The organism is Paracoccus sp. SCSIO 75233, from assembly GCF_027912675.1.
GTDB lineage: Bacteria > Pseudomonadota > Alphaproteobacteria > Rhodobacterales > Rhodobacteraceae > Paracoccus.
In genome coordinates this window covers 2412084-2523274 of record NZ_CP115757.1, presented here as the reverse complement: position 1 = coordinate 2523274, position 111191 = coordinate 2412084, and the positions used below count along the sequence as shown (strand labels likewise).

General features: G+C 62.6%; 113 protein-coding genes and 1 other RNA gene (2 of these 114 cut by a window edge). 62 read left to right on the top strand and 52 right to left on the bottom strand.

Translation table 11 applies throughout. The features are described from left to right. From ugpE to PAF12_RS12310, 4 genes are all read right to left on the bottom strand, one after another. Positions 1-426: the 5' portion of a sn-glycerol-3-phosphate ABC transporter permease UgpE gene (ugpE, locus tag PAF12_RS12325; protein ID WP_271107247.1), read on the bottom strand. The gene continues 423 nt to the left of window position 1, outside the view; 426 of the gene's 849 nt are visible here — the first part of the coding sequence; the start codon lies at positions 424-426; the stop codon falls past the left edge of the window. Next, on the bottom strand, positions 426-1304 hold the full coding sequence (ugpA, locus tag PAF12_RS12320; RefSeq protein WP_271107245.1) for a sn-glycerol-3-phosphate ABC transporter permease UgpA: 879 nt from the start codon (positions 1302-1304) through the stop codon (positions 426-428). Before ugpA ends, ugpE begins: the two co-directional genes overlap by 1 nt. 79 nt (positions 1305-1383) lie before the next feature. Next, positions 1384-2703, bottom strand: coding sequence for a sn-glycerol-3-phosphate ABC transporter substrate-binding protein UgpB (gene ugpB, locus PAF12_RS12315; RefSeq protein ID WP_271107244.1), 1320 nt, complete (start codon positions 2701-2703; stop codon positions 1384-1386). A gap of 168 nt (positions 2704-2871) precedes the next feature. Further along, the gene (locus PAF12_RS12310) at positions 2872-3897 is read right to left on the bottom strand and encodes a DUF808 domain-containing protein (RefSeq protein ID WP_271107243.1); all 1026 of its coding nucleotides are present in this window, start codon (positions 3895-3897) and stop codon (positions 2872-2874) included. A 144-nt stretch (positions 3898-4041) separates the two neighbouring features. Between PAF12_RS12310 and cobS the strand changes: the two genes are divergently transcribed. From cobS to PAF12_RS12295, 3 genes are all read left to right on the top strand, one after another. Further along, positions 4042-5019, top strand: coding sequence for a cobaltochelatase subunit CobS (gene cobS / locus PAF12_RS12305; RefSeq protein WP_271107242.1), 978 nt, complete (start codon positions 4042-4044; stop codon positions 5017-5019). A 91-nt stretch (positions 5020-5110) separates the two neighbouring features. Beyond that, positions 5111-6979 (top strand): cobaltochelatase subunit CobT, encoded by a 1869-nt coding sequence (gene cobT, locus PAF12_RS12300; RefSeq protein WP_271107241.1) that lies wholly within the window; start codon positions 5111-5113, stop codon positions 6977-6979. A 2-nt stretch (positions 6980-6981) separates the two neighbouring features. Continuing rightward, positions 6982-8772 (top strand): aminopeptidase P family protein, encoded by a 1791-nt coding sequence (locus PAF12_RS12295; protein ID WP_271107240.1) that lies wholly within the window; start codon positions 6982-6984, stop codon positions 8770-8772. Positions 8773-8824: 52 nt separating this feature from the next. Here PAF12_RS12295 and PAF12_RS12290 read toward each other — a convergent pair whose 3' ends face one another. Continuing rightward, positions 8825-10138 (bottom strand): short-chain fatty acid transporter, encoded by a 1314-nt coding sequence (locus PAF12_RS12290; protein WP_271107239.1) that lies wholly within the window; start codon positions 10136-10138, stop codon positions 8825-8827. Positions 10139-10266: 128 nt separating this feature from the next. After that, entirely contained in the window at positions 10267-11865 is a 1599-nt protein-coding gene (locus tag PAF12_RS12285; protein ID WP_271107238.1) for a phosphoenolpyruvate carboxykinase, read from the bottom strand. A 174-nt stretch (positions 11866-12039) separates the two neighbouring features. Between PAF12_RS12285 and PAF12_RS12280 the strand changes: the two genes are divergently transcribed. The 6 genes from PAF12_RS12280 to PAF12_RS12255 all read left to right on the top strand — a co-directional run bounded on the left by PAF12_RS12280 (position 12040) and on the right by PAF12_RS12255 (position 15320). Then, positions 12040-12486: an HPr kinase/phosphorylase gene (locus PAF12_RS12280; protein WP_271107237.1), complete on the top strand. Its 447-nt coding sequence runs from the start codon at positions 12040-12042 to the stop codon at positions 12484-12486. Further along, on the top strand, positions 12486-13451 hold the full coding sequence (gene rapZ / locus PAF12_RS12275; protein ID WP_271107235.1) for an RNase adapter RapZ: 966 nt from the start codon (positions 12486-12488) through the stop codon (positions 13449-13451). The genes PAF12_RS12280 and rapZ overlap by 1 nt, the downstream gene beginning before the upstream one ends. After that, complete coding sequence (locus PAF12_RS12270) at positions 13448-13864, top strand: PTS sugar transporter subunit IIA (protein ID WP_271107234.1); 417 nt, start codon at positions 13448-13450, stop codon at positions 13862-13864. Before rapZ ends, PAF12_RS12270 begins: the two co-directional genes overlap by 4 nt. Further along, the gene (locus PAF12_RS12265) at positions 13861-14142 is read left to right on the top strand and encodes an HPr family phosphocarrier protein (RefSeq protein WP_271107232.1); all 282 of its coding nucleotides are present in this window, start codon (positions 13861-13863) and stop codon (positions 14140-14142) included. The genes PAF12_RS12270 and PAF12_RS12265 overlap by 4 nt, the downstream gene beginning before the upstream one ends. Positions 14143-14145: 3 nt before the next feature. Further along, positions 14146-14781 (top strand): TetR/AcrR family transcriptional regulator, encoded by a 636-nt coding sequence (locus PAF12_RS12260; protein WP_368045144.1) that lies wholly within the window; start codon positions 14146-14148, stop codon positions 14779-14781. 104 nt (positions 14782-14885) lie between these two features. Further along, positions 14886-15320, top strand: a complete 435-nt coding sequence (locus PAF12_RS12255) for a DUF2852 domain-containing protein (protein ID WP_271107231.1) — start codon at positions 14886-14888, stop codon at positions 15318-15320. A gap of 87 nt (positions 15321-15407) precedes the next feature. On the opposite strand, the gene PAF12_RS12250 is transcribed toward PAF12_RS12255, so the two are convergent. The 6 genes from PAF12_RS12250 to PAF12_RS12225 form a co-directional block, all read right to left on the bottom strand. Then, the gene (locus PAF12_RS12250) at positions 15408-16283 is read right to left on the bottom strand and encodes a 3-hydroxybutyryl-CoA dehydrogenase (RefSeq protein WP_271107230.1); all 876 of its coding nucleotides are present in this window, start codon (positions 16281-16283) and stop codon (positions 15408-15410) included. Between the two features lie 261 nt (positions 16284-16544). Continuing rightward, positions 16545-17471 carry an electron transfer flavoprotein subunit alpha/FixB family protein gene (locus tag PAF12_RS12245; protein WP_271107229.1) on the bottom strand — a complete coding sequence of 309 codons (927 nt, stop codon included), beginning with the start codon at positions 17469-17471 and terminating at the stop codon, positions 16545-16547. Continuing rightward, positions 17471-18229, bottom strand: a complete 759-nt coding sequence (locus PAF12_RS12240; RefSeq protein ID WP_271107228.1) for an electron transfer flavoprotein subunit beta/FixA family protein — start codon at positions 18227-18229, stop codon at positions 17471-17473. The genes PAF12_RS12245 and PAF12_RS12240 overlap by 1 nt, the downstream gene beginning before the upstream one ends. 106 nt (positions 18230-18335) lie before the next feature. After that, positions 18336-18920 carry a cob(I)yrinic acid a,c-diamide adenosyltransferase gene (locus tag PAF12_RS12235; RefSeq protein WP_271107226.1) on the bottom strand — a complete coding sequence of 195 codons (585 nt, stop codon included), beginning with the start codon at positions 18918-18920 and terminating at the stop codon, positions 18336-18338. After that, on the bottom strand, positions 18920-19123 hold the full coding sequence (locus PAF12_RS12230; RefSeq protein ID WP_271107224.1) for a twin transmembrane helix small protein: 204 nt from the start codon (positions 19121-19123) through the stop codon (positions 18920-18922). The genes PAF12_RS12235 and PAF12_RS12230 overlap by 1 nt, the downstream gene beginning before the upstream one ends. Before the next feature lie 70 nt (positions 19124-19193). Continuing rightward, a complete protein-coding gene (locus PAF12_RS12225) occupies positions 19194-19907 on the bottom strand; it encodes a class I SAM-dependent methyltransferase (protein ID WP_271107222.1) in 714 nt (237 codons plus the stop codon). Between the two features lie 183 nt (positions 19908-20090). Here PAF12_RS12225 and ftsW point away from each other — a divergent pair, with 183 nt between their 5' ends. The 4 genes from ftsW to murB all read left to right on the top strand — a co-directional run bounded on the left by ftsW (position 20091) and on the right by murB (position 25115). After that, positions 20091-21254 (top strand): putative lipid II flippase FtsW, encoded by a 1164-nt coding sequence (gene ftsW, locus PAF12_RS12220; protein ID WP_271107221.1) that lies wholly within the window; start codon positions 20091-20093, stop codon positions 21252-21254. Then, complete coding sequence (gene murG, locus PAF12_RS12215) at positions 21254-22336, top strand: undecaprenyldiphospho-muramoylpentapeptide beta-N-acetylglucosaminyltransferase (RefSeq protein ID WP_271107220.1); 1083 nt, start codon at positions 21254-21256, stop codon at positions 22334-22336. The genes ftsW and murG overlap by 1 nt, the downstream gene beginning before the upstream one ends. Then, positions 22333-23760 (top strand): UDP-N-acetylmuramate--L-alanine ligase, encoded by a 1428-nt coding sequence (murC, locus tag PAF12_RS12210; RefSeq protein ID WP_271107219.1) that lies wholly within the window; start codon positions 22333-22335, stop codon positions 23758-23760. Before murG ends, murC begins: the two co-directional genes overlap by 4 nt. A 431-nt stretch (positions 23761-24191) precedes the next feature. Then, entirely contained in the window at positions 24192-25115 is a 924-nt protein-coding gene (murB, locus tag PAF12_RS12205; RefSeq protein WP_271107218.1) for a UDP-N-acetylmuramate dehydrogenase, read from the top strand. Here murB and PAF12_RS12200 read toward each other — a convergent pair whose 3' ends face one another. After that, positions 25116-25775 carry a MarC family protein gene (locus PAF12_RS12200; protein ID WP_271107217.1) on the bottom strand — a complete coding sequence of 220 codons (660 nt, stop codon included), beginning with the start codon at positions 25773-25775 and terminating at the stop codon, positions 25116-25118. Between the two features lie 87 nt (positions 25776-25862). Between PAF12_RS12200 and PAF12_RS12195 the strand changes: the two genes are divergently transcribed. The 9 genes from PAF12_RS12195 (at position 25863) to recN (ending at position 36556) form a co-directional block, all read left to right on the top strand. Beyond that, a complete protein-coding gene (locus PAF12_RS12195; protein ID WP_271107216.1) occupies positions 25863-26696 on the top strand; it encodes a glycosyltransferase in 834 nt (277 codons plus the stop codon). Continuing rightward, on the top strand, positions 26693-27565 hold the full coding sequence (locus PAF12_RS12190) for an NAD(P)-dependent oxidoreductase (RefSeq protein WP_271107215.1): 873 nt from the start codon (positions 26693-26695) through the stop codon (positions 27563-27565). Before PAF12_RS12195 ends, PAF12_RS12190 begins: the two co-directional genes overlap by 4 nt. Before the next feature lie 109 nt (positions 27566-27674). Then, complete coding sequence (locus PAF12_RS12185) at positions 27675-28598, top strand: D-alanine--D-alanine ligase (RefSeq protein ID WP_271107214.1); 924 nt, start codon at positions 27675-27677, stop codon at positions 28596-28598. After that, positions 28595-29572 (top strand): cell division protein FtsQ/DivIB, encoded by a 978-nt coding sequence (locus PAF12_RS12180; RefSeq protein WP_271107213.1) that lies wholly within the window; start codon positions 28595-28597, stop codon positions 29570-29572. The genes PAF12_RS12185 and PAF12_RS12180 overlap by 4 nt, the downstream gene beginning before the upstream one ends. Positions 29573-29587: 15 nt before the next feature. After that, complete coding sequence (gene ftsA, locus PAF12_RS12175; RefSeq protein ID WP_271107212.1) at positions 29588-30922, top strand: cell division protein FtsA; 1335 nt, start codon at positions 29588-29590, stop codon at positions 30920-30922. 220 nt (positions 30923-31142) lie between these two features. Continuing rightward, positions 31143-32726, top strand: a complete 1584-nt coding sequence (gene ftsZ, locus PAF12_RS12170) for a cell division protein FtsZ (protein ID WP_271107211.1) — start codon at positions 31143-31145, stop codon at positions 32724-32726. 232 nt (positions 32727-32958) lie between these two features. Further along, the gene (gene lpxC, locus PAF12_RS12165; RefSeq protein WP_271107210.1) at positions 32959-33897 is read left to right on the top strand and encodes a UDP-3-O-acyl-N-acetylglucosamine deacetylase; all 939 of its coding nucleotides are present in this window, start codon (positions 32959-32961) and stop codon (positions 33895-33897) included. A gap of 138 nt (positions 33898-34035) precedes the next feature. Then, complete coding sequence (locus PAF12_RS12160; protein WP_271107209.1) at positions 34036-34881, top strand: outer membrane protein assembly factor BamD; 846 nt, start codon at positions 34036-34038, stop codon at positions 34879-34881. 34 nt (positions 34882-34915) lie between these two features. After that, positions 34916-36556 carry a DNA repair protein RecN gene (gene recN, locus PAF12_RS12155; protein ID WP_271107208.1) on the top strand — a complete coding sequence of 547 codons (1641 nt, stop codon included), beginning with the start codon at positions 34916-34918 and terminating at the stop codon, positions 36554-36556. A 26-nt stretch (positions 36557-36582) separates the two neighbouring features. Here the strand turns inward: recN and PAF12_RS12150 are convergent, their stop codons facing one another. The 5 genes from PAF12_RS12150 to PAF12_RS12130 all read right to left on the bottom strand — a co-directional run bounded on the left by PAF12_RS12150 (position 36583) and on the right by PAF12_RS12130 (position 41686). Further along, complete coding sequence (locus PAF12_RS12150; protein ID WP_271107207.1) at positions 36583-36876, bottom strand: hypothetical protein; 294 nt, start codon at positions 36874-36876, stop codon at positions 36583-36585. 91 nt (positions 36877-36967) lie between these two features. Next, the gene (mmsB, locus tag PAF12_RS12145) at positions 36968-37840 is read right to left on the bottom strand and encodes a 3-hydroxyisobutyrate dehydrogenase (RefSeq protein WP_271107206.1); all 873 of its coding nucleotides are present in this window, start codon (positions 37838-37840) and stop codon (positions 36968-36970) included. 22 nt (positions 37841-37862) lie between these two features. Next, positions 37863-38861 (bottom strand): enoyl-CoA hydratase/isomerase family protein, encoded by a 999-nt coding sequence (locus tag PAF12_RS12140; RefSeq protein ID WP_271107205.1) that lies wholly within the window; start codon positions 38859-38861, stop codon positions 37863-37865. Next, a complete protein-coding gene (locus PAF12_RS12135; protein ID WP_271107204.1) occupies positions 38861-40006 on the bottom strand; it encodes an acyl-CoA dehydrogenase family protein in 1146 nt (381 codons plus the stop codon). Before PAF12_RS12135 ends, PAF12_RS12140 begins: the two co-directional genes overlap by 1 nt. A 180-nt stretch (positions 40007-40186) precedes the next feature. After that, positions 40187-41686: a CoA-acylating methylmalonate-semialdehyde dehydrogenase gene (locus PAF12_RS12130; protein ID WP_271107203.1), complete on the bottom strand. Its 1500-nt coding sequence runs from the start codon at positions 41684-41686 to the stop codon at positions 40187-40189. A gap of 104 nt (positions 41687-41790) precedes the next feature. Here PAF12_RS12130 and PAF12_RS12125 point away from each other — a divergent pair, with 104 nt between their 5' ends. From PAF12_RS12125 to PAF12_RS12110, 4 genes are all read left to right on the top strand, one after another. Continuing rightward, the gene (locus PAF12_RS12125; protein WP_271107202.1) at positions 41791-42708 is read left to right on the top strand and encodes a LysR family transcriptional regulator; all 918 of its coding nucleotides are present in this window, start codon (positions 41791-41793) and stop codon (positions 42706-42708) included. A 50-nt stretch (positions 42709-42758) separates the two neighbouring features. Continuing rightward, positions 42759-43199 (top strand): CBS domain-containing protein, encoded by a 441-nt coding sequence (locus tag PAF12_RS12120; RefSeq protein ID WP_271107201.1) that lies wholly within the window; start codon positions 42759-42761, stop codon positions 43197-43199. Positions 43200-43280: 81 nt separating this feature from the next. Further along, positions 43281-43784, top strand: a complete 504-nt coding sequence (gene coaD / locus PAF12_RS12115; RefSeq protein WP_271107200.1) for a pantetheine-phosphate adenylyltransferase — start codon at positions 43281-43283, stop codon at positions 43782-43784. A gap of 33 nt (positions 43785-43817) precedes the next feature. Continuing rightward, complete coding sequence (locus tag PAF12_RS12110) at positions 43818-44630, top strand: DUF2189 domain-containing protein (RefSeq protein ID WP_271107199.1); 813 nt, start codon at positions 43818-43820, stop codon at positions 44628-44630. Between the two features lie 78 nt (positions 44631-44708). Here PAF12_RS12110 and PAF12_RS12105 read toward each other — a convergent pair whose 3' ends face one another. Continuing rightward, the gene (locus PAF12_RS12105) at positions 44709-45218 is read right to left on the bottom strand and encodes a polymer-forming cytoskeletal protein (protein WP_271107198.1); all 510 of its coding nucleotides are present in this window, start codon (positions 45216-45218) and stop codon (positions 44709-44711) included. Next, entirely contained in the window at positions 45208-46512 is a 1305-nt protein-coding gene (locus PAF12_RS12100) for a DUF5930 domain-containing protein (RefSeq protein ID WP_271107197.1), read from the bottom strand. The genes PAF12_RS12105 and PAF12_RS12100 overlap by 11 nt, the downstream gene beginning before the upstream one ends. 232 nt (positions 46513-46744) lie before the next feature. Between PAF12_RS12100 and PAF12_RS12095 the strand changes: the two genes are divergently transcribed. Further along, the gene (locus PAF12_RS12095) at positions 46745-46888 is read left to right on the top strand and encodes a hypothetical protein (RefSeq protein ID WP_271107196.1); all 144 of its coding nucleotides are present in this window, start codon (positions 46745-46747) and stop codon (positions 46886-46888) included. Between the two features lie 73 nt (positions 46889-46961). Next, a complete protein-coding gene (gap, locus tag PAF12_RS12090) occupies positions 46962-47963 on the top strand; it encodes a type I glyceraldehyde-3-phosphate dehydrogenase (RefSeq protein WP_271107195.1) in 1002 nt (333 codons plus the stop codon). Between the two features lie 99 nt (positions 47964-48062). On the opposite strand, the gene PAF12_RS12085 is transcribed toward gap, so the two are convergent. Then, positions 48063-48302: an antibiotic ABC transporter gene (locus PAF12_RS12085; protein ID WP_271107194.1), complete on the bottom strand. Its 240-nt coding sequence runs from the start codon at positions 48300-48302 to the stop codon at positions 48063-48065. Positions 48303-48502: 200 nt separating this feature from the next. Between PAF12_RS12085 and pyrC the strand changes: the two genes are divergently transcribed. From pyrC to PAF12_RS12070, 3 genes are all read left to right on the top strand, one after another. After that, positions 48503-49555 carry a dihydroorotase gene (gene pyrC / locus PAF12_RS12080; RefSeq protein ID WP_271107193.1) on the top strand — a complete coding sequence of 351 codons (1053 nt, stop codon included), beginning with the start codon at positions 48503-48505 and terminating at the stop codon, positions 49553-49555. Further along, entirely contained in the window at positions 49552-50223 is a 672-nt protein-coding gene (locus PAF12_RS12075) for an orotate phosphoribosyltransferase (protein ID WP_271107192.1), read from the top strand. Before pyrC ends, PAF12_RS12075 begins: the two co-directional genes overlap by 4 nt. Before the next feature lie 159 nt (positions 50224-50382). Further along, positions 50383-51870, top strand: a complete 1488-nt coding sequence (locus PAF12_RS12070; RefSeq protein WP_271107191.1) for a replicative DNA helicase — start codon at positions 50383-50385, stop codon at positions 51868-51870. Between the two features lie 30 nt (positions 51871-51900). Here PAF12_RS12070 and PAF12_RS12065 read toward each other — a convergent pair whose 3' ends face one another. From PAF12_RS12065 to PAF12_RS12000, 14 genes are all read right to left on the bottom strand, one after another. Beyond that, on the bottom strand, positions 51901-52950 hold the full coding sequence (locus tag PAF12_RS12065) for a flagellar motor switch protein FliG (RefSeq protein WP_271107190.1): 1050 nt from the start codon (positions 52948-52950) through the stop codon (positions 51901-51903). A 56-nt stretch (positions 52951-53006) separates the two neighbouring features. Further along, positions 53007-54317, bottom strand: a complete 1311-nt coding sequence (gene purB / locus PAF12_RS12060; protein WP_271107189.1) for an adenylosuccinate lyase — start codon at positions 54315-54317, stop codon at positions 53007-53009. Positions 54318-54345: 28 nt separating this feature from the next. Next, positions 54346-54564 (bottom strand): ribbon-helix-helix domain-containing protein, encoded by a 219-nt coding sequence (locus PAF12_RS12055; protein ID WP_271109700.1) that lies wholly within the window; start codon positions 54562-54564, stop codon positions 54346-54348. Between the two features lie 10 nt (positions 54565-54574). Further along, a complete protein-coding gene (locus tag PAF12_RS12050) occupies positions 54575-54751 on the bottom strand; it encodes a DUF4169 family protein (RefSeq protein ID WP_271107188.1) in 177 nt (58 codons plus the stop codon). 74 nt (positions 54752-54825) lie between these two features. Continuing rightward, positions 54826-55452 (bottom strand): LysE family translocator, encoded by a 627-nt coding sequence (locus PAF12_RS12045; protein WP_271107187.1) that lies wholly within the window; start codon positions 55450-55452, stop codon positions 54826-54828. A gap of 361 nt (positions 55453-55813) precedes the next feature. Then, complete coding sequence (gene fumC, locus PAF12_RS12040; protein ID WP_271107186.1) at positions 55814-57208, bottom strand: class II fumarate hydratase; 1395 nt, start codon at positions 57206-57208, stop codon at positions 55814-55816. Positions 57209-57344: 136 nt separating this feature from the next. Next, positions 57345-57809, bottom strand: a complete 465-nt coding sequence (locus tag PAF12_RS12035; protein ID WP_271107185.1) for an SspB family protein — start codon at positions 57807-57809, stop codon at positions 57345-57347. Between the two features lie 79 nt (positions 57810-57888). Continuing rightward, entirely contained in the window at positions 57889-59121 is a 1233-nt protein-coding gene (gene chrA, locus PAF12_RS12030; RefSeq protein WP_271107184.1) for a chromate efflux transporter, read from the bottom strand. A gap of 61 nt (positions 59122-59182) precedes the next feature. Next, positions 59183-59537: a transfer-messenger RNA gene (gene ssrA, locus PAF12_RS12025) on the bottom strand. Positions 59538-59667: 130 nt separating this feature from the next. After that, complete coding sequence (locus tag PAF12_RS12020) at positions 59668-60708, bottom strand: extracellular solute-binding protein (protein ID WP_271107183.1); 1041 nt, start codon at positions 60706-60708, stop codon at positions 59668-59670. Between the two features lie 89 nt (positions 60709-60797). After that, positions 60798-61691, bottom strand: coding sequence for a polyphosphate kinase 2 (ppk2, locus tag PAF12_RS12015; RefSeq protein ID WP_271107182.1), 894 nt, complete (start codon positions 61689-61691; stop codon positions 60798-60800). A 236-nt stretch (positions 61692-61927) separates the two neighbouring features. Beyond that, positions 61928-62860 carry a homoserine O-succinyltransferase gene (gene metA / locus PAF12_RS12010; RefSeq protein WP_271107181.1) on the bottom strand — a complete coding sequence of 311 codons (933 nt, stop codon included), beginning with the start codon at positions 62858-62860 and terminating at the stop codon, positions 61928-61930. A gap of 2 nt (positions 62861-62862) precedes the next feature. Further along, entirely contained in the window at positions 62863-63747 is an 885-nt protein-coding gene (locus PAF12_RS12005) for an ATPase (RefSeq protein ID WP_271107180.1), read from the bottom strand. A gap of 102 nt (positions 63748-63849) precedes the next feature. Then, a complete protein-coding gene (locus PAF12_RS12000; RefSeq protein ID WP_271107179.1) occupies positions 63850-64992 on the bottom strand; it encodes an OmpP1/FadL family transporter in 1143 nt (380 codons plus the stop codon). Positions 64993-65269: 277 nt separating this feature from the next. Between PAF12_RS12000 and guaB the strand changes: the two genes are divergently transcribed. Further along, positions 65270-66718 carry an IMP dehydrogenase gene (gene guaB / locus PAF12_RS11995; protein ID WP_271107178.1) on the top strand — a complete coding sequence of 483 codons (1449 nt, stop codon included), beginning with the start codon at positions 65270-65272 and terminating at the stop codon, positions 66716-66718. 80 nt (positions 66719-66798) lie between these two features. On the opposite strand, the gene PAF12_RS11990 is transcribed toward guaB, so the two are convergent. Further along, positions 66799-67554: a Bax inhibitor-1/YccA family protein gene (locus PAF12_RS11990; RefSeq protein WP_271107177.1), complete on the bottom strand. Its 756-nt coding sequence runs from the start codon at positions 67552-67554 to the stop codon at positions 66799-66801. 568 nt (positions 67555-68122) lie between these two features. On the opposite strand from PAF12_RS11990, the gene PAF12_RS11985 reads away from it, so the two are divergent. The 3 genes from PAF12_RS11985 (at position 68123) to mgtE (ending at position 70871) form a co-directional block, all read left to right on the top strand. Further along, on the top strand, positions 68123-68482 hold the full coding sequence (locus PAF12_RS11985) for a helix-turn-helix domain-containing protein (protein ID WP_271107176.1): 360 nt from the start codon (positions 68123-68125) through the stop codon (positions 68480-68482). Positions 68483-68528: 46 nt separating this feature from the next. Continuing rightward, positions 68529-69371, top strand: a complete 843-nt coding sequence (gene hisN / locus PAF12_RS11980; RefSeq protein ID WP_271107175.1) for a histidinol-phosphatase — start codon at positions 68529-68531, stop codon at positions 69369-69371. Between the two features lie 66 nt (positions 69372-69437). Further along, positions 69438-70871: a magnesium transporter gene (gene mgtE / locus PAF12_RS11975; protein WP_271107174.1), complete on the top strand. Its 1434-nt coding sequence runs from the start codon at positions 69438-69440 to the stop codon at positions 70869-70871. A 238-nt stretch (positions 70872-71109) separates the two neighbouring features. Here the strand turns inward: mgtE and PAF12_RS11970 are convergent, their stop codons facing one another. Further along, positions 71110-72987: a propionyl-CoA synthetase gene (locus tag PAF12_RS11970; RefSeq protein WP_271107173.1), complete on the bottom strand. Its 1878-nt coding sequence runs from the start codon at positions 72985-72987 to the stop codon at positions 71110-71112. Between the two features lie 99 nt (positions 72988-73086). Beyond that, positions 73087-75366 carry an NADP-dependent malic enzyme gene (locus PAF12_RS11965; protein ID WP_271107172.1) on the bottom strand — a complete coding sequence of 760 codons (2280 nt, stop codon included), beginning with the start codon at positions 75364-75366 and terminating at the stop codon, positions 73087-73089. 241 nt (positions 75367-75607) lie between these two features. Here PAF12_RS11965 and PAF12_RS11960 point away from each other — a divergent pair, with 241 nt between their 5' ends. The 6 genes from PAF12_RS11960 to PAF12_RS11935 all read left to right on the top strand — a co-directional run bounded on the left by PAF12_RS11960 (position 75608) and on the right by PAF12_RS11935 (position 81358). Beyond that, entirely contained in the window at positions 75608-76006 is a 399-nt protein-coding gene (locus PAF12_RS11960; protein ID WP_368045143.1) for a cytidine deaminase, read from the top strand. Then, positions 76003-77361 carry a thymidine phosphorylase gene (locus tag PAF12_RS11955; protein ID WP_271107170.1) on the top strand — a complete coding sequence of 453 codons (1359 nt, stop codon included), beginning with the start codon at positions 76003-76005 and terminating at the stop codon, positions 77359-77361. Before PAF12_RS11960 ends, PAF12_RS11955 begins: the two co-directional genes overlap by 4 nt. Further along, positions 77358-78536, top strand: a complete 1179-nt coding sequence (locus tag PAF12_RS11950; protein WP_271107169.1) for a phosphopentomutase — start codon at positions 77358-77360, stop codon at positions 78534-78536. Before PAF12_RS11955 ends, PAF12_RS11950 begins: the two co-directional genes overlap by 4 nt. A gap of 17 nt (positions 78537-78553) precedes the next feature. Beyond that, on the top strand, positions 78554-79540 hold the full coding sequence (locus tag PAF12_RS11945) for an adenosine deaminase (RefSeq protein ID WP_271109699.1): 987 nt from the start codon (positions 78554-78556) through the stop codon (positions 79538-79540). 64 nt (positions 79541-79604) lie between these two features. Beyond that, entirely contained in the window at positions 79605-80240 is a 636-nt protein-coding gene (gene upp / locus PAF12_RS11940; protein WP_271107168.1) for a uracil phosphoribosyltransferase, read from the top strand. 194 nt (positions 80241-80434) lie between these two features. Then, positions 80435-81358 carry an SPOR domain-containing protein gene (locus PAF12_RS11935; RefSeq protein WP_271107167.1) on the top strand — a complete coding sequence of 308 codons (924 nt, stop codon included), beginning with the start codon at positions 80435-80437 and terminating at the stop codon, positions 81356-81358. Between the two features lie 15 nt (positions 81359-81373). On the opposite strand, the gene PAF12_RS11930 is transcribed toward PAF12_RS11935, so the two are convergent. The 3 genes from PAF12_RS11930 to PAF12_RS11920 are packed head-to-tail and all read right to left on the bottom strand — an operon-like array spanning position 81374 to position 84437. Further along, the gene (locus PAF12_RS11930) at positions 81374-82417 is read right to left on the bottom strand and encodes a hypothetical protein (protein ID WP_271107166.1); all 1044 of its coding nucleotides are present in this window, start codon (positions 82415-82417) and stop codon (positions 81374-81376) included. A gap of 51 nt (positions 82418-82468) precedes the next feature. Further along, positions 82469-83374: an RNA polymerase sigma factor RpoH gene (gene rpoH, locus PAF12_RS11925; RefSeq protein WP_271107165.1), complete on the bottom strand. Its 906-nt coding sequence runs from the start codon at positions 83372-83374 to the stop codon at positions 82469-82471. A gap of 19 nt (positions 83375-83393) precedes the next feature. Next, positions 83394-84437 carry an RluA family pseudouridine synthase gene (locus PAF12_RS11920; protein WP_271107164.1) on the bottom strand — a complete coding sequence of 348 codons (1044 nt, stop codon included), beginning with the start codon at positions 84435-84437 and terminating at the stop codon, positions 83394-83396. Here PAF12_RS11920 and PAF12_RS11915 point away from each other — a divergent pair. After that, a complete protein-coding gene (locus PAF12_RS11915) occupies positions 84436-84777 on the top strand; it encodes a DUF6476 family protein (RefSeq protein ID WP_271107163.1) in 342 nt (113 codons plus the stop codon). The genes PAF12_RS11920 and PAF12_RS11915 overlap by 2 nt on opposite strands. On the opposite strand, the gene PAF12_RS11910 is transcribed toward PAF12_RS11915, so the two are convergent. Then, a complete protein-coding gene (locus PAF12_RS11910; protein WP_271107162.1) occupies positions 84768-85025 on the bottom strand; it encodes an accessory factor UbiK family protein in 258 nt (85 codons plus the stop codon). The two genes, PAF12_RS11915 and PAF12_RS11910, sit on opposite strands and share 10 nt — an antisense overlap. 121 nt (positions 85026-85146) lie before the next feature. On the opposite strand from PAF12_RS11910, the gene lgt reads away from it, so the two are divergent. The 3 genes from lgt to pgeF are packed head-to-tail and all read left to right on the top strand — an operon-like array spanning position 85147 to position 87825. Continuing rightward, positions 85147-86010 carry a prolipoprotein diacylglyceryl transferase gene (lgt, locus tag PAF12_RS11905; RefSeq protein WP_271107161.1) on the top strand — a complete coding sequence of 288 codons (864 nt, stop codon included), beginning with the start codon at positions 85147-85149 and terminating at the stop codon, positions 86008-86010. Beyond that, on the top strand, positions 86007-87077 hold the full coding sequence (locus tag PAF12_RS11900) for a class I SAM-dependent methyltransferase (protein WP_271107160.1): 1071 nt from the start codon (positions 86007-86009) through the stop codon (positions 87075-87077). The genes lgt and PAF12_RS11900 overlap by 4 nt, the downstream gene beginning before the upstream one ends. Further along, positions 87061-87825 carry a peptidoglycan editing factor PgeF gene (gene pgeF / locus PAF12_RS11895; protein WP_271107158.1) on the top strand — a complete coding sequence of 255 codons (765 nt, stop codon included), beginning with the start codon at positions 87061-87063 and terminating at the stop codon, positions 87823-87825. Before PAF12_RS11900 ends, pgeF begins: the two co-directional genes overlap by 17 nt. Positions 87826-87958: 133 nt before the next feature. Here pgeF and PAF12_RS11890 read toward each other — a convergent pair whose 3' ends face one another. After that, positions 87959-88456, bottom strand: a complete 498-nt coding sequence (locus PAF12_RS11890) for an Lrp/AsnC family transcriptional regulator (protein WP_271107157.1) — start codon at positions 88454-88456, stop codon at positions 87959-87961. A 174-nt stretch (positions 88457-88630) separates the two neighbouring features. On the opposite strand from PAF12_RS11890, the gene trxB reads away from it, so the two are divergent. From trxB to PAF12_RS11865, 5 genes are all read left to right on the top strand, one after another. Continuing rightward, positions 88631-89620: a thioredoxin-disulfide reductase gene (gene trxB, locus PAF12_RS11885; protein ID WP_271107156.1), complete on the top strand. Its 990-nt coding sequence runs from the start codon at positions 88631-88633 to the stop codon at positions 89618-89620. 34 nt (positions 89621-89654) lie between these two features. Further along, the gene (locus PAF12_RS11880) at positions 89655-90128 is read left to right on the top strand and encodes a hypothetical protein (RefSeq protein WP_271107155.1); all 474 of its coding nucleotides are present in this window, start codon (positions 89655-89657) and stop codon (positions 90126-90128) included. Positions 90129-90297: 169 nt separating this feature from the next. Then, the gene (locus PAF12_RS11875) at positions 90298-92007 is read left to right on the top strand and encodes a bifunctional sulfate adenylyltransferase/adenylylsulfate kinase (RefSeq protein WP_271107154.1); all 1710 of its coding nucleotides are present in this window, start codon (positions 90298-90300) and stop codon (positions 92005-92007) included. A gap of 67 nt (positions 92008-92074) precedes the next feature. Next, a complete protein-coding gene (locus PAF12_RS11870; RefSeq protein WP_271107153.1) occupies positions 92075-92854 on the top strand; it encodes a hypothetical protein in 780 nt (259 codons plus the stop codon). Continuing rightward, positions 92800-93660, top strand: a complete 861-nt coding sequence (locus PAF12_RS11865; RefSeq protein ID WP_271107152.1) for a glycosyltransferase — start codon at positions 92800-92802, stop codon at positions 93658-93660. The genes PAF12_RS11870 and PAF12_RS11865 overlap by 55 nt, the downstream gene beginning before the upstream one ends. Positions 93661-93709: 49 nt before the next feature. On the opposite strand, the gene PAF12_RS11860 is transcribed toward PAF12_RS11865, so the two are convergent. Together PAF12_RS11860 and PAF12_RS11855 are read right to left on the bottom strand one after the other, a co-directional pair. Next, positions 93710-93937, bottom strand: a complete 228-nt coding sequence (locus PAF12_RS11860) for a DUF1150 family protein (protein ID WP_271107151.1) — start codon at positions 93935-93937, stop codon at positions 93710-93712. 13 nt (positions 93938-93950) lie between these two features. Further along, positions 93951-94361: an Hsp20 family protein gene (locus PAF12_RS11855; protein WP_271107150.1), complete on the bottom strand. Its 411-nt coding sequence runs from the start codon at positions 94359-94361 to the stop codon at positions 93951-93953. Between the two features lie 192 nt (positions 94362-94553). Between PAF12_RS11855 and PAF12_RS11850 the strand changes: the two genes are divergently transcribed. The 4 genes from PAF12_RS11850 (at position 94554) to PAF12_RS11835 (ending at position 96840) form a co-directional block, all read left to right on the top strand. Further along, positions 94554-94772 carry a YdcH family protein gene (locus PAF12_RS11850; RefSeq protein WP_271107149.1) on the top strand — a complete coding sequence of 73 codons (219 nt, stop codon included), beginning with the start codon at positions 94554-94556 and terminating at the stop codon, positions 94770-94772. Between the two features lie 79 nt (positions 94773-94851). After that, positions 94852-95352 carry a 5-(carboxyamino)imidazole ribonucleotide mutase gene (gene purE / locus PAF12_RS11845; RefSeq protein WP_271107148.1) on the top strand — a complete coding sequence of 167 codons (501 nt, stop codon included), beginning with the start codon at positions 94852-94854 and terminating at the stop codon, positions 95350-95352. Next, positions 95345-96394 carry a 5-(carboxyamino)imidazole ribonucleotide synthase gene (locus PAF12_RS11840; RefSeq protein ID WP_271107147.1) on the top strand — a complete coding sequence of 350 codons (1050 nt, stop codon included), beginning with the start codon at positions 95345-95347 and terminating at the stop codon, positions 96392-96394. The genes purE and PAF12_RS11840 overlap by 8 nt, the downstream gene beginning before the upstream one ends. Before the next feature lie 2 nt (positions 96395-96396). Then, positions 96397-96840 carry an NUDIX domain-containing protein gene (locus tag PAF12_RS11835; protein ID WP_271107146.1) on the top strand — a complete coding sequence of 148 codons (444 nt, stop codon included), beginning with the start codon at positions 96397-96399 and terminating at the stop codon, positions 96838-96840. Between the two features lie 5 nt (positions 96841-96845). Here PAF12_RS11835 and PAF12_RS11830 read toward each other — a convergent pair whose 3' ends face one another. The 5 genes from PAF12_RS11830 to PAF12_RS11810 all read right to left on the bottom strand — a co-directional run bounded on the left by PAF12_RS11830 (position 96846) and on the right by PAF12_RS11810 (position 101965). Continuing rightward, positions 96846-98024, bottom strand: coding sequence for a dipeptidase (locus tag PAF12_RS11830; protein ID WP_271107145.1), 1179 nt, complete (start codon positions 98022-98024; stop codon positions 96846-96848). Then, complete coding sequence (locus PAF12_RS11825) at positions 97988-98509, bottom strand: GNAT family N-acetyltransferase (RefSeq protein WP_271107144.1); 522 nt, start codon at positions 98507-98509, stop codon at positions 97988-97990. The genes PAF12_RS11830 and PAF12_RS11825 overlap by 37 nt, the downstream gene beginning before the upstream one ends. A gap of 121 nt (positions 98510-98630) precedes the next feature. Next, a complete protein-coding gene (locus tag PAF12_RS11820; RefSeq protein WP_271107143.1) occupies positions 98631-100454 on the bottom strand; it encodes a M3 family oligoendopeptidase in 1824 nt (607 codons plus the stop codon). 196 nt (positions 100455-100650) lie between these two features. Beyond that, positions 100651-101670, bottom strand: a complete 1020-nt coding sequence (locus PAF12_RS11815) for an alpha/beta fold hydrolase (protein WP_271107141.1) — start codon at positions 101668-101670, stop codon at positions 100651-100653. Positions 101671-101677: 7 nt separating this feature from the next. Continuing rightward, positions 101678-101965, bottom strand: coding sequence for an SCP2 sterol-binding domain-containing protein (locus PAF12_RS11810; RefSeq protein ID WP_271107140.1), 288 nt, complete (start codon positions 101963-101965; stop codon positions 101678-101680). A gap of 58 nt (positions 101966-102023) precedes the next feature. On the opposite strand from PAF12_RS11810, the gene PAF12_RS11805 reads away from it, so the two are divergent. From PAF12_RS11805 to aroA, 6 genes are all read left to right on the top strand, one after another. Beyond that, positions 102024-102578, top strand: a complete 555-nt coding sequence (locus PAF12_RS11805; RefSeq protein ID WP_271107139.1) for a tetratricopeptide repeat protein — start codon at positions 102024-102026, stop codon at positions 102576-102578. A gap of 24 nt (positions 102579-102602) precedes the next feature. Next, positions 102603-105452, top strand: a complete 2850-nt coding sequence (locus tag PAF12_RS11800) for a helicase-related protein (protein ID WP_271107138.1) — start codon at positions 102603-102605, stop codon at positions 105450-105452. 3 nt (positions 105453-105455) lie between these two features. Continuing rightward, positions 105456-106058: a pyridoxamine 5'-phosphate oxidase family protein gene (locus tag PAF12_RS11795; protein WP_271107137.1), complete on the top strand. Its 603-nt coding sequence runs from the start codon at positions 105456-105458 to the stop codon at positions 106056-106058. A 104-nt stretch (positions 106059-106162) separates the two neighbouring features. Continuing rightward, a complete protein-coding gene (dusA, locus tag PAF12_RS11790; RefSeq protein WP_271107135.1) occupies positions 106163-107173 on the top strand; it encodes a tRNA dihydrouridine(20/20a) synthase DusA in 1011 nt (336 codons plus the stop codon). Further along, positions 107170-107976, top strand: coding sequence for a sulfite exporter TauE/SafE family protein (locus PAF12_RS11785; protein ID WP_271107134.1), 807 nt, complete (start codon positions 107170-107172; stop codon positions 107974-107976). Before dusA ends, PAF12_RS11785 begins: the two co-directional genes overlap by 4 nt. Before the next feature lie 8 nt (positions 107977-107984). Then, a complete protein-coding gene (gene aroA, locus PAF12_RS11780; RefSeq protein WP_271107133.1) occupies positions 107985-109316 on the top strand; it encodes a 3-phosphoshikimate 1-carboxyvinyltransferase in 1332 nt (443 codons plus the stop codon). Here the strand turns inward: aroA and PAF12_RS11775 are convergent. Continuing rightward, on the bottom strand, positions 109313-109729 hold the full coding sequence (locus tag PAF12_RS11775; RefSeq protein WP_271107132.1) for a VOC family protein: 417 nt from the start codon (positions 109727-109729) through the stop codon (positions 109313-109315). The genes aroA and PAF12_RS11775 overlap by 4 nt on opposite strands. Positions 109730-109837: 108 nt before the next feature. Here PAF12_RS11775 and PAF12_RS11770 point away from each other — a divergent pair, with 108 nt between their 5' ends. Both PAF12_RS11770 and PAF12_RS11765 read left to right on the top strand, forming a co-directional pair. After that, entirely contained in the window at positions 109838-110215 is a 378-nt protein-coding gene (locus tag PAF12_RS11770) for an NADH:ubiquinone oxidoreductase subunit NDUFA12 (protein ID WP_271107131.1), read from the top strand. A 142-nt stretch (positions 110216-110357) separates the two neighbouring features. After that, complete coding sequence (locus PAF12_RS11765) at positions 110358-110702, top strand: DUF2155 domain-containing protein (protein WP_271107130.1); 345 nt, start codon at positions 110358-110360, stop codon at positions 110700-110702. Here the strand turns inward: PAF12_RS11765 and aat are convergent. After that, positions 110666-111191: the 3' portion of a leucyl/phenylalanyl-tRNA--protein transferase gene (gene aat / locus PAF12_RS11760; RefSeq protein ID WP_271109698.1), read on the bottom strand. Its footprint extends 86 nt past the window's final position; only the last 526 of its 612 coding nucleotides appear in the window; the start codon falls outside the window, past its right edge; the stop codon is at positions 110666-110668. The two genes, PAF12_RS11765 and aat, sit on opposite strands and share 37 nt — an antisense overlap.

The window sequence follows — 111191 nt, the reverse complement described above, 5'->3', positions numbered from 1 at the left end:
CAGGCCCAGATCAGCAACGACCTCGAATGTCGGGACAATGCGGACCTCAACCGGCAGCATCAGCGTCACGAAGATGCACCAAAAGGCGAGATTGCACAGCGGAAAGCGGAAATAGACGATGGCGAAGGCGGACAGGATCGAGATGATGATCTTGCCGATGGCAATCGCCAGCGCCATGATCAGCGAGTTCATCATCATCAGCCCGATCGGGGGCGTCCCGCTGGTGGAGACGCCGCTGTCGAACATCAGGCTGTAATTCTCGATCAGCTTCGGGCCGGGCCACATCGGGATGGTGCCTGAGGAAAACGCGGTCGCCTCATGCGTTGACGCGACGAAGGCGATCCAGACCGGCAGCGCGACGACGATGACGCCAAGGATCAGCACCAGATGGGTGAGGAAATTGAGAAAAGGCCGGTGCTCGATCATCAGTAGGCCACCTTCTTTTCAACCCAGCGGAACTGGACGACCGTCAGCGCGATCACGATGCACATCAGCACGACCGATTGCGCGGCGGAACTGCCCATGTTCTGGCCGATGAAGCCGTCGAAATAGACCTTGTAGACCATGATATTCGTGGCCTGCGCCGGTCCGCCCTCGGTCGTGGCGTCGATGACGCCGAAGGTTTCGAACATGGCGTAGACGATATTGACGACCATCAGGAAGAAGGTTGTGGGCGACAGGAGCGGCAGGGTGATGGTGAAGAAGCGCTTTACCGGCCCGGCCCCGTCAATCGCCGCCGCCTCCCGCAGGCTGGTCGGCACCGATTGCAATCCGGCGACGAAGAACAGGAAGTTATAGCTGATCTGTTTCCACGCACTCGCGATCACCACCAGCGTCATCGCCTGACCGGGGTTGGAGAAATGATCCCAGTCATAGCCGACCTGCTCCAGCACGAAGGGCAGGATGCCCACGGTTGGGTTGAAGATGAAAAACCACAGGATACCGGCGACGGCCGGGGCGACCGCATAGGGCCAGACCAGCAAGGTGGTGTAGAAGCGCGACGATCTGAGCGTCCGGTCCACGGCGACGGCCAGCAGCAGCGACAGGCACATCGACAGCAGCGTGACGCTGACCGAGAACACCAGCGTGACCTTCATGGAGTTCAGATATTCGGGGCTGTTCCAAAGACGGGCGTAGTTGTTCAGCCCGACAAAGGTGGACTTGATCCCGAAGGCATCTTCCCGCAGGAAGCTTTGCCAAACAGCCTGCGCGGCAGGCCAGATGAAGAAAATGAAGGTAATGGCAAGCTGCGGCGCCAGTAACAGCCACGGCAAAAACTGGTTGCTGAAGATGGTGCGCTTCATCCTGCCGCCGTCGTTCAGAAAAGGAGAGGTTCGAAAATAGGCGAGGGGGCCGCGCCTGCGCGCAGCCCCGACATTGATCTTACTGGTTCTGGGCTTTGAAGTCTTCGAGCAGGGCGTTGCCGCGCTCAACCAGAGCGTCGAGTGCGCCTTGCGCGTCCTTCGAACCGTTCAGCAGCGCCTCGAACTCTTCGTCGATGATGCCGCGGATCTGCACATAGTTGCCGAAGCGCAGGCCCTTGGAGTTCTCGGTCGGCTCGTTCAGCGTGATCTGCTTCAGGCCGGTTTCCGCGCCGGGGTTCTCGGTATAGTAACCCTGCTCCGTCGTCAGGTCATAGGCGGCCTGCGTGATCGGCAGATAGCCGGAGAACTGGTGCCAGTCGGCCTGAACCTCGGGGCTCGACAGGTAGCTGAAGAATGCGGCGATGGCCGGATATTCTTCATCCGGACGGCCCTGCATGGCCCACAGCGTCGCACCACCGATGATGGAGTTCTGCGGCGCGCCCTCGACATCGTCGTAATAGGGCAGCATGCCGAAGCCGACCTCGAAATCGGTCGCATTGGCCAGAACGCCGGCACGCGAGGCCGAGCTGTTCATGATCATCGCGCATTCCTGGCTGTAGAACATCGGCGGGGCGTTGTCGCCGCCGACCGGGCCGCCATATTTGAACACGCCTTCATCGGCCAGACGCTTCAGGTTTTCCCAATGCTTGACCTGAACCGGGCCGTTCAGGGTCAGCCGCGCGGACATGCCGCCGAAGCCGTTCTGCTCGGTCCCGATCGGCTGGTTGTGCCAGGCGCTGAAGTTCTCGGTCTGGATCCAGCTGATCCAGCCGGTGGTGAAGCCGCATTCGGCCGCGCCGGATTCCATGATCTTCTTGCCGAATTCTTCCATCTCGCCCCAGGTTTTGGGCGGCTGTTCGGGGTCGAGACCGGCAGCTTCGAACACGTTCTTGTTGTAGTAGAGGATCGGGGTCGAGCTGTTGAACGGCATCGACAACATATTGCCATCGGTGTCGGTGTAGTAGCCGACAACGGCGGGCAGGAAGGCGCTCGGGTCGAAGTCCTGACCCTGTTCTTCCATCAGCTGGTAGACCGGCTTGATCGCGCCTTCGGCGGCCATCATGGTGCCGGTGCCGACCTCGTAAACCTGCACGATGGCAGGCTGCTCACCGGCGCGGAATGCGGCGATGGCGGCGGTCATGGTCTCGGCGTAGCCGCCTTTGTAGGAGGGCACGACGGTGAATTCGTCCTGGCTGTCGTTGAAGCCCCGAACGATTTCTTCAAGCTTGGTGCCGAGCTCGCCACCCATGGCGTGCCACCACTGGATTTCGGTCTGGGCATTGGCAGCGCCCAGCGACGCGATCAGCGCAATGGCCGATGCAGAGAAAATACGTGTCATGTCAGTCGTCCTTCCTGTTGAGGGCGACGCCTGCGTAGTTAGCTTTCGTAACCGGCAAGTGTCTTTTTTGTGACTGAAATGTGACACAGTTATGCGATTGGTCAAGAAGGCATGCGCAGGTTGACGCTGAATTAAGCGCTGATTTGCCTGTCTAAATTAAGCAAAACATCAACCCGCACTGCGTCCGAACAGTGATTTGACGCCCGAGATCAGCGGCACGAGTGTCACGTTTGCCAGTGGCACCAGGATATATTCGGACAGCGGGATCAGGATCAGGCCCCAGATCAGGCCAATGACCCCGTCGAAAAATGCCGTCACAGCCCAGGCGACCAGCCCGGCGAGTTGCGGCAATGCAGTCGCGGCGCCCTCGGCCTGATGCTTGATCCATTCGTAAGGCGCGTGCCATCCCATTTCCGACAGGCCGTGGACGATGATATTGCCGCCGACCCAGATCATCGCGGCGGTGCCGATGATCGTCAGTGCTTTCAGAAACACCGGCATGAATTTGACAAGGCCCCGACCGAATGCGGCGAGTGGGCCGGTCCTGCGCGACGCCATCGCGACGCCAACGTCATCGGCTTTGACGATCAGCGCGACCGAGCCATATACGACGGCCGTGATTGCCAGTGCCACCACGAACAGGACGCCGGCCTCCATCGCGAATTTTGCGCCGCCGCTCAGCGTGCTGTCGGCCATCAGGGCCGTGACCTCGTTGAGCGCGATGGTCATGATCTCGGCTGACAGGATGAAATCGGTCTTGATCGCGCCCGCGACCTTGGTTTCTTCGAGCGTGGCCGGATCGCCCTTGCCGCCTTCGTATTTGTCATGCGGATCGTCGGGCGGGGCAATCGCGTGATACACCTTCTCCGCGCCCTCGAAACACAGATAAGACCCGCCGAGCATCAGCAGCGGAGAAATCAGCCACGGCGCGAAGGCCGACAAAGCAAGGGCAATGGGCAGCAGGATCACGATCTTGTTGAAGATCGACCCCCGCGCGATTTTCCAGATGATTGGCAATTCGCGGCTTGCGTCAAAGCCCGTGACATATTTCGGCGTCACCGCAGCATCGTCAATCACGGCCCCTGCCGCCTTGGCGCCGGCCTTCGCGGCCATGCTGGTGATATCGTCGACCGAACTGGCCGCCACCTTGGCGATCCCCGCCACGTCGTCGAGCAGGGCGATCAAACCGGACATCTGTGATCCTCTCTTTGCTGCGATAGCATAATAGCGTCGCGCCGCGAAGGTTCCATAGCACGACGCGGCGGCAAGGCCTCATTCGCTTGCACAGGGCGCAGGAATCCTTCATCACACTGGCAAGAAAAGTGAAAGGGCAAGACAATGGCCGATCTGGACGCGAAAGCAAAACCGACCGAAGAAATCGACCTGCGCGAGGTCTTTGGGCTGGACAGCGACATGAAGGTCAAGGGTTTTGCCGAAAAGTCCGAGCGTGTGCCGGATATCGACAGCACCTATAAATTCGATCCCGATACGACTTTGGCCATCCTCGCCGGGTTTGCCTATAACCGCCGGGTGATGATTCAGGGCTATCACGGCACCGGGAAATCGACCCATATCGAACAGATCGCCGCGCGGCTGAACTGGCCCTGTGTGCGGGTGAACCTGGACAGCCATGTCAGCCGGATCGACCTGATCGGCAAGGACGCGATCAAGCTGGTGGACGGCAAGCAGGTCACTGTGTTCCACGAAGGCATCCTGCCCTGGGCGCTGCGCAACCCGACGGCGATTGTGTTTGACGAATATGACGCGGGCCGCGCCGATGTGATGTTCGTCATCCAGCGTGTGCTGGAGGCTGACGGCAAGCTGACCCTGCTGGACCAGAACGAGGTCATCACGCCCAACCCCTATTTCCGCCTGTTCGCCACGGCAAACACGGTCGGGCTGGGCGACACGACCGGCCTTTATCACGGCACCCAGCAGATCAACCAAGGCCAGATGGACCGCTGGTCGCTGGTGTCCACGCTGAATTATCTCAGCCACGATGCCGAGGCGGCCATCGTTCTTGCCAAGAACCCGAACTACAATAATGAGAAGGGCCGCGACGTGATCTCGAAAATGGTCACGCTGGCGGATCTGACCCGGACGGCGTTCATGCAGGGCGATCTGTCCACGGTGATGTCGCCGCGCACGGTGATCAGCTGGGCACAGAACGCGCGCATCTTCGACAATGTCGGCTATGCGTTCCGCCTGACTTTCCTGAACAAATGCGACGAGCTTGAGCGTCAGACCGTTGCGGAGTTCTATCAGCGCCTGTTCGACGAGGAATTGCCGGAAAGCGCTGCGGCGGCGGCAAGCTGAACGAGGCTGACGCCGGTCCGGTTCGGAAACGCTGCGGCCCGGTTTTGAAATGACCTTGTTCGCGCTATGATGCCCATCGGGAGAATTCCGGATGAAATCCAACGACAACCCTGCCGACCCGTTCAAGAAGGCGCTGACCGAGGCGACGCGTGCGCTGGCCGATGATGCCGAACTGAACGTCACCTACAGTGCCGATCCGTCCGGGCTGGCGGGTGACACGATGCGCCTGCCGCAGATCAGCCGCCGGATGAGCCGGGATGAGATCGTGCAGGCGCGCGGCACGGCTGATGCGCTGGCCATGCGGATCCGGCACCACGATGCCACGACCCACGCACATTATGCCCCCGCAGGCCCGCTCGCCCGGGAAATCTTCGAGGCCGTGGAAACCGCGCGGGTCGAGGCGGTCGGGGCGCGGGAGATGCCCGGTGCGCTGTCCAATATCGACGCAAAGATGGGGGCGGAGGCGCAGCGGCGCGGTTATGCGCAGGCCACGCAGCCCGCAGATGTACCGTTGCCGGTTGCCGCCGGATATTTGCTGCGCGAGGCGATGACGGGGCGCGAACTACCGCCGGGTTCGAAGGAGGCTGCCGATCTGTGGCGGCCTTTCGTGACGCAGCAGGCGGCTGAGGTTCTTGACGCCGCGCGTGAGACCGCACCGGATCAGGCAGCCTTCGCGCGGCTTTCGCGGCAATTGATCGACGATCTGGGCTATGGCGATCAGCTTGGCGATGACCCCGACAGTGAGCCGGAAGACGACGCCAGCGACGAGGCCGAACCCGATCCCGAGGCCGGTGACAATCAGGCGCGGGAAGAAGACGAAGGCGAGGACGCTGAAGCCTCGCCCGAGCGCAGTCAGGAGCGCACGCAGGACGAACGTCAGGCGCAGGTCAGCCTCGACGATACCGCAGACGAGGAATTCGCCGAAGATGCGGAAATGCCCGATGGCGAGATGCCGGAGGAACTGCCGCCCCCGGTCAGCGACGCATCCGCCGATTACAAGGTCTACACGCAGGAATTCGACGAGGAGATCAAGGCCGAGGATCTGGCCGAACCGGCGGAGCTGGAGCGGCTGAGGGCCTATCTGGACAAGCAGCTCGACCCGCTGCGCGGCGCGGTCAGCCGGTTGGCGAACAAGTTGCAACGGCGGCTTCTGGCGCAGCAGAACCGGAGCTGGGAATTCGATAAGGAAGAAGGCGTCCTTGATGCAGGTCGGCTGGCGCGCGTGGTGGCGAACCCGACGACGCCGCTGTCCTTCAAGGTCGAACATGATACGGAATTCCGCGACACTGTCGTCACGCTGCTTCTGGACAATTCCGGCTCGATGCGCGGCAGGCCGATTTCGATCGCCGCAATCTGTGCCGATGTTCTGGCGCGGACGCTGGAGCGGTGCAATGTGAAGGTCGAAATCCTCGGCTTCACGACGCGTGCCTGGAAAGGTGGGCAAAGTCGCGAGGCGTGGTTGAAAGACAACCGCCCGGCGACGCCCGGCCGCCTGAATGATCTGCGCCATATCATCTACAAATCCGCCGATGCGCCTTGGCGGCGGGTGCGGCCCAATCTTGGCCTGATGATGAAAGAGGGGCTGCTGAAGGAAAATATCGACGGCGAAGCGCTGGAATGGTCTTACAAGCGGCTGGTTCGCCGTAGCGAGGCGCGGAAAATCCTGATGGTGATTTCCGACGGCGCGCCGGTCGACGACTCCACGCTGTCGGTGAACCCGGCCAATTATCTGGAAAAACATCTCCGCGACGTGATCGAGATGATCGAGAAGCGCCGTCAGGTCGAACTGCTGGCCATCGGCATCGGCCACGACGTCACTCGCTATTACGAGCGGGCCGTGACGATCACCGATGCGGAGCAATTGGCAGGGGCCATGACGGAACAACTCGCGGCGCTGTTCGACGCCGATCCGCGGAAGCGGGCGCGGGTGATGGGCATACGAAATCTGCAACGGGCTTGATTATGTTTCAGGGATTTGAAGCAGCCGGTGACGGCTCTCACGGGCCTGCGCGGCTGAAGGCGCTGCGCGAGGTGATGGCGGCGGACGGGATTGACGCTTTCATGGTGCCGCGCGCCGATGCGCATCAGGGCGAATATGTGGCCGATTGCGATGCGCGGCTGCGCTGGCTGACCGGGTTTTCGGGCAGTGCAGGGCAGGCGATCATCACGCAGGACCGCGCCGGGGTATTTGTCGATGGCCGCTACCGGGTTCAGGTTAAGGAAGAGGTCGATCTGAACCACTTCACCCCCGTTCCCTTCCCCGAAACGCGCCCTGCGGATTGGTTGCGCGAAGCCTTGCCGGAGGGCGGGCGTGTCGGTTTCGACCCGTGGCTGCACACGCATCAGGACATCGCTGATCTGCGTAAGAAGCTTGAGGCCGATAATATCGCGCTCGTTCCGGTCGGGAATCTCGTCGACCGGATCTGGACAGACCGGCCTGCGCCGCCGGTTGGCGCTGTCCGGCTGCATGACAGCGCCGTTGCGGGCGCGACGGCTGCGGAGAAGCGGCAGCGGATCGCAGACGCGCTGCGCGAGGCCGGGCAGGCGACGGCTGTGATCACGCTGGCCGACTCGCTGGCCTGGCTGTTGAATATTCGCGGGGCGGATATTCCGCGCAACCCGGTGGTGCTTGGCTTTGCCGTGATCGACGATGACGGGCGGGTGCAGGTCTTCGCGGACCCCGATAAGTTTGACAACGAAGTCCGGACGGCGCTCGGCAATGAGGTAGCGATCATGCACCCCTCTGGATTCGAGGCGGCGCTTGCCAGCGTTGATGGCCCGGTGCGCGTCGATCCGAAAACCGCGCCGGAGGCCGTGTTCGGCATTCTGGAGGGTCGGGGGACGGAAATCGCCAAGGCCGACGATCCGGTCGTCCTGCCCAAAGCCGTCAAGAACGCCGCCGAGATCGAAGGGATGCGCGATGCGCATCTGACCGACGGGGCGGTCATGGCGCGGTTTCTGGCTTGGCTGGACGCCACGGCACCGGGGGGGCTGACGGAGATCGACGTGGTCACGAAGCTGGAGGAGCTGCGCCGCGACGCGGGCATCCTCGACATCAGCTTTGATACGATCTGCGGCGTCGGCCCTCATGCCGCGCTGCCACATTATCGCGTGTCGACGGGCAGCAATCTGCCGCTGGCCGACGGGCAGGTCTTGCTGGTCGACTCCGGCGGGCAATACGCGACAGGCACAACCGACATCACCCGCACGATGGCCGTCGGTGACATGCCGCAGGCGGTGCGCGAGGCATTTACGCAGGTCCTGCAAGGCATGATCGCCGTATCGCGGCTGCGGTTCCCCAAGGGCCATTCCGGTCGGGATATCGACCCGGTGGCGCGCGCGCCGCTGTGGAGTGTTGGCCGCGACTTCGATCATGGCACGGGGCACGGCGTCGGTGCCGCGCTCTGCGTGCATGAGGGGCCGATGCGGATCAGCCGGATTTCGGAAATCCCGTTCGAGCCGGGGATGATCCTGTCGAATGAGCCGGGATATTACCGCGAGGGCGAATTCGGTATCCGGATTGAAAACCTGCTTGTCGTGGCCGAAGCCGACAGCCCGGACGGGCGCGACATGCTTGGGTTCGAGACGCTGAACTTCACCCCGATTGACCGGCGGATGATCGTGGCCGGAATGCTCTCGCCGGCAGAACGTGAGTGGCTGGACAGCTATCACGCGCAGGTGCTGGAAAAGATCGGTCCCTTGGTCGATGCCGCGACGCTGGCGTGGCTGGAAGGGGCAACAGCGCCGATCTGAATGAAAAACGCCGCGCCCGAAAGCGCGGCGTTGTCGTTTCAGCGTGTTCCGGTCAGATCAACCAGAGAATGCCGCCGATAATCACCCCGGTGATCAGCAGCAGGACGACGCAGAACCCCATGATGTCCCGCGCCTTCAGCCCGGCAATGCCGAGCATCGGCAGCGCCCAGAACGGTTGCAGCAGGTTGGTCCAGGCATCGCCCCAGGCCACGCCCATGATGACCTTGTTGATGTCCGCGCCCAGCGACTCTGCCGCGGGCAGCATGATCGGTGCCTGAACGGCCCATTGTCCGCCGCCGGAGGGGACGAAGATGTTGACGATCCCGGCGGAAATGAAGCTCCAGAACGGCAGGGAGCGTTCGGTTGCCAGCGCCACGAACCATTCGGATATCGTCGCGGCCAGCCCGGTCTGGGTCATGATCGCCATGATCCCGGCATAGAACGGGAACTGGATCACGATCCCGGCCCCACCCTTTACCGCGTCGTCCAGTGCGGCAAGCAGGCTGCGCGCCGTGCCGTGCAGGGTCAGGCCGATGAACAGGAAGGCGAAGTTCACCACGTTCAGGTTCAGTCCGCCGCCGCCAAAGAAATACAGCAGCAGCCAGACGATGCCGGGAATGCCGACCAGATACATGAGAATGCGCGAGTTCTCCATCCGCTGCGACGGCGTCGCATCGGCGGGCAGGGGAGGCAGCCCCTCGTCATTGCCCAGAACGCGGTGATCGACGAGGACGGTTTCCGCCTCGCTCGGCATCATCATGCGGTTCGCGATAGGCAAGGCGATGAAGATCAGCACCACGATCAGCAGGTTCCACCACGCGAAAATCGTCTCAGACGTCGGGATGACGCCGATCTGCTCGGCAGTGAAATGGCCTTCGGTCGCGACGGTCAGCGGGATCGAACCCGAAATCCCGCCATGCCAGATCACGAAGCCGGAATAGGCGGAGGCAACCAGCAGCCGGTAATCGACTTTCACCTGACGTGCCAGTTCACGCGCGAAGATTGCGCCGACCACCAGACCGAAGCCCCAGTTGATCCAGCTCGCGGCAAGTGAAACCACCGTAACCATGATGATCGCAGCGCCACCGGATTGCGCTTTCGTCGCAAGCGCCGCCAGCAGCTTTTTCACCGGCGGAGAGGAGGCGAGGATATAGCCCGTCACCAGCACGAGCAGCATCTGCATGGAGAAGGACAGGAGCGACCAGAACCCGTCGCCCCAGTAGCGGACCAGTTCAACCGGATTGGTGCCCTGAATACCTATCGCGGCGATCATGGCCACAAGTGTCAGCACCAGAACAAAGATGAACGCGTCCGGCAGCCAGCGCTCCATCATCCGAGTCGCCGGTCTCGATAGAAATCTCAGCATAAATCGTTACCTCCCTTACTGAGCTTGTTGGCGCAGACTGCGCCAGCAATCCGGTCAGGGCAACTGCAACAATTGCAAACGCCGGCCTGTGTGGGGCCGGCGTCGCAAAAAATCGTTTCGATTGGGGATTAGCCGATGGCGGCGGATTTCACCTTGGCGTCGACCTTGTCGATATATTGCTCGAAATTATCGGAGAACATCTGCACCAGCTTGCGCGCCTGTGCATCATATGCCTCTGCATCCGCCCATGTCCGGCGCGGGTCGAGCAGCACCTCCGACACGCCCGGCACTGAAACCGGGACCTCGAAGCCGAAATTCGGATCCTTGCGGAACTCCGCCTCGTTCAGCGAGCCGTCAAGTGCTGCCGTCAGCAGCGACCGCGTCGCCTTGATCGGCATCCGTGCGCCTTCCCCGAACGCGCCGCCGGTCCAGCCGGTATTCACCAGCCAGCAATTCGCGCCGGTTTCCGCGATCTTCTGTTGCAGCAACGCGCCGTAGACTTCCGGGCGGCGCGGCATGAAGGGGGCGCCGAAACAGGTGGAGAAGGTCGGCAGCGGCTCGGTCACGCCGACCTCGGTCCCCGGCGTTTTGGAGGTGAAGCCGGACAGGAAGTGATACATGGCCTGCGCCGGGGTCAGCCGCGCAATCGGGGGCAGCACGCCATAAGCGTCGCAGGTCAGCATGATGACGTTTTTCGGCACCCCGCCCGTCCCGGTTTCGGATGCGTTCGAGATATAGTCGAGCGGATAGGCGCAGCGCATGTTTTCGGTCAGCGAGCTGTCCTCGAAATCCAGCTCGAACGTGTCGGGGTCGTAGACCATGTTCTCGATCACGGTACCAAATTTCTGCGTCGTGGCGTAGATTTCCGGCTCTGCCTTCTCGGACAGGTTGATCGTCTTGGCGTAGCAGCCGCCTTCGAAGTTGAAGACGCCCTTTTCCGACCAGCCATGTTCGTCATCCCCGATCAGAATGCGGGACGGGTCGGCGGACAGGGTGGTCTTGCCGGTGCCGGACAGGCCGAAGAACACGGCGACGTCATCTTCATCCTCCGGCGCGTGGTTTGCACTGCAATGCATCGGCATGACACCGCGACCGGGCAGGATGTAATTCAGCAGCGTGAACACGCCCTTCTTGTTCTCGCCTGCATATTCCGTGTTCCCGATCAGGATCAGCTTTTTCGAGAAATTGAGTGCAATCACGGTCTCCGTGCGGCAACCGTGCCGCTCGGGATCGGCCTTGAAACTCGGGCAGTTGATGATGGTGAACTCGGCCTCGAACCCGGCAAGCTCCTCTGCCGCCGGGCGGCGCAGCAGGTGGCGGATGAACAGGTTGTGCCACGCCAGCTCCGATACCACACGCACATCAAGCCGCTGCTCAGGATCGGCCCCCGCATAGAGATCCTGAACGAAATATTCCTTGCCCTGCATATGGGCGAGCATATCTTCATGCAGCCGGTCGAACGCGTCCACAGCCATCGGCGCGTTGTTTTCCCACCAGATCGTGTCTTCGACTTCCGGCGTGCGGACGACGAATTTATCCTTTGGCGAGCGGCCGGTATGTCTGCCGGTAGATACCAGAAATGTGCCGCCAAGCCCCAGCTTACCCTCGCCCCGCGCGACGGCGCGTTCGATCAGAGCGGGCTCTAGCAGGTTATAGTGAACGGCACTTGCCCCCTTGATTCCCTGGTTTTCCAATTTGAAATTCGGGTTCACACGGGGCTGCGACATCTTAAATTATCTCCGGTATGTCTGATCTGGGGGCCTCTTCGCCCCTATAACATGGCATTTTTGTGAAAACAGATGCGAATGATTGATGTTAGCGAAATCAGGGAAAGTTAGCGCCATCAGCGATAATTCGGGGGAAATATGGATGCAAATATGCCGCGCTGCAGAAGGCCGGAAATGACGGAAACGCGTCTTATTCATGCCAGCGCCGCCGCATTTGATGGCCAAGGCGTGCTCATTACCGGAGCTTCCGGATGCGGGAAGTCCGCATTAACCCTGCAATTGATCGCTATTGGTGCGGTGCTGATCGCTGACGATCAGATATTGCTGACAAAATCCGGGGACACCATTCAGGCCGAATCGCCGCCGTCCATCGCCGGTCTGATCGAGGCGCGCGGGATCGGGCTGATTCGCACGGAATACCAATCCGCGCCAATTCGGCTTGTCGTCGATCTGGGACGTGTTGAGACAAAACGTCTGCCGCCAATTCGCCACACTATATTGTTTGATTTGCGGCGGCCTCTTGTCCTCGGTCCGCTAACACCTCATCTTCCAGGTACGGTCCGCCTGCTGCTGAAAGGCGGGCGTCTTGATCCGGAGAATTCCCGAGCCGCTTCTTCCTGATGTACGAAACAATGATTGCCAACGAGCCCGCCGCGCCGAAAGCGGCAGATGCCGCCCAGAAAAGGCTGGTACTTGTGACCGGCCCTTCCGGTGCGGGGCGCTCGACGGCGATCAACGTGCTGGAAGACCTCGGTTACGAGGCAATCGACAATCTGCCGCTGTCGCTGGTGCCCCGCCTGCTGGATGGCCCGGCCCGGCCGGCCCCGCTGGCGCTTGGTCTGGATGTGCGCAACCGTGATTTCTCGGCTTCTGCGGTCATCGAATTGATCGACCGGCTGACGCGGCATCCGGAATACGCGCCCGAAGTGCTGTATCTCGACTGCGATTCGACCGTGCTGGTCCGGCGCTACAACGAAACCCGGCGTCGGCATCCGATGGCCGGGGCCGGATCGCCGCTGGACGGAATTCAGGCCGAAAAGGATATTCTCGCCCCCATCAAGGTCAGGGCGGATGTGCTGGTCAACACCTCGGAAATGTCGCCGCATGATCTCAAGGCCGAGCTGGCGCGGTTCTTTGAATATGATCAGGACCAGCGGCTCACCGTCTCCGTCCAGAGCTTTTCCTATAAACGCGGCGTGCCGCGCGGGATCGACATGATGTTCGACTGCCGCTTTCTGGCCAACCCGCATTGGGAGCCGGAGCTGCGGGTGAAAGATGGCCGCGATGTTCCGGTGCGCGATTATGTGCAAAACGACCCCCGCTACGCGGAGTTCTTCGCACGGATCCGGGACCTGATCCTGTTCGTGCTGCCCGCGCATCTGGCCGAAGGAAAAACCCATCTTGCCATCGGTTTTGGATGCACAGGCGGTCAACATCGCTCCGTAACACTTGCCGAAATCATGTCAGATGCGCTAGCTGAACAGGGTTGGCCTGTGTCGCTTCGGCACAGGGAACTTGAACGCCGCAGTAACGAAGCGGCAAAACTATCGGTTTCGACATCCACGCCTCAGGGGACGCAGACTTGATCGGAATTGTTATCGTCGCACATGGGGGGCTCGCGCGGGAGTATCTTGCCGCGATGGAGCACGTTGTCGGACCGCAGGCACAGGTGCGGACGATCAGCATCGAGGACATGCATAACCGCGAATCCAAAAGCGACGAAATCTGCCGCGCCGCAGATGAGGTCGATCATGGCGACGGCGTGGTGGTCGTCACCGATATTTTCGGCGGCTCCCCGTCCAATCTTGCCCTGCCAGCCTGTGCGGTCAGGAACCGGGTCATTCTTTACGGCGCAAATCTGCCCATGCTGATCAAGCTCGCGAAGCTGCGTCATCTTCCGGCCCCGAACGCCGCCGCGCTGGCGGCAGAGGCGGGACGCAAATATATCGACAGCTATAACGTACTGGATGAGCTGTCGGCGCGCAGAGCGGCGCAATGACGAACGGCACAGTGAACCGCGTCCTTCAGATCGTGAATGAAAAGGGTCTCCACGCCCGCGCCTCCGCGAAATTCGTCGAAACGGTCGAGAAATTCGATGCGGAGGCGAATGTCAGCCGCGAAGGCATGACGGTGTCGGGCGATTCGATCATGGGCCTGCTGATGCTCGCCGCCAGTCGCGGCACTGAAATCGATGTCGTGACCAGCGGCGCGCAAGCCGCCGAACTGGCGGAGGCGTTGGCGGCGCTTGTCGCGAACCGCTTCGGCGAGGGCCGCTAGGTTTTGGCCCTGCGTCGTCGGTCCTACCATCACGGGAACCTCCGCGAAGCCCTGATCGAAGCCGCGATCTATCTGATCGAAAAGACCGGCCCGCACTCTTTTTCACTCAGCGAGGCGGCAAGGCGGGCGGGGGTGTCCGCAGCCGCACCTTACCGTCATTTCAAGGGCCGCGACGATCTGCTGGAGGAGGTCGCCCGCCTCGGCTTCATCGAATTTGGCAAGGCGCTCAGCAAGGCCTATGGCGAAGGCGGCCCGACCCCGCTTGATGCGATACAACGTGTGGGCAGCAGCTATCTCAAATTTGCCGAAGAACATCAGGGCTATTACATGGCGATGTTCGAAAGCGGTATCGCGATCACCCGGAACAGCACGCTTTATCAGGTCTATGAAGACGCATTCTCGGTGCTGATCAAGGTGACGCAGGAACTCGTCGATGCCGCCCCGCCGGAGACAAGACCGCCGGTCAGCATGATCGCCAACCATATCTGGGCGATGAGCCACGGCGTCGTCGAGCTTTTCGCCCGCAGCAAGCAAAGCGCGATCACGCAGTTTTCCGCCAGCGATATTCTCAGCTCGGGCGTGCTGATCTATCTGAACGGGCTTGGGCTGCTGAACGGAACCTCGCCCGAACGCGGCTGAAGCGGTTTTCGAAAAAATCTTTCGGTAACTCTTGACCGGGGCGTCGCAAATCCCATTTCTTGTAATGTGAATGGCATTCACATAGTCAGCAACGGGAGCTTGGAATGGAAAACAGCGCAACGACGGAATGGCGACCGGGTCCGGCAACACGGGTACGGCATGCCCTTGAAGGGATCAGGGACTGGCTCGACGAACGGGGCCGGCCCGCATGGTTCGCGACAATGATCGTGGGCTTTATCTTCGTCTGGCCGGTCGGTCTGGCCATCCTCATTTACATGATCGGGAGCAATCGCATGGGCTGCAAAAACCGCAGATACAGTAAGCACAAAACCAAATTCGGAAGTTCCGGGAATACCGCATTCGACGCCTATCGCGAGGCGACGATGAAGCGGCTGGAAGAAGAGCATGAGCAGTTCACGGCCTTCATGACCCGGCTGCGCGAGGCCCGCGACAAGGCGGAATTCGACCAGTTCATGACCGAACGCCGTGCCGCGCCGCAAGCGCCGACGCCGACGGATGATCGTCCGGTTCAGCTTTAATCCGACATCAGCGGCAGCGCGCCACCAACGCGCCACTAAAAAAGGCCGGAGCAATCGCTCCGGCCCTTTTCGCATATCATTCCGGTCTCAGCGGGTCGGCACCGGCGTATCACCGGAATAGTCGTAAAATCCACGCCCGGATTTGCGGCCCAGCCAGCCCGCTTCGACATATTTGGTCAGCAGCGGGCAGGGGCGGTATTTCGTATCCGCCAGCCCGTCATGCAGCACGCCCATGATCGCAAGGCAGGTGTCCAGCCCGATGAAATCCGCCAGTTCCAGCGGCCCCATCGGCCAGTTTGCCCCCAGTTTCATCGACTGGTCGATCGATTTCACCGAACCGACGCCCTCATAAAGCGTATAGACGGCCTCGTTGATCATCGGCATCAGAATGCGGTTGACGATAAAGGCCGGGAAATCCTCGGCGGTTGCGGAGGTCTTGCCAAGCTTCTCGACCACCTCGACCAGCGTTTTATAGGTGTCCTCATCCGTCGCGATACCGCGGATCAACTCCACAAGCTGCATCACCGGAACCGGGTTCATGAAATGGAAACCCATGAACTTGCCGGGCCGGTCGGTCCGGCTGGCCAGTCGCGTGATGGAGATGGACGAGGTGTTGGAGGTCAGGATCGTCTCCGGCTTCAGATGCGGCAGCAATTCCTCGAAAATCTTGTGCTTGACCGCTTCACGCTCCGTTGCCGCCTCGATGATCAGATCGCACGAGCCGAGATCTTTCAGCTCCAGCGTGGTCCGGATGCGCCCGAGTGCTGCGTCCTTCGCATCGGCGGAGATTTTCTCGCCCTTCACCTGCCGGTCGAGATTCCTGGTGATCAGCGCGACCGCGTTTTCAAGCGCCTCACCATTCACGTCGCTCAGGATGACGTCATAGCCGGCGAGGGCAAAGACATGCGCAATGCCGTTCCCCATCTGACCTGCGCCGACCACACCTACGGATTCGATTGCCATGATCTGTCCTTTCATGAGTCGCGCGGACGATAGGGCGAGTGGCGGCGCGGATCAATGCAGAAGGGGCAGGGCGGCCATAGCGGACTTGCGAAAACCGCAAGGACGTTGCGGCGGGGCTGGCCCGGGAAGGGGCTTGATGGCCGATCATACGGTGACGTCGTCGAAGATTTCGGCGCTGTTTCTGAATGTGGTTTTGAAACGGGAACCGCGCGGCGCTTTTGCACCGCGCGGTTGATGGATATTTAAGCCAGGCTGAAAGGCTCAGAGCTTTTCGGTCAGTTCCGGGACGATGTTGAAGAGGTCGCCGACGAGGCCGTAATCGGCGATCTGGAAGATCGGGGCTTCCTCGTCCTTGTTGATCGCCACGATGACCTTCGAATCCTTCATCCCCGCAAGGTGCTGGATCGCGCCGGAGATGCCGATGGCGATGTAAAGCTCCGGCGCGACCACCTTGCCGGTCTGGCCGACCTGCCAGTCATTCGGGGCGAAGCCTGAATCGACCGCCGCGCGGCTGGCACCGACGGCAGCGCCGAGCTTGTCGGCGAGCGCCTCGATGATCGCGAAGTTCTCTTCCGAGCCGACGCCGCGACCGCCGGAGACCACGCGGCCCGCCGAGGTCAGTTCCGGGCGGTCGCTTTCCGCAACCTCGTCCGAGACCCAGGATGACAGGGCCGGATCCGGGCCGATCGCCTGATCGGTGACGGATGCGGAGCCGCCCGCGCCTGCCGCATCGAAGCTGGCGGTGCGCACGGTCAGCACCTTCTTGGCGTCCTTCGACTTCACCGTCTGGATCGCGTTGCCCGCATAGACCGGACGCTTGAACGTGTCGGCATCGACCACCTCGGAGACATCCGAAATCACCATCACATCCAGCAAAGCCGCCACGCGCGGCATGATGTTCTTGGCATCCGTCGTCGCGGGCGCCGCGATATGGTCGTAATCGCCCGCCAGTTCGACCAGCAGCGCGGCGGTCGGTTCGGCCAGACGGTGGCCATAGAGCGCATCCTCGGCGACCAGCACCTTGGCCACGCCGTCGATCTTCGCGGCTTCCTCAGCGGCAGCCTTGGCCGACGATCCGGCACAGAGCACCGTCACATCGCCCAGACCCTTCAGCGCATTGACCGCCTTGCCCGTGGCATCCGCGTTGAGTTCCCCATTGGTGACTTCACCCAGCAGCAGAACAGCCATCACACAACCCCCGCTTCTTTCAGTTTCGAGACAAGCTCGTCGACATCGCCGACGATGATCCCGGCCTTGCGGCCCTCGGGTTCGGCGGTGTGGGTGATCTCCAGCCGCGGGGTCACGTCCACGCCGTAATCCGCCGCCGTCTTCTCATCCAGCGGCTTCTTCTTCGCCTTCATGATGTTCGGCAGCGAGGCATAGCGCGGTTCGTTCAGCCGCAGATCCGCCGTCACGATGGCGGGCAGTTTCACCTCGATGGTCTGCAGACCGCCATCGACCTCGCGGGTGACCTTGGCCGCATCGCCCGCGATCTCCAGCTTCGACGCGAATGTCGCCTGACCCCAGCCGAGCAGGGCTGCCAGCATCTGGCCGGTCGCGTTCATGTCGTTGTCGATGGCCTGTTTCCCGGCGATGACCAGCTTCGGCTGTTCCTCGTCGATCACCGCTTTCAGGATCTTCGCGACCGCCAGCGGCTCGATATCCTGATGCACATCATCCGCCGCGACCACCAGAATGGCCCGGTCCGCGCCCATGGCCAGCGCCGTGCGCAGCGTCTCCTGCGCCTGCTTCACGCCGATCGAGACCACCACGACCTCTTCCGCCGTCCCCGCCTCCTTCAGACGGATCGCCTCTTCCACGGCAATCTCGTCGAACGGGTTCATCGACATCTTCACATTCGCAAGATCAACACCGGAACCGTCAGACTTAACCTTCGGCTTCACATTATAGTCAATCACGCGCTTAACCGGCACGAGGACCTTCATCGGCACCTTCTCCCTTTTGTTGCATCAAGCAATTCGTTGCATTTGATAGCTGGCACTTGGACGCAAGGACAGGGGAAAATCCCATGACGCTGCGTTGACGTAAACGTCATGAACTGGCCTCCCGGCTGGCGCCCGGAACCCAGAGAACGTCGCCGGATTGGCCGGGATTTGCAACCCTCGCCGCCACGAACAGCCAGTCCGACAGCCGGTTGAGGTAATGCAGTGCCGCCGGATTGACGTCCGATTGCGTTGCCAGAGCCGTTGCGCGGCGTTCAGCGCGGCGTGCGACCGTCCGCGCCAGATGCAGATGCGCCGCAAGCGCGCTGCCACCGGGCAGGATGAAACTGCGCAGCGGTTCCAGCGTCGCGTTCATCTGGTCAATCTCCGTCTCCAGCCGCTGCACCTGAGCGTCGATGATGCGCAGCACCGGATATGGCGCATCCTTGTCCGCCGCCATGTCCGGGCGCGACAGATCCGCGCCGAGGTCGAATAATTCGTTCTGTATCATGGCGATCCGCGCCGCGATTCCGCCTTCGGCATGCAGCGCGCACAGGCCAAGCGTCGCATTAAGTTCGTCCACGGCGCCATAAGCTTCGACACGCGTATCGTGTTTCGCAACGCGGCTGCCATCGGACAGCGCCGTCTGCCCGCCATCGCCGGTGCGGGTGTAGATCCGGTTCAGAACGACCATCAGCCGCCGCCGGGCAGCGCGATGAAGATCAGGATCAGCACGATGGCGATGGCCTGCGCGATGATCCGCAGCCGCATCATCCGGTTGCCATGCTTGGCGTTGAAGCTGCCGCCGATGCCGAAACCGCCAACGCCAATCGCCAGCACCGTCACCACGCCGAGCAGCGCGACAAGGATCAGGATGAACAGCGGGTCGTCTGCCATGATGATGTCCTTTCTGGAACGGGGATCACAGTAGCGCGGCCGGCCGACAGCGTCCAGCAATCCCGGCCGGTCAGGCTTTGCGCCACTCCATAAGGTGGAAAAACGGGATCCTCCGGTTGCGCTCGGCCCATCCGGGTTCTGCGCCGGTATCCGGGGACGGTTCGTCGAAGTGGACCAGCCGCAATCCCGTATGCAGCAGAAGCTGCATATACATGCTCAGCGGTCTGTGCCAGTTGCGGATCGCGATCCCCCGCCAACTCACCCATTCGGGGCGGGCGTCAAGATAGCGATCTATCCCGAAGAAAAGCGCCTCGCCCTCATCGTTGCGATGCCAGGCACCGGCAGTGGCGAAGCCGTTGATATTGGCGATCAGCAGCGATCCGCCGGGTTTGAGAACACGCGCCATTTCGCCAATGGCTGCTTCCGCGCCGTCAATATCGATCAGCGTCAGATAGCTGACGACCAGATCAAAGCGCGCGTCGTCAAAGGGCAGGGCCTCGGCTGTGGCGTCAATATAAACCCCGTCCGGGTCGCGGGCCTGCGCGGTTTCGCGCAGCGTGCGGGTCGGTTCTATTGCAGTTGTCTCTATGCCTTCGGCGCGCAGCATCCGGCAAAATCGCCCTTCGCCGCATCCGACATCCAGCGCGTTGCGGAAATTGCCCTGCCGGACCCGTTCAAGCATCGGGCGGTCCAGCACGAATTGCCGCGAGAGATCGCCGGTATCGCCCATATCGGCGATCCACGCGGCGGCAGAGGCTTCCCAGCCGTTTTGCGAACTGTCCATGCGGGCCTCTTGTCGATTTGGGTTTGCCGCCCTTCTATCGTCTGGCTTTGCAAATCGCACAAGCCCGCGCACATATCCGCCAAGACAGCGAATCACCTGTAGCGCCAGCGCCACAATCGCGCTATGCTGCCTTCACAGACCCGGAAAACGGGCAGGAACAGAGGCAGTGACGGCGGTATTCCCATGACCGAGATGGTCTTTGGCGCAACCCCAGTGCGGGAAGGCGACCCGATTCTCCCCAGATGGTGGCGGACCGTGGACAGGTGGTCCCTGTTCGCGGTGCTGTGTTTGTTCGCGGTCGGGCTGCTGCTTGGCCTCGCGGCGTCGGTGCCGCTGGCGGAGAAGCATAACCTGCCTGCATTCTACTATGTGAAGCGGCAGGCGATGTTCGGGCTGCTCGGCCTGGTCGTGATGTTCGTGATCTCGCTGATGAACCCGCGTCAGATCCGCCGGATCGGGGTGATCGGGTTCTTTATCTCGGTGCTGGTCGTTGCCGCATTGCCGGTGATCGGGACCGATTTCGGCAAGGGCGCGACCCGCTGGCTGAGCCTCGGCTTCGCCTCTGTCCAGCCGTCGGAGTTCCTGAAACCCTTCCTCATCGTCTCCGTCGCCTGGTGCATGGCCGCCAGTCAGGAAGTCGGCGGCCCGCCCGGCCGGACCATCAGCTTTGTCATCACCGCCGCCGTGGTCATGATGCTGGTGATGCAACCCGATTTCGGGCAAGCCTCGCTGGTGCTGTTCTCGTGGTGCGTGATGTTCTTTGTGGCCGGTGCGCCGATGGCAATCCTGCTCGGCGTGGCCGGTCTGACCGTGGTTGGCGGGTTCCTCGCCTATGGCTCGTCGGAGCATTTCGCCCGCCGCATTGACGGGTTCCTCTCGCCCGAGGTCGATCCGCGCACCCAGCTCGGCTATGCCACCAATGCCATTCAGGAGGGCGGCTTCTTCGGCGTCGGCGTGGGGGAAGGGACCGTCAAATGGTCGCTGCCCGACGCGCATACCGATTTCATCATCGCCGTCGCTGCGGAGGAGTACGGCCTCGTCATGGTGCTTTGCATCATCGCACTTTACGCCACCATCGTGTTCCGCTCGCTGATGCGGCTGCTGCGTGAGCGTGACCCGTTTGCCCGCATCGCCGGCACCGGGCTGGCCTGTGCCTTCGGCGTGCAGGCGCTGATCAATATGGGCGTCGCCGTGCGCCTGCTGCCCGCCAAGGGGATGACGCTGCCGTTTGTCAGCTATGGCGGCTCTTCGGTGATCGCGTCCGGCATCGCTATGGGGATGCTGCTGGCGCTGACCCGCCACCGCCCGCAGGGGGAGATCTCCGACGTTATCGGACGGGGCCGCTGATGCCGAAATATGCACTGATCGCGGCCGGCGGGACCGGCGGGCATATGTTCCCCGCACAGGCTTTGTCGGAGGCACTGCTGAAAGATGGCTGGCGAGTAAAGCTCTCGACCGATGACCGCGGCGCGCGCTACGCCACCGCCTTCCCGGCAGAGGTCAGTCGCGAGATCCTGCCTTCCGCCACCACGGCGCGCGGCGGACTGACCGGCAAGCTCTCCGCACCGTTCAAGATCGCATCCGGCATCCTCGCCGCCCGCCGAGCCTTCCGCCGCGACCGGCCCGATGTCGTGATCGGCTTCGGCGGCTACCCGACCATCCCGGCCATGTCGGCGGCGCTCTCCATGCGCATTCCCCGCATGATCCACGAACAGAACGGCGTCATGGGCCGGGTCAACACGCTTTTTGCCCCGCGAGTCGACCGCGTCGCCTGCGGCATCTGGCCGACCGCGCTGCCGCAGGGCGTTACCGGCACCCATACCGGCAACCCGGTCCGCCAGTCGGTACTGGCCCGCGCCGGTGCCGCCTATGACCCGCCCGGTGACGGCCAGCTCAACCTGCTGGTGATCGGCGGCAGTCAGGGCGCGCGCGTCCTCTCCGACATCGTGCCCGCAGCCGTCGCGGCCCTTCCCGAAGACATCCGCCGCCGCCTGAACGTCGCCCATCAGGCCCGCTCCGAGGATCACGACCGCGTCGTCGCCGCCTATCAATCCGCCGGGATCAAGGCCGAGATCGAACCGTTCTTCGCCGATGTCCCCGAGCGGCTGACCGACTGCCATCTGGTCATCAGCCGCGCCGGTGCCTCCTCCGTCGCGGACATCACGGCGATTGGCCGCCCCTCGATCCTGATCCCCTACGCCGCCGCCATGGGCGACCACCAATCCGCCAATGCGCGGCCTCTTGCCGATGCGCATGCTGCGATTGTCCTGCCTGAATCGATAGTTGACGCAGCGACGCTGACGCGCGACATCGCTGCAATTCTGACTGATGCTGACCGCGCAACGCAAATGGCCCATGCCGCCGCCGCGCTTGGCCGGCCGGACGCCACCGCGCGTCTCCATGAACTTGTTACGGAGCTTGCTGCATGAATGCTGCGACCAAACTGCCCGGCGAACTGGGCCCCATTCACTTCGTCGGCATCGGCGGGATCGGCATGTCGGGTATTGCCGAGGTTCTGATAACGCTTGGCTATGACGTGCAGGGCTCGGACGCGAAACGCTCGAAAATCACCGACCGGCTGGAAAAACTCGGCGCGTGTGTGTTCGAGGGGCAGAAGGCAGAAAATATCGGCGAGGCCGGGGTCGTGGTCATCTCCACCGCCATCAAGAAGGGCAACCCGGAGCTGGAAGAGGCCCGCCGTCGCGGCCTGCCCATCGTCCGCCGGGCAGAGATGCTGGCCGAACTGATGCGCCTGCGTTCGAACATCGCCATCGGCGGCACCCACGGCAAGACCACGACGACGACGATGGTCGCCACGCTGCTCGATCACGGAAAATTCGACCCGACCGTCATCAATGGCGGGGTGATCCACGCCTATGGCTCCAACGCCCGCGCCGGTGCCGGGGAATGGATGGTGGTGGAAGCCGATGAAAGCGACGGCTCCTTCAACCGCCTGCCCGCGACAATCGCCATCGTCACCAATATCGATCCCGAGCATATGGAGCACTGGGGCGATTTCGACAAACTCCGCGAAGGTTTCTACAACTTCGCCTCCTCGGTCCCGTTCTACGGCCTCGCCGTGTGCTGCACCGATCACCCCGAGGTGCAGGCCCTTGTCGGCCGCCTGACCGACCGCCGCGTCGTCACCTTCGGCTTCAACGCCCAGGCCGATGTCCGCGCGGTCAATCTGCGCTATGAAAACGGCGTCGCCCATTTCGACATCGCCTTGCAGGGCGAGGCCGATCTGAATGACGGCGAGGTCCCGGTGATCGAGGATTGTGCCCTGCCCATGCCCGGCGATCACAACGTCTCGAACGCTCTGGCCGCTGTCGCCGTGGCCCGCCATCTGGGCATGAAACGCGCCGAAATCCGCGAGGCGCTTGCGGCATTCGGCGGCGTTGGTCGCCGCTTCACCCGCGTGGGCGAGGTGAACGGCGTGACGATCATCGACGATTACGGCCACCACCCGGTCGAGATCGCCGCCGTGCTGAAGGCCGCCCGTCAGGCCACCAAGGGCCGCGTCATCGCCGTGCATCAGCCGCATCGCTACTCGCGCCTGTCGGGCCTGTTCGAGGATTTCTGCACCTGCTTCAACGAGGCCGATGTGGTCGGCATCGCCGATGTCTATGCAGCAGGCGAAGACCCGATCCCCGGCGCCAGCCGCGACGACCTCGTCGCCGGTCTGATTGCCCACGGCCACCGCCACGCCCGCGCCGTGGTCGACGAGGACGACCTCGCCCGTCTGGTCCGCGAACAGGCGCGCCCCGGTGACATGGTGGTCTGCCTCGGCGCCGGATCGATCTCGGCATGGACAAATGGCCTGCCGGAACGTCTGACGGAAAAAGCCGCCTGATTTTTTGGTTTTGGGGGTGTGGGGATCGGTGCGTTGAAACGCACCCTACGGCCCGCGCGTTGCCTGCTTTGCCACCCAACCCGTACGGTGCGCTTCAGCGCACCTTCCATTCGCCCAACCGTATTGAACGCCGATGATGGGTTCGGGCCGGATTGGTGCGTTAAAAACGCACCATACCCGCTGTAGGGTGCGTTTCAACGCACCAGACCCAATCCATACCCCACATCCCGCGCATCACCCCCGCACCGCCTCAATCCGGTGCACACCCTGTGTACACGCTGTGTACGCCCGGTGTACGCCCGGCACACCCGAAAAACCCAATAATTGCTGCCCCAAACCCATTTACAACATCAACTGTTGCACCCCGCACCGCACGCACCCGTTGCGCACCATGATTGACGCCCCGCCCGCCGCTGGCTACGACGCTCCCCATGATCACAAATCTCCCCACCCCCCGCGGCACGCTGACCCCGAACCGCCCGCTTGACGGGCTGACATGGCTGCGCGTGGGCGGCCCCGCCGACTGGTTCTTTCAACCCGCCGATCACGACGATCTCGCCACCTTCCTGCGCAATCTGGACCCAGCAATTGCTGTGTTTCCGATGGGTGTCGGCTCCAATCTCATTGTCCGCGACGGCGGCATTCGCGGCGTCGTGATCCGGCTCGGGCGCGGCTTCAACGGGATCGATTTCGACGGCGATACGGTCATCGCAGGTGCTGCGGCGCTTGATGCGCATGTCGCCCGGAAGGCGGCGGATCAGGGGCTGGACCTGACCTTCCTGCGCACGATTCCCGGCAGTATCGGTGGTGCTGTACGGATGAACGCTGGCTGCTATGGCAGCTATGTCGCCGACTGCCTGATCGACGTGACAGCCATAACCCGTAGCGGTGAAACCCTGACCCTCACCCCAGACAACCTGCATTTCGCTTATCGCCACAGCGATCTGGCCGAGGGCAGCGTCATCACCTCCGCCCGCTTCCGCGCCGAACGCGGAGAGCCGGAGGCGCTGCACCAGAAAATGACCGATCAATTGGCCAAGCGCGACGCGACGCAGCCGACGAAAGATTGCACGGCGGGCTCGACTTTCCGCAATCCGGCAGGGTTTTCGTCGACCGGGCGGGCGGATGACAGCCATGATCTGAAAGCATGGAAACTTATAGACGATGCGGGCCTGCGCGGCCATCGCCTCGGCGGCGCGCAGATGTCGGAGAAGCACCCGAATTTCCTGCTCAACACGGGCGGGGCGACCGCCGCCGATCTTGAAGCCCTGGGCGAGCTGGTCCGTGACCGGGTGCGCGAAAAATCCGGTCACGAACTGCAATGGGAGGTCATCCGGATCGGCGACAAAGCCTGATCATTGCTGGCCCGACAGCATCTCCCCGGCTCCGCCCACGACATTGGCGAGCCCCATCATATCCATCCCGCCCAGCACCGCGTCGACCGCGACGGCGGCCAGCAACATGCCCATGACCCGGCTGATGATATTGGCCCCGGTGCTGCCGATATATTTGTAGACCTTCGTCGCGGCGAGCAGCAGGGCCAGCGTAATCGCCAGCACGATCAGCAACGCCCCGGCCGTGACAAGTTGATCACCGATGGAGTTGCGATGATTGTCGGTCAGCACCACCACCCCCAGCATCGCGCCCGGCGACGCGATAGACGGCATGGCCAGCGGAAATACCGCGCCCTCCAGATGATCCCGCTCCGCCTCCTCGATCTCGCGCTGCGGTTTTGACTCGCCGAAAATCATCGTCATCGCGAACAGGAACAGCACGATCCCGCCGGCGATCTGGAACGAGCCGAGCCGCAGCCCCATTGCCTCCAGCACGAACTGCCCGAAGGCCAGAAAGCCCAGCAAAACAACGGTCGCGACAGATACCGCGCGGATCGCGAAGCGACGGTGAAGCGCCTGCGGGACATATTTGGTCGCGAACAGGAACACCGGGATCGAACCGATCGGGTCGATGACCACGAAAAGCGTGATGAGTTCGCGGAAAATGGCACTCATATCCATGCAAGCGGGCTTTCTAAGGGGTCATCACGCTTGATCTATCAACCGCCCGCGTCGTATCGCAAGGCCCGTCAGACAAAGGAGCATCACATGTCCGATGGGTTGATCGCAGAGCGCGCGGCAGAAAGCCGCCACGCCTATGTCACGCTGGCCACGAACGAGGATTATGCGCTTGGTGCGCTGGCCCTCGTGAACTCGATCCGGGCGACAGGGACGGATGCGGATATCGTGGTGCTGTATACCTCGGTGCCGGATGCGTCGCTGGCACCGCTGCGCGAGGCCGGGGCGCGGCTGATCCGGACCGGGCTGCTGAATACCTCGCCCGAATTCAACGCCGCCCATGCCCGCGATGCGTTGCACGCCCGCGCCGCCTTCACCAAGGGTAACAAGCCGCCTTTTCACACCCCGCTCGACAATTTCGCCAAGCTGCGGCTGTGGCAACTGACCGAATATGCTTCGGTCGTGTTCATCGACGCTGATGCGATCATGCTGAAAAACAGTGACAAGCTGTTCGGCTACCCGGAGTTCTGCGCCGCGCCGAATGTTTATGAAACCGCCGCCGATTTTCATCGGATGAATTCCGGCGTGTTTACCGCGCGCCCTTCGGATGAGACCTTTGCCGCGATGCTCGACCGGCTGGACCGGCCCGGCATGTTCTGGCGGCGGACGGATCAGACGTTTTTGCAAGAGTTCTTTCCCGATTGGCATGGGCTGCCGGTGTTCTTCAACATGCTGCAATATGTGTGGTTCAACATGCCCGATCTGTGGGCGTGGGATGAGATCTACATCCTGCATTACCAATATGAAAAACCCTGGCAGGATCACGACAAGGCTGATCAGTTGCGTCCGCTGATCGACCTGTGGCGGGGCTTTGCGGGGCAGGGGCCGCGGCTCGATCTCTCCAGCCTGACGGACCCGGAATGAGGCTGGCGATCACCGGCGGCACCGGGCTGGTCGGGCGGTTTCTGGTGAACGAGGCGCTGCGGGCCGGGGATGAAGTCACGGTGCTGACCCGCCGCGCCCCCGAAGGCGGCTTCTTTGACGGCGAGGTGCGGCATGTCGCCTATGATCTCGACGGGGAGGTCCCGGAACTGGCCGGTGCCGATGCCGTGATTCACGCCGCATTTGACCATGTTCCCGGTCGTTACCGGGGCGGGGAGGGGGAAGATGCGGCGGGGTTTCTGGCCCGTAATCTGGACGGCTCGCTGCGGTTGTTCCGGGCTGCGGAACGGGCGGGCGCACGGGTCGTGTTCCTCTCCACCCGCGCGGTTTACGGGCCGCAGGATGGTATGCTGTCGGAGGAGATGGCATGCCGCCCCGATACGCTTTACGGGCAGGCCAAGCTGAAGGCGGAACAGGCGCTGCTGGCGTCGGGCCAGCCCGCGACGATCTTGCGTGCAACCGGGGTTTATGGCGCGCCCGGTCCGGGGCAGCGCCATAAATGGGCCGATCTGTTCGAGGATTTCGCCGCAGGGAAACCCATCCCCGCCCGCGCCGGAACGGAGGTGCATGGCGACGATCTGGCCGCTGCCATGCGGCTTGGGCTGAACGGGACGGGCGGGGTGTTCAACGTATCGGATTTGCTGCTGGACCGGCGGGAGATGCTGGCGGAATGGCAGCGCCTGACCGAGGTGTCCGGCGATCTGCCTCCCGCTGCCGATCTCGGAGGGTATAACGAGATGCGGACCGACCGGCTGCGCGACCTTGGCTGGCGGCCCGGTGGATGGGGGCGATTGACGGCCACGCTTGGGCAGATGGCTGGACAATCCGGTTTTCCGCCGAAGCGTGCATAAGCCCCCTTCCCTGATTCGCCTGCTTCGGCTAGACTGGAACGATCACGACGACCCGGAACAAACCGGGCGAAAATAAGACGTTCCCGGAACAACCGGGCAGAAAGGCGAGATGGCGGGCAGGTCGAGCAGGACAGCCCCGAAAGTCGTCGTCCTGATGGGCGGACCCTCGGCAGAGCGCGAGGTGTCCTTGTCCACCGGGGCGGAGTGCGCGAATGCGCTGCGGCAGGCGGGCTATGACGTAACGGAAATCGACGCGGGGCATGACCTGCCAGCGCGACTGGCGGATGTGAAGCCGGATGTGATCTTCAACGCGCTTCATGGCCGTTGGGGTGAGGATGGCTGTGTGCAGGGCATGCTGGAATGGCTGGGTATTCCTTACACACATTCCGGCGTGCTGGCCTCGGCCCTTGCGATGGACAAGACCCGGACCAAGCAGATTTACCGCGAGGCAGGGCTGCCGATCGTCGACAGCCTGGTCGTGCCGACCGAACAGGCGCGGCGCGAACATCCGATGCCGCCGCCCTATGTGGTGAAGCCGAATGCCGAAGGTTCCAGCGTCGGGATTTACATCGTGCGCGACGGCGCGAACGGCCCGGCGCAGATCGGCGCGCAGATGCCGCCCGAGGTGATGGTGGAAACCTATGTGCCGGGGCGCGAACTGACCACGACCGTGCTGGGTGACCGGGCGCTTGGCGTGACCGAGATCGTCACCGATGGCTGGTACGATTATGATGCGAAATACAAGCAAGGCGGCTCCCGCCATGTGGTCCCGGCGGAGATCCCGGCGGAGGTCACGGCGGCCTGTCTGGATTATGCCTTGCGCGCCCATCAATTGCTGGGATGCACCGGCATGACCCGCACCGATTTCCGCTGGGATGACAGCCGCGGTCTGGATGGCCTGTATCTGCTGGAAACCAACACCCAGCCGGGGATGACGCCGACCTCGCTCGCGCCGGAGCAGGCGGCGGTTGCGGGGATGGATTTCCCCGCACTTTGCGCGTGGCTGATCGAGGATGCGCTATGCAGGGCATGAACCACAGCTACGATCCGGGTTTCAGCCCGCAGCCGACCCCGCCCCGCAAGGGCTGGCCGCGTCCGCAAAGCGAGGCGCAGAAGCCGAAGCGTGACCCGGCGCCGTCGCGGCTGGCCTACCGGCTGAACCGGATGTGGCTGACCCCCGGTTTCCGCCGCCTGACCCGCGTCGGCTTGCCGGCGTTTCTGATTGCCATGACCGCGCTGCTCTGGCTGTCGGACGAGGATCGTCGGGCATCGCTGTCCGGCGGGCTGACCGGCATGGTCGAGGCGGTGCAGAACCGCGATCAGTTCATGGTCAAGTCGATGGTGATCGACGGCGCGTCGGAGCCGGTCGACAAGGCGCTGCGCATGATGCTGCCGGTGGATCTGCCCGCATCCAGCTTTGACATAGATCTGGACCAGCTTCGCCGGGACATCCTGATCCTCGATGCCGTGAAAGACGTGGAACTGCGCATCAAGCCCGGCGGGGTTCTTGCCGCCGAGGTGGTGGAGCGGGAACCGGCGCTGCTGTGGCGTCACTCGCGCGGGATCGAGCAGATCGACGAATATGGCAAGCGTGTAGCCTCGGTCACGGCGCGCTCCGTCCGCCCGGAATTGCCGCTGATTGCTGGCGAGGGCGCGGATGATGTGGCGCAGGAGGCGATCCAGATTTTCGCCGCCGCTGGCCCCTTGCTGCCCCGGATGCGCGGTTTGCAGCGTGTGGGGGAGCGTCGTTGGGATGTGGTGCTGGATCGCGGTCAGCGGATCAAGCTGCCCGCCACGGCCCCGGTCGCGGCGCTTGAGCGGGTGATTGCACTCGACAAGGCCGAGGATTTGCTGTCCCGCGATGTCTCGGTGGTGGATATGCGCGATGGCTCGCGGCCTCTGGCGCGGATCGGGATCAGGGCGCAGAACACCATCCGCGCGGCGCGCAAGCAGCCATTGCTGGGACCGGACGGTCGTGAACTGCCCGATGCGGACAAGAAAAGCTGAGGGCGAGGAGAGATGATGAAAGATCTTTACCAGCAACAGCGTGCCATGCGGAACATGCGTCAGGCCGCCCTGCAACGCGGCGTGATCGCGGTTCTGGATATCGGAAGCTCCAAGGTGGCCTGTTTCGTCCTGCAATTCGACGGGCCGGGCGTCTATCGCGAGACGGACGGGGTCGGCCCGATGGCCGGTCAGGCGAATTTCAAGGTGATTGGTGCGGCAACCACCCGTTCGCGCGGCGTGCGCTTCGGTGAGATCGAGACGATGGCCGAGACCGAACGCGCCATTCGGACGGCGGTTCAGCATGCCCAGAAGCTCGCCGGGGTGCGGGTGGATCATGCCATTGCTTGTATCGCGGGCGCTCGCCCCGCCTCTTACGGGCTGGACGGCGAGATTGCGTTGAAAAGCGGGACGGTCGGGCAGGGCGATATTGCGCAGGTGCTGGCCGCGTGTGAGGTGCCGAATTTCGGGCGCGGGCGTCAGGTGCTGCATGCCCAGCCGGTGAATTTCACTGTTGACGGGCGCAGTGGGCTGATGGACCCGCGGGAGCATTCGGGCGAGCGTCTGGGCGTCGATATGCATGTGCTGACCGTGGATGGCGATGCCATCGACAATCTGATCCATGTGATCCGCCGCTGCGATATGGAACTGGCGGGGATCGCCTCTGCTTCCTATATGTCCGCGCTGTCCTCGCTGGTCGAGGATGAGCAGGAACTGGGTGCGGCCTGTATCGATATGGGCGGCGGCGCGACCGGCGTGTCGATCTTCGTCAAGAAGCACATGATCTTTGCCGATGCGGTCCCGATGGGCGGCGAGCTGGTGACGCAGGACATCGCGAAGGGCCTGCGGGTGCCGATGTCGGTGGCAGAACGGCTGAAGACGCTGAATGGCGGGGTGGAGGCCACGGGCCGCGACGACCGCGAATTCATCGAGCTTGGCGGGGATACCGGCGATTGGGAGACCGACCGCCGCACCGTCAGCCGCACCGATCTGATTGGCATCATGCGCCCCCGTGTCGAGGAAATTCTGGAGGAAGTGGCGGCGATTCTGGACGCCGCCGGGTTCGATCACATGCCCAGCCAGCAGGTCGTGCTGACCGGCGGGGGAAGCCAGATCCCGGGGCTGGACGGGCTTGCCGCGCGGATGCTTGGCCGGAATGTACGGATCGGGCGGCCGCTGCGCATTCACGGGCTGCCGCATCAGCTGACCGGGCCGAACTTCGCCTCGCCCGTCGGATTGGCGCTGTTCGCCGCGCACCCGCAGGACGAGTGGTGGGATTTCGAAACTCCGAACGAAACCTATCCTGCGCGCAGTCTGCGCCGCGCCTATCGCTGGTTTCGTAACAATTGGTGACAGGCGTTTGAAAAGATTTATGGTAGGGGAGACCAAGGTTTCCGCTATATCCTGAGGTGTCGGCAAGATACCGCTGGATTCAATTCCTCGGCCCCAATATTTTGCGGCTAAAACCCGTTTTTCTGATGACGTTTCGCCCTCTCTTAGTTACAGTTTGTTCAATACGGGGGATTCGATGGGGCGCAGACCCAGCTCTCAGTCATAAAAACAGGCGGAAACCATGAACCTCAATCTGATGATGAACGACGACGACGATCTCAAGCCCCGCATCACCGTGTTCGGTGTCGGTGGCGCAGGCGGCAACGCGGTCAACAACATGATCGAAAAACAGCTTGATGGCTGTGTTTTCGTGGTCGCCAATACCGACGCGCAGGCGCTTCAGCAGTCGAAATCGGAATCGCGCATCCAGCTTGGCCCGAAAGTGACCGAGGGTCTGGGCGCAGGCGCACGGCCTCAGGTCGGCGCGCGGGCGGCGGAAGAAACGATTGAGGACATCGTCGATCATCTTCAGGGCGCGCATATGTGCTTCATCACCGCCGGGATGGGCGGCGGCACCGGCACCGGCGCGGCCCCGATCATCGCGCAGGCGGCACGTCAGATGGGCATCCTGACCGTTGGTGTCGTGACCAAGCCCTTCCAGTTCGAGGGCAGCAAGCGGATGCGCCAGGCCGATGGCGGCGTCGAGGAACTGCAGAAGCATGTCGACACGCTGATCATCATCCCCAACCAGAACCTGTTCCGCCTGGCCAATGAAAAGACCACCTTCACCGAAGCCTTCGCGATGGCCGATGACGTGCTGTATCAGGGCGTCAAGGGTGTGACCGACCTGATGGTGCGTCCGGGTCTGATCAACCTCGACTTTGCCGATGTCCGCGCCGTGATGGACGAAATGGGCAAGGCGATGATGGGCACCGGCGAGGCGGACGGCGAAAACCGCGCCGTGCAGGCGGCGGAGAAGGCGATTGCGAACCCGCTTCTGGATGAAATCAGCCTGAACGGCGCGAAAGGTGTGCTGATCAACATCACCGGCGGCACCGATCTGACGCTGTTCGAACTGGACGAAGCGGCGAATATCATCCGCGACAAGGTCGATGCGGATGCGAATATCATCGTCGGTTCGACGCTTGATCCGAATATGGAAGGCTCGATCCGCGTGTCCGTTGTCGCGACCGGCATCGACGCCGCCGTGGAAGAGGCTGCGCCGCCGGCACCGCCGCGCCGTGTGGAAGCCGTTGCACCGCCGCAGCCCGCCCCGGCCCCGAAAGCCGAGCGTGAGGCGGACGTGCCGCCGCGCCGCGAGGCCCCGGTAACGGCGCGCCGCGAGGAGCCTGCCGCGCCTGCCGCGAGCTTTGAGGACGATATGCCTCAGCCGGCCTATCAGCCGGAGCCGAAGCAGCGCCCGGCGGTTCATGCTGATCCGATCCGCGACGACGCCGCCGATTTTGTCGCCCCGCGTGGCAATACGCAGCGTGGTACGCCGCCCGCCGATGTGCTGGAGCGGATGCGCCGTGCCGCCGCCGCGCAGCCCGGTGCCGCATCGCGCAAGCCTGCCCCGACCCCACGCCGCGCCGAGCAGGAGCCGCCGCGTGGCGAAAGCCGGATGGCGGGTCTTGGCCGGATGATCGAGCGTATGTCCGGCCATCAGAACGAAAAGCCCTCCTCCGCGTCCATTGCGGATCGGGTGAGCGAGCGTCTTTCGGCCCGTCGTCAGGGCAATCTGGACGCGGATTTCGATGATCTGGCAGAGGACGGTCCGTCCGGCAATGCGGAGATCCCGGCCTTCCTGCGCCGTCAGGCAAACTGATCACGGCGCTGTAACAAAGGCGTCACAAAGCCGCGTCGAAAACGCATCGAAGGACTGCCGAAAGGCGGTCCTTTTTCTTGTTTGCCGCAGCAAACCAAGCAAAATCCATATGTTGCATCCGTGCCAATGTTACAGAGAGTCACAAAACGTTAATTGAGACGACGCGCTGCCCAACCTAATTGAAACTTGCGGGACAAAGTTAATCGCCGCGAAACAACGGACGGGCAGGCGTATGCAGGCAACAATTGCGAAAGCGACTGAATTTCGGGGCGTAGGACTTCATTCCGGCGTGGCCGTACGCATGGATATCTGTCCCGCCCCGACGGGTCATGGCATCGTCTTTGAGCGCACCGATCTTCCGGCAGGTGAAAACCGCATCCCGGCACTTTGGGATCGCGTGGTGCCGTCGAAACTGTGTACGCTGATCGAAAACGATCATGGCGCACGGGTGTCGACGATTGAGCATATCATGGCGGCGCTGGCCGGGACGGGTATTCAAAACGCGCTGATCCGCATCGACGCGCCGGAGGTTCCGATCCTCGACGGGTCATCGGCGATTTTCGTGTCAGGTATCCTTCAGGCGGGCATCCGGGTGCAGGATGCTGAGCTGCGGGCCATTCGCCTGAAGCGCCCGGTCGAGGTGCGTGAGGGCGAGGCGGTTGCGCGTCTCGAACCGGCCGATCATCTTGAAATCGACTTTCACATTGATTTTACCGATGCCGCTATCGGGCGTCAGGAAAAGGCGCTCGACATGGCCAACGGCGCTTTCGTGCGCGAGTTGATGGACAGCCGGACCTTCTGCCGTCAGTCGGATGTCGACGTGATGCGCCAGAATGGGCTGGCGCTTGGCGGCACCTATATGAATGCGGTTGTGGTCGACGGTGACAAGGTTCTGTCCCCCGGCGGGTTGCGCCACAAGGATGAGGCTGTTCGCCACAAGATGCTTGACGCAATGGGCGATCTGGCGCTTGCCGGTGCGCCTTTGCTGGCGCGCTACAGCGGCAACCGGGCCGGGCATGCGATGACCAATAAGCTGCTTCGGGCGCTGTTTGCGGCACCGGATGCATGGGAATGGGAAGTTTGCGCGTCTGATCTGGAATGCCGGCTGCCGGGCGCCGGCGTTGCCGCCTATGGCCCGGTAAACGCTCCGGCGCTGATCGCTGTCGCATGACGCTTGCGCCATGCGGCGCAAGCCCCCGTAAAATCTCCACATTGCCATTTTGCGCCCCCTGATGTTCTGTGCTAGGACGACCGGGCTGTGAAGGCGATGACTCGTCCGCAGCCCTAAAGTTCTGGCAGGCAGGTTTCGATGATCCGCTTCGTTTCGTCCAAGACACTTCTGGCTATGGTATTGGCTGGGACCCTTCTCGCTGGTTGCGGGGGGAATAATTCGGACGAGCGTGTCCCGGTCGAAGGCTTCACAGCCGAGGAAATCTACAAGCGCGGCGAGTATGAGCTGGAGAATAACCGCGACCCCGACACGGCGGTCTATTATTTCTCGGAAATCGAGCGGCTTTATCCTTATTCCCAATGGGCCAAGCGCGCGCTCATCATGCAGGCCTATGCCTACCACAAGGACAAGGATTATGAGGAGGCGCGCGGCGCGGCACAGCGTTTCATCGATACCTATCCGGGCGATGACGATGCTGCCTACGCAAAATATCTGCTGGCACTCAGCTATTACGACCAGATCGACGAGATCGGGCGGGATCAGGGCCTGACCTTCCAGGCGCTGCAGGCGCTGCGCGAGGTGATCGAGGAATATCCCGACAGCGAATATGCGCGCTCCTCGATCCTGAAATTCGATCTCGCCTTCGACCATCTCGCCGCGAAGGAGATGGAGATCGGGCGATATTACCTGAAGCGCGGGCATTATTCCGCCGCCATCAACCGTTTCCGTGTGGTCGTCGAGGATTTCCAGACCACCACGCACACGCCCGAAGCACTGATGCGGCTTGTCGAAGCCTATCTGGCGCTTGGCCTGACCGACGAGGCGCAGACGGCGGGTGCGATTCTGGGTCACAACTTCCAGTCCTCGCCATTCTACGAGGATGCGTATAATCAGTTGCGTGGCCGGGGGCTGACTGCCACGGCGCAAGGGGATAGCTGGCTCAACGCGGTCTATCGGCAGGTCGTGCAGGGCAGGTGGCTGTAACGGTGCGCTGAAGCGCACCCTACGGGGTGGGGCAATGCTGCGCGAACTTCACATCCGCGACATTCTTCTGATTGACCGGCTGGAGCTGGATTTCAGCGCCGGTCTGAATGTGCTGACCGGGGAAACCGGGGCGGGGAAGTCGATCCTGCTGGATTGCCTCGGCTTTGTGCTGGGCTGGCGCGGGCGGGCCGAACTGGTGCGCAGCGGTGCCGAACAAGGCGAGGTGACGGCGGTATTCGATCTGCCATCGGGCCATCCGGCGCATGAGGTGCTGCAGGAACTGGGGATCGAGGCGACGGATGAACTTATCCTGCGCCGTGTGAATCGCAATGACGGGCGCAAGACGGCGTGGATCAATGATCGCCGTGCATCGGGTGAGGTGCTGCGAAACCTCTCCGAGACGTTGGTTGAGTTGCATGGTCAGCATGATGATCGCGGCCTGCTGAACCCACGCGGGCATCGGCAGTTGCTGGACGCTTTCGCCGGGATTGATCTGTCGGTGCTGCGTGCGCTCTGGGCGGCACGGCGCGATGCTGCGAAGGCGCTGCGCGAGGCAGAACTGCGGTTGGAGCAGGCACGCGCCGAGGAGGAATTCCTGCGCCATGCTGTCAAGGAACTGGGTGATTTTGCACCGGAGCCGGGAGAGGACGAACGGCTTGATACCGCGCGCCGGACCATGCAGGCGGCGGAACGGATCAGGGAAGATGTCGCCCGCGCGGCGCAGGCGCTTGGCCCGGACGGTGCCGAAGGGGCGATGCTGGATGCGAACCGTTGGCTTGAGGGCGCGGCGGAGAGGGCAGAGGGTCGGCTGGATGGTGCGATCTCCGCGCTTTCCCGTGCGTTGATCGAACTCGGCGAGGCGGCATCCGGCGTGGACGATGCGCTGCAGGACATGGATTTCGATCCGCATGAGCTTGAGACGACCGAAGAACGGTTGTTTGCGTTGCGCGCGCTGGCCCGGAAACACGATGTCGTGCCGGACGATCTGGCAACGCTGGCCGATGAGCTGCGTGACCGGCTGACCGCGATTGATGCCGGGGCGGAGGATCTGGCGCGGCTTCAGGACGCCGTCGCCAAGGCGGAGCGGGATTACACGGCGGAGGCGGCGCGTATCCATGCGGAACGTCAGGCGGCAGCGAAGCGGTTGGATGCCGCGATGGCTGCGGAGCTTGCGCCGCTGAAAATGGAGCGGGCAGTTTTCGAGACGCGGGTTCTGGCGGCGGAGCCGGGGCCAGATGGGACCGACAGCGTCGCATTCACTGTCGCAACCAATCCGGGTGCGCCTGCCGGGCCGCTCGACAAGATCGCCTCGGGTGGTGAATTGTCGCGCTTCCTGCTGGCGCTGAAGGTCAGTCTTGCACGCGGAAATGACGCGCTGACGCTGATTTTCGATGAGATTGACCGGGGCGTGGGTGGCGCGACGGCGGATGCTGTGGGGCGGCGTCTTGCGCGTCTGGCGGATACGGCACAGGTGCTTGTCGTGACCCATTCACCTCAGGTCGCCGCCCTCGGCAGCACGCATTTCCGCGTGGCGAAGCAGGTCGAAGGGGGCATGACAACCAGCCGGGTGGAGGCTCTTGGCAGTGCCGAGCGGGTGGATGAGATCGCGCGAATGCTGTCGGGCGAGCAGATCACGGATGTTGCCCGTGACGCTGCCCGGTCGCTGATCGGCTGATCTGTCCGGACCGGCTGCGGGCGAACTCAGTCGAGAATGCTGTCCACCTGTCGGATCACCGATTGGACCTTGCCGCTTTCCGCGTCGATACGGACAAGCCGTCCGTTCATCACCGCATATTTGCTGCCGGTCGGGGCCGGGCGAAGCCCATACCGACCGGGCCGCGATACAATATGCAGGCGTGCCGGGTCAGCAACCTCGCCAATCGGGATGCTGACGGCGGTCGTCCCTTCCTCTCCGCGCAGCGCGTTGGAGGCCACAACGGCAACTCCGAGCGCCGCGATAAGGGCGAGGGCATATGAGGAGGGATTCCAAGACACCGGATGACTGAACGCAGTTGTTTTGCAGCAAACGCATCCCGTCATCTTCCGGTTCCACGACGCCCCCTGTCCTAAAGGACAAATTCTTTCGTCACGAACGTCCGCGCTTTTCGAATCTTGGCAGCATTGCCGAGAAATCCTGTCCGGCACCGTCTTCGCTGCCGACAAAACGGTCATAAAGCTGCATGGCGAGTTCGCCCATCGGGGTATCCGCATCCGCGCCTTCTGCCGCCTGCTGGGCGAGGCGGAGATCCTTCAGCATGAGGTCTGCCGCGAAGCCCGGCTTGTAGCCGTTATCCGCCGGTGATTTGGGGCCGATCCCCGGTGCGGGGCAATAGGCGTTCATCGACCAGCTATAGCCGGAGGATGTGGATACGACGTCGAACATTTTCTGCCGGTCGAGGCCGAGCTTGTCGGCGAGCGCGAATGCCTCGCATGTTGCGATCATGGTGACGCCGAGGATCATGTTATTGCAGATCTTGGCCGCCTGACCGGCACCGGATTCGCCGCAATGGACGGCCTTTTGCCCCATGATCTCGAACAGGGGCTCCACAGTGGCGAAGGCCTCCGCGCCGCCGCCGACCATGAATGTCAACGTGCCGCCCGCAGCACCTGTGATCCCGCCTGATACCGGCGCGTCCAGCGCGCCCAGCCCAGCGGCATTTGCATCGGTGGCGACGGCTCGCGCGCTTTCGACGTCAACGGTGGAGCAATCGCAGAATACCGCGCCTGCCTTCATCGCCGGGATGATCTCCGCCGCGACGCTTTGCAGAATTCCGCCATTCGGCAACATTGTGATCACAACATCCGCCCCGGTTGCTGCCTCCGCCGCCGATGACGCCGCACGAAGCGGGGCTTCCGGTGCTGCAACCTTGTCGAAGCCGATCACCTCATGCCCGGCCTTGGCGAGGTTGATCGCCATTGGCATGCCCATATTTCCCAGACCGATGAAACCAATTTTCATGATGTCCTCCCCCTTCGTTTCATTAATCGAATTGTAATTCGTCGTCGCCGAGCGGGGCGAGCATGGCCTCAACCCCCTGTTCGGAGGCATCGGCGCTCCATTGCGGATTGCGGTCCTTGTCGATGATCTGCGCCCGGACGCCTTCCAGGAAGTCGCCATGCTGCGTGGCGCGATAGGTGAAGCGGAATTCCCGTGCGAGGCTGTCCTGAATGCGGGCGTCGTTCCGCGCCGCCCGAACCATGCGCAGCCCCGCGGCCATCGAAAGCGGAGAGTTCCGGCGGATCGGTTTCAGTGCGTCCTCGTTTCCCTGTGCCTCAAGCGTGGAGATGATGTCAGCCAGATCGGCTCCGGCAAAGGCCGACAGATCAGCATCGGCAAGCGGCGCTTCCGGCGGGGTCTGCCCTGCCAGAAAATCCGTGTCGCCGGTCTCGCAGAGTTGGTCGATCAGGCCGGGCCATTCCTGCTCCGGGATATAGAGATCCGCGAACCCGGCATGGATCGCATCGCCCGGCCCCATGCGTCCTGCGGTCAGCGCCAGATACTCGCCGATGTGATCCGGTGCGCGGGACAAGAGCCATGTGCCGCCGACATCCGGGATCAGCCCGATGCCGGATTCCGGCATGGCGATGCGGGTGCTGTCCCCGACGATCCGGTGACCTGCGTGCCCGCCGACGCCGACGCCCCCGCCCATGACGAAACCCTGCATGAAGGCCAGGATGGGTTTCGGATAATCGGCAATCGCGGCATTCATCCGGTATTCGTCAAAGAAAAAACGCTGCCCGACGCTGTGATCGCCCGCCAGACCGGCGCGGTAGACAGCGGCGATGTCGCCGCCCGCACAAAAGGCTTTTTCGCCTTCCGCGTCAATGATGACAAGTGCCACCTCCGCATCATCGCGCCAATCGTCCAGAGCGGCATGGATCGCCTTTACCATGTCATGATCCAGCGCGTTCAGGGCCTGTGGGCGGTTGAAGGTCATTCGCCCGGCCCGGCCCTGCTTTCTGATCGTCATGTCGGCCATCAATGCGCCTCCGCCAGCAAGGAACGGCTGACGATCAGCCGCATGATTTCGTTCGTGCCTTCGAGGATCTGGTGGACGCGCAGGTCGCGGACGATCTTCTCGATCCCGTAATCGGCCAGATAGCCGTAGCCGCCGTGAAGTTGCAGGCACTGGTTTGCCACCTCGAACGCGCGGTCGGTGACATGCAGCTTGGCCATTGCGCAGAACTTCGTTGCATCCGGCGCGCCCTGATCCAGCTTCCACGCCGCTTGCCGCAGGAAGACGCGGGCGGATTGGAGGGCGGTTTCCATCTCTGCCAGCCGGAACTGGAGTGCCTGAAACTGATCCAGAGATTTCCCGAACGCCTTGCGCTCGCCCATATAGGCGATGGTTTTGTCGAGTGCCGCCTGCGCGCCACCCAGGGCTCCGGCAGAAATATTCAGCCGCCCGCCATCCAGCCCCGCCATCGCATAGCGGAAGCCGTGGCCGTCTTCTCCGATCTGGTTTTCCAGCGGGATCAGGCAGTCGTCGAATTGCACCTGCGCGGTCGGCTGCGCGCGCCAGCCCATCTTACGTTCTGCCGCGCCGAAGCTGAGCCCGTCGGTGCCGTCCTCGATCACCACGGTCGAAATCCCTTTCGGCCCGTCCTCGCCGGTTCGCACCATTGTCAGATAGCAGTCGGAATAGCCGCCGCCGGAGATGAACGCCTTGGTGCCGTTCAGGCGGAAACCGTCATTTCCCCGCTCCGCACGGGTCCGAAGTGCTGCGGCGTCGGAGCCGGAGCCGGGCTCGGTCAGGCAGTAGGACCAGATTTTCTGCATCGAACAGAGGTCGGGGAGAAACCGCTGCTTCGCCTCCGCCGAGCCGAATTTGTCGATCATGCCGCCGCACATATTGTGGATCGACAGGAAACTGCCGACGGAGGGGCAGGCCATCGCGAGCGCCTCGAAAATCAGCGTTCCGTCCAGCCGGGAGAGGCCAGACCCGCCATATTCCTCCGACACGAAGATGCCGCCGAGGCCCAGCTCACCGACCTTCGCCCAAAGCTCGCGGGGGATGGTGCCGTCGGTTTCCCATTGCTCTGCATGGGGGCCGATATGTTCCGCGCCGAAGTCGCGCGCCATGTCGAAAATCGCTTGCTGCTCCTCGCTCAGTGCGAAGTCCATACCGCCTCCTCCCTCATTGGCAGATAATTGAACGTATGTTCTATTGTGAGCAAATATCGCCCCCGATCAAGGTCGTTCCGCCGGTGTTCCTTGTGATTTGACCGATTGCCGCAGAAATATGTGACGAATTCGGCCTGACAAGCATGGAAAAAAGGGGCGCTCGAAGCGCCCCTTTCAACATCAGTCCATAGCCTTGAAGTTGAACTCGCCGCCTTCCTTGATGCCCGAGGGCCAGCGGGAGGTGACGGTCTTGGTCCGTGTGTAGAAGCGGAACGCGTCCGGGCCGTGCTGGTTGAGGTCACCGAAGCCGGATTTCTTCCAGCCGCCGAAGGTGTGATAGGCCAGCGGCACCGGGATCGGGACGTTGATGCCGACCATGCCGATATTGATGCGGCTGGCGAAGTCGCGGGCGGTGTCGCCGTCGCGGGTATAGATCGCGGTGCCGTTGCCATATTCGTGGTCAAGCGCCAGCCCGATAGCTTCCTCATAGGAACCAGCACGGACAGTCGACAGGACCGGGCCGAAGATTTCGGTCTTGTAGATGTCCATGTCGGGGGTCACGCGGTCGAACAGATGTGGGCCGACGAAGAAGCCGTCCTCATATCCCTGCAGGCTGAAATCGCGGCCATCGACGACCAGTTCCGCCCCCTGATCGATGCCGGTCTGGACGAGGCGCTGAATATTCTCCTTTGCCGCCTTGGTCACGACCGGGCCGTAATCGACATCGTCGCCCGCCGTATAGGGGCCGACTTTCAGCTTCTCGATCCGGGGCACCAGCTTTTCGATCAGCGCGTCGGCGGTTTTCTCTCCGACCGGCACGGCGACGGAAATGGCCATGCAGCGTTCGCCCGCAGCACCGTAACCGGCACCCACCAGAGCATCCGCCGCCTGATCCAGATCGGCGTCGGGCATGATGATCATGTGGTTCTTTGCCCCGCCGAAGCACTGCGCGCGCTTGCCGGTCTTGGCAGCTTCCTCATAGATATATTGCGCGATCGGGGTCGATCCGACGAAGCCGATGGCCTGAACGGTCTCGCTTTGCAGAAGCGCGTCGACCGCGCCCTTGTCGCCGTTGATGACCTGCAGCACGCCGTCCGGCAGCCCGGCTTCCTTGAACAGCGCCGCCAGCATCAGCGGGACGGAGGGGTCGCGCTCCGACGGTTTCAGGATCATCGCGTTCCCGGCTGCAAGCGCCGGTCCCATTTTCCATAGCGGGATCATGGCGGGGAAGTTGAACGGCGTGATACCGGCCACGACACCAAGCGGTTGGCGCATGGAGTACATGTCGATGCCCGGACCTGCGCCATCGGTGAACTCACCTTTCAGCAAATGCGGCGCACCGATGCAGAATTCGATCACTTCCAGCCCGCGCTGCACATCGCCCTTTGCGTCGGGGAAGGTCTTGCCGTGTTCGGAGGACAGCACCTCTGCCAGCTTGTCCATGTCGCGGTTCAGCAGGGCGACCATCTTCATCATCACGCGCGCGCGCCGCTGCGGGTTGGTCGCGGCCCATTTGATCTGCGCCTGCGCTGCGCTTGCGATTGCGGCGCTGATTTCCTCGTTGGAGGCCAGCGCGACCTGTGCCTGAACCTCGCCGGTTGCGGGGTTGTAGACATCCGCCGTCCGTCCCGAGGTTCCCACGACCTCCTTGCCGTCAATCCAGTGTCCGATCTGTTTCATGATAAGCTCCTTCCCGAAATTTGGCCCAAGTGTATCTTGCGAAAATGCGGCGCGGAAGCGACAGTTCGGCAAAAGGGTACTGCAGTTATGCAAAGGGGGCTGTGTTGGACTGGGACGATCTGCGGGTGTTTCTGGCGGTTGCGCGTGATGATGGCCTTTCGCGTGCCGGGCGGCGGCTGGCGATGGATCCTTCCACGGTCGGACGGCGGATTGCGCGGCTGGAGCAGTCCCTGGGGCATCCGCTGTTCCTCAGATCGCCGCAGGGTTACGCGCTGACACCCGAAGGCGCGCGGCTGGTGCCACATGCGGAAGCGGCGGAACAAGCCTTGGCGGGGGCGAGCGATTCCCTTGGTCAGCCGGGGGAGTTGACCGGCCAGCTTAGGATCGGCGCGCCGGATGGCTGCGCGAATTATCTGCTGCCGCAGGTCGCAGCACAGCTTTGCGATGCGCATCCGGGGCTGGAAATCCAGATCGTCGCCTTGCCGCGCGTGTTCAACCTGTCGAAACGGGAGGCTGACTTCGCCGTTGCCGTCAGCAGGCCGGAAAGCGGGCGTCTGGTGGTGCAGCGGCTATGCGATTATCACCTGCATCTCGCCGCGCATCGCGACTATCTGGAGCGGGACGGTCAGGTCGCCACGCTCGATGATCTGAAGGGAAAGCGGCTGATCGGTTATATCCCGGACATGATCTTCGATCAGGAACTGGACTATCTCGCCCCGCTGCTGGAGCGGACGGGGGCGGAACCGGCGCGCCTGACCTCCAACTCTGTCTCCGTCCAGATGCAGGCGATCCGGGGCGGTGCCGGGATCGGGATCGTGCATGATTTCGCGATCCCCTTTACCCCGGGTGTGGTCCCGCTATTGGCCGGTGAATTCTCGCTGACCCGTGCGTTCTGGCTGATCCGACATGCCGATGACCGCCGCTCCGAACGGCTCAACCGGCTGGCCGAAGCTTTGGCACATAGCTTGCGCGCGGAAGTAAAGCGGCTGGAAAATGAGGTCACACAGCCCGGCGGGACTTGACCTGCGGCGCGGTTGCGACAGACTGGCAGAACGCAGAAACGGAGAACAGCATGTTGGTACGTCAGATACTTTCCATGAAGGACATGGGCGATAACATCGTGACCATAACGCCGGACTCCACGGTGATGGATGCCTCGAAGCTGCTGGCGGAGAAGCGCATCGGCGCGGTCGTCGTCAGCGAGGATGGCGCGCGCCCGGTCGGTATCCTGTCCGAACGCGACATCGTGCGGGAACTGGGGCGGCAGGGGCCGGATATCCTGTCGGGCAAGGTCGCTTCGCTGATGACCAGAAAAGTATCGACATGCTCCTCGGGGGAGGACACGCTGGCCGTGCTGGAGCGCATGACCGAAGGTCGCTTCCGTCACCTGCCGGTCCTCGATGACGACGGCAAGATGATCGGCATCGTGTCCATCGGCGACGCGGTTTCCGCCCGGCTCAAGGAACTGGGGGACGAGAAAGACGCCCTTACCGGCATGATCATGGGCACCTGAGACAAAACGCCGCAGCCATGGTGCAATTGCGACAATTGGCGGCCGGGGCGTCTAAGCTATCATCAACCGAAGGAAGTTTTCATGCGCACTGGGCTCTATCCCGGCACATTCGATCCGATTACGCTGGGTCATGTCGACATCATCGAACGGGCAATGGCGCTGGTCGACCGGCTGGTGATCGGGGTGGCGATCAATCGTGACAAGGGGCCCTTGTTCAATCTGGAAGAGCGCGTCGAAATGGTCGAACACGAATGCGCCGCGATTACAAAGATCACAGGCGGCGAAATCGTCGTTCACCCGTTCGAGAACCTGCTGATCGACTGCGCGCGCGATGTGGGCGCCAGCGTCATTATCCGCGGGCTGCGGGCCGTGGCGGATTTTGAATATGAGTTTCAGATGGTCGGCATGAACCGTGTGCTGGATGACAGTATCGAGACGGTTTTCCTGATGGCCGATGCCGAACGCCAGTCGATTGCTTCGAAACTGGTCAAGGAAATCGCCCGTCTTGGCGGGGATGTGTCCAGCTTTGTCACGCCTGCCGTTAACGATGCGCTGAAGGAAAGATTGCGTCCCGGCGGCGGATGACGGTGCATGGGCGTAAGGGGGGGAGAATACGCCATGAACGAAAGCCAACAAGATCTTGAAATATTGCATGACGGGCCGGACGAAATCCCGGAGCCTGTTGAGATCGGTTTCGACGCCATCGGCAAAAGCCTTCGCGCCGGTTGGCGAGATTTCCTGAAAGCGCCGGGATACGGTTTGTTTTTCTCGGCATTCTATGTGCTGGGCGGGCTGGTTCTCGCCCTCGTCGCGGCGGCATCGGGGCAGGAATGGTGGCTGATGCCGTTCATTGTCGGCTTCCCGCTGATCGCGCCCTTCGCCGCTGTCGGGCTGTTCGAGGTGTCGCGCCGGCTGGAGGAGCAGGAGCCGCTGATCTGGCGCGAGGTGCTCGGTACGGTATTCGCCCAGAAGGACCGGCAACTGCCGTCAATGGCGATGGTGATCCTGCTCATGTTCATGTTCTGGGTGTTTGTTGCCCATACGACATTCGCCTTATTCATGGGCGTGTCGTCGCTGACCAATATCACGTCATCGCCCGAGTTGCTGTTTCAGGGCCGGGGCCTGACCATGCTGATCTTCGGGACACTGATCGGCGCGGGCTTCGCTGCGGTTCTGTTCAGTTTTACTGTGGTCGGTTTGCCGCTGCTGCTGGACAGGGAGATCGACTTCATCACGGCGATTATCACTTCCGTCAGGGCGGTTCTGACCAGCCCGCTGGTGCTCGCCACATGGGGCATCGTGATTGCAGCGATCCTGTTTCTGGGCATCCTGCCGTGGTTTCTGGGGCTGTTTGTGGCGCTGCCGGTTCTGGGGCATGCAAGCTGGCACATGTATCGGCAGATCATGCCTGAGGCGCCCGCCGATATCTGAGGCGCCGCGTACCTCAGACAGCAAAAAAGGGGGCGATCAGCCCCCTTCTTCGTATCAGCAAAGATCACTGTCCGAATATCAGCTTTCGCTCGCGCCTGCCGCCGGGGGTGCCAGCTTTTTCGTGCCGCCCTGCGAGAGCGGATCGTCCTGACGCTGGACCGAACCTTCGAAATGAGCGCCCGATTCGATGGCGATTGTCTTGTGGATAATGTCGCCCTCGACGCGAGCGGTCGACGACAGGCGCACTTTCAGGCCGCGCAGACGACCGATGACGCGGCCGTTCACGACAACCTCGTCCGCCAGAACCTCGCCGCGAACGGTGGCCGAATCGCCGATGGTCAGGTGATGGGCGCGGATATCGCCCTCGATCTGGCCTTCGACCTGAATGTCACCGGCGGTCTGAAGATCGCCCTTGATGGTCAGGTCCGACGACAGGATCGACGGGGTGGCGCGGTTGCGCGGTGCCGCCGGGGCAGGTGCCGTGGCCGATGCCTGCTCTGGCGCGGCTTCGGTCTTGGGTTTTTCCGGTTCGGTGGCCGGGGGCTGGGTGCGATTCGTGGTTTCGGTCACACGAGATTTAGAAAACATTCTGTGCCGCCTTGATGAAGCTCATAGGATTAACAGCCTTGCCGTCAACCCGGACTTCGTAATGAAGATGCGGGCCGGTAGACCGTCCGGTATTTCCCATATCACCAATCTGTGCGCCGCGCGATACCTTCTGACCGACCTTTACCCGGATCTTTGACAGATGCGCGTAGCGGGTCTCGGTTCCAAGTGCATGCTCTATCTTGATAATATTGCCATAGCCGTTCTGACGGCCGGCAAATGTCACAACACCGTCACCCGGTGCCAGCACCGGCGTCCCCGTCGGGCCGGCCATGTCCAGCCCTTTATGCATGCGGCCCCAGCGGGGACCGAAACCAGAGGTCAGGCGGAAGGCCGACTTCACGGGCATATCCAGCGGCAGCTTGTTCGCTGCGATTCGGTAGCGGTTGACCTGATCGAGGCTGACAATGATGTCGCCTGCGCGGGCCTCGCTTTCATTGATCGCGGCATTGCCGCTGGTCGAGACGGTTGCTTCCGTCAGCGGGCCACCCTGTCCGGCATAGCCTTCATCGATTGACGCGAGCAGCGCGTCCGTATCGAGGCCGATATTGTCGAACATCTCCTGGAACGGCACGACAGACGCCGAAACCGCATCCTCAATCTGCCCGAACAATTCGTCATTGCGGGCGATAAGCTGCTCCTGCTCGGTCTTGGCAGCGGCGGCTTCTGCGCGGGCGATTCGTGCGGCTTCCGCTGCCGCGTCACGGGCTTCGGCGGTTGAACGAAGCTGGTCGTTCAGCGCGGTCAGGGCCAGATCGGTTTCCGCACTCGCCGCGTGGGACGTATCCGGTCGTTCCGCGATGGCCGCGCCCAGCTTGGCCTGAACGGCTTCCAGACCGGCTTGAAGCTCCTGATTTTCCTTCTGCGTCGCAAGCAGCTCCGCCTGATATTTCGCCACCTCGTCCAGAGCGGCGGAGAACCTGTCCTGCGCATTCCGGGCCTCGGTCGCGCGGATGTCACGCTCTTCCGCCAGCACGGCAAGGCGCGATTCGTAAACCGACTGGGCCTGCGCCGCCTGTTCGCCCGAGCTTCCGCCGATGCGGTCATAGGCCAGCAGGGCACCGGATACGACGGCCCAGCCCACAAGGATCGCAGAACCGGCGATGAGCCCCAGTTGGGTTAGCGGGGCGAGGCGGATGACGCGGGCGTCGGTATCGGATTTCAAATAGACGCGCTTCTCGGAAAGAACGCGTTGAGCAATTGCGTTTAGTCGGTTTGGCAAGGCAACTATCCCCGGGCAGCGGTTCACGTTTTTGTGCAAGATCGTTACTTGCATTATGACGGCGCTTTTTCGGCACTTCTAACTTCGGTGTTGTAAACAAGACACGGCGCGCGGATTCAACTGGATTAATTTGCTTGCCTGTTGATCCGGCGAAATCCGGCTTCAATTGGCGAAAAACTGCCGAAAATTCTCCGGATTGCGTTATCTTCGGAACGCCACGCATCCGGTTGCCCGACACGAATACGGCGACTAAGCAGGGGCAGGATCAATCTTTGGGTGAAGGCTCGTGACGACCGCCAATGTAATTACCATCTTCCTGCTGATTGTCGCATTGCTGATTGCGGATGCGCTTTGGCTGCACTGGAATTTGCCGGTCGAGGTTGGGCGGCGTTTCGTGGCGCTTGTCGAGTATGTGAGCTTTTGGCGCTGACACCCCGCTGCGGGTTTGCAAGCCACGGAAAAAAGCCGCATAAGCGGTTCGAATTCAGTCTGCGGAGGTCATCATGGCTGTGAAAGTTGCAATCAACGGTTTTGGACGTATCGGGCGCAACGTGCTGCGCGCCATCATCGAATCGGGCCGGACCGATATCGAGGTTATCGCGATCAACGATCTCGGCCCGGTCGAGACGAATGCGCATCTGATCCGTTTCGACAGCGTTCACGGCCGTTTTCCGGGCGAGGTCAAGGTTGATGGTGAGACCATTGACGTCGGGCAGGGTCCGATCAAGGTGACCGCGATCCGCAATCCCGCCGAACTGCCCTGGGGCGATGTGGATGTCGTCATGGAATGCACCGGCATTTTCACCGACAAGGAAAAGGCGAAAGTGCATCTGGAGAACGGCTCCAGCCGGGTTCTGGTGTCCGCGCCGTCGAAAGGTGCCGACAAGACCATCGTTTACGGCGTCAATGACGGGACGCTGACCGCGGACGATCTGATCGTGTCCAATGCAAGCTGCACGACCAACTGCCTTTCCCCGGTCGCAAAGGTGCTGAATGACGCGATTGGCATTCAGAAAGGCTTCATGACCACGATTCACAGCTACACCGGCGACCAGCCGACGCTGGATACGATGCATAAGGATCTGTATCGCGCCCGCGCCGCAGCGATGTCGATGATCCCGACCTCAACCGGGGCCGCCAAGGCCGTGGGTCTGGTTCTGCCGGAGCTGAACGGCAAGCTCGACGGTGTCGCGATCCGTGTACCGACGCCGAATGTTTCGGTCGTTGACCTGACCTTCGAAGCCGCGCGCGACACCACGGTTGAAGAGATCAACGAAGCAATCACCTCGGCTGCAAATGGACCGCTGAAAGGCATCCTCGGCTATACAGATCGCCCGAATGTCTCGATCGACTTCAACCACGATCCGCATTCCTCGATCTTCGCACTCGATCAGACCAAGGTCATGGAAGGCCGCATGTGCCGCATCCTGACCTGGTACGACAACGAATGGGGCTTCTCCAACCGGATGAGCGATACGGCTGTGGCCATCGGCAAGCTGATCTGATCGGGACACCCCGCAAAGGAAACGAAAACGGCCCCGTGAGGGGCCGTTTTTCATATCGGAGCCGATTTTATTTCTATCGAGTCCGGCGAAGAACCACGCTCAACGACGGCGGGTCGCCGATCTGGTCAGGCGCTTGGCGTTGGCTTTGGTCCGGCGGCCATAGGGTTTCAGGGCTGCCGAAACCACCTGATCCGCCGATGCGCCGCGCGCCACGGCCTTGAATACGGCTGTGCCCGCTTCCTGTGCGGCGTCCAGCTTTTCCTGCACCATCCGCGTCGATTCGTTGCTTTTCTGCGGGATGAAGCCCATCATGCCGGCCATCCGCATTCCGATAACCATCTGAGATTCAAAAGCAATTTGTGCAACTTGCGTCCAGAGACGCGTGGCCTCAGCCATGTTTGTCGAAAGAAAGCCCATAGGTCCCACATTCCCGGTTTTCCCGCTATGCTGCGCTTGCGAAGGGAAAATGGCAACCCATCCCTATGGCCAGCTTGCATCTCGTCTTTTCTCGCGCACCGGGTCGGTATAATCGGGGGAGCATGAACAAATCACTGACGCTTCGCCGCCCCGATGACTGGCATCTGCATCTGCGCGATGGCGCGATGCTGAACGCCGTCGCTCCGCACTCGGCTGATTTCGGCCGCGCCATCATCATGCCAAATCTGGTTCCGCCCGTCGTGACCGGAGATCAGGCGCGCGCCTATCGCGACCGCATCATGGCGGCCCTGCCGGATGGCGCGCCGCTTCGCCCGCTGATGACGCTGTATCTGACCGAGACGACAGAGGCCGCCGATCTGGTCGCCGCACATGCCGACGGCCTGATCGCGGCGGTCAAGCTGTATCCGGCGGGCGCGACGACCAATTCCGCCAGCGGGGTGAAGGATTTCGACAAGGTCCGTCCGGTGCTGGCGGCGATGGCCGAGGCTGGCGTGCCGCTTTGCGTGCATGGAGAGGTAACCGATGCGGAGGTCGATATTTTCGACCGTGAGGCCGTGTTCATCGACCGCGTGCTGGACCCGGTCCGCCGCGCGACCCCCGGTCTGCGGGTGGTGATGGAGCATATCACCACGGAGGACGGCGTCGCCTATGTGCGGCAGAACGCGGCTGATGGCGCAATGGGCGGAACCATCACGACGCACCATCTGGTCATCAACCGGAACGCGATCCTCGCGGGTGGTTTCAGACCGCATTATTACTGCCTGCCGGTTGCGAAGCGCGAGAAGCATCGGCTGGCGCTGCGCGAGGCGGCGATGTCGGGGCCGGGTCCGTTCTTCCTTGGCACCGATTCCGCGCCGCATACAGACTCCGCCAAGCTGCAACCTTGCGGTTGTGCGGGTTGCTTTACCGCGCCGAACACGATGGCGATCCTTGCACAGGTGTTCGATGAGGATGGCAAGCTGGACCAGCTGGAGGCCTTCACCTCGCTCAACGGCCCGGCCTTTTACGGTCTGGCGCCCAATGAAGACAGCGTGACCATGACCCGGCATGACGCACCTGTCGAGACCTACCCGACCACGATTGTAGCCGGGGACGAAACCGTCACCGTCTTCGATCCCGGTTTCCCCCTTTACTGGCAGATGGAGTCCGCATGAGCCTGTCCTTCCCCGCACAAGATGAAATCGCCCGGCTGACCGCGCGCGCCCTGCTGGAAATCAAGGCCGTCGACTTCAATGCCGCCGAACCGTTCACCTACGCATCCGGCCTCAAGGGGCCGACCTATGTCGATTGCCGGCGGATTATCTCCTACCCCCGTGTGCGCGGCACGCTGATGGATTTTTTGACCGCGACGGTGCTGCGGGATGCGGGGTTCGAGGCGTTCACCAATGTCGCTGGCGGCGAGACGGCGGGCATTCCCTTCGGCGCAATGGTGGCCGAACGGCTTGCCCTGCCGATGACTTATGTGCGGAAGAAACCCAAAGGTTATGGCCGAAACGCCCGGATCGAGGGCCGGATGGATGAAACCGACCGGGTGCTTCTGGTCGAGGATCTGACCACGGATGGCGGCTCCAAGCTGAGCTTCGTCGATGCGATCCGGGAGACCGGCGCGCAATGTGGTCATACGGCGGTAATCTTCTATTACGGCATTTTTCCGGAAACGACGCAGCGCCTGGCGGATCATGGCGTCAGTCTGCATCATCTCTGCACTTGGTGGGATGTGCTGGCGGAGGCGAAAGAGCAGCAGGTTTTCGATACCGCCACGCTTAGCGAGGTCGAGGCATTCCTGAGCAACCCACGGGAATGGCAGGAAAAGAACGCCTAGATCGAGATTAACCCGGCGCGAAGCCCTGCCTGATGCTTCGCGCCGCTGTTATCCACAGATATTCCCCAGCCTTACCCACCATATTTTTGGGTGGCTGCGTTCAAATTAAGCATATTTTGTGGTAATAGAACGACTTAATAATAGAAACACGGGGCAGGCATGAGCGAAATCAGGGCATTGCAGGCGGCATCGGCCCAGCCTGAGTCGGAAGAACAGAGCGTTCCGTTTTCAATCGAGGCGGAGCAGCAGCTGCTCGGCGCGCTGCTGACCAATAACGACGTTTTCGACCGGATCAGCCAGCTTCTGAAACCCGAACATTTCTATGAGCCGGTGCACACCCGGATCTATGAAATCGCCTCGGAACGTATCCGCAAAAACGCGCTTGCCAGCCCGGTGACACTGAAAGCGTTTATGGAAAGCGACGCCGGTCTGAAAGATCTCGGCGGTCCGGCCTATCTGGCGCGGATCGCTGCGGCGGCGATTTCTGCCTATGCGGCACGGGATTATGCGCAGATGATCCGTGAATTCGCGCTGCGCCGCGAACTGATCGGTCTGGGGCAGGAGGTCGCGGCGCGTGCCGCCTCTGTCCGGGTTGAGGATGACGCGGAAGAACAGATCAAGGATGCCGAGCAGAAGCTCTACAAGCTGGGCGAGCAGGGTGTCGCGGAGCGTGGTTTCCAGTCTTTCCTCAAGGCCGTGACCGGGGCGGTCGACGCGGCGGCGGCGGCATATGAGCGTGATGGGCAGCTTTCCGGCATTCCGACCGGGCTGATCGACCTTGACCGCAAGATGGGCGGGTTGAACAATTCCGACCTGGTCATCCTTGCCGGGCGTCCTTCGATGGGGAAAACCTCGCTGGCCACGAATATCGCGTTCAATGTCGCCAAAGCGCAGAAGACCGGCGAAAAATCGGACGGCACGCAAGGCTCGGTCGAGGGCGGCGTGGTCGGGTTCTTCTCGCTGGAGATGTCCGCCGAACAGCTTGCCGCCCGGATCCTGTCCGAGGCCGCGGAGGTTCCCAGCCAGCAGATCCGTTCGGGCGATATGACGGAGGAGGAGTTCCGCCGCTTCGTCGATGCCGCGAACGACCTTCAGGCCTGCCCGCTTTATATCGACGATACGCCTGCCCTGCCGATCAACCAGCTTGCCGCGCGGGCGCGCAAGCTGAAGCGGACGCATGGGCTGGATGTTCTGATCGTCGACTATCTTCAGCTTCTGCGCCCGGCCTCCGCCAAGGACAGCCGCGTGAACGAGGTGTCGGAGATCACGCAAGGTCTGAAAGCCATCGCCAAGGAACTGAATATCCCGGTCATCGCGCTGTCGCAGTTGTCGCGTCAGGTGGAAAGCCGTGAGGACAAGCGTCCGCAACTTTCCGATCTGCGCGAATCCGGCTCTATCGAGCAGGATGCGGATATCGTGATGTTCGTGTTCCGCGAGGAATATTACAAGGAACGCGAAAAACCCTCCGATCACGAGTTGGAAAAACTCGCCAAATGGCAGGAGGAGATGAATGCGGTCCACGGCAAGGCCGAGGTGATTTTGGGCAAGCAGCGTCACGGGCCTATCGGCACGGTCGAACTTGCCTTCGAAGGCCGCTTCACCCGCTTCGGCAATCTGGAGAAATCGCGCCAGTCCGAATGGGATTGATCCAGTCGCTGCTGTTACCCGGCGGCAGGATCATGCGCTTTCCGCTGTTCTGATTGCGATTTCCGTGCCGTCGTCATCTGTGTCGGCGGAGATCAGGAACAGATCGCCCGCCTGCTCCATCCGCCGGATTGTGGCGACGATCTCCGCCATCGCGGTTTCAGTGTCTTCCGATGACACGCGGCCCAATGCTTCGGCTTCGTCCCGTATGCCGTCGGCCATGCGGCTGGACAGGTTTGACAGGATAAATTCCGCCGCCACGCGATCAGCATCCTTTGCCCCGGCAATCGCCTTGTGGAGCGTGGCAGGGTCCGCGGCGCGCGCAATGCGCGGTATGTCGCGCGGATCGATGCGGGACGGGATATTCGCCCAGGTGAAGATCGCCTTCCGCACCTCCTGCGCGAAGGCTGCGTCATCTTCGTCCAACCCGGTCAGCACCTGATCGCGCGTGCCCGATGGTGCTTCGTTCAGGATCGCGCCGACCTTTTCGACCGGGGCCTTGTCAATGGCCGGGCGCGCCGTGCCATCGACGGCCTGCAACAGCGCAACCCCGATCCGACGCAGCGCCGGCGTTTCAATGCCCGAGGTGAGTGACATGGCATAGGCGATATGCCGCGCCTGATCTGCGGGCATCAGCGCGAATGCCTCCGCCGCCTTCGGAACCGGCAATTTCGAGAACAGCACCGCCGCGATCTCCACGGCTTCGCTCTGCGCGAGCCCGGCAATCTGCCGCGCCGGAAGCGTTGCGATCCTGTCCCACGGGTCGGAATGCCCCGCCATCGCGGCCATGCGGCGCAGCCGGTCCGCCGTGTCCTGTGACAGCGTTCCGCCCAGCAGATCGAGCGTCGGGTTCAGCCCGCCGGGGAAGGTCACGCCGACCTGCTCCACCGACTCGCAGAATTCCTCGATGACGCGGTCGCGGGTCTGGCGATCGACCAACCCCATCAGCGCCATCTCATGCGCCAGCGCCGATTGTGCGTCAGGCGGCAGCTGCTCCAGCGACAGATCCTCGCCGGAGCCGATCAGCAGCCGCACGATGACCGCTGCCTTCTGGCGCGGCGATAAGGCCGGTTCCAGGTTCATTCATCATCCCCACTTGCTTCGCGGGATGAAGATGGCAGAGATTGTTTAAGCCCCGGTTATCCGGCCTCGCCAAAGACGCGGGCGAAGATCGTGTCGACATGCTTGGTGTGATAACCGAGGTCGAATTTTTCCTCGATCTCGGCAGGTGACAACGCCGCTGTCACCTCGGCATCGGCCAGCAATTCCTCTTTGAAGTCCTTGCCGTCCTCCCAGACCTTCATCGCATTGCGCTGCACCAGCCGGTAGGCATCCTCGCGTGAAACCCCGGCCTGCGTCAGCGCCAGCAGCACCCGCTGCGACATCACCAGACCCTTGAACTTGTTCATATTTGCCAGCATGTTGTCCGGGTAAACCACCAGCTTCTCGACCACGCCCGCCAGACGGTTCAGCGCGAAATCCAGCGTCACGGTCGCGTCCGGCGCAATGCCACGCTCGACCGAGCTGTGGGAGATGTCACGCTCATGCCAGAGCGCCACGTTTTCCATGGCCGGGATCACCGTCATGCGGACCAGCCGGGCAAGGCCGGTCAGGTTCTCCGTCAGCACCGGGTTGCGCTTATGCGGCATGGCCGAGGAGCCTTTCTGGCCGGGGCTGAAGAACTCCTCCGCCTCCAGCACCTCGGTGCGCTGCATGTGGCGGATCTCGATGGCGATGTTCTCGATGCTGGATGCGATCACGCCGAGCGTGGCGAAGAACATTGCATGGCGGTCGCGCGGGATGACCTGCGTGCTGATCGGCTCGGGGCGCAGGCCCATCTTGGCGCAGACATGTTCCTCGACCGCCGGGTCGATATTGGCAAACGTCCCGACCGCGCCCGAGATCGCGCCGGTGGCGACCTCCTCGCGGGCGGCTTGCAGCCGGGCCCTGTTGCGGTCCATCTCGGCATAGAAGCGGGCAAAGGTCAGACCCATCGTGGTCGGCTCGGCATGGATGCCGTGGCTGCGGCCGATGCGGACCGTGTCCTTGTGTTCAATCGCCCGCTTCTTCAGCGCCCCGAGCAGCTTGTCCATATCGGCCAGCAGAATATCGGCGGCGCGGACAAGCTGGACGTTCAGCGTGGTGTCCAGAACATCGGACGAGGTCATGCCCTGATGGACGAAACGCGCCTCCTCACTGCCGATATGCTCGGCCAGATGGGTCAGGAAGGCGATAACGTCATGCTTGGTCACCGCCTCGATCTCATCGATGCGGGCGACGTCGAATTCGACATCCTTGGCTTTCCAGACCGCATCCGCATTCTCGCGCGGGATCACACCCAGATCGGCCTGAGCATCGCAGGCATGGGCCTCGATCTCGTACCAGATGCGGAACTTGGTTTCCGGCGACCAGATGGCGGTCATTTCGGGGCGGGCATAGCGCGGGATCATCGAGGCCTCCTGTCTTTGGCCCCGTGCTTTAACCGCTGCGCCCGGTTTCCGCCAGCACGAAGAGCCGACATGCCGTGGCAAGCCCCACCTCCGGCGGCCGCTTATGGTCAATCTCAGCGATCAGAGCGGCCCGCGTGACGTCCCGCTGATCCGCGATCCGCCCAAGCGCCCGCCAGAACGCATCCTCCAGACTGACCGAGGTCCGATGCCCGTCAATCGTCAGCGACCGCTTTGACGGCGCATCCATCGGAGGAAGCTCAATCCTCACGCTTGGTTCCGTCGAGGTGTTTTGCCGCGCGATCACGGTCGGCGTTTTCGGTGGCTTTCTGGGCTTTGCTCCGCCCGAATTTCGCCGAATTGGCGTCGGCTTGTCGGCGCGCCTCCTCGCGGGATTTTTGTTTGCGGAAGCGGTTGAGGTTGGTGATCTGGGTCATAGCAGCAGGATAGCGACAATCGGACGAGAGCGGAAAGACCGCAGTCTGGGACAGAGCAGCATGAAGCACTGCTATCAAGAACGGCGGATCGTAGCGGTTGCAACACCCATCATCACAAGTGCACCTCCCCCCAGCCTCGTCAGAAATGGCAGGACGGACGGACGAGTGATTTTCTGGCGCAGCTTGTCGGCGAGCAAGGCATAGGCGAGCGCATTTATCGCCGCGAGGCTAACGAAGGTAGCAATCAGCAGTCCGAACTGCGGTGCCAAGGCTGCGTTCGGGTTGATGAACTGCGGCACGAAGGCGATGAAGAAAACAATGGATTTGGGATTAAGCGCCGTTACTGCCGCAGAATGCACGAAGACTTTTCGAGGGGAGGTCACGGGCGCATCGTCCAGTGTACCCAAGGACGCACCCGACGCACTCCGGAACAACTTGATCCCAAGATAAACGAGATAGATCGCCCCGACCCATTTCAAGAGAATGAACAGCTTGGAGGAGGCCAAAACCAATGCTCCGAGACCGGCCAAGGATGTGGACATGGCAACAAGATCGCCTAGCGCAACCCCCGCCACTGTCGCCAGAGCGACCCGGCGGCCTTGGCTGATGGCGTAGCTTAAAATCAGGAGTACGGTCGGTCCCGGTATCAGAAGAAGAGCGATTGAGGCCGATGCGAACGCGAGCCAAACGTGAAGTTCCATAGCTTTGCTCCCAACAGATGCTGCTCAGTCGAGCCAGCAATAGATTACCGGTCAAGTAAAGCGCTTTTTCTGGAAGGTGTTTTCGGGCTTAGAACTGACATTGGCTCCGCTACCTCCACCCGGAATCAAGGCGCATCGCGCCGCCGGGCAGCGGCCGACCGCCCCTTGGGCGGCCGCTTCTTCGCTGCTCCGCGCTGAACGGATGCGCAGCGGGGATGCAAGATAAAGTGCCAGACTGAAACGCCGGCAGCGGCAGCCCGCGGTCGGACGCTGCCCTCTGTGAGGTCCAGAAGGGCGAGGCCGGAGAATAGAAAAAGGCGCGCCCTTCAGGACGCGCCTTCCTCATTACCTGCCGACCGGCTTATTCCGACGGGCCGATCATCTTCTCTGGCCGGACGATCTTGTCGAACTCTTCTTCGGTCACGAAGCCCAGCCCCACGGCCTCCTCGCGCAAAGTCGTGCCATTCTTATGCGCGGTCTTGGCCACCTTGGTCGCGTTGTCGTAACCGATGGTCGGCGCCAGAGCCGTCACCAGCATCAGCGACTCCTTCATCAGCTTCTCGATCCGCTCGACATTGGCCTGCGTCCCCGCGACCATATTGTCGGTGAAGCTCGACGCCGCGTCGCCCAGAAGCTGCATCGATTGCAGCACGTTATAAGACATCATCGGGTTATAAACGTTCAGCTCGAAATGGCCCTGAGACCCGGCAATCCCGACCGCCGCGTCATTGCCCATGACATGCGCGCAAACCATGGTCAGCGCCTCGGCCTGGGTCGGGTTGACCTTGCCGGGCATGATGGATGACCCCGGCTCATTCTCCGGCAGGATCAGCTCGCCCAAACCCGAGCGGGGACCGGAGCCCAGCAAACGCAGGTCGTTGGCGATCTTGAACAGGCTCGCCGCGACGGTTTTCAGCGCGCCCGAGAAAAACACCATCGCGTCATGGGCGGCCAGAGCCTCGAACTTGTTCGGGGCGGTCACGAAGGGCAGGCCGGTGATCTCCGCGATCTTGGCGGCAATCGCCGTGTCCCAGCCTTTCGAGGTGTTCAGCCCGGTGCCGACAGCCGTGCCGCCCTGAGCCAACTCATAGATCTGGGGCAGGCACATCTTCACCCGCTCGATCCCCATGCGGACCTGATGGGCATAGCCGCCGAATTCCTGACCCAAAGTCAGCGGCGTCGCGTCCTGCGTATGGGTGCGGCCGATCTTGATGATGTCCTTGAACTCTTCGGACTTCGCTTCAAGCGCCGCCGCCAGCTTCTCCAGCCCCGGCAGCAATACGTCGCGCGCCTGCATGCCGATGGCGACATGCATCGCGGTCGGGAAAGTGTCGTTGGAGGACTGGCCCATATTGCAGTGATCGTTGGGGTGAACCGGCTCCTTAGACCCCATCTGACCGCCGAGGATTTCAATCGCGCGGTTCGAGACGACCTCGTTCGCGTTCATGTTCGACTGCGTGCCCGATCCCGTCTGCCAGACGACCAGCGGGAAGTTGTCGTCGAACTTGCCCTCAAACACCTCGGTCGCGGCCTGAACCATTGCTTTGCCGCGCGTCTCGTCCAGCTTGCCGCTGGCCATGTTCACCTCAGCCGCAGCGCGCTTGATTGCGCCGAGCGCCCGGATGATCGGCACCGGCTGACGTTCCCAGCCAATCGGAAAATTCATGATCGAGCGCTGCGTCTGCGCGCCCCAATATTTGTCAGCGGGGACTTCAAGCGGGCCGAAGCTGTCGGTTTCGGTGCGGGTGTTGGTCATAATCTGGCTCCCTCACGAGTTCGTGGGGGTTGTAGCGCCGCGACACGGGATTCGCAATTCGTATGCGGTTGTATGCTGAAATCAGACGGGGATAACGCTGTGTGTCAGGCTGTCGGATATGGGCCGACGGTTTTGCCTATTTCCGCCACTTGTCGAGGCTGACAACCTCGCCGCCGGGTTTCTGGGTATCTTCGGCGATCTCCTCAGCGATTTCTTCAACCACCGGTTCCTCGCCCTCTTCGTCATGTTCCTGCGTTTCGAAACGCAGGCCAAATTCGACGGAGGGGTCAACAAAGGTCCGCAGGGAGTCGAAGGGGATGATCAGGCGTTCCGGCGAGTTGCCGAAATTCAGCGTGATCTCGAACCTGTCTGCCTTCACCACCAGATCGTCATACCAATGCTGGATCACGATGGTCATCTCCGACGGGTAACGCTCGCGCAACCAATCGGCGATCTCCACGCCGTCCTCGCTGGTGTCGAAGGTGATGAAGAAATGATGCTCGCCCGGAAGGCCATTATCCGCCACGTCCTGCAGCAACTCCGCGATCAGCCCCTGCATGGCGCGGTGCATCATTCCGCCGTAGTCGATTGCTCGGGTCATGCTGCCGTCCTTCGTCATCATGTCGTCAGCATAGTTATATGCCGCCAGAAGAAAAGGGCGGATTGCCGTGGATTTGTTGTTATCCGGCGATAAGCAACCCGGCAATGGCAGAGGCCGCAAGCACCGGCAACAGGCCCGCGCGGAAGCCAAGCAACAGCAATGCCGCCGCCGCCGCGATCAGCCCTGCACGCCAGTCGAACCCCGCCGGATCCGGCAGGCCAAGCGGCCCGACCATGACCGTCTGACCGCTGAACAGAACCTGCGCCGCGAACCAGAGCGCAAGCGTCCCAATCACCCCGACAACCGCTGCCGTAACCCCCTCCAGCGCAGCGGAAAGCCGGGGGCGGGAGGCGATCCAGTCGATGCTGGGCGCGAGCGCGAAGATGAACAGGAAGGACGGCACGAAAGTGACCCAGAGGCACAGCAGGGCCGCAGTGGCGGCAAGCGCCGGGCCGCCTTGCGCGTCGCCCGCCAGCCAGGCGACGAATTCGGTGACGAGGATCAGCGGGCCGGGCGTCGTCTCTGCCAGGCCGAGCGCGTCCATCATCTGTCCGGTGCTGAGCCAGCCCATATCCTGCACGACGGTCTGCGTCATATAGGTCAGCACCGCATAAGCGCCGCCGAAAGTGACGATGGCGAGGCGGGCGAAGAACAGGCCGAGCGTGGTCAGAAACTCCGCCCCTGCTGCCCAAGCTAGGCCGACCGGGGCCAGCCATATCGGGATTCCGGGTAGGAGTATCCATAAGGAAGATGTGGGTGCCTGGATGTCGCCGTCGCCCTCCGGTGCTGCAACCGCACCGAGCATTCCGGCGATCATGGCGGCGATGATGACAAGCGGGAAGGGCAGTCCCAGCACGGCGATTGCCACGAAGGCTGCGCCAGCGATCAGCCAGTGCAGCGTTGATTTCAGCGCCCGCCCGGACAGCCGCAGCAGCGCCTGCACCACGATCACCAGCACGCAGGATTTGATGCCGAGGAATGCCGCCTGCATCATCTGCAACTCCCCCCAGGCGGCATAAGCGGCGGCAAGGATGGCGATGATGATTGCGCCGGGAAGGATAAACAGCAAGCCGGAGATGAGACCGCCGGGAATGCCGCGCAGACGCCAGCCGGCATAGGCGGCGAGCTGCATCGCCTCGGGTCCGGGCAGCAGCATGCAGAGCGACAGGGCGCGCAGATACTGGCGTTCCGACAGCCAGCCGGTGCGGTCGACCAGCTCCCGATGCATCAGGGCGATCTGGGCTGCGGGGCCGCCGAAGGACATGAGGCCGATCCGCAGGAAGGTTGTGAAAAGTTGTAAATAGCCGACCACTTACGCCCCCGTCTCCAGAGGCAGTTATCGCTGCAGCGTGACGGTGATGTGAAGGGAGAAAAGTGCAGGATTCTGTTGCAAGGCTCCTGCCGGCCCCGCCTTACGCTGCTAAGCGCAAGGAGTTAGGTTTCGGTTACCCGAGCTGCTTACGCAGCCAGAGCCACCGGAGCACGGTTGTCGTTGGCAACTGTACAATTTGCACCGATAACGGTGGTCGCTCACCGAGGCAAAGCCATCCCCTTTACACGTTCGTCGATCCTGTTTCGGCCCCAGATCCCCCCAACGAAGGCGTGATATGGTGGAGCCGCCGGGTACCGCCCCCGGGTCCGATCCGCTTATTACGAGCGCGTTTATGCCCATAGTCCGGTTGCCCGGACCCGTTGAATATAGGGGGACAAAATACCGCTCGCAAGGGGTGTTACGGGCATATGCAACGCGTGTGCGGTGCGTATCACATCTGTAGCACAGCAATATATACAAGACGCGACGGTTTGCGCGCGACAAGGGCCACGACAGCGCGCGGCCCTTGTCGGTCGCGAAACCGGATCAGAAACCGGCTTTAATCTTTTCGAACTCCGCCAGTTGGCGCTCGCGCATTTGCGGGTCGTTTGGGGTCTGGGCGAGGATCGGGACGTCGACCGGGCCGAGGCCGCTTTGCACGGCGGGTTCGTCCTTGATCGATTCCATCCCCGCGAGGGTGGAGTGGCCATAGCCGATCGTATCCAGCAGGCCTTTCGCGGCGCGCGGTTCCAGCCAGGCGTTGATGAAGTCGTAGACCTTATCTTCGCTGCCGGGGCCGTCCTTGAGGTTGATGAAGCCGCAGATGAAGCTGGAAGAGCCTTCCTTGGCCTCACGCTGGAAACCGACCGGGTAGTCGTCCTCTTGCAGATAGACGACACCGTCGTTCCAAGACCATGCGACATCGACCTGACCGGAGGCCATCATCTGCGCCTGATCGGACGGGTCCGCCCAATAGGCAGCGACATTGGCATGGGCCTGACGCAGCCAGTCGGCGGCGGCCTGGAACTGTTCCTCGGTCACATCTGTCCAGTCGGAAACGCCGGTGGCCAGATAGGCGAGCGCCCAGACATCGTCGGAGCTGTCGGGCAGCGAGGTGCGGCCCTGATAATCCGGATTGATGAATATATCGAGCGAGGCGAGGTCTTCCGCAGGCACATCCTCGGTATTATAGGCAACGGCGGTCGCACCCCAGTCGGTCGGGATGTACCAGACGCCCTCGTCATCCTGAAACACTTCGGAATCCATCAGGGCCGGGTCGAGATCGTCGAAATTCTCGATCCGGGAGGTATCCCAGGGCTCGATCAGCCCGGCGTCGCGGTATTTCGAGACCATCTGGCTGCAGGGGTGGACGATATCGGCCTTGAAGCCGGAGGCGATTTTCTGGAACGCCTCGTCATCGTCGCCATAGAAGGCGAAGGTCGGGCTGTCGCCGTGCTTGTCGATATAGCCCTGAAAGATCACGGGCTCTTCGAAACCCGCCCAGTCGAAGACGGTCAGGTCCGGGTCGGCGGCGAAGGCGGGCGCGGCGAGGGCCGCAAAGATGGCGGTAGAGCGGAGCAAGGTCATGTGACGATGGCCTTTCGTGTTGAGTCGAATGGATCGACGCTAGCGGCGGCGATGTATTCGCGCAAGCGGCAAGCTGTGGCGGGCACCGTTCAGGCGTCCAGCATCGCAGGCCCGCCGGCGATACCGGGGTCGATCTTTCCGATGTCCTTGTCATCCTTGCCGGCATAATCGACCGCGTTCAGGATCGTCTGAATGGCGGCGATGCGGGCGCGTTTCTTGTCGTCGGAACGGATCACCGTCCAAGGCGCGGTGTCCGTGTGGGAGCGGGCGAGCGTGTCGCGGATGGCCTGGGTATATTCGTCCCATTTCGCCAGACCGTCCACGTCGATGGAGGAAAGCTTCCATTGTTTCAGCGGGTCGTTCTCGCGGTCAAGGAAACGCTTGAGCTGCTCGGCGCGGCCGACATTCAGCCACAGCTTGACGAGGATGGTGCCGTCATTGACCAGCATCTGTTCGAAATTGGGAAGCTGGTTGAAGAAATGGGCGCGCTGCTGATCGGTGGAGAAGCCGAACACCCGTTCGACAACGCCACGGTTGTACCAGCTTCGGTCGAACAGCGCGATTTCGCCGTCGGCGGGCAGCCAGTCGGTGTAACGCTGGAAATACCATTGCCGCGATTCCCGGTCTGTGGGTTTGGGCAGGGCGACGATATAGGCGGAGCGGGGGTTGAGGTTTTCGCGCACGCGTTCGATCGTGCCGCCCTTGCCTGCGGCGTCGCGCCCCTCGAACAGCACGACGAGGCGTTTGCCGGTGATGGTGATGTCGTGCATCATCTTCACCAGTTCGATCTGGAGTTCCTCCATGCGGTCCTCATATTCGTCCCGGTCCATCTTTTCCGGGTAGGGATATGAGGGGTCGAGCATCTTGCCTTTGCTGGCGTGCTCGATGGCTTTGCGGATCGGCTTGGGGGCGTCCTTTTCGAGGAATTTGGTAATCTCCCCGACATAGGGCAGGGGATGGGGGGATTTGTCCGACTTGGCCATGCTTGGTCTCCATTCACGATAGCGCAGTATGGGGCGTGGGTGCGGAGGTGAAAAGGGGGAGGCTGCGGGCGGCCCGGAACAAGGCGCATAGCGCCGCCGGGCCAGCGCCTGCCCGCCCCCAGGGCGGATGCTGCTTCGCCGGGGCGTAACGAACGGTTGTTCGGCGGGCTTGCTGGGATAAAGCGGTACGCTCAAAGGCCGGACGCGTCAGCCTGCGGTCGGACGCTGGCCCGGCGTCACTGCCCTGTGTCGCCGATCTTCGTGATGTCGTATTCCGTGGTCTGGTAGATCTCGTTGATCCAGTTGCCATAGAGCAGATGTGCGTGGCTGCGCCAGCGGTTCGAGGGCGGGCGTGACGGGTCGTCGTCGGGGTAGTAATTCACCGGCACATTGGCGGGTTTGCCGCCAGCGATATCGCGGTCATATTCTTCCTTCAGCGTCGTGGAATCATATTCCAGATGGTTAAAAATATAGAGCGCGCGATGGCCGGGATCTTCGATCAGGCAGGGGCCGACCTCCTCCGATGACAGCAGGGTGTGGAGCGCGGGACGCTTTGCCACGTCCTCTGCCCGTACCTCGGTCCAGCGGCTGACCGGGATCAGCAGATCGTCAGAGAAGCCGCGCAGATAGGGCGAGGCGGGGGCGGTGTTTTCGTGGCGGAAACAGCCGAAGGCCTTGGCGTCGAGCAGATGTTTTGGCAGGCCGTGGAAATGCCACGCCATCGCCATCCCGCCCCAGCAGACGCCGAAGGTGGAATGAACATGGGTCTGGGTCCAGCCGAAGACACGGGTCAGCTCGTCCCAATAGGTCACCTCCTCGAACGGCAGATGCTCGATGGGTGCGCCGGTGATGATGAGGCCATCGAATTTCTCGCCGCTCGCCTCCACCTCGCGGAAGGGGCGGTAGAAGCTTTCCATATGGTCGGCGGCGGTATTGCGGCTTTCATGGTCCGACATGCGGATCAGCTGAAAGTCGATCTGCAACGGGGTCGCGCCGATCAGGCGGGCGAACTGGTTTTCGGTCTGGATCTTCTTCGGCATCAGGTTCAGCAGCCCGATGCGCAGCGGCCGGATGTCCTGTGTCGCCGCCCGGCCCGGCGACATGACCATCACGCCCTCATCCGACAAGATGTCGAAGGCGGGCAGGTCATTGGGCAGGGTGATCGGCATTCTCAGTTTTCCTTTCGGTCGGTGTGGGCGGTCTTGCGGTCGATGGCGCGGGCGATAAGCGCGTTGAAATCCTCGGGCGTTGAAACCGCGCCCACTTCTTCGGCGGTGACGGTCACGCCGCGCGTGGCCATTGCCTCGTAACGCGGCTGGCGATGTGCGAGGGCGCTTGCATAGGCCCAGCGGATGAAATCGTCGGGATCGACCTGATCCTCGCGCAATTCCTTCTGCATGCGGTAATTGACCCAGGCACGGTCGAGAAACTCCGGCTGGTAATACATCGGTTTCGGCGCGCGGTCGAAGCGGCGGACAAGTTCCGCCGTATGCGCGTCAGAGCCCTTGATCCAGACCAGCAGCATATTGCGTTCGAGTTCGTCCAGCAGGGAATCGTCGGGGTGGTCGGGGTCCACCACCTCGCAGATGGAGCCGGAGGTGTCGCAGACGAAATTGTCCAGCCCGTAGATATTGGTCGCACGGTCGATGAAATAGCCGGTATCCTTCAGCGCCGCGATCTCTGCCGCGCGGTGCTGGTTCTGGCGCTTCATGTATTCGTCGAATTCCAGCCCGCCACGGGTGACGCTGCCGGGCTTGCCGAGATAGGTCGACAGCGGCGAAAGATTGTCGAAGGTGATATTGCTGGCGATATAGACGCTGTCGGACATCAGCAATTCGCGCAGAAGCGGCACCTTCATCGCCTCGCGCTTGAAGTTATCCGCGATCAGCTCGTCCATGTAGCGGGTGCCGATGCGGTAGTCGATGCTGTAGTGGAACCACCTGCCGGAGGCGCGCAGCATGTTCGACAGATAGGTCTTGCCCAGCCCGGACATGCCGAAAAGCAGCACCCGCTTGCGGTTGCTGAGCGTCCAGTCGTTTCCGGTTGCGTAGATCATTGCGGCTCCTTCGTCCGGGGCAATCTAGGCAGCGGCAGGGCAAGAGAAAAGCCCCGCAACGGGCGGGGCTTCTCGGAGTGTGGCGATTGGCCCCGTCCGGGATCAGAAACGATAGCCGATCCGCAGGCCAAGGCTGAGCGCGTCGTTATCCGTCATCTCCGCCCGCGCGGTGTCGGGGGTGCCGGTTTCCGGCTTGGCATCGCCCAGCTTGGTGTAGTTGATGCCGCCGGTGATCTTCCAGTTGGCCTGGGTGTAGGTGCCCGCAAGGGTCAGACCCACCTTGCCATTCGACGGCGCAAGCGGCGAGACCAGCTCGTCGCCTTCCGGTTCATAGGTGATCGAGGCGGAACCGGCCCAGTTCTGCGTGAACTGGCGGCCAACGCCGAGCGTGTAGGTGGTGGCATTCTCCAGTTCAACCAGACCGTCGCCGGTCACGCCCACGAAATAGGCCGGATCGACGCGGAAATCGTTCCAGTAGACGCGGCGGATCTGGCCGAAGACGAGCGTGCCGGGGGCAACGCCGGTCTGGAAGTCGAGCGCGATCTGCTTCGGCGTTTTGACCTTGGTCGTGCCCTTGGCGACGGTCATTGCGCCGAAACGCTCCTCGGTGTCGAACTCATGTTCGATTTCCGAGTAATAGGTCAGGGCGACGCGGGCCGCGATGTCAGGACGCTCCCACGAGAAACCCGCGAGCCAGCCGGCCTGCGTGCTGTCCTGCAGCTTGGCGCGGTAGGAGGAGACCCCGGTCGGCGGTGCGCCGCCATAGGCGAGCCCGTCCAGCGTCACATCGGCCGATGCCTTGGTAACGCGGAGACCGCCATGTACCGCCCAGCTATCGTTGAACTTGTAGCGCAGGATACCGGAGATATGCGCACTTTCCACCGACGCCTTCGTGCCGCCCAGCATGGCCGAGCCGCCTTCTGCAGCGGTCGGGTAGGCGATATCGGCGCCATAGGGATGTTCGACAATCAGCGCCCCGGAAAGCTGTTCATTGAACTGATGCTTGTAGCCGATGCCGACCGTATTGAAATCATCGGCGACATTTTTCGTCGGATAGCCGAGGACGTCCTTGCCGGTGACGTCGGGGCTGGTCAACTGTGCGTTGAATTCGACATAGTTGCCTTCTTCGAACAGAATTCCGATGGATTGCGTCGAACGCTCGATCCCGGCGGCCAGGACCGGCGCGGTCGTTATCAGGATGGCCGCGGTTCCGCTGGCTAAGATTTGTATTGGCTTACTCGTCATTCTCTCCCCCCCGTTGGAGATATTGCTTGTTTGGATGTTATCTGACGACACTACCCGAGCGCGAACATCCGTCAATTGTAACGATAAGGTGACGTGACGTCGAGGTTACGTTGTTTGCGCTAATCGTGTCTGCGCTGCAACGCTTGTCGTGGGGGAAGCTCTTCTTGGGGTTGATCCGGGCCGCCGATCCTTGCCAAGCGCCATTTGCCGGGGGTGGACAAAGACGCCGCAAGGTGAAAAGGGGAACTGCCAAACGAACCCCTAAAGGATGGCTGCTATGCAGATTCGTGAGGCGCTGACCTTCGACGATGTACTTCTGGTTCCTGCGGCATCGACCGTGATGCCCTCGACCGCTGATGTGACGACGCAAGTAACGCGGCGGATACGGATGAATATTCCGCTGCTCAGCTCTGCCATGGATACGGTGACGGAAAGCCGGATGGCGATCGCGATGGCGCAGGCCGGCGGCATGGGGGTGATCCATCGCAACCTGACGCAGGAGCAACAGGCCAGCGAGGTGCGCCGGGTCAAACGTTTCGAATCGGGGATTGTCTATAACCCGATCACGCTGAAGGCGGATCAGACGCTGGCTGACGCCAAGGCTTTGCAGGACCGCTATAACGTGACCGGCTTTCCCGTGGTGGACGAGGAAGGGCGTGTCGTCGGGATCGTGACCAACCGGGATATGCGCTTTGCCAGCGACGACGATACGCCGGTGCGCGCCATGATGACGGCGGAGAACCTGGCCATCCTGCGTGAACCCGCCGACCGGGCCGAGGCCATCGCGATGATGAAGGCGCGGCGGATCGAGAAGCTGCTGGTGACCGATAAAACCGGCCATCTGACCGGGCTGCTGACGCTGAAGGACACGGAGAAGGCGGTGCTGAACCCGCTGGCCTGCAAGGATGAGCTGGGCAGACTGCGGGTCGCCGCGGCCTCTACCGTCGGCGATGAGGGGTTCGAGCGCAGTCAGGCGCTGGTCGATGCGGGTGTCGATATGGTCGTGATCGACACGGCACACGGGCATTCGGAGGGCGTTGCGAAGGCGGTTGCGCAGCTTCGCAGCTTCTCCAACGATGTGCAGATCGTGGCGGGGAATATCGCGACCGGAGACGCCGCGAAAGCGTTGATCGATGCTGGCGCGGATGCCGTGAAGGTCGGGATCGGACCCGGCTCCATCTGTACGACGCGGATCGTGGCGGGTGTCGGTGTGCCGCAATTGACGGCGATCATGGATGTCGCGGCCTCTGCCGGGGATGTGCCGGTGATTGCCGATGGTGGCATCAAGTTCTCCGGCGATTTTGCCAAGGCGATTGCAGCGGGCGCGAATTGCGCCATGGTCGGCAGCGCGATTGCCGGAACCGATGAAAGCCCGGGCGAGGTGATCCTGTATCAGGGCCGCAGCTTCAAATCCTATCGCGGCATGGGCTCGATGGGCGCGATGGCGCGCGGCTCGGCTGATCGGTATTTCCAGAAGGATGCGGCGACGGACAAGCTGGTGCCGGAGGGGATCGAGGGGCAGGTGCCGTATAAGGGCGCCGTCGGCACGGTGATTCACCAGATGGTCGGCGGGTTGCGCGCAGCAATGGGTTATACCGGCAATGCGACCGTGGACGATATGCGCGGCGGTTGCAGCTTTGTGCGGATCACCGGGGCCGGGCTGAAGGAAAGCCATGTCCACGACGTCCAGATCACCCGCGAAAGCCCGAATTACCGTCTGGGGTGATCGGCTCGCTCTGTCGGTCGACAGGACCAAATAAAAAGGCCCCGCCGGAGCGGGGCCTTTCGCATTCAGCCGGGCTGCGATCAGTCGTTGCTCGCGCCCATGAACTGGAGCAGGAACATGAACATGTTCAGGAAATCCAGATACAGGTTCAGTGCGCCCAGAACGGCGGCCTTGCCCAGAAACTCACGATCCGAATCGCGCAGTTGCAGATAGGTGTTCTTGATGTTCTGCGTATCGAAGGCGGTTAGACCGGCGAAGATCAGCACACCGATCAGGGCAATCGCGAACTGCATCGCGCTCGATTGCAGGAAGATGTTGATGATCGAGGCAATGATCAGCCCGATCAGACCCATCATCAGGAACGAGCCCATGCCCGACAGATCACGCTTGGTCGTGTAGCCGTAAAGCGACAGACCGGCGAAACCGGCGGCGGTGGCGAAGAAGGTCGATGCGATGGATGCGCCCGTATAGGCGAGGAAAATCCAGCTCAGCGACATGCCCATCAGGGCCGCGAAGCCGTAAAAGACCAGTGTCGCGGTCTGCGTGGACAGCCGGTAGATCGTGGCGCTAAAGGCGAAAACCACCAGAAGCGGCGCAAACATCAGGACCCATTTGAGCGGCGAGGTATAAACCGCGATGCCGACCGAGGTCAGCGTGCCGTCGGGTGAAACGGCGAGGAAGTTCAGCCCAAGGGCGAAAAACGCGGTGACCAGCATGCCGGTCGCCATAATGCCATAGACCTTCATCATATAATCACGAAGGCCGACATCTATATCGGCGCGGGTAGCGGCACCCGTCCGGGCCTGGGCCAGACGCTGGGTGTCGTATTCAGCCATCAATCTCTCCATTACTGGCGTTACGCGGTGCGTGATTGCGCACCGATTGGCTACAATATTGGGTCAAGCCGGGCGGATTACAATAAAAACACGCAGAAAACGGCAAGCATTGTAGATAAAAGGAGGATTTCCGCTGCCGCCGCCTTCGGAAATTGTCAACTAATCGGCGGGAATCTGATCATCCGGCGGCGAAAGGCAGGGATTCGGACGGGATTGTCGCGGGTGATGCTATAATAGGTTGAACGACTCATCGGGTTGTGAAGGTCCGATTGCATCTGCCGGATGACAAATATTACAACTTGCCCGTGTCGCGAAACAGTCTCGCGGCGGCGGTGATTTTTGCGACGGCGGGGCGTTTGTCCGAGTGGGGTTGTCCTTGCCGATTCGCTTGAAATGAATGCGTTTTTTCGCGTGACCCTCAGAAAAATCATGGAAATTTCTTTCGCATCGTTATAAATGTATGCAAAATCCTGTTTTTTTCGTCAACTTTGGCGTGTTAAGGGGATTTTTATGTCGCCAGTGTCGGGTCCGGCACGGTACTGCTCGTGTAGATTGAGTGAGGTGTGTTATGAAGCATGAAGTTGACGTGCATGTTGGTACGCGTATTCGTCATCGCCGTTGGCTGATCGGGATGACGCAGCAGCAACTGGCTGATCAGGTGGGTATCAAGTTTCAGCAGATCCAGAAATATGAAACCGGCGCGAACCGTGTCTCCGCCTCGCGGCTGTGGGACATCGCCAAAGCGCTTGACGTGACCATAAGCTTCTTTTTCGAGGGGCTGACCGATGGGCGTGTCGCGGCGAATGACGAAGGTGACGTCATGGCCAGCAAGGAGGCGCTGCAACTGATCCGCGCCTATTATGCCATGCCGGAAGCGCAGCGTCGCCAGATCTTCGAATTGGCGCGGGTTCTGTCCCACGCAGCCTGATCCCGCGATTTCGCCGCGCGCCTGTCAGCCGGTTTGTTTCCGCGCTATGACGACGCAAACAGGCGGGGGACGATTCGTGGACAGGTTGGAGATCATCAGGACGGCGCATCATCTGGCCGATGCGGCGCGGCGCGAGACGCTGCCTTTGTTTCGCAGCCGTAATCTGCGCCCGGATAACAAGCTTTCATCGGGGTTCGATCCGGTGACGGAGGCTGATCGCGCCTCGGAACAGGCGATGCGCGATATTCTGGGGCGGTTGCGGCCCGACGACGCGATTTTGGGTGAAGAATTCGGTCCGGTCGCGGGAACCTCCGGTTTGACCTGGGTGCTCGACCCCATTGATGGAACGCGGGCCTTCATTGCCGGTGCGCCAAGCTGGGGCGTCCTGATCGGGCTCAGGGATGAGGCGGGCCCGGTCTATGGTCTGATCGACCAGCCTTTCACCAATGAGCGCTTTGAAGGCGGGCTCGGTGTCTCACGGGTTACCAATTCGCGCGGCGAAGAGGCGCTTGGGGTGCGGTCTGACGTTTCGTTGAAGGATGCGATCTTGCTGTCAACCTTCCCCGAGGTCGGGACGGAGGCGGAGCGACATGCCTTTCAGCGGGTCGCGGCGCAGGTGCGTCTGACGCGCTACGGTCTGGACTGTTACGGCTATGCGCTGCTGGTCAGCGGCACGGTCGATCTGGTGATCGAGGCGGGGTTGCAAGCCTATGACATCGTGGCCCCGATTGCCGTGGTGGAGGCTGCGGGCGGCATCGTGACCGACTGGCAGGGCGGGCCGGCGCATGAGGGCGGGCAGATTATCGCGGCGGCAACACCGGAAATTCATGCGGCGGCGCTGAAACTGCTCGCCGCTGAACGCGTTGTGGCGACCGGGCGGCTCAACTAAAGTTCCGGTGAGGCCACGGCCGCCCGATCTGTAAGCCATTGCCAGTGATCCAGTAAGGGGGTGTCCATGCAGGACGAACCGCAGCGTTCCGATTTGTCAGACGATGAGATTGCGATTGAGCAGACACCCCCCGAGCCGGAGCCCGAGGAGGAGGATGATTTCGTGCCGTCGCGTGGCCTGATCGACCAGATCCGCGACGCCATCGACGAAGAGGACCAGTCGCGGCTGGACGAATTGCTGGACCCGATGCACGCGGCCGATATTGCCGACGTCATCGAAAACCTTTCGGCATCGCGGCGCCGTGTCTTCCTGTCGATGTGGTCGGGGGAGATCGACGGCGACATCCTGTCGGAGATCGACGAATCCATCCGTGACGAAGTCGTCGAGCAACTGCCGAAGTCGGTGCTCGCGGATGCTGTGCGGGAGATGGACAGCGACGACCTCGTCGACCTGATCGAAGAGCTGGAGGAGCCGGAACAGCAGGAAATCCTCGCGGCACTCGACGAATCGGATCGTGCGGCGGTTCAGCAGTCGCTGAATTATCCCGAATACTCCGCCGGTCGGATGATGCAGTCGGAGGTCGTCACCGCGCCGGAGCATTGGACCGTCGGTGAGATGATCGACCATCTGCGCAGCGAGGAGTATCTGCCGGATCAGTTCTACCATATCGTTCTGGTCGATCCGCGCCGTCATCCCATCGGTTATGTGACACTGGGCCGGATGCTCGCAGCGCGGCGTGAGACGCGGCTGGCCGATCTGGCAGAGGAGAGCTTCCGCACCATCCGTGCGCAGGCGGAAGAGGCCGATGTCGCCTATGCCTTCAACCAGTATCACCTGATCTCCGCGCCAGTGGTGGACGAGCATGACCGGCTGGTCGGTGTGATCACCATTGATGATGCTATGGAGGTGCTGGACGAGGAGCATGAGGAAGACATCCTGCGTCTCGCCGGTGTTGGCGATGAATCGTCGATTTCGGATACGGTCGTCGAAACCCTGTGGCAGCGGATTCCGTGGCTGGCGGTCAACCTCGCGACGGCGATTCTGGCGTCCTTCGTGATCGCGATGTTCGAGGACACGATTTCCGAACTGGTTGCGCTGGCGGTTCTGATGCCGATTGTCGCCTCCATGGGGGGCAATGCAGGCACCCAGACGCTGACGGTCGCAGTGCGCGCCTTGGCCACGAAAAGCCTGACCGGCTCCAATGTCTGGCGCGTCGTCGGGCGGGAGGCCGTGGTCGGCGTCCTGAACGGGCTTTGCTTCGCCATCGTGATGGGGGTGGTCGCGTGGATCTGGTTCGACGGCGTGTCACTGGCCGGAGTGATTGCAGTTGCAATGGTTGTTAACCTATTCGTGGCGGCTCTGGCGGGGATATTGGTCCCGCTCGCGCTGGAAAAGGTTGGTGCAGACCCGGCGCTTGCATCAGGCACTTTCGTGACCACGGTGACGGATGTGGTTGGTTTTTTTGCGTTTCTTGGGCTGGCGCAGTCGGTTTTGCTATAGGTTTTCGCCCAGAGCGTTGACCTGTCCAAAAAAATAATAGCCCGCGAATCAAAGAAAGCTTGATTCGCAGGCTGGCCTCCTGCAAGTTGGGTCGTACATAAAAGACAATACAATATGTGGTTAGCGTGTCCCTATGTTGGGGTTGGCTAGCGGGGCTGGATTCGGGACAGGCGCACCCCGACCGCGCAGGCGGACGGGGTGCACACTTCGTTTTCCGCCATCTTCAGGCGGGGCTGGTTTAGCTGCCTTTAAGCGCCGCTGAAATCTCGTCCAGAACGGATGGATCGTCGATGGTGGCGGGCATCTTCCATTCCTCGCCATCGGCAATTTTTGCCATCGTCGCCCGCAGGATCTTGCCGGACCGCGTCTTGGGCAGGCGTTCCACGACGACGGCGCGTTTGAACGCGGCGACCGGGCCGATTTCCTCGCGGACCATGCGGACGACATCGCGGACGATCTGGTCGGGTTCGGTCGTTGTGCCTTTCTTGAGGCACAGAAAACCGAGCGGCATCTGCCCCTTCAGCGCATCGTTGACGCCGATGACGGCGCATTCGGCGACATCGGGATGGGTGGCCAGTACCTCCTCCATCGCGCCGGTGGAGAGGCGGTGCCCGGCGACGTTAATCACGTCATCGGTGCGCGCCATGATGTAGAGATACCCGTCCTCGTCGATATAACCTGCATCGCCGGTTTCGTAATAGCCGGGGAAGCGTGACAGGTAAGAGCTTTCGAAACGGTCATCCGCGTTCCAGAGCGTCGAGAGCGTACCGGGCGGCAAGGGCAGCTTGATCGCGATGGAGCCGAGCTGACCGGCCTCCACCGGATGCCCGCCCTCATCGAGGATCTGGATGTCGTATCCCGGCATCGGCACGGTCGGGCTGCCGGGTTTGACTGGCAATTCCTCGATCCCCAGCGGGTTCGCGGCGATGGCCCAGCCGGTTTCCGTCTGCCACCAATGGTCGATCACCGGCACGCCGAGATGTTCCTGTGCCCATTTGACGGTTTCGGGATCGGCGCGCTCCCCGGCCAGAAACAGGGCTTGCAGATCATGCAGCTTGTAGCGGCGGATATATTCGCCGTTCGGGTCTTCGCGGCGGATGGCGCGGATGGCAGTGGGTGCGGTAAAGAAGCTTTTGATGCGGTTGTTCTGGATCGTGCGCCAGAACACCCCGGCATGCGGGCAGCCGATGGGTTTGCCCTCGAACACCACGGTTTGCGCGCCGGCGATCAGCGGCCCGTAGCAGATATAGCTGTGACCCACGACCCAGCCGACATCGGATGCGGCCCAGAAGCGGTCGCCCGCCTCGATCTTGTAGATGTTCTTCATCGACCAGGCGAGCGCGACGAGATGCCCGGCGGTCGGACGAACCACGCCCTTCGGCTGTCCTGTCGTGCCGGAGGTATACAGGATATAGGCCGGGTGATTGCCCTCGACCGGCACGCAATCCACCGGCTTGATCCCGTATTGGAACCCGTACCAGCTGAAGTCGCGACCCTCGATCAGCTTGGCGACTTCTTCTTCGCGCTGGAAGATGACGCAGAATTCGGGTTTGTGCTCGGCCTCGTCGATGGCCTGATCGAGCAGCGGTTTGTAGTGGACGATATGGCTCGGCTCCAGTCCGCCGCTGGCGGCGATGATTGCCTTCGGCTTGGCATCGTTGATCCGCACGGCGAGTTCATGCGCGGCAAACCCGCCGAAGACGACCGAATGCACAGCGCCCAGCCGTGCGCAGGCGAGCATCGCCTCGATCGCTTGCGGGATCATCGGCATGTAGATGATGACCCGGTCGCCCTTTTCGATCCCACGCGCCCGCAAGGCCCCGGCGAGCGTTGCGACGCGGGTCTGGAGTTCGGAGAAGGTGATGCCCTTGGTGGCACGGGTGATCGGGCTGTCGTGGTAGATCGCGATCTCGTCGCCGCGCCCGGCCTCGACATGGCGGTCGACGGCGTTCCAGCAGGTGTTGACCATGCCGTCAGCGAACCATTCGTAGAACGGCGCCTTGTCGTCGAACAGGGCCTTCGACGGCGGTTTCACCCAGTCGATTGCCTGCGCCGCCTCCATCCAGAAGGCCTCCGGATCGGCCTTCCACGAATCGTAGACGTCTTTATATGTCATTGTCTCCACCTCCCTGTGAAAGCCGATATAGGGAAGGTTACGGGGACAGTTTGATCCAGATCAAGCCATATGGCCCCGGCGGGTGCCGGGGCTGAGCGCTTACTCGTAATGCGCGACCGGGGTTCCGGCGATGGCTGACATGTTCAGCAGCCCGCGCGCCGTGATCGAAGCGGTGACGATATGGGCACGGTTGCCCATCCCCATCAGGATCGGCCCGACCTCCAGCCCGCCTGCCTTGGTTTTCAGGATGTTGCGCACACCCGATGCGGTATCGGTGCCTGCGAAGATCAGCACATTCGCAGCACCCTCCAGCCGGGAGCCGGGGAAGATGCGGCTGCGGATTTCCGGGTCGAGGGCCGCGTCGATATGCATTTCCCCGTCGAAATTGAAATCGACCTCGCGGTCGTGCAGGATCTCCATCGCTGCCCGCATACGCTGGCCGGAATCGGTTTCGAGATTGCCGAATTGTGAGTGGCTGCACAGCGCGATATGCGGCTCCAGCCCGAAGCGGCGGACATGGCGCGCGGCACCGATGGCGGTCTTCGCGATCTCCTCCGGCGTCGGGGAATGATGGACCTGCGTGTCGGCGATGAACAGCGGGCCGTCCTCAAGGATGATCATCGACAGCGCGCCCTGCGGGTACAGTCCGCCGCGACCGAGGATCTGGGTGATGTAGTTCAGGTGCCAGCTATATTGCCCGAACGTGCCGCAAAGCAGGCTGTCCGCCTCGCCCCGATGGACCATGACGCTGCCGATGGCGGTCAGATTGGTGCGCATGATTGCGCGCGCGAGATCAGGCGTGACGCCGCGCCTTGCCATCAACTCGTGATAGGTCTCCCAATATTCGCGATAGCGCGGATCGTTTTCCGGGTTCACGATCTGGAAATCCTTGTCCGGGCGGATCGGCAGTCCCGCACGCTCGGCCCGCATCTCGATCACCTCCGGGCGGCCGATCAGGATCGGGACATCGGTGGTTTCTTCCAGCATCGCATTTGCGGCGCGGAGCACACGTTCGTCCTCCCCCTCGGCGAAGACGATGCTGCGTGAGGCGGTTCCTGCGGCCTCGAAAACCGGACGCATGATGAGGGCGGAGCGGAAGACGGAGCCGTCGAGCTTGCGCTTATAAGCCTCGATATCCTCGATGGGCCGGGTCGCGACGCCCGATTCCATTGCCGCTTTCGCAACGGCGGTCGACACGACGCCGATCAGACGCGGATCGAAGGGCTTGGGGATCAGATATTCCGGCCCGAAGGTCAGCGTCTCGCCGCGATAGGCTGCGGCGGCTTCGGCGGCGGTCGTGGCGCGGGCAAGGGCGGCGATGCCTTCGATACAGGCAAGCTGCATTTCATCGTTGATCTGCGTCGCCCCCACATCGAGCGCGCCGCGGAAGATGAACGGGAAGCACAGGACGTTGTTCACCTGATTGGGAAAATCGCTGCGGCCCGTGGCGATCACGGCGTCGGGCGCGACCTCCTTCGCCTCGTCCGGCATGATTTCCGGTGTCGGGTTGGCAAGCGCGAAGATCACCGGACGCCCGGTCATTTTCGCCACCATTTCCTTTTTCAGCACGCCGGGGCCGGAGAGGCCAAGGAACATATCCGCGCCGTCGATCACCTCATCCAGCGTCCGAAGATCGCTGTCCTGCGCGTATTCCGCCTTTTGCGGCGTCATATCCTCGGTCCGGCCTTTATAGACAAGACCGCGAATATCGCAGAGCCACACATTCTCGCGCCGCACACCCAGTTTCAGCAGCATGTTCAGGCAGGCAATCCCGGCCGCGCCGCCGCCGGTGGAGACGATCTTGATGTCCTCGAATTTCTTGCCGACGACGCGCAGCGCATTGGTGGCCGCCGCGCCCACAACGATGGCAGTGCCGTGTTGGTCGTCGTGGAAGACCGGGATATTCATCGTTTCGCGGCAGATCTTTTCGACGATGAAGCAGTCCGGGGCCTTGATGTCCTCCAGATTGATCGCGCCGAAGCTGGGCTCAAGGCTCTGCACGATGGCGGCGAGTTTTTCCGGATCGGTCTGGTCGATTTCCAGATCGAAACAGTCGATATTGGCGAATTTCTTGAACAGAACCGCCTTGCCTTCCATCACCGGCTTGGATGCCAGCGGGCCGATATTGCCCAGCCCCAGAACCGCCGAGCCGTTCGATACGACGGCCACAAGGTTGCCTCGTGCGGTATAACGCGCGGCATCCGCCGGATTGTCCTTGATCTCCATACAGGCATCGGCCACGCCGGGGCTGTAGGCGCGGGCCAGATCGCGGCCATTGGCGAGGGGCTTGGTCGCGCGTACCTCCAGCTTACCGGGGCGCGGAAATTCGTGGTAATCCAGAGCGGGCGTGCGGGGTTTGTCCTGTCGGCGGTCTTCCATCTGCGTTCCTTCTCTGCCTGTCACCACGGCGCGTGCCGGTAAAATACTGATCTCGTTCAGCGTTAAACCAGTTTCGCAGAGCTTCACAAGCAGTCCACCCCGAACCGGGACAAAACAGTTTGTGGGGAAAGCGAAAGATCGTTCGCGGGTCAGCTATTGCCGGTTCGAAGGATTAACCAATCGGCAACTTGCATCCGCGCACGCGACCGCGCAGAGTTTGCCGACCAGATCGGAGAGTCCCATGTCGCTTCTTGATGCCGCCCGCGAGGTGCGCGAGGTCGCCTATGCGCCCTATTCCAATTTCAAGGTTGGTGCCGCCGTGCGCGGCGCATCGGGGGCGATCTATCGCGGCTGCAATGTGGAGAACGTGGCCTATCCCGAAGGCACCTGTGCCGAGGCCGGGGCGATTGCCGCCATGATCGCAGCGGGCGAGACACGGCTGACGGAGGTCGCGGTGATCGCGGATTCGCCCAGCCCGGTGCCGCCTTGCGGGGGCTGTCGGCAGAAGCTGGCCGAATTCGGCGATGGAAAGACCCCGGTGCTGCTGGCTACGACCGCCGGTGCGACGGAGGCTACGACGATTGGCGGATTGCTGCCGGGTCGGTTCGATGCGGGCCATATGGAAGGCGCCGCCCCGTGACCTCCCGCGCCGCCGATGCGGGGCAGGGGCGGGTCGATCCACGCCCCGTCATCGCGCGGCTGCGTGAGGGGAACGGGTTGGATCAGGACGGGGCCCGGGTGATCGCACAGGGGCTGGCGGATGGTTCCGTCTCCGACGCGCAGGCTGCAGCGTTTGCGATGGCGGTGCTGCTGCGGGGGCTGAGCGCCGAGGGCAGGACCGCGCTGACCGCCGCGATGCGCGATTCCGGCGATGTGCTGCACTGGGATCTGCCCGGCCCTGTGGTCGACAAGCATTCGACCGGGGGGATTGGCGATACGGTGTCGCTCGTCCTCGCACCGGTGTTGGCGGCATGCGGGGCCTACGTGCCAATGATCTCTGGCCGGGGGCTTGGCCATACGGGCGGCACGCTGGACAAGCTGGAGGCGATCCCCGGTTTCAACTGCGATCTGTCGGAGGCGGCATTCCGCCGTCAGGTGCGGGAAATCGGCTGTGCCATCGTCTCGGCGACGGCGGATCTGGCACCCGCCGACCGCAGGCTTTATGCGATACGGGACGAGGCGGCCTGCGTCCCTTCGGTCGATCTGATTACCGCGTCGATCCTGTCGAAGAAGCTGGCGGCAGGGCTGGATGCGCTGGTGATGGATGTGAAATCCGGCTCGGGCGCGTTTCTGGGTTCGGCGGAGGAGGTGCAGGATCTGGCCCGCTCGCTGGTGGCGACGGCAAACGCCGCCGGGTGCCGGACTTCCGCGATGATTTCCGACATGGACCAGCCGCTCGCCCGCGCCGCCGGAAACGGGCTGGAGGTGCGGGAGGCGATTGCGGCGTTACGCGGCGCGCCCTCGGCCCTGCGTGACCTGTCATTGTCGCTGGCGGCGGAGGTGCTGGCACTGGTCGGTGAGGAACAACCGCTGACCAAGGTGACGGCGGCACTTGAGTCGGGTCACGCGGCGGAGGTTTTCGCGCGGATGGTCGCAGCCCAGGGCGGCCCTGCCGATGTTCTGGACAACCCCGACCAGCATCTTCCTACAGCCCCGGTGATCCGACCGATCCCGGTGCCGGAGGGGTATGTGGCGCAAATAGATGCTGCGGCCCTCGGTCAGGCGGTGATCGCTCTCGGCGGCGGACGGGTTCGCGCGGGCGATGCCATTGACCACCGGGTCGGCCTGTCGGGGTTGCGGCGTCTGGGCGAACCGACGGAGGGGCAGATCGGTCTGGTCCATGCCCGCACAGAAGCGGATGCGGATGGCGCGATTGCCGCCGTGCTGGCTGCGTACCGCATTACTGAGCAGCCAGTTGATCCCGGCCCGCTGATACGCGATCACATAAAGGCTCCGGCGAAACAGGGGGCTGATAAAATCGAGGCGGGCGAATGAGCAGGGCGTTTCTGGTGGTCATGGACTCGGTCGGTATCGGCGGCGCGCCGGATGCCGACCGCTTCTACAACGATGGCCGTCCCGATACCGGGGCGAATACCGTTCTGCACATGGCCGAGGCCGGGCGGCTGGACCTGCCCAATCTCGACCGTCTCGGGCTGGGTGCCGCGCTGCGCCTTGCCTCCGGGCTGGATGCGCCAGGACTGGGGGCCACGCCCGAAGGGCTGTGGGGGGCTGCGACGGAGATTTCGCCGGGCAAGGACACGCCGTCAGGCCATTGGGAAATCGCCGGGGTGCCGGTGCCGTGGGACTGGCATTATTTTCCCGATACCCAGCCGAGCTTTCCGCCGGATGTCACGGCAAGAGTGTGCGAACTGGCGGGCACGGACGGTATTCTGGGCGACAAGCACGCCTCCGGCACCGTCATCATGGACGAGCTGGGCGAGGCGCATCTGCAAACTGGCTGGCCGATCTGCTACACCTCTGCCGACAGCGTGTTCCAGATCGCTGCGCATGAGGACGCCTTTGGCCTCGACCGGCTTCTGAAGCTCTGCGAAGATCTCGCCCCAATGCTGCACCAAATGAAAGTGGGCCGGGTCATTGCGAGGCCGTTCGTAGGCCAACCCGGCAGCTTTCAGCGAACCGCGAACCGGCGTGATTTCGCGGTGCCGCCGCCCTCGGACACGATCCTCGACATTGCGATGCGGGCCGGGCGGGCCACCCATGCCATCGGGAAAATCGGGGATATTTTCAGCCATCGGGGCATCAGCGCATTGCACAAGGGGACATCCGACGCCGCACTTGCCGAACACCTGCTGCGCCTGCTGGACGAGGCCGAGCCGGGCAGCCTGACCTTCGCCAATTTCGTGGAGTTTGACAGCCTGTATGGTCATCGCCGCGACATTGCCGGATATGCCGCCCATCTGGAGTGGTTTGACGGGATCGTCGGGCAGGCGCTGCAAAAGCTGCGTCCCGGCGATCTGATCCTGTTCACCGCCGATCATGGCAACGATCCGTCATGGACCGGCACCGATCACACGCGGGAGAGGGTGCCGGTTCTGGGCGCTGGTCCGGGTGCGCGCGCCGTGGGGCAGGTGGGGTTTTCGGATATTGGGGCCAGTGTGATGGCGCATCTCGGGCTGGCGCTGCCGGGGCACGGGAAGAGCTTTCTCTGACGCAGGGGTTGGATGTGATGAAAGATATAAAGAAAATCGAACTCCACCTGCATCTGGAAGGCGCCGCCCCGCCCGGTTTCATTCGCGGGCTGGCGGCGGAGAAGCAGACCGATCTGGCGCAGATTTTCGATGAACGCGGGAACTACCGCTATCGCGACTTCGCCGATTTCCTGCGTGTCTATGAGGCTGCGACATCCGTTATCACCTCGCCGCAGGACTATGCGCGACTGCTGCGTGAGGTCTTGCAGAATTGCGGCGAGCAGGGTGCAGTTTATGCCGAGCTGTTCGTGTCGCCCGAATTTTGCGGCGGCGGCGATCTGATTGCATGGCGCGATTACCTCGGCGCGCTGGAGGAGGTCGCGACGGAGATGCGCGCGCAAGGTATCGACAGCCGTGCCATTCTGACCGCGATCCGCCATTTCGGTCCCGAACGCGCCCGGAAATCCGCAATCTGCGCGGCGGAGACCGGCAGCGAGGACGGGACCGCCTGGGTGGCCGGCTTCGGCATGGGCGGCGCGGAAACCGTAGGGAACGCAAGCGATTTCGCGTGGAGCTTCGATTGCGCGCGCGAGGCTGGGCTTGGCCTGACCTGTCACGCGGGCGAATGGGCTGGCCCGCAATCGATTCGCAATGTGCTGGACCTCGGCGTCAGCCGCATCGGTCACGGTGTCCATGTGGTTCAGGATGCCGAACTGATGCGCGATCTGGCCGAACGAGGCATCGTGCTTGAGGTCTGTCCCGGCTCCAATATCGCGCTTGGGATCTATCCCGACTGGCAGGATCACCCGATTGCGAGGCTCGCGGATGCGGGGGTCCGGGTCACGGTTTCTACCGACGATCCGCCCTTCTTCCACACCACGCTGAGCCATGAATATGAACGCCTGCATGACGCATTCGGCTGGGGCGAGGCGGAGTTTGCGGAACTGAACCGAACCGCCGCCGAAGCTGCCTTCTGCGACCGGGAGACGCGCACGCGTCTCGGCAAGCTGTTCGACCAGCCATAGACAGAAGGCTCCGGCTAAGGCTAGGACGGTTTCACCCCGACGATCCGCCGACAGGAGAGCGCATATGTCCGACCAGCATCTGACCGTTGTTCAGCATCCTCTGGTGCAGCACAAGCTGACCCTGATGCGCGACAAGGCGACCTCCACGGCCGGGTTCCGGCAGCTTCTGCGCGAGATCAGCCTGCTGCTGGCCTATGAGGTGACGCGCGAGCTTCCGCTTGCGACCCGGCGGATCGAGACGCCGTTGCAGCCGATGGACGCGCCGATGCTGGAGGGCAAAAAACTTGCGCTTGTCTCTATCCTGCGGGCGGGGAACGGGTTGCTGGACGGGATCCTCGAACTGATCCCCTCTGCGCGGGTTGGGTTTGTCGGGCTTTATCGCGACCCCGAAACGCTACAGCCGGTGCAGTATTATTCGAAATTGCCCGCCGGTCTGGATGAGCGGCTGACCATCGTGGTCGACCCGATGCTGGCCACGGGCAATTCGTCGGCAGCCGCGATTGACCTCATTAAACAGGCGGGCGCGACCGACATCCGCTTTCTGTGCCTGTTGGCCGCGCCGGAGGGGGTGGCGCGGATGAAGGATGCGCATCCCGACGTGGCGATTGTCACGGCGGCGCTGGACGAACGGCTGGACGATCACGGCTATATCGTTCCCGGTCTGGGTGATGCGGGTGACCGGATGTTCGGCACCAAGTGAGGCATTAACCCCACGTCAGCACGATCTGGGTAGAACGGTCAAAAGGCTGATTCGGCGGGTCGATGGGTTTTCTGTGTAAGGTATTTCTATCTGTCCTCGTGGTCCTCTGGGCCGGGTCGGGATTTGCCCGGCAGCCCGCGGAACTACCGCCGCGCGACTTTCCCGGCAGGCAATATATCGACAGCCTGGGATGCGTGTTCCTTCGCAACGGTCATAGCTGGACCGCGCGGATGGACGACTACGACATGCCGATCTGCGGCTTTCCGCCGAGCCTGGTCGCGAACGCCGGAGCGGAAGATGTCGGGGATGAACCAGACGGCCTTGCAGATGTGATCGCGGAGGCGGAGCGGGAGATTGCGGCGGCGTTGTATGACGGGCCCGAGCCTGCCGTCGTGGCGGACGACGCTGAACCCCGCCCGTCTGAAAAGCGTGATCGCCGGAAAACAACCGGCACGGCGCAACGGCAGGCCGTGCTCAAGGGGCTGACCGCCGAAATCACCGAAGCGATTGAGGTTGCGAAGGCTGTGGAGATACGTCCGGCGTTGCCGGGTAGTGCGGATCGCCTGTGCGGGCTGCTCGGGCTACAGGCAGCCGGTTCAGGACATGGTTTGGGTTTTACGGACCCGACCGGCGGGTTCTGCGCTGGCGGAGAGGCGATGCCTTCGGATGGGTTAAGCAGTTTCGCGGCTGCTGCGGCACGACCGCAAGGCATGCGCGAGGTGAAGCGTATATCGCCCAATCTGGCTGCCGCTGCGCCTTCTGCTGTTCGCAGACCGCCAGTGAAACCGGGCGTGTCCGACCGTCGGCGGGTCAGCAAAGGAAACGCGACCGACAATCGGAATACACATCGCCGGACCGCAAGAATCGCGCCGCCGGAAACCGTCGAACGCATCCCTGCCCATGCACGCTATATCCAGATCGGGCGTTTCGAGGCGGCAGGGGTCAGGATTGCCGCGAATGCCCTGATGAAACTCGGCTACCCGGTCGTGCGGCAGCGGATCGATGACCCGGAGGAGAAACGCGCCGTCATGGCCGGTCCGTTCCAATCGCGGGAGAGGCTGATCGCGGCGCTCAACAGGCTCAGGCGGGCTGGCTATCGAAATGCCGTGGCGCGGTAAGCCAGACCCGGAAACTCAGCCTCGCCCGACGCAAATCTGCTGAAGCGTGTTCCAGTCCCGCTCGCTCAGCACGGGCGGGCTGGGCCGGGTGCGAAACGGGTCGGCTTCGGTCAGGGTGGCGGCTGTGTGGCCCCCGTCATCAAGCGTTGTCGCATAGGCCGTGCTGGGAATTTGGGCATCGGTGAACGCGGCGATCAGTTCCGCATCGCTTGGGTGGGGGTCCGCGTCTCGCAAAAGGGCGTCTTCCAGCCCCGCAAGCGCATTGTCCGACAGCTTGCCGCTGGTCAGAAGGCTCATGACCTGCCGCAGCCCCGCCCCTTCAAGCACGACACGCAGGGGATCGTTCAGTTCCGCCTCAAGCTGCGCGACGAGCAGATGGCCAGCCAGCGCCTCCGGCTCCTTCTGCTGCTGGATCAGGGCGGCATCTGCGATCAGCATCTGCCCGGGCAACATGATCGCGCCCGGCACATGCTCGGGCAACACAACGATCCGGGTGTCGCCCGGCAGCCCGATGCGGCGCGACAACCGGATCAGGGTCGCTTCAGCAGCAGGGTCGCGACAGGGTGCGCCGGTGATGGCGGTGATCCGGTTCAGCAGCGCAGTGCCGATGGCTGACCGCTCTGCCGCCGGGGTAATGCGGACAGCATAGTCGCGCAACGCTCCGGGCAGCCAGATGATCCCGGCGATCAGCATGGCGATGAAAGCGGCGATTGTCAGGCTTCCCCGCAGACGCCCCGGATGGCTGTGGCGGGCGGCGATTGCGGTCTGCACCTTGTCAATCGCCTCGATCATCAGCGTGTCATCGATCTCCAGCGTCTCGTGGCTCTGATCGCCCTTGACTGCAGCGGGAATATAGATGGCAGGCATCTTGCCGGGGTTGGTCCGTTCAACCGCCGGAAGCGACCAGTGTGTCAAAGGCTTATCCGATTTCGGATCGCTCAGGATCAGCGTCGCTTCACCAATGGAAACGATCACCTCACGCGGCGCTTCACCCGGTGCGGAGCGCCAGTTTCCCTGTGCCTCCAGCCTCTGAAATTGCTTGAGCGCGGTCGAGCGCATGCGGGCCTACTTGTTACTACGCCGGTAGCATGGGCTGTCCGCACCCCGCCGTCAATCATCCGTCGCGATAGCCATTCCTTTGTCGCGGGCAAGGTCGCGCATCCGGTCCTGCAACTTCTCGAACGCACGCACCTCGATCTGGCGGATACGCTCGCGCGAGACATTGTAGCGGCCCGACAGCTCTTCCAGTGTCAGGGGGTCGTCGCGCAAGCGGCGTTCCATAAGAATGTCCTTCTCACGGTCGTTCAGCACATCCATGGCCTGAACCAGCATTTCGCGCCGCAGGTTAAGTTCATCAGCTTCGGCATAGGCCCCCGCCTGATCGGCGTCCTCGTCCTCCAGCCAGTCCTGCCACTGCGCCGTCGAATCGCCATCAGCGGAGCCGACCGTCGCATTCAGCGAGGCATCCGAACCGGCCATCCGGCGGTTCATGTCGATGACTTCCTGTTCCGTCACATTCAGATCGTCCGCGATCCGGGTGACGTTTTCAGGACGAAGATCGCCTTCCTCAAGCGCGCCGATCCGGTTCTTGGCCTTGCGCAGGTTGAAGAACAGTTTCTTCTGCCCCGAGGTCGTACCCATCTTCACCAGCGACCACGAACGCAGGATATATTCCTGGATCGAGGCGCGGATCCACCACATCGCATAGGTCGCCAGCCGGAAACCTTTCTCCGGGTCGAACCGTTTCACGGCCTGCATAAGCCCGACATTCGCCTCCGAGATCACCTCGGCCTGCGGCAGACCGTAACCGCGATAACCCATGGCGATCTTTGCCGCCAGCCGCAGGTGAGAGGTCACAAGCTTATGCGCCGCCTCGCTGTCCTCATGATCGGTCCACGCCTTTGCCAGCATGTACTCCTCCTCCGGTTCCAGAAGCGGGAACTTCCGGATTTCCTGAAGGTAGCGGTTCATCCCCTGTTCGGGGCTGGGGGCGGGAAGGTTTGTGTAATTGGCCATGACTATCTCTCGCAGAAAATCAACGCGGGGCTGAGGGGCTGGTTCCGCGCAGCTCTTGTAACAATGCCTGCATATCGGCAGGCAGCGGTGAAGTGAATTCCAGATGCGCGCCGTCAATCGGGTGCTCAAAACCGAGTCGGGCGGCGTGCAGGGCCTGACGCGGAAACGCCTGTACATGCTGGGCCGCTGCACCAAGGGCGCGCGTGGAGGCCTTGCGCGATCCACCATAGACCGGATCGCCGATCAGCCCAAGCCCCGCATGCGCCATATGCACGCGGATCTGATGGGTCCGGCCCGTCTCCAGCCGGCACTCGACAAGCATCGCAGCGGGTGGCGTGCCGAAGCTCTCCAGCATCCGGGCGCGGGTGATCGCATGACGTCCCCGCTCACCCTCGAAATAAACCGCCTGACGCTGGCGGTCGCTTGGGTGCCGGTCGAGGCGGGAGGCGATCTTCAGCACCCCGCCCGGCTCGAAGCTGACCCCGCGGGTGCCGCGCAGCCGCGCATCGCCCGCGTCGATGATCCCATGCGCCAGCGCCAGATAGGCGCGGTCGGCACTATGCGCCTCGAACTGCGCGGCCAGTCCCTGATGCGCCCGGTCCGACTTCGCCGCGACCAGCAGGCCGGAGGTGTCCTTGTCGATCCGATGCACGATCCCCGGCCGCGCCTCGCCGCCGATGCCCGACAGGCTGCCCGCGCAGTGATGCAGCAGCGCGTTGACCAGCGTGCCGTCGGGGCTGCCCGGGGCGGGATGGACCACCATCCCGGCGGGCTTGTCGATCACGATCAGATCGTCATCCTCATAGGCGATGTTCAGCGGAATATCCTGCGGCAGCGTCTCCACCGGCGCGGGTTCGGGCAGGGTGACGCGATAGACCTCACCCGGCGCGACCTTGTGCTTGGCACTGTCCACCTGACCTGCAGGCCCGGACACGGTTCCATCCGCAATCAGCCGCGCGAGGCGGGAGCGTGACAGCGCCGCCTCCTCTGGCGCAAGATCGGCAAGCGCCTTATCAAGGCGTCCAGTCACGCCGTCGGGAATTGTCAGGATCAGTTCAGCCATGCAAAGCGACATAGATCATAAGCAGGGGCGGGGCGAGGGCCAGATGCCGGGGCACGACGATGCGCCGGTGCCGCATCTGCGCTTCCTCAAGCTGCTGGTCGGCGGGATGGCCGTTGCAATGGTACTGGGCCTCGCCGCCATCGTCGCAATCCTGTGGATACGCCTGAACACCCCCGACCTGCCCGATCTGCCCGACGCGGTCACGCTGCCCGAGGGCGCGGAACCCGCCGCCGTGACCTTTGCAGGCCAGCGGCTGATCGTTGTGACCGATGCGGGGGAGGTTCTTGTTTACGACGAAAGCGGCACCCTGAGCCAGCAGATCAGGCTGGATCAGCCCTGATCGCGGCCGCGTCCGGCCTCAAGCGCATCCAGACGGGCCTTGAGTTCGGCATTTTCCGTCCGCGCCTTGATCGCCATGTCGCGCACCGCGTCGAATTCCTCGCGGGTGACAAGGTTACGCTCGGCCAGCCAGCGGTCGATCCAGGAATTGAAGGCAGTTTCCGCCTCGTCCTTCGCACCCTGCGCCACACCCATGGCGTTCGTCATCATCTTCGACATATCGTCGAAGAACTTGTTTTGCGTGGACATATGTCCTCCTGAAATCTGTTTCGGGCTATATGGGGCGTCGTGCCGTTGGGTTCAATATCGCGTGCGGGATTGACACAGGCGCGCGGGCGGCTAGCGTGCCCGCGTCTAAAAAAGGACCGTCATGATACCGTTTCCCGACATCTCACCGGAAATCTTCACAATTTCACTGGGAGAGTTCCAGTTTTCACTGCGCTGGTACGCAATGGCCTATCTGGCCGGGCTCGTTCTGGGGGCATGGGCGGTCTGGCGGCTGATGAAGTCCGACCGCATCTGGGGCGACGCTGCCCCGATGGAGGCGGCGAAGGTCGAGGAATTGCTGACCTGGATCGTGGCCGGCGTGGTGATCGGCGGGCGGCTTGGCTTCGTGCTGTTCTATCAGCCGGGTTATTATCTGGCCAATCCGCTGCAAATCCTGAAGGTCTGGGAAGGCGGCATGGCCTTCCACGGCGGGTTTCTGGGCGTGGTCATCGCCGCATGGTGGTGGGCGCGGCGCAATGATGTCGAACCCTTGCGGTTGGCTGACGCGCTTGCCGTGGTCGCGCCGATCGGGCTTTTCTTTGGCCGGATTGCCAATTTCATCAATGCAGAGCTTTGGGGCCGTCCGACCGATCTGCCGTGGGGCGTGATCTTTCCGGGCGATGCGGCGCAGAATTGTCCGGGCGTTGAAGGGCTGTGCGCCCGTCATCCCAGCCAGCTTTATGAGGCCGGTCTGGAAGGGCTTCTTCTGGGGCTGGTCTTGTGGCTGCTGGTGTCCCGTGGCGGTCTTCGCAGGCCCGGTCTGGCGCTTGGCGTATTCCTGTCAGGTTACGCGCTCGCGCGGATCTTCGTGGAGTTCTTCCGGGTCGCGGATGCGCAGTTCATCACCCCGGACAACCCGCTGGGCCGGGTCGCGCTTGGGCTGAGCATGGGGCAGCTTTTGTCCCTGCCAATGCTGCTTCTGGGGCTGTTCTTCATCTATCGCGCGATGTCGCGACCGCCGAGATGACGCCGCTTTATCCGCTGATCACGGATGAAATCCGCCGCAGCGGGCCGATCTCGGTCGCGCGCTATATGGAGCTTTGTCTGCTGCATCCCGATTATGGCTACTACGCGACCCGGGACCCGTTCGGCGCGGCAGGGGATTTCACCACGGCGCCGGAGATCAGCCAGATGTTCGGCGAGTTGCTGGGCCTGTGTCTGGCGCAAGGATGGCTGGATCAGGGTCGGCCTGCGCCCTTTGCCCTGACCGAGATCGGGCCGGGTCGCGGGACGCTCATGGCCGATCTGTGGCGCGCCATCCGGGTTGTGCCGGGGATGCAGGACGCGGCAGAGCCAATCATGGTCGAGGCCTCGGCGCATCTGCGGGAGGTGCAGCGGACGCGGATCGACGGCGTCATGCATATAGATGATGTCAGCGACCTGCCGCAGAAGCCGCTTTTCCTGATCGCGAATGAGTTCTTCGACGCCCTGCCGATCCAGCAGTTTCAGCGCGGCAAAGATGGCTGGGCGGAGCGGTTGATCGGGCTTCAGGACGGGCGGCTGGCCTTTGGGCTGGGGCCGGTCATGCCGCTCGACCTGCCCGGACAGGAGGGCGAGGTGGTGGAGCGATGCCCGGCTGGCCCTGCGATTGCAGGCGAAATCGCCGAGCGGATCGCGGCGCATGGCGGCGTGGCGCTGATTGTCGATTACGGCGGCTGGAACGGGCGCGGAGACACGTTTCAGGCGCTGTCGCAGCACCGACCCGTTGATCCGCTGGCAGCCCCGGGGGAGGCGGATCTGACCGCGCATGTGGATTTCGCCCCGCTTGCTGCGGCGGCGGTTCAGGCTGGCTGCGAGGTCGGTTTTACAAATCAGGGCCAGCTATTACAGACGCTCGGTATTGCGGCGAGGGCCGAAAAACTTGCCGCTGCCGGTGATAAAGGCGCCCTCATCGCCGCGAGACGCTTGACCGATGCGGATGAAATGGGAGAGTTGTTTAGGGTGTTGGCGATTTGGCCGCGGGGGGCGGAGGCGCCTGCGGGGTTTGTCCGGATTGGCGGTGCAGCGGCGGGGAAAGATGAAACTTATGCTTGAAATCCTGACGCATGATCTGCTGGGCGGGGTCCGGCATGGCTTCTTCACGCGCAAGGGCGGGGCGAGTTCCGGTGTTTTTGCCGGGCTGAATTGCGGTCGCGGATCGGGTGACCAGCGTGATGTCGTAGCCACCAACCGGGATCGTGTGGCCGAGGCAATGGGCGTCGGGCCGGAGCGGCTGGCCGGTGTGCATCAGGTTCATTCCGCCGAGGTGGTGGTCGTCACCGAGCATGACGATATCAGCCAAATCAATGAGAACCGCGCCGATGCGATGGTCTCAACCGTGCCGGGCGTCGCGCTTTCGGTGCTGACGGCGGATTGCCAGCCGGTGCTGTTCGCGGACTCGGAAAACGGCGTGATCGGCGCGGCTCATGCGGGCTGGAAAGGCGCGCTGGCGGGGGTTCTGGAGGCCACGGCGGAGGCGATGCGGGGCCTGGGCGCGGAGAATATCAGGGCCGTGATCGGGCCGTCGATTTCGCAAAGGGCTTATGAGGTCGGCTGGGACTTCATGGAGGAATTCACTGCCGAGGAGCCTGAATATGCGAGATTTTTCGCAGGCGGCCCGGCGGGAAAGCCGATGTTCGACCTGCCCGGATTCGGGTTGACGAAACTGCGCGAAGCGGGGGTCGAGGCGGCGTGGACCGGACATTGCACCTATTCCGACGCGGAACGCTTCTTCTCCTACCGCCGTAGCACGCATAATGGGGAGCCGGATTACGGTCGGCTTATATCTGCGATCACGATCTGAGGCCGATTTCCGACCGCGCAATGCGTGCACAATCTGTACACCGCGCGTACACAGCTCGTACACCGGGCCGGTTCTGGATAAATCCGCCTGTGACATCCGCTGAAAGCTGAAAGAGGCGCGATCCGTCAGCGGCTCAGAATTCGTCGGGCTGTGATCCGATGAGGGAGATCGGTACGCCGGGTTCATCCTTCGCGCAGCGGATCACCATCGAGGTGCGGACCGAGGCGACATTCGGCGCGGCGGTCAGGTGCTGGGTCAGAAATCGCTGAAAGGCCGACAATTCGGGGGCGACGCATTTCAGGATAAAGTCGATTTCGCCGTTCAGCATGTGGCATTCGCGGACCAGCGGCCATGCCTCGGCGCGGCGTTCGAATTCGGCCAGTTCCGCATCAGACTGATTCGTCAGCCGGACCATTGCAAAGACCTGCACCTCGAAACCAAGCTGTTCCCGGTTGAGGGCGGCATGGTAGCCACGGATATATCCTGCCTCTTCCAGCACCCGGACCCGGCGCAGGCAGGGTGGGGCGGAAATGCCGACGCGGCGGGCCAGTTCGACATTTGTCATTCGGCCATCGGCCTGAAGCTCAGCCAGAATCTTGCGGTCGATGTCGTCAAGCTTGCTTGCAGCCATCCGATAACCTTCTGTCAATTTTTTGCTTAGCTATACCTTGGCCGGGTTTCGCGCAATATTATTTCGCAGATGCTGTTTTGCCCCATGCTGAAATCTGGCAAAATCGCGGTCGAGATTGAAGGCCGGGACGCGGCGCATTAGCTGTAGTGGCAACTCACAGGACAGGAGGGCGTCATGGCCCAAGAGCATCGCAAGCTTCTTATCATCGGGTCGGGACCGGCAGGTTATACGGCGGGCGTCTACGGCGCGCGCGCCATGCTGGAACCGCTGCTGATTCAGGGGATGCAGCCCGGCGGGCAGCTGACCATCACCACGGAGGTCGAGAACTGGCCGGGCGAGGCGGAGATTCAGGGCCCCGACCTGATGGTCAAAATGGAAGAACACGCCCGCGCCATGGGCACGGAAATCAAGTTCGACACGGTCAGCAAGCTGGACCTGTCGGCGCGCCCGTTCCGCGCCGAATGCGATTCCGGCGATGTGGTGACGGCGGATGCGGTGATCCTTGCCACCGGGGCGCAGGCGAAATGGCTGGGCCTGCCGAGCGAGGAGAAATTCAAGGGCTTCGGCGTTTCGGCCTGCGCGACCTGTGACGGTTTTTTCTATCGCGGCAAGGAAGTGATCGTCATCGGCGGCGGCAATACCGCCGTGGAAGAGGCGCTGTTCCTGACCAATTTCGCCAGCAAGGTGACGCTGATCCATCGGCGCGATGAATTGCGGGCAGAAAAGATCCTGCAACATCGTTTGCTGAAGAATCCGAAGATCGAATGTGTCTGGGATCACGAATTGGTCGAGGTTCTGGGCGAGGAAGACCCGCTGGGTGTCACCGGCGTGAAGGTTCGCAACGTCAAGACCGGCGCGGAACAGGTGATCGACGCCTCGGGCGCGTTCATTGCGATCGGGCATGCGCCAGCCTCGGAACTCGTCGTGGATCAGCTTGAATTGCACAACGGCAAATATGTGAAGGTGAAACCGGGGACGACGCAGACCTCAATCCCCGGTGTGTTCGCGGCGGGCGATCTGACCGATCATGTCTATCGGCAGGCGGTGACGAGCGCCGGGATGGGTTGCATGGCGGCGCTGGATGCCGAACGCTATCTGGCGGAGCTGGAGGATGCGGGCGCGCCTGCACCCGATGCCGCGCAGGTCGCGGAACCGGCAGAGTAAGCTGATGGCCCGGCGAATCGATGTCGATGACAAGATGCAGCAGGGCTACAGCTACGAGTTGACGTTGAAAACGGGCGAGGATTTCGCGGAAGGGTTCTCGCCCGATCTGACGCCGAAAGAGATGCTGGCGCTTGGGGTGTTTGGCGGTTGCTATATGACCGATTGTCAGGATGAATTTCCGGCGGATTGGTTTGAGGGCGCAAAACTGTCCCCCGGCAAGCCGGATAAAGAGATGAATTGTTTTGGCGTCCATGCCAGCCAGCCATTATCGGAATGGCGGCGCAAAGGTTGGATTCATGACGACGATCCGCGTGGTTGGTTCCAGTGGTATTGCCGTTATTTTATGGGCCGGCGTCATTCCGATGATGCGCGTCAGATTGGGCGTTGGCGCGCAATGCGTAGACATATCGGGCAGTTACGCAAGGCGTGCGATACGGGGGATGTATTTTGCCGCCCTCGGCAGAGGCAGGCAGTTTTGCATTGGGCTTATGACAGCCGGAAAATCTGATTGGGCGGCTATTAAATTCGCATTTCACGCATTTTTTTTGTCACGCATGGCAGCTAATTGGGCAATTGAGTTGAAAAGAAGTTAGCCGGGGGCTAAGGCGACCGGAGCTTTCGTCCGGCGCAATCCGCCCGGCGCAATTGATATATGAAAAGCCCACCGAGCATCTGACATGACCATAGCCAACCAGACCCCTATTCCTGAACTTTACGTCTCTGACGAGGCCGCCGCCGCGCTGAAGATCGATGCCGGCCATATGCCGAGCTGGGATTTGACCCCGCGCCAGATCTGCGATCTGGAACTGCTGATGAATGGCGGGTTCCATCCGCTGAAAGGGTTTCTGAGCGAAGCCGATTACGATGGCGTCGTGAAGGATATGCGGCTGGCCGACGGCTCGCTCTGGCCGATGCCGATCACGCTGGACGTGTCGGAGAAATTCGCCGAGGGGCTGGAGCCGGGGACGGATATTGCGCTGCGCGATCAGGAAGGCGTGATCCTGGCGGTCATGTCGGTGACGGATAAATGGGTGCCGAACAAGTCGCTTGAGGCGGAGAAGGTGTTCGGGGCCGACGATCTGGCGCATCCGGCGGTGAACTATCTGCATAATCAGGCGGGGCCGGTTTATCTGGGCGGTCCGGTGAAGGGTTTGCAGGCGCCGACGCATTACGATTTCCGCGGTCGCCGCAATACCCCGAACGAGCTGCGCGCGATGTTCAAGAAGCTGGGCTGGCGCAAGGTCGTGGTGTTCCAGACCCGCAACCCGCTGCACCGTGCCCATCAGGAGCTGACCTTCCGGGCCGCGCGTGAGGCGCAGGCGAACCTGATGATCCATCCGGTTGTCGGCATGACCAAGCCGGGCGACGTGGATCACTTTACCCGCGTGCGCTGCTACGAGGCGGTGCTGGACAAATATCCGCAGGCGACGACGACGCTGTCGCTGTTGAACCTCGCCATGCGGATGGCCGGTCCGCGCGAGGCGGTGTGGCACGGGCTGATCCGCCGCAATCACGGGGCGACGCATTTCATCGTCGGGCGCGATCATGCCGGTCCGGGCAAGAACTCCTCCGGGGAGGATTTCTACGGCCCCTATGACGCGCAGGAGCTGTTCCGTCAGCACGAGGACGAAATCGGCGTGAAGATGGTCGATTTCAAGCATATGGTCTATGTCGAGGAGCGTGCGCAATACGAGCCTGCCGACGAGATCGAGGATGGCGTGACGGTGCTGAATATCTCGGGCACCGAACTGCGCCGCCGTCTGCGCGAGGGGCTGGATATTCCCGAGTGGTTCAGCTTCCCGGAGGTGGTTCAGCAGCTTCGCCGGACGTCGCCGCCGCGTGCACAGCAGGGCTTCACGGTGTTCTTTACCGGGCTGTCGGGCAGCGGCAAATCCACCGTTGCAAACGCGCTGATGGTCAAGCTGATGGAGATGGGCGGGCGTCCGGTCACGCTGCTGGATGGCGACGTGGTGCGGAAGCATCTGTCCTCCGAACTGGGGTTCAGCAAGGAGCACCGGGACATCAACATTAAGCGGATCGGCTATGTCGCGTCCGAGATCACCAAGAATGGCGGCATCGCCATCTGCGCGCCGATCGCGCCTTACACCTCCACCCGCCGTGCCGTGCGCGAGATGGTGGAGCAATATGGGGCTTTCGCCGAGGTCCATGTCTCCACCCCTCTGGAGGAGTGCGAGCGTCGTGACCGCAAGGGGCTGTACAAGCTGGCGCGGGAAGGCAAGATCAAGGAATTCACCGGCATCTCGGACCCCTATGAAGAACCGCAGGCGCCCGAGCTGCGCGTGGACACCACCGATATCGACGTGGATAATGCCGCCCATCAGGTTCTGCTGAAGCTGGAGCAGATGGGCCTGATCGGGCTGAACTGAGCCTTTGAATTGAAGAAAATCGCGCGCCGGGTCATGATGATCCGGCGCTTTTCATTGCGGAGACCGAATGTCCGACATCGTGAATATCATCTGCATGAAGTGGGGCACCATGTATGGGGCCGAAGATGTGAACCGGCTTTACGCGCAGGTTGAGCGCAATCTGGCCCGGCCGCATCGTTTCGTTTGTTTCACCGATGATGCCGAGGGCATCGACGCGGGCGTCGACTGCCTGCCGCTGCCGGAGCTTGGATTGCCGGAGGGGCATGGCGACACACGCTGGCGCAAGCTGGCGCTGTTCCGGCGCGATCTTGGCGGGATGACCGGGCAGGTGGCGCTGTTTCTGGATCTGGATCTGGTTGTGGTCGACGATCTGTCGCCCTTCTTCGATCTGGAGGGCGATTTCTTCATCATCCGCGATGACGATCTGTTCCGCCCGAAGCCGCTGCGCAAGGTGAACCCGGAGCGGGATCGGTTTTTACACTCGGTCGGCAATTCCTCGGTGTTTCGCTATGTGGTGGGGGATCACACCTATATCCTCGACGCTTATCTGGCTGACCCGAAGGCCGCGACCTCGGGTTATGAAATCAGCCAGCAGTTCCAGAGCGCGCAACTGGCGAGGCACGGGCATCTGAATTACTGGCCGAAAGGCTGGGTGGTCAGCTTCAAGAATGATTGCGTTCCGCGGAATTTCCGCAGCTATTTCGCTGACCCGACCCTGCCCGATGGCGCGAAGATCGTCGCCTTTGCCGGTGCGCCGAAGATGGAGGATGTGTTCGCCGGGCGGGGGCATAAATGGTATCGGCGGATCGGCAGGATCGACTGGCTGCGGAAGGCTTGGCAGGGATGAGTTTCGGCTGGTTTCGTCGCTGGAAACATGACCGGCGGATTGCGCGGGCGCGGGCGGAGATCGCGGGGCGGGATTTTGAACCCGCTGCACATGGTCTGGATGCGCCGCTGATTGTCAGCCTGACCAGCTATGCGGCGCGGTTTCCGGCGGTTGTGATGGTGCTGGAATCGCTGAGCCGCCAGACTGTGCGGCCCGACCGGATCATTTTGTGGCTGGATGAGGAGGACCGGGACGCGCTGCCCGACCGGATCGGGCAGATGGGCGTTGAGGTCAAGTTCTGCCCGAACTGGAAATCCTACAAGAAGATCGTGCCGACGCTGCTTGAGGCACCTGACAGCTATATCGTGACCGCCGATGACGATGTGTATTACGGGCCGGACTGGCTCGCCGCTCTGGTGGGGCGGGCGAGTGCCGGGGTGGTGTGTCATCGCGCGCATGAGGTCGTGCTGGACAATACCGGGCAGCCGCAATCTTATCAGGCGTGGCGGCGGAATATGGACGCGCCCGCCGCAGGCAAGCTGGTGTTTCCGACCGGCGTGGGTGGGGTGCTGTATGCGCCGGGTGTGTTTCATCCCGATGTGACGGATGCGGCGAAATTCCAGCGGCTTGCGCCGTCGGCGGACGATGTCTGGCTGTACTGGATGCATCGCATGGCCGGGAGCCTGCCGGAGAAGATCGGTGGCAAGTTCCGCATCGTGGAGTGGCCGGGAAGTCAGGCCCGCAATCTGCGCAGCGGCAACCTGACCGGCGACGGCAATGACCGAGCGGTTGCGGCGATGCTGCGCGAATATGGCTGGCCGGGCTGAGCGCGGCCCGGTCCGGGCCGCATCATTGTCGGGTCAATGAATGATCGGATCAGTGAACGCTGACCGGGCTGAGATCGTTCTGGCGGGCCAGAAAGAAGGCCAGCTTGCGATCCTTGACCAAGGCCAGCCGCGCGCCGTCGACGCCGTGAACGGCATAGAGGCTGTCGACGCCGGGCACCTGCTGACGGACCTCCTCCGGCAAGGTTTCGGTGGCGACTTCGCGGACATAGACGGTGTTGCCGTCAACTTCCGGCAGTTTGTCGAATTTCGTATGCATTGCGATCCCCTTCCTAGTTTCGGCTGATCGGTATGGTCTGGACGACGCTTTGCTGCTGTTTGCGGTGCAGCGAGATGGAGAGAAGCCCGTTTTCGAGCTTTGCCCCCCCGACCTCGACGCCGTCGGCGAGAACGAAGCTGCGCTGAAACGCCCGCGCGGCGATACCGCGATGCAGGAAAACGCGACCCTCGTCGCCTTCCGGCTGGCGTCCGCTGATGGTGAGCTGGCGGTTTTCAAGCGCGATCTGGAGATCGTCATCGGCAAAACCGGCAACCGCAAGCGTGATGGTGAACCCGTCCGGGGCGTGGTGTTCGATATTATAGGGCGGATAGCCCTCGGCCCCTTTTGCGGCGCGTTCCGCCAGTCGTTCGATCTGATCGAAACCCAGCAGATGCGGGTGCGTGGCCAGTGTCAGCTTCGTCATATGTTTCAAGCCCTTATACAGCGACTCGTCCTGATTAAGCGGGTCCCTGAAGCGGCGACCCAGTTGATAATATGTGAATTCCTGCGCGCAGGAACAAGGGTCCGGGTAAATCGGGCAGCGGGTTAACATTTTTTCATGCGTTTTCGCGGGCATCGGCTATACTCCCCGAAGGCAAGCGAAAATGAGCCAGGCATGAACTACCAGTCCGAGATGACGCATGAGGAGATCGCCCGTATGAAGCTGGGCGTTTTGCGGCGCGAACATCGGGAGTTGGACGAGAAGATCGTTCTGCTTGGTGAAGCCCCGGCCCCGCCCTCGCTGGAGATCCAGCGGCTGAAGCGGCAGAAACTGGCGTTGAAGGACCGGATCGCGCGGCTGGAAGATGAGCTGACGCCGGATATTATCGCCTGATTTTCCCCGGATGCTCGCGGAAAGATTGCGTCCCGCGACGCTGTGAATATAGTGCGGGCTTTCTGCGACGGGGGCCAGTATGGACAGCAAGCAAGCCGATGCGCCGGTCGGTATTATCATGGGCAGCCAGTCGGACTGGCCGACCATGCGGGAGGCGGCGACGATTCTGGATGAACTCGGCGTCGCTTATGAGGCGCGGATCGTCAGTGCGCACCGGACGCCGGATCGGTTGTGGGACTATGGCAAGACGGCTGCGTCGCGCGGGCTGAAGGTGATTATCGCGGGCGCGGGCGGTGCGGCGCATCTTCCGGGGATGATGGCGTCGAAGACGCGCGTTCCGGTGATCGGGGTGCCGGTGCAGACGCGGGCGCTGTCCGGGGTCGATTCGCTTTACTCCATTGTGCAGATGCCGAAGGGGTTCCCGGTCGCGACGATGGCCATCGGGGCAGCGGGTGCGGCGAATGCCGGGCTGATGGCGGCGGGTATTCTGGCGCTGTCCGATCCCGCATTGGCGGAGCGGCTGGATGCGTGGCGGGCGGCGCTGTCGGCCTCCATCCCGGAGGTGCCGAGCGATGAGTGAAGCTTTGTCGCGCGGATCGGTGATCGGCATTCTGGGTGGCGGCCAGCTTGGCCGGATGCTGTCGGTGGCGGCGTCACGGCTGGGCTATCGCTGCCATATCTATGAGCCGGGGCAGGCGCCTGCGGGGGATGTGGCCCATGTGGTGACCTTTGCCGGGTATGACGACGCGGCGGCGCTGGGGTCATTTGCGGAAGCGGTCGATGTCATCACCTATGAGTTTGAGAATGTGCCGGCGGAATCGCTCGATTTGCTGGAATCGCTGCGTCCGATCAGGCCGAACCGGCGCGCGCTTGCGGTGTCGCAGGACCGGCTGACGGAAAAGGAGTTTCTGGCCGGTCTGGGTCTGCGCACGGCACCGTTCGCGAATGTCGAAAGCGTCGACGAGCTTCCGGCGGCGATTGAGCGGATCGGGGTGCCTTCGATCCTCAAGACCCGCAGGCTGGGCTATGACGGCAAGGGGCAGATCCGGTTCACCGATGCGACACAGCGCGACTGGACCGGTGCGCCTTCGGTGCTGGAGGGGTTCGTGGATTTCTTCGCCGAGATCAGCGTGATCGTGGCGCGGGCAGCGGATGGCGCGGTTGCGGCCTTCGATCCGGGGCTGAACGTGCATGAGGGCGGCATTCTGCGGACGACCACAGTGCCCTGCGGATTGCCGCAAAGCCTGCTGACCGATGCGGTGCTGATGGCGGCAAAGATCGCGGGCGCGCTCGATTATGTCGGTGTGATGGGGGTGGAGTTGTTCGTGACGCGCGACGGGCTGGTGGTGAATGAGATCGCGCCGCGGGTGCATAACTCCGGCCACTGGACGCAGGCGGGTTGTGTCGTCGATCAGTTCGAGCAGCATATCCGCGCCGTGGTCGGGTTGCCGCTTGGCGACGGTCAGCGTTACGCCGATGTGGTGATGGAGAACCTGATCGGGGACGATATGGATCGCCTGCCTGCGCTGCTGGCGGAGCGTGATGTCCAGCTTCACCTTTACGGCAAGACCGAGATTCGACCGGGCCGCAAGATGGGCCATGTGAACCGGGTGCGCCGGTGAAAATGGCGCGGCCCCGGCTGGCGGTTCGGGCGGCGATCCTGAAGGAGGACCGGCTGCTGATGGTGAACGCCTATCCGGGGCAGCAATCGGATATGTGGTGCCTGCCCGGTGGCGGGGCGGAGCCGGGGCAATCGTTGCCGGAAAACCTGATCCGCGAGGTGCGGGAGGAAACCGGGCTGCGGATCGCGGTCGGCGCGCCGATCCTGATCAATGAGTTTCAGGACTCTAAAGCCGGGTTTCATCAGGTCGATATCATTCACCGTGCGACGCTGCTGGATGACGGCAAGGAGGTGGTGCTGGACGATCCTGAAGGCGTGGTGAACCGCTTTCGCTGGGTCACGCGTCAGGAACTGGCGAAGCTGCATCACCGGCCTAGGCTGCTGGCGCGCGCGGTCTGGTCGCCGCACGCGGCCTGGTATGACCCGATGGAGGAAACCGTCTGGTAGGCCGGTCAGGCCTCGGGCAAGGTCTCGGCCAGATAGCGCATCATATTGCCGCCCATGACCTTGGCGATCTGGGCTTCGCTGAACCCTTCATCCATCAGCGCCTGCGTCAGTGCGGCCATGCCTGCGGCATCGAACGGCGCATCGACGGAGCCGTCATAGTCGGAACCGAGCGTCACCTGATCCTCCCCCACCAGATCAACCGCCGTGCGGATGGAGGTGGCGATGGCGGCAGGGGTGCTGCCGCAGGTGACGTCGGTCCAGAAACCGATCCCGATCACGCCGCCTTTGGCCGCAATGTCGCGGACCAGATCGTCGGGGATATTGCGCGGCGTCTGGCAATTGCCGCGGATGCCGGTGTGGGAAATGATGGGCCGCGCGCCCTCTATCGCGAGCACGTCACGGGCCATTTGCGGGCTGGCATGGGCGAGGTCGATCACCATGCCGCGTTCCATTAGCCCGTCCACGACCTGCCGACCGAATCCGCTGAGGCCCTCATCCTCGCCGTCGCCATGCAGCGAACTGCCGAGCGCGTTGTCGAAGAAATGGGTCAGGCCGATGACGCGGAAACCGGCGTCATAGAGCTTGTCGAGATTGGCCGTATTGCCTTCCAGCGGGTGCGCCCCCTCGGTGCCGAGGATCGCGCCGACCGTTTTCGCACCACCTGCACGGGCTTCGAGATGCCGGGCGAGATCGTCACGGGTCAGGATCATCCGCACAGCCTCGGGGTCTTTCTTCGCCGCACGGCGCAAGGCGGCTGCCTGCACGAGCGCGCGTTCCAGCAGGCTGTCCCATGTGCGGATCGGGCGAAGCTGGCCCATGAACAGGCGGGTGATGTTATCCGCTGCATCGGCGCTGTTCTCGCCATAATTCTGGCCTGCGGGGCTTTTGGTTACGGTGGTGAAGACCTGCACCGCGACATTCCCCTCTTGCAGGCGCGGGATGTCGGTGTGACCGCGATCCACCCGTTTGAGCAGGTTGCGATCCCACAGAAGCGCATCCGAATGCCAGTCACCGATCACCAGCCGGTTGTGGAGTTCCTGCGCGTTGTCGCTGACCGGCCAGCCCTCTTCCGGTGTGGTCAGTGGGTTCAGGGCGTTTTCGACGTAAGCCGGGGCGAGGGTGAAAAACGCGACGGCGGCAGCGGCGATCAGGGCGAGGAGGAGGTAAAGGATTTTGCGGAACATGCGGTCTCAGCTTTTTCAAATACGGGCAACTCTGCCCAGAGGATATGTTGAGGTCCGCGTGTGCCGCCAGTGAAGATTTCGTTGCGGTCGCAGAAACCGGCCTTTTTGTAGACTTTGTAGGCGGCCGGGTTGGTGAGGTTAACCGTCAGGACGATATGGCGCATCTCGGGATAGATTGCGGCGGCATGGGCTGGCAGGGCCTGCATCGCCTCGGTTCCCAGCCCCTTGCCTTGCAGCTTGTGGTCGATCAGCACGCCGCGCAGCCCGAGATCGGTGTCCGTGGCGAAGGGGTGGCGTTGAAAATAAAGCGGGTCCAGCTTGAACATCCCGACGAGCGCGCCGTCGCTGTGAATCGCGTGGAAGCTGAGGCGCGGCGTGTCGTCGAGGATCATGTCCGCCGCGTCATTGGCATATTGGCCGGGATGCTGTTTCAGCTCCGCCAGCGATTCCAGCCGGGTCAGCGGGACGCGGGTCAAGGTGATCATGAGCTTGCCCTTTCAAGTCCCGACGGATCATAACTTATTCCGATGCCGAAAGCGATATTATCGATGTGGCGGCAAACCGGGGCGCTGGTCGCGCCGCGGTGCTTTCAGGCTGGGAAACGGGTCAGCTTTCCATTTTTTCGAGATCGTCGATAAAGCCATCGATCATCGACAGGCCCTTGTCCCAGAAGGCAGGATCCGAAGCGTCGAGGCCGAACGGCGCGAGCAGTTCGGTGTGATGTTTGGAGCCGCCAGCGGCGAGCAGGTCGAAATATTTATCCTGAAACCCGTCGGGCTCTGCCTCATAAGCCGCGTAAAGCGCGTTCACCAGCCCGTCACCGAAGGCGTATGCGTAGACGTAGAAGGGTGAGTGTACGAAATGCGGCACATAGGACCAGAAAGTCTCGTATCCGGGCATGAACTCGAATGCCGGGCCGAGGCTTTCGGTGCTGACCTGCATCCAGATGGCGTTGATGTCGTCTGGGGTTAATTCGCCTTCTGCCCGCGCTGCGTGAAGCCGGCATTCGAAGTCGTAAAAGCTGATCTGGCGGACGACGGTGTTGATCATGTCCTCGACCTTGCCGGCCAGCAGGGCTTTCTTCTGCGCCGGGTCGGTGGTGTCGGTCAGAAGTTTGCGGAAGGTCAGCATCTCCCCGAAGACGGAGGCGGTTTCGGCCAGCGTCAGCGGCGTCGCGGCCAGCAATTCGCCCTGGGCGGCGGCTAGACGCTGGTGGACGCCGTGGCCCAGCTCATGCGCCAGCGTCATCACGTCGCGCGGTTTGCCGAGATAGTTCAGCATGACATAGGGATGCGCCGTGGTCACCGTGGGGTGTGCGAAGGCACCGGGGGCCTTGCCGGGTTTGACGGCGGCGTCGATCCAGCCCTTGTCGAAGAACGGCGTGGCGAGATCGGCGAGCCGGGGCGAAAATCCGGCATAGGCGTCCAGCACGGTTTGCCGCGCCTGATCCCAGTTCACGGTCTCCGGGTTGGCGGTCGGCAGGGGCGCATTGCGGTCCCAGACCTGCAGCCTGTCGAGGCCCAGCCATTTCGCCTTCAGCGCGTAGTAGCGATGCGAGAGCCGGGGGTAGGCGGCGGTTACGGCATTGCGCAGCGCCTCGACCACCTCGGGCTCGACATGGTTGGACAGGTGGCGGGCATGTTGGGGGGAAGGTATCTTCCGCCATTTATCCTCTACCGCCTTTTCCTTCGCCAGCGTGTTGTGGACGCGGGAGAACAGCTTGATGTTCTTGCTGAATACCTCGGCCAAAGCGCGGGAGGCGGCTTCGCGTTTGCTGCGGTCATGGTCGGTCAGCAGGTTCAGCGCCGCCTCAAGGCCGAGGGTTTCGCCGTTCACGTCGAATTCCAGCCCCGCCATCGTTTCGTCGAACAAACGGTTCCACGCTGCGGCGCCGACCACGGAATTGTCGTGCAGGAATTTTTCCAGCTCGTCGGACAATTGGTGGGGCCGCATGGCGCGCATCCGGTCGAACACTGGCTTGTAGCGGGCCGGGCCGTTCGGGGCGGTAAAGACCTTCTCATAGGTCTCATCCGGGATGCGGTTGAATTCGAGGCTGAAGAACACCAGCGGGGTCGTCAGATCGGTGATCTGCGCCTGAAGGTCGCTGAGCATCTTGACGCGGTCGGCGTCGGTCGTGTTCTGGTAGTAGCGCAGCCCGGCATAGGACATGATGCGACCGGCGAGGATGTCGATCCGCTCATAACGGTCGACGCATTCCAGCATGGCGGCGGCGCTCAGATCCGCCAGCTTGCCCTCGTAATCGACGGCGAAACTTGTAGCCTCATCCTTGAGGCGGGCCAGATCGTCCTTGAGTTCCTGCGAGTCAGGGGCAGGGTAAAGATCCGTCAGATCCCAGTCCGGCAGATCGCCATATTCGGTGCTGGTCGAGGTCAGGTTCGCATCGCGGCAGATTTCGCGGTCAAAGCGCATCGGGGTGGTCCTTTCTGTTGCCCCTGATGTGCAGACTGATGGGGGCGGGTTCAAGCCCCGGATCAGCGTGGGGGCGTCCCTCCGCCCGGAATCAAGGCGCGGCACGCGCCGCCGCGCCAGCGTCCGACCGCCCGCCCGCCCGCCCGCGGTCGGACGCTGGCCCTCGCCCAACCCAAATCACGCCGAAGAGAGAAATTTAGGCGCCGGCGGGGCTTGCGTCGTCTGGAGCCTCGTCGCGAAGGGTTTCCGTGATTGCTTGAGGCTGTGCCGGGCTATTCTGCGTGGCCACTATCTCAAGAAACGCTTCGTAAAACTGCTCCCGCTGAAGTGGAGCTTCGAACAGGACTTCGTGCTGCGCGCCGTCGATTTCGAGCAGCCGAGCCGTGGGCCAGCTTGCGGCGCGGTTGCGGATGGCCGGGGCGGAGACGATGCGCTCATGCGAGCCAAGTGTGATGAGCGTCGGAATATCCGGCGCGTCCGCATCCGCCAGGCGCTGGCATTCGTTCAGCGCTGCTGCGACCCACTGGTAGCTTGCCCCGCCAAGGGTCAGTTCCGGCCATGTCGCTGCCTCGCGCAGAAGCCGCGCCCAGGCCTCGGCGTCGTTTGTCAGCATGTTCCGGCGGAAAGTCTCGTCCAGCAGGTAATTCCCGCCGCCGCCCGTGCCGATTGCGGCGTGACCGCCGCGACCCAGACGACCGGCGATGGCGGCCAGCGCGATGGCGACAAAGCGCGGCATCGGAGCGTGATTGATGTCGAACATCGGGGCGGAGAATGTTGCGGTCTGCACCGGCAACCCGTTGAGCAGTGCCGCAAAGCCAATGGCCCCGCCCATCGAATGCGCCAGCAGATGCCACGGCTCGGCCAGGTCCAGATCGGCGGCGGCTTCGACCATTGCCAGCACATCAAGCTGATATTCGGCGAAATCGGTGATATGGCCGGGGCGCGGATCGTCCTGAAGCCGGTCGGCCATGCCCTGACCGCGCCAGTCGATTGCCAGCACGTTCAGCCCCTCTGCCGTCAGCCTTGCGGCAACGGGGGCGTATTTCTCGACATATTCCGTGCGACCGGGAAACAGCAGCACGGTTGCCGTTGGGTTCTCTGCCCGCCACAGGGCAATGCGCAGCCGCAGATCGTCATCGCTGCGCAGCCAGAAGGCTTCGGCAGGCGTTTCGGCGGAACCGGCGAATTGGTGGAATGGGGCGGGCGAGAAGGTCATGGCGATCTCAGGCGAGCGCCGCGCCGAGTTTCATCGCAAGGCCCATATTGCCGTCAACGCTGAGTTTGCCGGTCATGAAGGCCGTGGTCGGATTGACCTCGCCGTTCAGCATGCCCTCGAAGGTTTCGCGGCTGGCGGTCAGCGTCACTTCGGCTTCCTCGTCGCCAGCGCGTGCGCCGCCGGCATCCATCATGATCGAGCCCTCGTCCTCGATCACGAATTTTGCGGTCCCCTCATCGAAGCTGCCCAGTTTTTGGTTCAGCGCGGCGACGGCACCGTCGATCACTTCGCTCATCACATACTCCATCAAAGTTGACTGGCAGGGCGCCAGTATGTCGGGTTACAACATAATTATGAGTCGTCGCATACCTCTTTTCCATCTTGTCGTCGCGGCAATCGCGGTTCTGGGGCCGGTGCGGCCATCGCTGGCGCTTCCGGTTGATCCGGTCTGGTTTGATGCGCTTGCGCAACCCGACGGCGACGCCTGGATCGAGGCAGAGGCGGAGATCCTGAATGCCTGGTCGGATACAGGATCCGAGGCGCTCAACATGATCCAGACACGCGGCGAGAACGCGCTGGACGAGGGGGATTTCCCAAGCGCCATCGGCCATCTGAGCGCGCTGATTGACCATGCGCCGGATCACGCAATGGGCTATCAACTGCGCGGCATGGCGTTCTGGCTGAACGGTGATTTCGGTCTTGCGGGCGCCGATCTGGCCCGTGCATTGGAGCTGGAGCCGAAGCAATATCTGGCGCTGACGCAACTCGGCATGATGCTGGAGGAGTTGGACAGCACCGAGGCTGCGGGGGACGCGCTGCGCATGAGCCTGACGATCAATCCCCATCAGCAGGATGCGATTGACGCCGCTTCGCGTCTTGACGCGGTCGATAACGGCACCGACATCTGACGTTACAAGACCGAAGGGCAGAGCATGTCACGCATTACGGCCGTGCTGGGCCCGACCAATACAGGCAAGACGCATTACGCGATTGAACGGATGCTGGCGCACCGGACGGGTGTGATCGGCCTGCCGCTGCGGCTGCTGGCGCGGGAGGTTTATGACCGGATCGTCAAGGCGCGTGGCCCGTCGGTCGTGGCTCTGGTCACCGGAGAGGAACGGATCGTGCCGCCGCGCACCCAGTACTGGGTCGCGACGACGGAAGCGATGCCGGAGGTGGTTGCTGATTTCGTCGCCATCGACGAAATCCAGCTTTGCGCCGATCCGCAGCGTGGCCATGTGTTCACCGACCGTCTGCTGAGGTCGCGGGGGCTGCATGAGACGCTGCTGCTTGGCTCTGACACGATGCGGCAGGCCATCGCGGCGCTTGTGGATAAGGTTCAGTTCATGCGGCGCGACCGGTTTTCGACGCTAAGCTGGGCGGGGACGAAAAAGATCAGCCGGATGCCGTCACGCTCCGCCATTGTCGGGTTTTCGGTCGATGATGTTTACGCCATCGCCGAATTGCTGCGCCGCCAGAAAGGCGGGGCGGCGGTTGTGATGGGCGCGCTCAGCCCGCGCACGCGCAATGCGCAGGTGGCTATGTATCAGTCGGGCGAGGTTGATCATCTGGTGGCGACGGATGCCATTGGCATGGGGCTGAACCTCGATATCCGTCATGTCGGTTTTTCCTCGACGGTGAAATTCGACGGCCGCCGGATGCGACCGCTTTTCCCGCATGAGATGGGCCAGATCGCCGGTCGGGCGGGGCGGCATACGGAACCGGGCACGTTCGGCGTCACCGGCGAGGCGGGGCCGCTGGATGAGGGGCTGATCGGTGCCATCGAAAACCATCGTTTTGCCCCGATCAGCCGGCTGGTCTGGCGCAATCCGCGTCTGGAATTCGGGACGATGGACCGGCTGATCGGCAGTCTGGAGGCGTCACCGGAAAGTGAATGGCTGATGCGCGGGCGCGAGGCGGATGATCTGTCGGCCCTGAAATCGTTGCGCGAATTGCCTGAAATCCAGGACCGGGTGACGACCGCGCCGGATGTCAGGCTGCTTTGGGACGTGTGCCGGATACCGGATTTCCGCTCGATCTCACCTGCCGAACACACCAGTCTTTTGTTGCGCATTTTCAGTTTCCTGCAGGAAGGCCAGATACCGGCTGACTGGCTCACACGGGCAATTGACCGCATTGACAGAACTCAGGGCGATATTGATGCGTTGTCAAAACGACTCGCCTTTATCCGAACCTGGACTTATGTGGCTCAGCGCACGGGCTGGGTTAAGGACGAAACATATTGGCGCGAGGCGACGCGCACTGTAGAAGACCGCCTGTCAGACGCGCTGCACGCCGCGCTGACGCAACGATTTGTGGACCGGCGCACCTCTGTGCTGATGCGCCGGCTCAAGCAGAAGGAGGCCCTTTTGGCCGAAGTGAACGAAAAGGGTGAAGTCAGCGTCGAGGGTGAGTTCGCCGGGCGTCTGGAAGGGTTCCGTTTCCGGGCCGATGCGACGCAGAATCCGGATGAGGCGCGGATGCTGAACCGGGCGTCTTACGAGGCGCTGAAGCCGGAATTCCATTTGCGTGCAGATCGTTTTTACAACGCGCCGGATACCGAGCTGGATTTCACCGAGCAGGGCGGGCTGATGTGGGGCGACGCCGCCATCGGCAAGCTGGTCAAGGGGTCCGAGCCGATGAAGCCGGGGATCGAGGCTTTCGTCGATGAGGAAGCCGGGGCGGAGATCGCCGAGAAGGTCACCCGCCGGTTGCAGCATTTCATCGACCGCAAGGTCGCCACCCTGTTCGAGCCGTTGCAGGCGATGCAGCGCGACGAGGCGCTGACCGGGCTGGCGCGCGGATTTGCGTTCCGGCTGGTCGAAAATCTCGGCCTGATCCGCCGTGAAGACGTGGCAAACGAGGTGCGCGAGCTGGATCAGGAGGCGCGCGGCAGCCTGCGCAAGCATGGCGTTCGCTTTGGCCAGTTCACGATTTTCCTGCCGGCCCTTCTGAAACCTGCGCCGACGCGGCTGCGGCTGGTTCTGTCCGGCCTTTGGGACGGGCTGGCGGAATTTCCCGAATCGCCGCCGCCGGGTCTGGTGACGATCCCGAACCTGCCGGATGTTCCGGCGTCGACCTACACGCTGTCGGGCTATCGCCCGGCGGGTGATCGCGCCATCCGCATCGACATGCTGGAACGTCTGGCCGATATGCTGCGCATGCAGGACACACGCGGCGGGTTCGAGGCGAATGCCGATATGCTGTCCATCACCGGCATGACGCTGGAACAGTTCGCCGGTCTGATGGAGGGCCTCGGCTACGCGGCGGAGAAGGGTGAGCGGGTCAAGACCCGTCCCGACCCGGCACCGGTCCCGGCTGAGGAAACGGCGGAGAACGTCGACCATGAGCATCCGCTGACCGAGGAGGAATCGGTTCTCGCGGCGGAGACCCGTGCCAAATGGGAAGCGGAACAGGCGGAGAAGAAACGGGCGGAGGCCGAGGCGAACCCGGAGGCAGCCGAGGCAGAGGCAACGGAAGAGGCCGCACCCGAGATGGAGGTTTTCTATACCTTCCGCTGGGCACCGAAACCGCGCAGCCCCCGTGGCGCGCAAGGTGGCCCGCGCCGTCAGGGCGCGCGCGCCGATGGCGACCAAAGATCAGGCAAGCCCAAGGGCGACAGGCCGAAGGGTGGTAAGCCCAAAGGTGGAAAACCCGGACGTGGCAAGAACGACCGTGGCGACAAGGCGAAGAACTTCTCCGCCCGCCCGCCCAAGGCCGACAAGCCGATTGATCCGGATAATCCGTTTGCCGTCCTCGCGGCGCTCAAGGACAAGAAGTAAGATATGCGCTGGCTGGACACGGATGAGCTGGCACAGATCTACAGCGATCCGGTCCCTGCGGCGCTGCGCAAGGTCGCGGACCGCCTGACGGATGCTTATCGCGCCTTCATCGATCGCGCGCGGTTCTGCGTTTTGTCAACGGTCGGTCCTGAAGGCACCGATGCCAGCCCGCGCGGCGATGAGGGGCCGGTTGTGCGTGTGCTCGATCCGGTGACGCTGGCGATGCCGGACTGGCACGGGAATAACCGGATCGACAGCCTGCAGAATATCGCCCGCGATGACCGTGTCAGCCTGATGTTCTTTGTGCGGGGTTCGCAGAATGTCGTGCGGATCAATGGCCGCGCGCGGATCACGGATGACGACGCCCTGTGCCAAAGCTTCGCCCATGATGGCAAGCCGCCGCGTACGGTGATCGTGGTGAAGATCGGTGAGGTCTATTTCCAATGCGCCCGCGCCGTCATGCGCTCGGCCCTTTGGTCGGGGGATGACGACAGCGACGGCCTGCCGACGCCGGGCGAAATTCTGGCGGGCATGACCGATGGTGAGGTTGGCGGCACGGCGTATGACCGTGAATGGCCGGTTCGCGCCGCCACATCCATGTGGTGAGCACCGCCCGCCCTGCGAGACCTGTTCTGCGATGCTAAAACCCTGTAGATGAGGCGCGGCGCGGATTATCTCGCGCGGTATCTCGAACAGGAAAGCGTCCGATCTTGGTGAACCCGTCCGACAGCGTCACCCGAGCCGCGCGGTTATCCGTCGCGCCGATGATGGATTGGACCGACCGCTTCTGTCGCGGCTTTCATCGGGTGATGTCGCGGCAGGCGCTTCTTTATACCGAAATGGTGACTGCGCCGGCCATCATTCACGGACCGCGCGCGAGGTTGCTGCGAAAGGATGTGGCGGAACATCCGGTGGCGCTTCAGATCGGCGGTTCCGACCCGGCGGAGCTCGCGCGGGCGACGGCGCTCGCGGCACCGTTCGGATATGATGAGATCAATCTGAATGTTGGCTGCCCCTCCGACCGGGTCCAGTCGGGCTGCTTCGGTGCCGTGCTGATGAAAACGCCGGAACGGGTTGCGGATTGCGTGCGGGCGATGATTGCGGAAAGCCCGGTCGAGGTGACGGTGAAATGCCGCATCGGGGTGGATGAGCAAAACCCGGAAGGAGTGCTGCCCGATTTTCTGGCCCGGATGCGGGATGCCGGGGTCCGGCGCATCACCATCCATGCCCGCAAGGCATGGCTGGAGGGGCTGAGCCCGAAGGACAACCGCGAAATCCCGCCGCTCGATTATCCGCTGGTGCACCGGATGAAGGCGCAGTTCCCCGATTTGCACCTGTCCATCAATGGCGGTCTGACAGCGGACCATATCCCTGAGCAGTTGCAGATCATGGACGGGGTGATGGTCGGTCGCGCCGCATATCATCAGCCCTGGGATATTCTGGGCTCGGCGGACCGGCTGTGGAATGCAGCGCCACCTTGCGCCGGTCCGGCGGATGCGGCGCTGGCGACGCGCCCGCTGATTGCCGCGTGGCTGGACGATGGCGCGCGCATTCATCAGATCACCCGCCATATGCTCGGCCTGTTTCACGGGCGACCCGGGGCGCGGCTGTGGCGCAGAACGCTCAGTGAGGGGGCGCATAAGGCCCTGACCCCGGCACAGGGGCTTGCGCTTTACGACGCCGCGTTGGATCAGGTGCGTGAAGCCACGGAGGCCGCATGACCGCCCTGATCCTGCCGATTTTAATTCTCGCCGCTGTCGGTGCATTCGCCGGTCTGATCGCGGGGCTGCTGGGTGTCGGGGGTGGTATCGTCCTCGTTCCGGCGCTGCTCTATCTGTTCAGCGGGCTGGGTTACGGGTCGGACGACCTCATGCAGATTTGCCTCGCAACGTCGCTGGCAACGATTATCGTCACGTCGGCGCGATCGGTCAGCGCGCATAACCGCAAAGGTGCGGTTGACTGGCAGATTCTGCGCGATTGGGCACCCGGTATCGCATTGGGTGCAGCCGTCGGCGTGATGACCGTGGCGCAGCTTCGTAGCCAGACATTACAGGTGATCTTTGGCGTGTTGGTGATAATCGTCGCGTCCTACATGATCTTTGGCCGCTCAACCTGGCGGATCGCGGATCAGATGCCGCAGGGGCCGGTGAAATACCTGCTTTCCGGCCTGACCGGGTTCTTCTCCGTGCTGCTGGGCATTGGCGGCGGGTCAATCGGCGTGCCGATCATGACGCTGCACGGTCGCCCGATCCATCGTGCCGTGGCGACGGCTGCGGGGTTCGGCGGGTTGATCGCGCTCCCCTCTGCCGTGCTGTTCCTGTTCACGCCGACGGAGAACGCGCCGCCCGGCACCATTGGCGCGGTCAACATTCCTGCATTCCTGATCGTTATCGCCATGACGCTGCTGACCGCCCCGGTCGGGGCGTCGCTGGCCCATAGTCTTGATCCGAAGAAGCTGAAACGGGTCTTCGCCGTTTTCCTCGCGCTTGTCGCCCTTAACATGCTGCGCAAATCGCTGTTCTGAGAGGTTTCATGTCCCACGGTCCCGCAACCCCGATGTCCTCGCGCCCCGGCAATCCGCTGAGCGGCGAGGCGATCATTCCCGGCGATAAATCCATCAGCCACCGGTCGCTGATCCTCGGCGCTCTGGCTGTGGGCCGCACCCATATCACCGGGCTGCTGGAGGGGCAGGACGTGCTGGACACGGCAAAGGCGATGCAGGCATTCGGCGCGACCGTCGAAAAGCTGGGGCCGGGTGAGTGGACCGTGGATGGTGTCGGCGTCGGCGGCTTTGCGGAACCTGCAGGCGTGATCGATTGCGGTAACTCCGGCACCGGCGTGCGGCTTATCATGGGGGCGATGGCGACGACGCCGATCACCGCGACCTTTACCGGCGACGAAAGCCTGTCCCGGCGTCCCATGCGGCGCATCACTGATCCGCTGTCGCAGTTCGGGGCAGAGATCGTTGCGCGCGAAGGCGGACTGCTGCCGGTGACCATTAAAGGTGCGGAAGACGCGACCCCGGTGACCTACCGCACGCCTGTCGCCTCGGCGCAGATCAAATCCGCGGTTCTGCTCGCCGGTCTGAACGCGCCCGGCCAGACCGTGGTGATCGAGGCAGAGGCGACGCGGGATCACTCCGAACGGATGCTTGCGGGTTTCGGCGCGACCATCACGACCGAGGTGACGGAGGAGGGGTGGGTCATCACCCTGACCGGCCAGCCCGAGCTGACCGCGCAGACGGTCGCCGTGCCGCGCGATCCGTCTTCGGCAGCCTTCCCTGTGGCGGCGGCTCTGATCGTGCCGGGATCTGATATCCGGGTGAACGGGATCAGCCGCAATCCGACGCGCGACGGGCTTTATGTGACTTTGGCAGAGATGGGTGCCGATCTGACATGGGAAAATGACCGTGAGGAGGGGGGTGAACCCGTGGCGGATCTGATCGTCCGGCACTCGTCCCTGAAAGCTGTCAGCGTCCCGGCAGAGCGCGCGGCCAGCATGATCGACGAATTCCCGATCCTGTCCGTGATCGCGGCGATGGCGGAGGGTGATACCGTCATGAACGGTGTGGCGGAACTGCGGGTCAAGGAATCCGACCGGATCGACGCAATGGCGAAGGGGCTCCGCGCAAACGGGGTCGAGGTGGACGAGACCCGCGACAGCATGACCGTTCATGGCAAGGGCCGCATTCCCGGTGGCGGGGCGGCTGTGGCGACGCATCTGGATCACCGGATTGCCATGTCGTTCCTGATAGCCGGGCTGGCGGCGGATGCGGAAATCCGCGTCGATGACGGCACCGCAATCGCGACATCCTTCCCCGATTTCGTGCCGCTGATGCGCAGGCTTGGGGCCGATCTGGGCTAGTCGGTCCCGATCTCCACACTATTGGCGGAGCGGGAAAGAACCCGCTCATCGCATTTCGCCTCGATATTATTTCCATCGGGGTCGAGCACGAAAGCGGCGTAATAGCCCGGGTGGTAATCGCGCAGCCCCGGTGCGCCGTTATCGCGCCCGCCATTCGCCAAAGCTGCGGCGTGAAAGCGCTGAACGACCTCGCGGCTTCTGGCCTGAAAACACAGGTGAACATGGCTGCATGCTTCGCCGGGGGCCGCTTCCTCGATGAACAATTCGTCGCACTCCATCCAGTCGCGACCGTTCAGGCGGCAATCCTCCCGACCGAGCGCGTCGAGGACCGCGCGATAAAACTCGCGCGAACGCTCATAATCCGCCACATGAAGGTGGATGTGGTCAATCAGCCTGCCAAGATGATAGCCCATGCGACACTCCTGCCTCCACAACGTATCACATTTTCTCGGGTTCCATCGGACTGGACCCTGACCACGCTTTGCGGCATAGACATGGCATGAACCGCAAAGGAGCGCCCCATGTGGATCGTTGACCGTATTCTGACCTGGTGGAGAGGACAGACCCTGAACACTCAGGTCTGGACCGCGCTTTACGGTGAAAAGGTTGGCGAGGACGATCAGGGCAATATCTATTATCAGTCGAATGGCGGTAAACGTCGCTGGGTGATTTACCACGGCGAGTCGGAGGCGAGCCGGGTGCCCGTCGAATGGCATGGCTGGTTGCATCACACCTATAAATCCCCGCCGACCGATGACCCGCTGCCGCGGCGTGAATGGGAACTGCCGCATCAGATGAACATGACCGGCACGCCGCAGGCCTATCGGCCGAAATCCTCGCTCTACCGTGCCGATCCGGCGGAGCGCAGCGATTACGACGCGTGGCAACCCGATCAGTAAACTCAGCGCCCGGTGACGGGGGCACGGTGACGGGAACGTGTTTTGCCCGACCCTGCCCGGTCTGCGAAGAATCCGGTACCGGCCAAGCCAAAGACCCGAGTTAAGCCAAATGATCAGAACGCTCCTTGTCGCTTTTGCCCTGATGTCGCCGCTTGCTGTGCAGACAGCGCAAGCGCAGGACGGGGTGCAGACATCGCGCGGAACCGGCGCGATCCTGCGTTCGCTGGACAAGGTGTCAAGCGCGCTGACCGATCTGGACCTTGCGCCGGGCGAATCCGCTGATATCGGCAGGCTGACGGTACGACTGGGGGAGTGCCGCTATCCCTCCGGCGATCCGAACTCCGACGCGTTCGCGCAGCTTGTGATCACAGACCGCAATACGCGCGCCACCCTGTTCGATGGTTGGATGATCGCGTCGTCGCCGGCGCTTTCCGCACTGGACGATGCGCGCTACGACGTCTGGGTGCTGGCCTGCAGAACGGCCTGAAGATCGGGCAGCGGACGAGCCTCGATATCCGCGCTGATGCGAATGGCCCGTGAGAGGCGGCGCCGGTAAGCCGCCCGTGAGATGGCCTTGCCACCCAGGGATTGCAGATGTTCGGTCGGGTATTGCGTATCGAACAGCGTAAAACCGCAGGCACTCAGATGCTCCGATATGATGATGAGTGCGGTTTTTGAGGCATTGGTCCGCCGCGAAAACATGCTTTCCCCGAAAAATGCACCGCCGATCGTGAGGCCGAAGATGCCACCGATCAACTCGTCACCCTCCCATATTTCCAGAGAATGGGCGTGACCGAGCTCGAAAAGCTCTTCGTAGAGTGAAAACAGGGTGGCATTGATCCATGTTTCTTCCCGTTCGGCGCAGTATTCGACAACCGAGACGAAGTCATGGTTCAGAGTGAAATGCCATGTACAGCGGCGCAAATGGCGGCGCATCGACCGCGAGACATGCACGCCGCCGACGGGCAAAATTCCA

Excerpts from the sequence above, each read along its gene's own strand:
- PAF12_RS12250 (WP_271107230.1), bottom strand. The coding sequence starts at position 16,283 with ATGGCAATCGAATCCGTAGGTGTGGTCGGCGCAGGTCAGATGGGGAAC.
- PAF12_RS11915 (WP_271107163.1), top strand. The coding sequence starts at position 84,436 with ATGCAAAGCGACATAGATCATAAGCAGGGGCGGGGCGAGGGCCAGATG.
- coaD (WP_271107200.1), top strand. The coding sequence starts at position 43,281 with ATGCGCACTGGGCTCTATCCCGGCACATTCGATCCGATTACGCTGGGT.
- PAF12_RS11875 (WP_271107154.1), top strand. The coding sequence starts at position 90,298 with ATGACCATAGCCAACCAGACCCCTATTCCTGAACTTTACGTCTCTGAC.
- PAF12_RS11770 (WP_271107131.1), top strand. The coding sequence starts at position 109,838 with ATGTGGATCGTTGACCGTATTCTGACCTGGTGGAGAGGACAGACCCTG.
- PAF12_RS11910 (WP_271107162.1), bottom strand. The coding sequence starts at position 85,025 with ATGTCCACGCAAAACAAGTTCTTCGACGATATGTCGAAGATGATGACG.
- PAF12_RS11820 (WP_271107143.1), bottom strand. The coding sequence starts at position 100,454 with ATGCGCTTTGACCGCGAAATCTGCCGCGATGCGAACCTGACCTCGACC.
- PAF12_RS11815 (WP_271107141.1), bottom strand. The coding sequence starts at position 101,670 with ATGACCTTCTCGCCCGCCCCATTCCACCAATTCGCCGGTTCCGCCGAA.
- PAF12_RS11855 (WP_271107150.1), bottom strand. The coding sequence starts at position 94,361 with ATGACGAAGCTGACACTGGCCACGCACCCGCATCTGCTGGGTTTCGAT.
- PAF12_RS12100 (WP_271107197.1), bottom strand. The coding sequence starts at position 46,512 with ATGCAAGTAACGATCTTGCACAAAAACGTGAACCGCTGCCCGGGGATA.
- murB (WP_271107218.1), top strand. The coding sequence starts at position 24,192 with ATGATCACAAATCTCCCCACCCCCCGCGGCACGCTGACCCCGAACCGC.
- ftsA (WP_271107212.1), top strand. The coding sequence starts at position 29,588 with ATGAAAGATCTTTACCAGCAACAGCGTGCCATGCGGAACATGCGTCAG.
- PAF12_RS12225 (WP_271107222.1), bottom strand. The coding sequence starts at position 19,907 with ATGGACAGTTCGCAAAACGGCTGGGAAGCCTCTGCCGCCGCGTGGATC.
- PAF12_RS12140 (WP_271107205.1), bottom strand. The coding sequence starts at position 38,861 with ATGGCCGACATGACGATCAGAAAGCAGGGCCGGGCCGGGCGAATGACC.
- aroA (WP_271107133.1), top strand. The coding sequence starts at position 107,985 with ATGTCCCACGGTCCCGCAACCCCGATGTCCTCGCGCCCCGGCAATCCG.
- PAF12_RS12290 (WP_271107239.1), bottom strand. The coding sequence starts at position 10,138 with ATGCTGAGATTTCTATCGAGACCGGCGACTCGGATGATGGAGCGCTGG.
- PAF12_RS12200 (WP_271107217.1), bottom strand. The coding sequence starts at position 25,775 with ATGGATATGAGTGCCATTTTCCGCGAACTCATCACGCTTTTCGTGGTC.
- PAF12_RS11990 (WP_271107177.1), bottom strand. The coding sequence starts at position 67,554 with ATGGCTGAATACGACACCCAGCGTCTGGCCCAGGCCCGGACGGGTGCC.
- PAF12_RS11860 (WP_271107151.1), bottom strand. The coding sequence starts at position 93,937 with ATGCATACGAAATTCGACAAACTGCCGGAAGTTGACGGCAACACCGTC.
- purE (WP_271107148.1), top strand. The coding sequence starts at position 94,852 with ATGGACAGCAAGCAAGCCGATGCGCCGGTCGGTATTATCATGGGCAGC.
- fumC (WP_271107186.1), bottom strand. The coding sequence starts at position 57,208 with ATGACCAACACCCGCACCGAAACCGACAGCTTCGGCCCGCTTGAAGTC.
- PAF12_RS12235 (WP_271107226.1), bottom strand. The coding sequence starts at position 18,920 with ATGGTCGTTCTGAACCGGATCTACACCCGCACCGGCGATGGCGGGCAG.
- PAF12_RS12065 (WP_271107190.1), bottom strand. The coding sequence starts at position 52,950 with ATGAACCTGGAACCGGCCTTATCGCCGCGCCAGAAGGCAGCGGTCATC.
- PAF12_RS11800 (WP_271107138.1), top strand. The coding sequence starts at position 102,603 with ATGTCACGCATTACGGCCGTGCTGGGCCCGACCAATACAGGCAAGACG.
- murC (WP_271107219.1), top strand. The coding sequence starts at position 22,333 with ATGAATGCTGCGACCAAACTGCCCGGCGAACTGGGCCCCATTCACTTC.
- upp (WP_271107168.1), top strand. The coding sequence starts at position 79,605 with ATGTCCGACCAGCATCTGACCGTTGTTCAGCATCCTCTGGTGCAGCAC.
- PAF12_RS12310 (WP_271107243.1), bottom strand. The coding sequence starts at position 3,897 with ATGTCCGGTTTGATCGCCCTGCTCGACGACGTGGCGGGGATCGCCAAG.
- cobT (WP_271107241.1), top strand. The coding sequence starts at position 5,111 with ATGAAATCCAACGACAACCCTGCCGACCCGTTCAAGAAGGCGCTGACC.
- PAF12_RS12265 (WP_271107232.1), top strand. The coding sequence starts at position 13,861 with ATGACGAACGGCACAGTGAACCGCGTCCTTCAGATCGTGAATGAAAAG.
- PAF12_RS11950 (WP_271107169.1), top strand. The coding sequence starts at position 77,358 with ATGAGCAGGGCGTTTCTGGTGGTCATGGACTCGGTCGGTATCGGCGGC.
- PAF12_RS11900 (WP_271107160.1), top strand. The coding sequence starts at position 86,007 with ATGACGCCGCTTTATCCGCTGATCACGGATGAAATCCGCCGCAGCGGG.
- PAF12_RS12070 (WP_271107191.1), top strand. The coding sequence starts at position 50,383 with ATGAGCGAAATCAGGGCATTGCAGGCGGCATCGGCCCAGCCTGAGTCG.
- PAF12_RS11920 (WP_271107164.1), bottom strand. The coding sequence starts at position 84,437 with ATGGCTGAACTGATCCTGACAATTCCCGACGGCGTGACTGGACGCCTT.
- PAF12_RS11765 (WP_271107130.1), top strand. The coding sequence starts at position 110,358 with ATGTCGCCGCTTGCTGTGCAGACAGCGCAAGCGCAGGACGGGGTGCAG.
- metA (WP_271107181.1), bottom strand. The coding sequence starts at position 62,860 with ATGCCGATCACCCTGCCCAATGACCTGCCCGCCTTCGACATCTTGTCG.
- PAF12_RS12050 (WP_271107188.1), bottom strand. The coding sequence starts at position 54,751 with ATGACCCAGATCACCAACCTCAACCGCTTCCGCAAACAAAAATCCCGC.
- PAF12_RS11985 (WP_271107176.1), top strand. The coding sequence starts at position 68,123 with ATGAAGCATGAAGTTGACGTGCATGTTGGTACGCGTATTCGTCATCGC.
- PAF12_RS12230 (WP_271107224.1), bottom strand. The coding sequence starts at position 19,123 with ATGGCAGACGACCCGCTGTTCATCCTGATCCTTGTCGCGCTGCTCGGC.
- PAF12_RS12190 (WP_271107215.1), top strand. The coding sequence starts at position 26,693 with ATGAGGCTGGCGATCACCGGCGGCACCGGGCTGGTCGGGCGGTTTCTG.
- PAF12_RS12255 (WP_271107231.1), top strand. The coding sequence starts at position 14,886 with ATGGAAAACAGCGCAACGACGGAATGGCGACCGGGTCCGGCAACACGG.
- PAF12_RS11785 (WP_271107134.1), top strand. The coding sequence starts at position 107,170 with ATGACCGCCCTGATCCTGCCGATTTTAATTCTCGCCGCTGTCGGTGCA.
- mmsB (WP_271107206.1), bottom strand. The coding sequence starts at position 37,840 with ATGAAAATTGGTTTCATCGGTCTGGGAAATATGGGCATGCCAATGGCG.
- PAF12_RS11865 (WP_271107152.1), top strand. The coding sequence starts at position 92,800 with ATGGTATCGGCGGATCGGCAGGATCGACTGGCTGCGGAAGGCTTGGCA.
- PAF12_RS11810 (WP_271107140.1), bottom strand. The coding sequence starts at position 101,965 with ATGAGCGAAGTGATCGACGGTGCCGTCGCCGCGCTGAACCAAAAACTG.
- PAF12_RS11775 (WP_271107132.1), bottom strand. The coding sequence starts at position 109,729 with ATGGGCTATCATCTTGGCAGGCTGATTGACCACATCCACCTTCATGTG.
- guaB (WP_271107178.1), top strand. The coding sequence starts at position 65,270 with ATGCAGATTCGTGAGGCGCTGACCTTCGACGATGTACTTCTGGTTCCT.
- lgt (WP_271107161.1), top strand. The coding sequence starts at position 85,147 with ATGATACCGTTTCCCGACATCTCACCGGAAATCTTCACAATTTCACTG.
- PAF12_RS12295 (WP_271107240.1), top strand. The coding sequence starts at position 6,982 with ATGTTTCAGGGATTTGAAGCAGCCGGTGACGGCTCTCACGGGCCTGCG.
- PAF12_RS12085 (WP_271107194.1), bottom strand. The coding sequence starts at position 48,302 with ATGGTTATCGGAATGCGGATGGCCGGCATGATGGGCTTCATCCCGCAG.
- PAF12_RS11835 (WP_271107146.1), top strand. The coding sequence starts at position 96,397 with ATGGCGCGGCCCCGGCTGGCGGTTCGGGCGGCGATCCTGAAGGAGGAC.
- PAF12_RS11890 (WP_271107157.1), bottom strand. The coding sequence starts at position 88,456 with ATGGCTGCAAGCAAGCTTGACGACATCGACCGCAAGATTCTGGCTGAG.
- ftsZ (WP_271107211.1), top strand. The coding sequence starts at position 31,143 with ATGAACCTCAATCTGATGATGAACGACGACGACGATCTCAAGCCCCGC.
- PAF12_RS12020 (WP_271107183.1), bottom strand. The coding sequence starts at position 60,708 with ATGACCTTGCTCCGCTCTACCGCCATCTTTGCGGCCCTCGCCGCGCCC.
- lpxC (WP_271107210.1), top strand. The coding sequence starts at position 32,959 with ATGCAGGCAACAATTGCGAAAGCGACTGAATTTCGGGGCGTAGGACTT.
- PAF12_RS11830 (WP_271107145.1), bottom strand. The coding sequence starts at position 98,024 with ATGTTCCGCAAAATCCTTTACCTCCTCCTCGCCCTGATCGCCGCTGCC.
- PAF12_RS11930 (WP_271107166.1), bottom strand. The coding sequence starts at position 82,417 with ATGCGCTCGACCGCGCTCAAGCAATTTCAGAGGCTGGAGGCACAGGGA.
- PAF12_RS12045 (WP_271107187.1), bottom strand. The coding sequence starts at position 55,452 with ATGGAACTTCACGTTTGGCTCGCGTTCGCATCGGCCTCAATCGCTCTT.
- PAF12_RS11960 (WP_368045143.1), top strand. The coding sequence starts at position 75,608 with ATGTCGCTTCTTGATGCCGCCCGCGAGGTGCGCGAGGTCGCCTATGCG.
- PAF12_RS11870 (WP_271107153.1), top strand. The coding sequence starts at position 92,075 with ATGTCCGACATCGTGAATATCATCTGCATGAAGTGGGGCACCATGTAT.
- PAF12_RS12000 (WP_271107179.1), bottom strand. The coding sequence starts at position 64,992 with ATGACGAGTAAGCCAATACAAATCTTAGCCAGCGGAACCGCGGCCATC.
- mgtE (WP_271107174.1), top strand. The coding sequence starts at position 69,438 with ATGCAGGACGAACCGCAGCGTTCCGATTTGTCAGACGATGAGATTGCG.
- PAF12_RS11805 (WP_271107139.1), top strand. The coding sequence starts at position 102,024 with ATGAGTCGTCGCATACCTCTTTTCCATCTTGTCGTCGCGGCAATCGCG.
- PAF12_RS12075 (WP_271107192.1), top strand. The coding sequence starts at position 49,552 with ATGAGCCTGTCCTTCCCCGCACAAGATGAAATCGCCCGGCTGACCGCG.
- PAF12_RS11945 (WP_271109699.1), top strand. The coding sequence starts at position 78,554 with ATGAAAGATATAAAGAAAATCGAACTCCACCTGCATCTGGAAGGCGCC.
- PAF12_RS12105 (WP_271107198.1), bottom strand. The coding sequence starts at position 45,218 with ATGTTTTCTAAATCTCGTGTGACCGAAACCACGAATCGCACCCAGCCC.
- PAF12_RS12285 (WP_271107238.1), bottom strand. The coding sequence starts at position 11,865 with ATGTCGCAGCCCCGTGTGAACCCGAATTTCAAATTGGAAAACCAGGGA.
- PAF12_RS12185 (WP_271107214.1), top strand. The coding sequence starts at position 27,675 with ATGGCGGGCAGGTCGAGCAGGACAGCCCCGAAAGTCGTCGTCCTGATG.
- murG (WP_271107220.1), top strand. The coding sequence starts at position 21,254 with ATGCCGAAATATGCACTGATCGCGGCCGGCGGGACCGGCGGGCATATG.
- PAF12_RS12035 (WP_271107185.1), bottom strand. The coding sequence starts at position 57,809 with ATGACCCGAGCAATCGACTACGGCGGAATGATGCACCGCGCCATGCAG.
- PAF12_RS12180 (WP_271107213.1), top strand. The coding sequence starts at position 28,595 with ATGAACCACAGCTACGATCCGGGTTTCAGCCCGCAGCCGACCCCGCCC.
- PAF12_RS12110 (WP_271107199.1), top strand. The coding sequence starts at position 43,818 with ATGAACGAAAGCCAACAAGATCTTGAAATATTGCATGACGGGCCGGAC.
- PAF12_RS12195 (WP_271107216.1), top strand. The coding sequence starts at position 25,863 with ATGTCCGATGGGTTGATCGCAGAGCGCGCGGCAGAAAGCCGCCACGCC.
- PAF12_RS11840 (WP_271107147.1), top strand. The coding sequence starts at position 95,345 with ATGAGTGAAGCTTTGTCGCGCGGATCGGTGATCGGCATTCTGGGTGGC.
- trxB (WP_271107156.1), top strand. The coding sequence starts at position 88,631 with ATGGCCCAAGAGCATCGCAAGCTTCTTATCATCGGGTCGGGACCGGCA.
- ugpA (WP_271107245.1), bottom strand. The coding sequence starts at position 1,304 with ATGAAGCGCACCATCTTCAGCAACCAGTTTTTGCCGTGGCTGTTACTG.
- PAF12_RS11825 (WP_271107144.1), bottom strand. The coding sequence starts at position 98,509 with ATGATCACCTTGACCCGCGTCCCGCTGACCCGGCTGGAATCGCTGGCG.
- PAF12_RS12160 (WP_271107209.1), top strand. The coding sequence starts at position 34,036 with ATGATCCGCTTCGTTTCGTCCAAGACACTTCTGGCTATGGTATTGGCT.
- rapZ (WP_271107235.1), top strand. The coding sequence starts at position 12,486 with ATGTACGAAACAATGATTGCCAACGAGCCCGCCGCGCCGAAAGCGGCA.
- PAF12_RS12245 (WP_271107229.1), bottom strand. The coding sequence starts at position 17,471 with ATGGCTGTTCTGCTGCTGGGTGAAGTCACCAATGGGGAACTCAACGCG.
- PAF12_RS12055 (WP_271109700.1), bottom strand. The coding sequence starts at position 54,564 with ATGGATGCGCCGTCAAAGCGGTCGCTGACGATTGACGGGCATCGGACC.
- hisN (WP_271107175.1), top strand. The coding sequence starts at position 68,529 with ATGACGACGCAAACAGGCGGGGGACGATTCGTGGACAGGTTGGAGATC.
- PAF12_RS12005 (WP_271107180.1), bottom strand. The coding sequence starts at position 63,747 with ATGATCTACGCAACCGGAAACGACTGGACGCTCAGCAACCGCAAGCGG.
- cobS (WP_271107242.1), top strand. The coding sequence starts at position 4,042 with ATGGCCGATCTGGACGCGAAAGCAAAACCGACCGAAGAAATCGACCTG.
- PAF12_RS11965 (WP_271107172.1), bottom strand. The coding sequence starts at position 75,366 with ATGGAAGACCGCCGACAGGACAAACCCCGCACGCCCGCTCTGGATTAC.
- PAF12_RS12280 (WP_271107237.1), top strand. The coding sequence starts at position 12,040 with ATGACGGAAACGCGTCTTATTCATGCCAGCGCCGCCGCATTTGATGGC.
- PAF12_RS12240 (WP_271107228.1), bottom strand. The coding sequence starts at position 18,229 with ATGAAGGTCCTCGTGCCGGTTAAGCGCGTGATTGACTATAATGTGAAG.
- PAF12_RS12120 (WP_271107201.1), top strand. The coding sequence starts at position 42,759 with ATGTTGGTACGTCAGATACTTTCCATGAAGGACATGGGCGATAACATC.
- purB (WP_271107189.1), bottom strand. The coding sequence starts at position 54,317 with ATGATCCCGCGCTATGCCCGCCCCGAAATGACCGCCATCTGGTCGCCG.
- gap (WP_271107195.1), top strand. The coding sequence starts at position 46,962 with ATGGCTGTGAAAGTTGCAATCAACGGTTTTGGACGTATCGGGCGCAAC.
- PAF12_RS12135 (WP_271107204.1), bottom strand. The coding sequence starts at position 40,006 with ATGGACTTCGCACTGAGCGAGGAGCAGCAAGCGATTTTCGACATGGCG.
- PAF12_RS11880 (WP_271107155.1), top strand. The coding sequence starts at position 89,655 with ATGCAGCAGGGCTACAGCTACGAGTTGACGTTGAAAACGGGCGAGGAT.
- ppk2 (WP_271107182.1), bottom strand. The coding sequence starts at position 61,691 with ATGGCCAAGTCGGACAAATCCCCCCATCCCCTGCCCTATGTCGGGGAG.
- PAF12_RS12130 (WP_271107203.1), bottom strand. The coding sequence starts at position 41,686 with ATGAAACAGATCGGACACTGGATTGACGGCAAGGAGGTCGTGGGAACC.
- PAF12_RS11970 (WP_271107173.1), bottom strand. The coding sequence starts at position 72,987 with ATGACATATAAAGACGTCTACGATTCGTGGAAGGCCGATCCGGAGGCC.
- PAF12_RS11795 (WP_271107137.1), top strand. The coding sequence starts at position 105,456 with ATGCGCTGGCTGGACACGGATGAGCTGGCACAGATCTACAGCGATCCG.
- pyrC (WP_271107193.1), top strand. The coding sequence starts at position 48,503 with ATGAACAAATCACTGACGCTTCGCCGCCCCGATGACTGGCATCTGCAT.
- PAF12_RS11850 (WP_271107149.1), top strand. The coding sequence starts at position 94,554 with ATGAACTACCAGTCCGAGATGACGCATGAGGAGATCGCCCGTATGAAG.
- ugpB (WP_271107244.1), bottom strand. The coding sequence starts at position 2,703 with ATGACACGTATTTTCTCTGCATCGGCCATTGCGCTGATCGCGTCGCTG.
- ftsW (WP_271107221.1), top strand. The coding sequence starts at position 20,091 with ATGACCGAGATGGTCTTTGGCGCAACCCCAGTGCGGGAAGGCGACCCG.
- rpoH (WP_271107165.1), bottom strand. The coding sequence starts at position 83,374 with ATGGCCAATTACACAAACCTTCCCGCCCCCAGCCCCGAACAGGGGATG.
- pgeF (WP_271107158.1), top strand. The coding sequence starts at position 87,061 with ATGAAACTTATGCTTGAAATCCTGACGCATGATCTGCTGGGCGGGGTC.
- recN (WP_271107208.1), top strand. The coding sequence starts at position 34,916 with ATGCTGCGCGAACTTCACATCCGCGACATTCTTCTGATTGACCGGCTG.